The following is a 115343-nucleotide window of genomic DNA, read 5'->3' on the forward strand; positions in this document are numbered from 1 at the left end:
CCTGGAAATTTCCGGGCTTGGCGAGGGCGAGCGTCACAAGCGTGCTCGCGAAGCCCTGTGCCAGGTAGGCCTTGCGGGGCACGAACACAGTTACCCGCACCAGCTTTCTGGCGGCATGCAGCAACGTGTCGGGCTGGCCCGGGCATTGGCCAACGACCCGACCATCCTGCTGATGGATGAAGCCTTCTCCGCGCTCGACCCGCTGATCCGCCATGAGATGCAGGGTGAGTTGATCCGCCTGCAGGCAGAGCAGAAGCGCACGATCATCTTCATTTCCCATGACATCGAGGAAGCGATCCGCATCGGCCATCGCATTGCGATCATGGAAGGAGGCCGGGTGGTGCAGATCGGTACCCCCCAGGAACTCATCAACCAACCCGCAAACGACTATGTGCGCACCTTCTTCAAGGGCTTCGACAGCTCGCGGGTGCTCAAGGCAGGCGACGTCGCCCGGCTCGACCCGGCAACCACCTGCCGCGCCAATGGCAGTGCGCATACATTTGCGGCAGGTGTCGACTTTGGTTACCTGCTCGGCGATCAAGGGCAACTGCTGGGTGTAGTCGATGCCAACGCTTACAGCACAAGCGATGCCAGACGCCTGCGCGACCACGAGCAGACGCCTGTCTACCTCGACACCCCTCTGCACGATGTACTCGATATCGCCGCCAGCCTGCCCTACCCCGTTCCGGTGCTCGATCAGCACGGCGCGCTCAAAGGCACGCTTTCTAAAAGCCAACTGCTGCAGACCTTGAGCCGTAATTGATCCACAGCGGCCCAGCAAGATAAACAACCAAAGCCTGACCACAGGCTCCCGTGGCAACGATTCACGAGGTGCGTAGCGATGTCCGAGTTCAGTTTTCTCGACCCCTTCCAGTCGGTCGCCATTCCCCTTGGGGACTGGGTGACCAGCACGCTCAATTTCCTGGTGCATAACTTCCGCGATGTGTTCCGCGCCATTCGCTGGCCGATCGACCAGGTGTTGAACGGTATCGAATTCTGCTTGCAGAGTATTCCGCCCAGCATTGGCATCTTGCTGTCCTCGCTGCTGGGCTGGCAGCTGGCAGGCAGGCGCATGGCGCTGTTGTGCTTCATCACGCTGACGCTGCTGGGGCTGATCGGCGTCTGGTCCGAATCCATGACCACCCTGGCGCTGGTGCTGACTTCGGTGTTCTTCTGCGCGGTCATCGGCATTCCGCTTGGCATCCTGTGTGCGCGCAGCCATCGCCTGGAGCATGTGGTGCGGCCCGTGCTGGATGCCATGCAGACGCTTCCCGCGTTCGTGTACCTGGTGCCCGTGGTCATGCTGTTCGGCATCGGCAACGTGCCTGGGGTCTTGGTCACCATCGTGTTCGCCCTGCCTCCGCTGGTGCGGCTGACCAACCTCGGTATCCGCCAGGTGCCGGAAGACAAGATCGAAGCAGCCCGCGCCTTCGGCTGCACGCCCTGGCAGATGCTGACCCGCGTACAACTCCCGCTGGCCACCCCGACCATCATGGCCGGGCTCAACCAGACGCTGATGCTGTCACTTTCGATGGTGGTGATCGCCTCGATGATTTCGGTCGGCGGCCTGGGGCAGATGGTGCTGCGGGGGATCGGCCGGCTGGACATGGGGCTTGCCACGGTTGGCGGCGTCGGCCTGGTATTGCTGGCCATCTTCCTTGACCGCCTGACCCAGGCCATGGGCGCGCGCACGGCGGCCGACCCCAGCTTGCGCTGGTATCAGACAGGGCCGGTCGGCCTGATCACTCGCCTGTGTGGCGCAGCCAGGCCCGTCGGGTCACGTCAGTCGGTCTGACAGACTCTGCACTGCACGCCTGCATCCCAAACAATGAATCACAACAAGGTAAGCGACCATGTCTGAATGCAAACTCCTGCGCGCCCTCCTGCAAGGCGTGAGTGTCGTGTCACTGTCCCTGGCGGCCCTGTGCGCCACCGCGTCATCGGACAAACCCGGAGACGGCGTGAAGGTCACGCCAATCTTTCCCTCCATTGCCGAAGAGCGCTTTCGCGGCGAGGTTGCCATGGCGGGCCTGAAAGAGCTGGGTTACCAGGTCCAGGAGCCCAAGGAAACCGAATACGGCGTGATGATGGTGGCCCTGGCCAATGGTGATGCCGACTTCACCGTGCACTTGTGGGACAAACTGCACGCCAAGTTCTACCAGCAGGCAGGGGGCGACGACGCGATGGTCAAGACGGGCGAAATCATGCCTGGGGTACTGCAGGGCTACCTGATCGACAAGAAAACCGCCGAAGCCTACAACATCAAATACATCACCGACCTGAAAAAGCCGGAGCTGGCCAAGCTGTTCGACACCGACGGCGACGGCAAGGCGGACCTTACCGGCTGCAACCCTGGCTGGGGCTGCGAGCTGATCATCGACCATCAGATCAAGGCCTATGGCCTGGACAAGACCGTGCATGTGAACCAGGGCTCCTACTTCGCCCTGATGGCGGACACCATCGCACGCTACAAGGAAGGCAAACCGATCCTCTACTTCACCTGGGTACCACAGTGGATCGCGACCGTGCTGGTCGAAGACAAGGATGTGGTCTGGCTCGAAGTGCCCAAGACCGATCTGCCCGACGGCAACAACGACGTCGACACCACTTACAAGGGCAAGAACCTGGGCTTTGCGGTAGATAAGGTCGAGGCCGTGCTCAACAAGGATTTCGCCAACAAGAACCCTGCCGCGTTGAAATTCCTCTCGATGATGCAGATCAGCACGGCAGATGAGAGCGCGCAGAACCTGAAGATGCAGCAAGGCGAGAAGAAGCCGGCCGATATTCACCGTCATGCGCAGCAATGGGTGGCTGCCCACCGCACGCAATTCGATGCTTGGCTACAGTCTGCCCGCGCGGCAGCCATTCAGGCGAAAAACTGATGTCTTCGCCCTTCTCCATCAGCGCCGATGCGCGCCGCATCGATCCCGCCGCGCGCCGCGCTGCGGCGCTCAAGGCAGATGGCTCGATTGACCACAATGACCGCAGCGAAATCGGCCCGACGGCGCTGGCGTTTGCCGAGTGGGCTCAGCTCGGGTTGCAGCCTCCTCACTTGCCGACCATGAGGGCATACCGCTTGCAGCGCCTTCAGGCGCAACTGGTGGCGCGTGACCTGGCTGGGATATTGCTGTTCGACCCACTGAACATCCGTTATGCCACCGACACCACCAACATGCAGCTGTGGACCACCCACAACCCGGCACGTGCCTGTTTTGTCGCTGCCAGCGGCCATGTGGTGCTGTGGGACTTCCATGGCTGCGACCACCTCAGCGCGCACCTGCCACTGATCAGCGAGCTGCGCAGCGGCGCCTCGTTCTTCTATTTCGAAACCGGGGATCGCACCGACGAACATGCACGCCGATTCGCAGCACAAGTGGACGATCTGCTGCGCACTCACGCCGGCAGCAACCGGCGGCTTGCAGTGGACCGTATCGAACTGGCAGGCGTGCGCGCACTGGACGCATTGGGCGTGGAGTTGTCCAGCGGCCAGGAAGTGACCGAACTCGCCCGGGTGATCAAGGGGCCCGATGAGATCAAGGCCATGCGCTGCGCCGTGGCATCTTGCGAAGCAGCGGTGGCCGAGATGCACAGCACCCTGCGTGCGGGTTTGACCGAAAACGACGTCTGGTCAGCCCTGCATGCGGGCAATATCCGCCGCGGTGGAGAGTGGATCGAAACCCGCATCCTCAGCTCCGGCCCTCGCACCAACCCGTGGTTCCAGGAGTCCGGGCCGCGCGTGCTGAGCGATGGCGACCTGTTGTCTTTCGACACGGACCTGATCGGCGTCTACGGCATCTGTGTAGACATGTCGCGCAGCTGGATCTGCGGCGGCCTGGAGCCGACGGCCGAGCAGAAGCGCCTGTATCGCATCGCTCACGCGCACATCTCGCATAACATCGCGTTGGTCAAACCCGGCGTGCGCTTCACTGACCTGACGGCCAATGCGCACCGGTTGCCAGAGGCATGCCGTGCGCAGCGCTATGGCGTGATGTTCCATGGCGTCGGCCTTTGCGACGAGTACCCCTGCATACGCTACCCGGAAGATCTGCAGTCGTATGGCTACGAAGGCGTGCTTCAGCCCGGCATGGCGCTGTGTGTCGAGGCCTACGTCGGCGAAGTGGGTGGGCGCGATGGCATCAAGCTTGAAAACCAGTTGCTGGTGACAGAAACCGGTTACGAGTTATTGACCCACTACCCGTTCGACGAAGGTTTCTTGCGTGATTAAGCGAAGTTGCTACACACGCGGCGCTTATGGATAACGATGCGTTATCCATAAGCGCCCGGAAAAGTTGCTGGACCTCATCGGCCCCGGATAATAAATTCATTCCATACTTCCCGGCACCGATCGTTCGTAACATTCATAACTTACACGCGCCTGGCGAATAACTTTCGCGAGCAGCCCAGCCTATGCGGTCATGCCAGATGAACAGCCCATCAACAAGTTTTAGTGAAACTTTTGCAGGTCGCAACCTGCAATATACGTCGTCGCAAGAAGTGAACATGCAGCCCTCGATCGTCGGCTTTCTGCTGCTGGAAAACTTTTCGCTTCCTTGTTTTACCCAGGCACTGGATGTGCTGGTTACCGCCAATGTCATCCGGCCCGGCTCGGTGCGCGTGCACACGTTCGGCCAGCAGCACGCAGACGTGATGAGCGACCTGGGTATCCCGGTCAGGGCAGACACCCCGTTGACCGATGTTCGCCTGGCCGACCTCGACCTGATGATTGTCTGCGGCGGCCTGCGCACCCCCAGGGATGTACCAGGATGGCTCAGCGGCCTGCTGCAGCAGCTCGAGCGCCTGCCAATGGCGTTGGGAGGCTTGTGGAACGGCGCCTGGTACCTCGGCAAGGCCGGATTGCTGGACGGCTACCGTTGCGCCATCCATCCGGAGCAGCGCACTGCCCTGTCCGAGCGCTCGCCCCATGCGAACGTGACCCTGGAGGCCCTGGTGGTCGATCGCAACCGCATGACGGCGGCGACACCGGTGGGCGCCTTCCAGATGATGATCAAATGGCTGGAAAAATGCGCCGGTGGCGTGCTCGCCGATGCCGTGCTGGACCTGCTGGATCACGACCAGGCCCGCTTGCGTCGGGCGGGCAGCATGCGCACCCGAACATTGACCGGGCCGCTTCGCGAGCTGATTACGCTGATGGAGTGCAACCTCGAGGAGCCCCTCGATCTGGCGCAACTTTCACGCTGCGTCGGCCTTTCACAGCGGCAGATGCAGCGGTTATTCCGGGATCAACTTTCCACCACACCACAAAAGTACTACATGGAACTGAGAATTACCGAGGCACGCCGCCTCATTCAAAACTCCAGTTCCTCGGTCGTCAATGCAGCGCTTGCGTGCGGGTTCATTTCGCCCAGCCACTTCAGCCGCTGCTACAGCAAACTGTTCGGCTATCCACCCTCTAAAGAACTGCGCTACGAACGTTAACCACCGACCCTCGACGATCAGCTTGGCACTGGCGCGTTAATACGCTGCTGTCACTCACCTTGTTGTTACCGCGAGAAACAGGATTGAAGTAATGACAAAAATAACATCCTTGCCTGCTGACGATACTACGTGCGGCTGGTATCACCTGAGTAAAGGGCGACACGTCAAACCCGCTCATCGAGGGCACAGCCAAGCCCGGTGGGTCATCGTGGGCGCCGGGTTTACCGGTTTGGCAACCGCCCGCCAACTGGCGGCGCACTTCCCCGACCAGGAGATTGTGCTCATCGAAGCCCAGGAAGTCGGCTTCGGCACGTCCGGGCGCAACGCCGGCTTCGCCATCGACCTGCCCCACGACATTGGCGCCGAGGACTACATCGGCGACATCGCCATCGCCAGGACCACCCTGCAACTCAACCTCAGTGGCCAGGCTTACCTCAAGGCACTGGTGGAACGCTTCGATATCGATTGCCAGATGAAACACTGCGGCAAGTACCAGGCAGCGGTCGAAGGCCGTGGCATCGCCGTGCTCGACGCCTATCGGCGCGGCCTCGACAAGCTGGGGCAGCCTTATCAGATGATCGAGGCCGACGCGCTGCCGGAACACATCGGCACCCGCTTCTACCGCAAGGCGCTATTCACCCCGGGCACCTCGCTGATCCAGCCATCCGCCCTGGTCAAAGGCCTGGCGGATACGCTCCCGGCCAACGTGATGCTCTACGAAAACACACCAATCACCGACATCGAGTATGCGCACAAGACTGTCCTCAAGCATGCGCACGGGTCCATCACGGCCGACAAGCTGATCCTGACCAACAACGCGTTCGGCATGAGTTTCGGCTTTCTCAAAGGGCGCATGCTGCCGGTTTTCACCTACGCAAGCCTCACGCGGCCAATGACCGAAGAGGAACAGGCGCGCCTCGGCGGCAGGCCCTACTGGGGGTTGATTCCTGCAGACCCCTTCGGCACCACCGTAAGGCGCACCCCGGACAACCGCCTGCTGATCCGCAACAGTTTCAGTTTCAACGCAGATGGCCGGAGCAACCCGAAATACCTGCAACGGTTCGTCAATCGTCACAGGACGTCGTTCGAACGCCGGTTTCCCATGCTCCCAGGCGTGCCTTTCGAATACACCTGGGGTGGCGCGTTGGCGCTTTCGCGCAACCATGAAGGCTATTTCGGCGAGCTACGCCCCAACGTCTACGGCGCCCTGGGTTGCAATGGGCTTGGCGTCACCCGCGGCACCGCGACCGGAAAGCTGATGGCCGACTGGCTGGCCGGCGAACGCTCGGCGCTCACTGATTTCGTGCTCGGTTCCGCCGGCCCCTGCGCCAACCCACCCGCAGCACTGGTGTCGCTGGGGGTCAACCTGAACTTGAAATGGGGACAGTACAGGGCCGGCCAGGAAAGCTGACCGCTCCCGTCGTCCACCTGGGAATCCAACAACAACAAAACCGCCATCGCTCACTGAGTTTTGAGGAGGCCTCGACCGCAAGGCGGCAACGCCCTGTGGATTCGCTCTGCCCAAACCCCAAAAGCAATAACAGGTACAAGAATGACAAGCCCGCCTATTTCAGTTGAAGATGTTCCGCTCAATCCGTTCCACAAGCTGCTCACCTTGCGATCGGGGGGCGGCTCCTTCGTGGATGGCTACGTCCTGAGCATTATCGGGGTAGCCCTTGCACACATTTCCTCAAGCTTGGCATTGACCAGCTTCTGGCAAGGCTTGATTGCCGCTTCGGCGCTGATCGGTATCTTTTTCGGCGGCTTCCTCGGTGGCTGGCTGACTGACCGCCTCGGGCGCAAAAGGCTCTTTTTCGTCGGCCCGATCCTGTTCGTGGTCGCATCCGTGGCCCAGTACTGGGCCGACACGGCGTTGGCCATCTTCCTGCTGCGGCTGATCATCGGCATCGCTGTGGGCATCGAGTATCCGGTTGCCACCTCGCTGCTGGTCGAGTTCATGCCCAGAAAGTACCGTGGCCCCCGCCTGGCGATGCTGACCATCCTCTGGTTTGCCGGCGCCGCCTGCGCCTACATGGTGGGCGAAGTGATCTTGCGGCTCGGCGGCGATGAGGCATGGCGATGGGTGCTGGCCAGCTCGGCGATCATCGGCCTTGGCCTGTTGCTGGTGCGCCTGGGGACGCCGGAATCACCCCGCTGGCTATTGAGCAAAGGGCGCAGCGCAGAGGCCGAGACCATCATCAAGCAGGTCTATGGCGATGATTTTTCGCTCACGAACCTGCCTGAGCAGGACACGCGATACAAGATCACGATCTGGAACCTGCTGTACGCAGGCTACGGTGCCAGGATGCTGTTCGTCGTGGTGTTCTGGACCTGCTGCATCATTCCGCTTTTCGCCGTCTACGCCTTCGCGCCGAAGGTGCTGGGCGCGATGAACATCAGCGGCGACAGCGCCTCTGTCGGCTCCGTGTTGATCACCCTGTTCTTTGTGGTTGGCTGCATCGTGGCCACCCGGATCATCAACCGTGTGGGCCGTCGAAGCATGTTGCTGTACAGCTTCCTCTTCTCTGGCCTCGCCCTGCTGTGCCTGGGCGCTTTCCACGCCAGTGCCGGCATCTGGATCCTGCTGTTCTTTGCCGTCTATGCGCTGTTCATTGGCGGCGCACAGGTCCTCACCCTGGTGTATCCCAACGAACTGTTCCCGACGGAGATTCGCGCGTTCGCGGTCGGCGTCGGCACCTCGTTTTCGCGTATCGGTGCGGCAATCGGTACCTACCTCGTGCCCATTTCACTCGACGTGCTGGGCATCGCGCAAACCATGTACGTGGCCGCTGCCATCACCTTGGTAGGGCTGCTGCTGTCCTGGATGCTGGCCCCCGAAACCCGTTCGCTCAACCTGCAGCAGGCCGCGTCCCTGGGTTGATCAAGACATGCAGCGCTGGCCCGTTCAGCGCTGCCAGACAGTGAAGCAACTGGAGCGATATCAATGAAGTTCGAAGGCATCTACACCCCGGCAATCACCCCGCTGAAGGCGGACGGCTCAATCGACAAGGCGGCCTTTGCCGAAGTGCTCGAATACCTGGTCGATTCGAAAATCCACGGCGTGATCATCGGTGGTTCCACCGGCGAGTACTACGCGCACACCCCCCAGGAGCGCATAGAGCTGGCCGCTCAGGCCAAGGACGTGCTCAACGGCCGCCTGCCGCTGATCGTCGGCACCGGAGGCATCCGCACCGAGGATGCCGTGGCCTTCGCCAAGCACGCCAAGGAAATCAAGGCCGACGCGCTGCTGGTGGGTACCCCGCCGTACGCCCTGCCGACCCAGCAGGAGATCGCCCTGCACGTGAAGGCTATCGACGCGGCCGCAGGCCTGCCGATCATGCTCTACAACTACCCGGGCCGCATGAGCGTGAGCATGGGCGAGCCATTTTTCGATGCCGTGGCCGATGTGAAAAACATCGTTGCCATCAAGGAAAGCTCCGGCGACATGGCCCAGCTGCACCGCCTGGCCGTGCAGCGCCCGAACATCCAGCTTTCCTGCGGCTGGGATGACCAGGCCCTGGAGTTCTTTGCCTGGGGCGCCAGGAGCTGGGTATGCGCCGGCTCCAACTTCATCCCGCGCGAGCACGTGGCCCTCTACGAGGCTTGCGTGATCGAGAAGGACTTCGACAAGGGCCGTCGCATCATGGCCGCCATGATGCCGCTGATGGACTTCCTCGAAGGCGGCAAGTTCGTCCAGTCGATCAAAAATGGCGTGGCCCTCAACGGCCTGAGTACCGGCGGCGTGCGCAAACCGCTGTACGACCTGGACGCTGCCGAGAAACAGGCGCTGGAGCGCGTGGTCAGCGAACTCAAACGCACCATCGCCCAGATCACCGGAGGTGCATGAACATGGCCCAATTGCTGAGCAAGGAACAATACACAGCCATCGCCGCCGACCTGCAACTGCGCACCCAGGCGTTCATCGACGGTGAATTCCGCGATGCCCTCTCGGGCAATACCTTCGTCACCACCAACCCGGCCACCGGCAAGCACCTGGCCGATGTCGCCGCCTGCGACGCGCAGGACGTTGACGTCGCCGTGGCTGCCGCCAAGCGCGTGTTCGAGGCAGGTACCTGGTCGAAGCTGCAGCCGGCCGAGCGCAAGCACATCCTGCTCACGTTCGCCCAGTTGCTGGAAGACAACGCCCACGAGCTGGCGGTGCTGGAAAGCCTGGACAGCGGCAAGCCGGTCAGCGAGTGCCAAAACGTCGATGTGCCGGAAACCATCCACACCCTGCGCTGGCACGCCGAGCTGATCGACAAGATCTACGACAACACGGCGCCTACCGGCAACGCGGCCGTGACGCTGGTGGTGCGCGAAGCCATTGGCGTGGTCGGCCTGGTGCTGCCGTGGAACTTCCCGCTGCTGATGCTGGCCTGGAAGATCGCCCCGTCGCTGGCCGCCGGTTGCTCGATCGTGGTCAAGCCGGCCAAGGAAACCACCCTCAGCGCCTTGCGCGTGGCCGAACTGGCCCATCAAGCGGGCGTGCCGGCAGGCGTGTTCAACCTGGTGCCCGGCGGGGGCCGTGAAGTGGGCGAAGCCATCGGCCGCCACATGGACATACCGATGGTCAGCTTCACCGGCTCCACCGACACCGGCCGCCTGTTCCTGAAGTACGCCGCCGAGTCCAACCTCAAGCGCATCGTCCTGGAGCTGGGCGGCAAGAACCCGGCCGTGGTCATGAACGACTGTGAAGACCTGGACGAGGTGGCGCAGTTCGTCACCGCCGGTGCGTTCTGGAACATGGGCGAAAACTGCTCGGCGTCCTCCCGCCTGATCGTGCACAAGGACGTCAAGGACGAGTTGCTGACGCTGATCGGCAAGCACCTCGCAGACTGGAAGCTGGGCGACCCACTGGACCCGGAAAACCGCCTGGGTGCGATGGTCAGCAAGGCGCACTTCGAGAAGGTCACGTCTTACCTGGAATACGCCGCGCAGCAGAAGCTCTGCGTCGTGCAGGGTGGCGAAACCGAGCAAGGCGTGTTCGTGCAGCCGACCATCGTCGATGGCGTGGCCCGCGACAGCAAGCTGTTCGTCGAGGAGATCTTCGGGCCCGTGCTGAGCGTGACGTCGTTCGAGACGATCGACCAGGCGATCGAGCTGGCCAACGATACAATCTATGGCCTGGCAGCGTCGGCCTACACCGGCAGCCTGCGCCATGCTCTGCGCCTGTCGCGAGAAATCCGTGCCGGTGTGGTGACGGTCAACTGCTTCGGCGAAGGCGATGCTTCGACGCCATTCGGTGGCTACAAGGAATCCGGCTTCGGCGGGCGCGACAAGTCGATCTGGGCCCATGACCAGTACACGGAGCTCAAGACCATCTGGATCAATGCGTCATGATCTGATTGCCCCTCCAGCCACCGCCCCACGCAGGCGGTGGTTTTTCTTTTCATGCCAAGCGCCTGAACCACCGGTCGTCACAAATGCAGCAACAGGCGGAATGATCTAACCTTCAGGCGAATTGGAGGCTTTGTGGTGAGGCCAATGGCCCAGTCGCCGGCTATCCGGCTCCCACAAGTTCCAAGGGCAGTAAAATTCCTGTGGGAGCCGGCTTGCCGGCGATAGGGGCCAGTGCAGTTACCGGATCATCCCCGGCATATTCGCCCCCCTGCCTGGAGGATAAAGCATGCCACCTGATCCTGCGCAAAAAAGCCAGCGCGGCAAGGAAACCCGCCTGTTCCTGTTCCTTGTCGCCTGCCTCTTCCCCTTGCTGTCGGTAATCATCGTCGGCGGCTACGGGTTCATCATCTGGTTTTCGCAACTGCTCCTGGGCCCGCCCGGGCCACCTAACTGATGGCCATGCCCATGGATGAGCCCCTGCATATCGCCAGCCTGCTGGTGCATGCCCGCCCCGAGCTGTTCGCGGCGGTAAAAGCCAACCTGCGCCTGTTGCCAGGCCTGGAACTGCACCAGGAAAGCCCCCTCGGCAAACTGGTGGTGGTGCTCGAAGCCGTGCACGAAAGCCAGATTCTCACCTGCATCGAACAGATCAGCAGCATGCCCGGCGTCCTCAATGCCGCGCTGGTCTACCACGAACTCCTCGACCCCGCAGGAGACCTCGAATGAGCATGACTCGTCGGGAATTCGCCAAACTGCATGCCGCCGCCATAGCCGCCACCGCGGCCGGCCTGCCGATCTTCAGCAGCGCCAGCAACCTGGTGACCGAAGCCGACATGGTCACCCTGGACTGGAACAAGGCGCCCTGCCGCTTCTGCGGCACTGGGTGCAGCGTCATGGTCGCGACCCGCGACAATCGCGTGGTCGCCACCCACGGCGACATCAAGGCCGAGGTCAACCGGGGCCTGAACTGCGTCAAAGGCTACTTCCTGTCGAAAATCATGTACGGCGTCGACCGCCTGACCCAGCCGCTGCTGCGCATGAAGAACGGGCAATACGACAAGCAGGGCGAGTTCCAGGCCATCAGCTGGGACCAGGCCTTCGACATCATGGCGCAGAAGTACAAGGAGGCCATGAAAAACAAGGGCCCCGAGTCCATCGGCATGTTCGGATCGGGGCAATGGACGGTGTGGGAAGGCTACGCCGCCAACAAGCTGATGAAGGGCGGCTTTCGCAGCAACAACATCGACCCCAATGCCCGCCACTGCATGGCCTCGGCGGTGATGGGCTTCATGCGCACGTTCGGCGCGGATGAGCCGATGGGTTGCTATGACGACATCGAAGCCACCGACGCCTTCGTGCTCTGGGGCTCGAACATGGCCGAAATGCATCCGATCCTCTGGACCCGCGTCACCGACCGGCGCCTGAGCCAGCCGCACGTCAAGGTGGCGGTGCTGTCCACCTTCGAACACCGCAGCTTCGAACTGGCCGACATTCCCATGGTGTTCAAGCCGCAGACCGACCTGCTCATCCTCAACTACATCGCCAACCACATCATCGAAAGCGGTGCGGTCAACCAGGCCTTCATCAGCAAGCACACCCGCTTCGCCCAGGGCGCCGATGACATCGGCTACGGGCTGCGCCCCGACAACCCGCTGGAAACCCGCGCCAAGAATGCCGACAAGGCCAACACCTGGAGCGATATCTCGTTCGATCAGTTCGCGGCGTTCGTCAAACCCTACACCCTGGAGCGTGCCGCGAAGGAAAGCGGAGTACCCGCCGAACGGCTCAAGGCGCTGGCCGAGCTGTATGCCGACCCCAAGCGCAAGGTCGTGTCGTTCTGGACCATGGGTTTCAACCAGCACACCCGGGGCGTGTGGGCCAACAACCTGATCTACAACATCCACCTGCTGACCGGCAAGATCAGCGAACCGGGCAACAGCCCCTTCTCGCTGACCGGGCAACCCTCGGCCTGCGGCACCGCCCGCGAGGTGGGAACCTTCTCGCACCGCCTGCCTGCCGACCTGGTCGTGACCAACCCCAAGCACCGGGCCACTGCCGAGCAGATCTGGAAGCTGCCAGCCGGCACGATCCAGGAAAAAGTCGGTTTCCACGCCGTGCAGCAGAGCCGCATGCTCAAGGACGGAGTGCTCAACGTCTACTGGACCCAGGCCAGCAACAACATGCACGCCGGCCCCAACATCATGCAGGAGGTGCTGCCCGGTTGGCGCAAGCCCGAGAACTTCGTGATCGTTTCCGATGTGTACCCTACGGTTTCCGCCCAGGCGGCCGACCTGATCCTGCCCAGCGCCATGTGGGTGGAGAAGGAAGGCGCCTACGGCAATGCCGAGCGCCGCACCCAGTTCTGGCATCAACTGGTGACTGCGCCCGGGGAGGCGAAATCGGATTTGTGGCAGTTGCTGGAGTTCTCCAAGCGCTTCACCACCGACGAAGTGTGGCCGCCCGAGCTTTTGGCCAAGGCGCCTGAATACAAGGGCAAGACGCTCTACGAGGTGCTGTTCAGAAACGGCCAGGTCGACCAGTTCCCCGCCGAGCAGATGGAAGCGGGCTACAAGAATGATGAAGCCCAGGCCTTCGGCTACTACGTGCAGAAAGGCCTGTTCGAGGAGTACGCCCGCTTTGGCCGCGGCCACGGCCATGACCTCGCCGATTTCGACCTCTACCACCGCGAACGCGGCTTGCGCTGGCCCGTGGTCGAAGGCAAGGAAACCCGCTGGCGTTACCGCGAAGGGCTTGACCCCTATGTCGAGAAAGGCACTGACGTGCAGTTTTATGGCTACCCCGACAAGAAGGCGATCATCTTCGCCCTGCCCTATGAACCGCCTGCCGAAGCACCGGATGCCGACTACCCGTTCTGGCTGAGCACCGGCCGGGTGCTGGAGCACTGGCACACCGGCAGCATGACCCAGCGCGTCGAAGAGCTGTACAAGGCCGTGCCCGATGCCCTGGTGTACATGCACCCCGAGGATGCCAAGGCGCTGCAGGCGCGGCGTGGCAGTGAAGTGAAGCTGGTCAGCCGGCGCGGCGAGATCCGTGCGCGCATCGAAACCCGTGGCCGCAACAAGCCACCACGCGGCTTGGTGTTCGTGCCGTTCTTCGATGCCAATAAGCTGATCAACAAAGTCACCCTCGATGCCACCGACCCGATCTCCAAGCAGACCGACTACAAGAAATGCGCAATCCGCATCGAGTTGATCAGCCTGGCCTGAGGAGGCCCGCCATGCCTTTTCGAATGCTGCCCCTGTTGTTACTGGCCACCCTTGGCCTGGCGCTGGCCGCCGAGGTCGACTACCCCCTGGATGCCCCAGGCCCCGACGGACGCCGGCCGGGCGGCACCCTGACCCAGAGCATGCCGGCGCCCCCCATTGCCAATGACGACAACCGTGACCTCAAGCGTGAGCGCAACTACCCCGACCAGCCACCGACCATCCCCCACGCCATTCGCGGTTATCAGATCGACATCAATGGCAACAAGTGCCTGAGTTGTCACAGCCGGGCCAACAGCGCGAAGAGCCAGGCGACGGCGATCAGTATCACCCACTACATGGACCGCGACGGCCAGGCCCTGGCCGCGGTGTCGCCACGGCGCTACTTCTGCAACCAGTGCCATGTGGTGCAAAAGGATGTACAGCCGCTGGTGGGCAATGGTTTCGAGACCATCGACCAGCTGTTGCAAGACGACGCCAACGCCGCGCAGAAACCCTGAGGAGGCGCCATGAAAGCACTGCTTGCCTTGCTCAAGGACTACTGGGGCATCCTGCGACGCCCCAGTGTGTACTACAGCCTGGGCTTTCTGACCCTTGGCGGGTTCATTGCCGGGATCATTTTCTGGGGTGGCTTCAACACGGCTCTGGAACTGACCAACACCGAAAAGTTCTGCACCTCGTGCCACGAGATGCGTGACAACGTGTTCGTCGAGCTGCAGGACACCATCCACTACACCAACCGCTCCGGTGTGCGCGCCAGTTGCCCCGACTGCCATGTGCCCCATGAATGGACGCACAAGATCGCGCGCAAGATGCAGGCTTCCAAGGAGGTCTGGGGCAAGCTCTTCGGCACGATCGATACCCGTGAAAAATTCCTCGATCACCGCCGCGAGCTGGCCGAACACGAATGGGCCCGGCTCAAGGCCAACGACTCGCGCGAGTGCCGCAACTGCCATAACTTCCAGTTCATGGACTTCACCCGCCAGAGCAAACGCGCTGCGGCCATGCATTCCACTTCGCTGGCCAGTGGCGAGGCTACGTGCATCGATTGCCACAAGGGTATCGCGCACAAGCTGCCGGACATGACTGGGGTGAAGGGGTGGTAACTTCTTTCAAGTTCGGATATGCGTGGTTACATCAGCACTATCGCGTGAGCTTTTGGCTTTTGGCTTTTGGCTTTTGGCTTTTGGCTTTTGGCTTTTGGCTTTTAAAACGAGTGAATATCCATTTGCCAAGGTGGCGCACAATCACCCTTCCGCCCTTACGGCGGCTTACTTTTTGTCTTGGCAAAAAGTAAGCAAAAACCGCCCGCTCCCATCATCCGGCCCCTACGCTTCGCTTCGGGGTCCCCTCTCTCCGGTCATGCTCCCGGGAGTACGCGCTGCAGGCCCCATCCATGGGGCCTCAGCGCTCGACGGGCATCCATGCCCGTCGCCTCCCTCCGCATGACCTCCGTTCGGCCTCCTGAAGTCGCAATCTGCTGCGTCTGGACTACCGCGCATCAAGAGCAAAAGCAGAAGCAAGAGCAGAAGTAGAGCGACGGACAAAGGGTTGGGCTCGCTTCAGATACTTCAAATCATTTCGAATGGCTCAGTTCCGCTTTACCGCTTTTAGCCCTGGCTTTTGCTTTTGCTTTTAGCGCGCGATACCCCAGGCGCCGCAGATTGCGACTTCAGGAGGCCGAGTGGAGGTGACTGGAGGGGGCCGGTGCGCAGCACCCTTCGGCGTCAGCCGAAGCGCGAGATGTAGACTTGCGTAGCAAGTCGTAGGCCGCGGAGCCCCCGGAAGGCACCGGAGCGAGGGGACCCCGGAGCGTAGCGCAGGGGCCGTATGATGGGAGCCATGTACGGGTCACCCTCATGGGTTACAGAAAAGTACACTCACATAGGTAACACCTTGAGTGTCACATAGCCGTCGATAGCATCTCGCTCATCGATACGACCGAGGATGATTGGACCGAAAATGACATCCCACGCCCCATCGCCGATCAGCTCCAGCCCAATGAGCTGATGCTTGAGCACATAGCCAACATAAATCCTCAAACCCCGCCGATTCAAGATGCCACAGCTGTCCGCTGGGTAGCATTCAATGTGACTTGGATAGGCCATTTCAGGCAATTTTTCAGGATACGGGCGCGGTGAGGGCATATAGCAGGATGCAGGCGTTTTCTGTTTCAGCGCTTCGTGCAAACGCTCGTGATTGTAATGCTGCACGAATCGATCAAAGTGCTGCTGTTGAGCTTCCCATGCTACCGCTGGTGGCGCTGGAAGAGTGCTCTTAAGAGTTCGATGCATACGTTCATGCCGACCATTTTGCTCAGGCCTGCCGGGTGCGATTCGTTCAGGAATGATGCCTAGGCGCAGCCACCAGATAGATAACTGGGAAAGGCCTGCACGCCCTTTGCTGGCAAACGGTACGCCATTGTCGGTTCGAATACGCTCGGGTAAGCCATTTTCACGGAACACCTTGGTAAATACCGCCTGAGTTTCCTGAAAGTTGGTGTTGGGCATGCTGTGGCACGCGAGCAAGAAGCGGCTGGCGTGGTCCATGATCGTCAGCGGATAGCACCACACTCCAGCACCCGTCAGATATTGCCCCTTGTAGTCGGCGCTAAAGAGCTGGTTGGGCGTCTCTGCTTTCTCAAGGGGCTTGGGGTAAACCGCCACTCGCTGACGCAGGCGGCGCGGCTTTACGAGTTCTGCTTGCTTCAGGACGTTGTAGATCGTCGTCTTCGACGGGGGCACCTGATCTGGAAATCGTACCTGTAAAGCAGCCTGGATTTTCTTGGGCCCAGGTTCTGTCTCACCCCGGCCACGCAGCTCAATGATTGCCTCACGGACGGTATGAGGGATGCCGCCGTCTTGAGTCAATCGGCGACGGCTGTGCTCCTCCAGCCCTGCCGGGCCTTCCTTTTCATACCGCTCGATCCACTTGTAGCCGGTCTTCCGGCTTATTTCATAAGCCTGGCACAGGGCGCTGAAGCTGGGCGGCCCCTTGAGATAGTCAGCGATGAAAAGCAATTTCAGGTCCATAGGTGTTAGCTCTCGCCAAGGCATGGTCAGATCCTCGAAAACCGACCTTGCCAGTTAAAAACTGTCACCTATGTGAGTGAACTGATTTGTAACCCATGTGGGTGAGTCATACCGCCAGCCCTTTTTGGTTACTTTTTGGGGCGTTTGCCAAAAAGTGACCCGCCGTAAGGGCGGAAAGGTGAATGAGCGTCTCCTTGGCAAATGGATATGCCCGAGTGCATCAAGACCACCGCATGAGCTTTAACCTTTCGCCGTTTCGGGGCTTTCGGGGGCTGTGGCTTTCAGATCAGGTGAATATCCAATCGCCGCAGCAGCGCTGATTCACCTTTCCGCCCTTACGGCGGGTGGCCCTGTCCCGTGACAACGGACGCCGTAAGGGCGGAAAGGTGAGTATGGCTCGCTGTTGATTTCGGATATACACGCGTACGTCAGAACCATCACGTGAGCTTTTGGCTTTTAGCTTTAGGCTTAGAAATCGCCAATTCAAACACTCAGTCCTGCTATAAACATTTGAGCAAACACTGCTAACGATACTGAGGCCCGAATAATGATTACCACCGCCATGCAGATCCGTATCGTCGAATTCGCCGAAACCCGCCTGGCAGCACTCGAACATCAGGGCGCACCCGGCCTGCTCGGCGAAAGCGTCGAGCGCTTTCGTCAATGGCGCATGCAAAGTGGCCAGTCGCCTGTGGCCAGCAGCCGCACGTTCGGCATTCCTTACGGCAACCCCGATACCACGCCCAGCGAGGATTTTCGCTTCGCCATTTGCGGCGAGCTAGATGAAGCGCTGCGGCCCAATGCTTTCGGCGTACAGGAAAAGACCATCCCGGCTGGGCGGTGTGCAGTGGTTCGCCATGTGGGCTCGCCTGACTACATCGGCGAATCCATCTACCCGCTCTACCGTGACTGGCTGCCTTCGAGCGGCGAGGAGCTACGCGACCATCCTCTGTTCTTCCATTACCTGAGCGTGCATCCCGAAACGCCGCTGGATCAGTGGCAGACGGATATCTACGTTCCGCTCAAAGCCGCCGCAACCACCCGATAAACTGGGCAAACAACTCCGATTGCGAGTTGATCTCCAGCTTCAGGTACAGGTTCTTGCGGTGCATGCGCACCGTCTCCGGTGAAATCCCCAGCTCATGGGCTGTGGATTTCACTGAGTGGCCCTGCAGCACCATCTGCGCCACTTCCCGTTCGCGCTGGGTCAGCACATCGCAACCGAAGCTGTCGAACGCCGCCTGTACACTGCCCTTGCCGTCCGGTGCCTGCGTCAACCCATGCTGGGCGAAGCGCGTCAGCAGCTCGCGCACCATCGGCTCCACCGCCTGCAGCAGATGCAGTTGCTCCACACCCAGCCGCGCGCCGCTGCAACCCTGGAACAGGCTCACCGAGATTTTGCTGTCGTTGCCCAGGTCGACGATGAAATAGCTGTCCTCGCTGCACCCGGTACCCAGGTAATAGGCCTTGTAGTAGTCGCTGTCGAAGAAGTTGTCGGGGGCGATGTCTTCCAGGTGGTAGAAGCCCTGGGCGAGGCCCTTCTCCACTGCCAGGCAGAACGGATCGAGCAGGTAGCCGGCGGCGAAATAACGCTCCAGCACCGCCTCGTGGTAGCGGTCCGGTATGCCCTGCTGGTAAAGCAGCTGCGGCGGCTGGCCCTTGCGTTCGAGGCTGATCAGCATCGACTCGGCGCCCACCAGCTGGCTGATCGCCGCCGCCAGCCAGGCCAGCGCGTCCGGGCCCTCGCTGTGGGCGAAGGCCTGTTGAAGGGCGCTGTGCCATTGCTGCAGGGCATGAAACGGCAGGCTTATTGTGGTGTTTTCATGTGCTCGGCTCATGCCCCGCAGTCTACCGGCCGGGGCATGCGCGCGCACCTTTGCGTGCAGGTGAGTCATTGGCCGTGGTACAGGCCCTGCTCGGTCAGCTCACGCGCGGCATCGAGGATGCAGCTGCGCAGGGTGTCGACGATCTGGTCCACCTGGGCATGGGTGATGATCAGCGGCGGCGACATCACGTTCAGGTGCATGATCGGGCGCACCAGCAAGCCCTTGGCCTGGGCGCGCACGTGGATGCGTTCGCCAATGTTCACCGCGTCGGGGAACAGGGCCTTGGTCTGCTTGTCGGCCACGAACTCGACGCAGGCCATCAGCTTCATGCAGCGCACCTCGCCTACCAGCGGCAGGCCCGCAAGCGTCTGCAGGCGCTGTTCCAGATAGCTGCCGACGTCGTTCACATGGGCCAGCAAGTTTTCCCGTTCGATGATCTCGATGTTCTTCAGCGCCGCCACGCAGCACACTGGGTGGCCGCTGTAGGTGAAACCGTGAGTGAAGCAGCGGCCCTTGCCCGGTTCGGCGATCACTTTCCAGATGCGGTCCGAGAAGATGCACGCTCCCAGCGGCAGGTAGGCCGAGGTCAGGCCCTTGGCGGTGGTGATGATGTCCGGAGTGACGCCGAACAGCGCCTCGGAGGCGAAGAAGGTGCCCAGCCGGCCGAACGAGGTCACCACCTCATCGGCGACGAACAGGATGTCGTAGGTCTGGCACACCTGCCACATACGCTGGAAGTAGCCCTTGGGCGGGATGATCACGCCACCCGAACCCATGATCGGCTCAGCGAAGAAGGCAGCGACGTTGTCTGCGCCCAGGGAGAGGATCTTGTCTTCGAACTCGGCCACCAGAAAGTCGAGGAATTCGGCCTCGTCCATGTCATCCCCGGCCCGGTAGAAGTTGGGATTGGATACGTGGTGGATCAGGTCGTGGGCGTAGTCGAACTCCGGTACCCGGTCGGCCGCCTTGTTGCCGATCGACATGGTCAGGCAGGTGGAACCATGGTAGGCGTTGTAGCGGGCGATCACGTGTTTCTTGTGCGGTTTGCCGCGGCAGTTCTGGTAGTACTGGATCAACCGGTAGGCGGTATCCACGGCGGTGGAGCCGCCGGTGGTGAGAAACACATGATCGAGGTCACCCGGCGCCAGGCTTGCGAGTTTTTCGCAGAGCTCGATGGCTTTCGGGTTGGCCATGTCGGAGAACGGGTTGGAATAGGCCAGCTGGCGAACCTGGTCGGCGATGGCCAGGGCCATTTCCTCGCGGCCCAGGCCGATGTTGGTGCACCACATCCCGCCAACGGCATCGAGGAAGCGGTTGCCTTCGGTGTCGTAGATGTAGGCGCCTTCGCCAGCTTCGATGTTCAGTGCGCCCTGCTCGGCGTGCTCGTCGAACACATGGTAGCCGTGCATGTAGTGGGCCTTGTCGGCCTCGACCAGCAGGTCGTTGCGTGGGGCGGCGGCCAGCTTGCGATTCGGGGTAGCCATAAGCTTTTCCTTGTCGGATCGGTACGGTGAAAGGTGTCAGATGCCGGTCTTGACCGTGCTCCAGACCCGGGTAATGGCGCGCATGGCCTGCGGGTCCTGGGATTTCTGGGTGAACAGCCGCTCACGGGTGTGGTCGTCGGGGTAGATCGCCGGGTCGTTGCGGATGTCGGCCTGCACCAGCGGCGTAGCGGCGGCGTTGCTGTTGGCGTAGTGGATGTAGTTGGTCACCTCGGCCATGGTTCGGGGCTGCAGCAGGTACTCGATGAAGCGGTGGGCGTTGGCCACGTGGGGTGCGTCGTTGGGCAGGTAGAGGCTGTCGAACCAGATCAGCGAGCCTTCCTTGGGAATGAAGAACGCCAGGTTGATGTCCTTCTTCGCTTCCACGGCGCGGGCTTGGGCGGTGGCGTAGTCACCGGACCAGGTCAGGGCCATGCACACGTCACCGTTGGGCAGGCTGGTGAGGTAGTTCACCGAGTCGAATTTCTTGATGTACGGGCGCACGCCCATGAGCACGTCCTGGGCGGCCTTGAGGTCGGCCGGTTTGGCGCTTTGCGGGTCCTTGCCGAGGTACTTGAGCGCCAGCGGGATCACTTCGCTGGGTGCGTCCATGATGGTCACGCCGCAGTCGGCGAAGCGCGAAACGATCTTGGGGTCGAACAGCATGGCCAGAGAGCCGATGGGCGCATCGGGCATGCGCTGCCTGATCTTGTCGACGTTGTAGGTGATACCCGAGCTGCCCCAGGTGTAGGGCGCCGAGTACACCATGCCGGGGTCGAAGGCCTGCATGTGCTGCACCACCTGCGGGTCGAGGTTGGCCCAGCTGGGCAGCTTGGACTTGTCCAGCGGCTGGAACACCTTGGCCTTGATCAGTGGCGGCACCAGGGAAGCATTGAGCATCACCAGGTCGTAGCCGGAGCGGCCGGTGAGGAGTTTGGTCTGGACCGTTTCGTAGCCGTCGAAGGTGTCATATATCACCTTGATGCCGGTTTGCTTTTCAAAATCGGCGAGGGTGTTTTCGCCGATGTAGTCGGTCCAGTTGTACAACCTGAGCGTGTTGCTGGTATCTGCCTCCCCGGCCAGGGCAGCCGTGGCGGTGCAGCACATCAACAGACTGGAAATCACCTTCAATGCCTTGCGCATAGCAACTCCATCGTGTGATCAGGATCGGCTCGGGCGAGCTGATGGAGCCACTATCCGGGGGAATCTGCTACGGGGCCATAACCCGAATGGGTGGGGTCAGTCAGCAACCGCCCTCCAGCTCTTCTCGCACCCTGTCGAAGAAGGTCGTCAGGATGCGCCGCGAGCTCTGCGCGCGCAGGCACACCAAGGTCTCGGTAAAACGGTGCCGGCTGTCGTCGATCGGCAGGCCGCGCAGACGTGAGTCCGAGCCCAGTTCGGCCGCCGACACCACGCCCACTCCCATGCCGATCGCCACGGCTTCGCGCGCGGCTTCACGCCCCTCGACCTCGATGGCCTTGCGGATGCGCAACCCAGCCGCTGCCATTTCCTCTTCCAGGGAAAGTCGCGTCACCGACCCCTGCTCGCGCAACACCAGCGGTTCATTGGCCAGGTCGGCGAGGCAGACCGATTCCCTTTGTGCCCAAGGGTGGTCATGGGCGACGAAAGCCAGCATCGGGTCGCTTCGAAGCGGCAGGGTCATCAAGCGCTCGTCTTCGATGCTGCGCCCCAGCAGCGCGATGTCCGTCTGGTAGCCGAACAAGCGCTCCAGCACTTCATCGGTATTGCCAGTCTCGATCTTCACGTCGACCCCAGGGTAGCGGGCGCAGAATCGAGCGACGTAGGGCAGCACATGCACCGGCGCGTCCACCGCCAGGTTCAGCGTCCCGGTGGACAGTGTGCGGTAGTCCATCAGCATGTCGTGAGCATCGGCACTGATATCGAACAGGCGCTGGGTCATGCCGAACAACCGCTCACCCACCTCGGTGAGCCGCACCTGGCGCTTCTCGCGCAGAAACAGCATGACCCCGTAGTAATCCTCGAGTTTGCGCACCTGATCGGACACTGCCGGTTGAGAAAGGCAGAGCTGCTGCGCCGCGCGGGTAAAGCCTCCATTCAGGGCCACGGCATGGAAAGCCTTGAGTTGTGTGTGTGAGATCGCCATCGTGCCGCCTCCATAGGAATGGCCTATGCATGCATACGTTAAATCGATTTTATTTATGGACATTGCACTGCAAGGATGTTTTTCGCAAGGCGCCACGCCTGGATTGCGCCCTTTCTGGAGACACTCGATGCGACCTTTCTGGCTCGAACAAGCCCTGAAGAACCAGCCCGACGAACCCTGCCCGCCCCTTGGGCAGAACATCAATGCCGATGTCTGCATCGTCGGCGGCGGCTATACCGGCCTGTGGACCGCCATCATGCTCAAGGAGCAGAACCCCGACCTCGATGTGGTCATCGTCGAAGCCGACATCTGCGGCGCGGGAGCAAGCGGGCGCAACGGCGGGTGTGCGCTGTCCTGGTCCGCGAAGTTCTTTACCCTGGAGCGCCTGTTCGGGCTCGAAGAGGCCGTGCGCCTGGTCAAGGCGTCGGAACACAGCATCTACGCCATCGGCGCCTTCTGCAAAAAGTACGGCGTGGATGCCGATTACCGTCTCGACGGCACGCTGTACACCTCCACCAGCCAGGCCCAAGTCGGCTCCACCGACGCGGTGGTCGCCGCGCTGGAGCGCCATGGCATAAACACCTTCTCCAAGCGCGCACTCGCCGATGTGCAACGCATGTCCGGCTCTGCCCAGCACCTTGAAGGCTGGTATTCACCCGCCGCAGCCAGCGTACAGCCGGCCAAGCTGGTGCGTGGCATGCGGCGGGTTGCGCTGGGGCTGGGGGTACGTATCCATGAAGGGTCACCCATGGTCGGCCTGGACCAAGGGCAGCCGGCATCGGTCATCACCCCCCATGGCAAAGTGACCTGCGGGAAAGTGGTGTTGGCGATAAATGCCTGGATGGCGCGGGCATTTCCGCAATTCTCGCGTTCGGTGGCCATTGTCTCGAGCGACATGATCATCACCGAACCTCGGCCGGACCTGCTGGAGCGCATAGGCCTGACCAGCGGCGTGACCGTGCTCGACTCGCGCATTTTCGTGCACTACTACCACAACACCCCCGACGGGCGAATCATGCTCGGCAAAGGGGGCAATACCTTTGCGTTCGGCGGGCGCATCCTGCCGGTGTTCGACCAGCCCTCGCCGTATGCGGGCTTGTTGCGCGATTCGCTGGAAAAGTTCTTCCCCGCCTTTGCCGGCGTCGATATCGCCGCAACCTGGAATGGCCCTTCGGATCGTTCGGTCACCGGCCTGCCCTTCTTCGGCCGCATGGGCGCCAACCGCAATATCTTCTATGGCTTCGGATACTCAGGCAGTGGCGTGGGGCCCTGTCACATGGGCGGCCAGATCCTGTCGTCGCTGGTGCTGGGGCTGGATAACCCCTGGACGCGCTCGCCGTTGCTCGATGGCCCTCTCGGGCATTTCCCGCCCGAACCCTTCCGCTATCTGGGTTCATTGATGGTGCGCAACGCCATTCGCCGCAAGGAGCGCGCCGAGGACCACAACCGACGCCCGCGCCGGCTGGACGTCCACCTGGCCAAGTTCGCCGCCGCAGCCGGCAAGGCGGACAAGTCATGAGTGATCATCACTCATAAGCTCAGGTTATTTGTGAAATGTGATAAATCGATTTTCTTTATTTTTTCGCCAATGTTTTGATCACGCCATGCATCACTCCTTACAAAAACAACACTGCCGGAGAAGATCATGACCAAAGCCGAGTTTCCCGTTTCCCAAGCGCTGGCAACCCCCGCACTGGGCGAACCCTACCTGCTGACCCCTGGGCCGCTGACCACGTCCAGGGCCACCAAGGAAGCCATGCTCCGCGACTGGGGCTCATGGGACAAAGCGTTCAACCAGGTGACTGCGCAAGTGCGCAACAGCCTGCTGGCCATGGCGGGTGTCACCGATGACAGCTTCGCCTGCGTACCGCTGCAAGGCAGTGGCAGCTACTCGGTAGAAGCAGCGCTGGCCACCGCCATCCCCCGTGACGGCAAGGCGCTGGTGCTGATGAACGGGGCTTACGGTCAACGCGCCACCAAGACCCTGGAATACCTCGGCCGCGCGTTCATCACCCTGGACAAAGGCGACTACCTGCCGCCGCAACCCGACGAAGTGGATGCCCTGCTCAAGGCCAACCCCGACGTCACCAACGTGTTTCTGGTTCACTGCGAAACCAGCTCGGGCATCCTCAACCCGCTGCGGGAAATCGCCGACGTGGTCAAAGCCCATGGCAAGAGCCTGATCATCGATGCGATGAGCTCCTTCGGCGCGGTACCGCTGACCGTTCAGGACATTCCGTTCGACGTAGTGGTGTCTTCCGCCAACAAATGCATCGAGGGCATTCCGGGGTTCGGCTTCGTCATCATTCGACGCAGTGTTCTGGAGGCCGCCAAAGGCCGCGCCAACTCCCTGAGCCTCGACCTGTATGAACAATGGGTCTACATGGAGAAGACCGGCCAGTGGCGGTTCACACCTCCGACCCACAGCGTGGTGGCCTTCCACAAGGCGCTGGAGCAGCATGACGCCGAAGGTGGCGTGCATGGGCGGCTGGCGCGTTATACCCGCAACCGCGACGTGCTGGTGGCCGGCATGCGCGAGCTGGGCTTCAAGACACTGCTCGAAGACCGCTGGCTGTCGCCGATCATCACCACGTTCTTCAGCCCTGAACATCCGAACTTCGAGTTCAAGCGTTTCTACGATGAACTGAAGTCGCGCAACTTCATCATCTACCCCGGCAAACTGACCGTCGCTGAAAGTTTCCGCATCGGCTGCATCGGCCAAATCGACGAATACGTCGTCCACCAGTTGCTGCGCGCCATCGCCGACAGCCTGGTGGCGATGAATGTCGACATGCAGCACGCCACTGCCTGATCACACCGTTCAAAGGCCCTTGTCGAATCGAGCTGGGGGGCGAGTGGATCGCCCCCTTGGGCAAGGGCCTTTTTTCAACCATGGAGCCGCTGACGGGTGCCAGCCACGCGTCAGCGACCGCACCTCTTGAAAATTGGTCTGTTGCCCACGTGCGGGCAGCAGCTGGCGGGGTGCGCATGGATGCATTGTTCAGTCTCGAAAACAACAACAAAACCAATGACTTTGCGCTGTCTGGCACCCACTACGGGATCAGAACACCATGAACAATAATGCAAGTCCTCTCGCAACTGGCTGGAAATCGCTGCAACGTTGGCGCGTGCAGGTTTTTCTCATTACCTGGGTGGCCTACGCCGCCTTCTACTTCACTCGCAAGGCGTTTTCCGTCGCTAAACTAGGCATTGGCGAAGACCCGGATTTCGTACTTGAAAAGGCCATGATGGCCAACCTTGATGCCCTGTACCTGACGGCCTACGCCGTGGGCCAGTTTCTCTGGGGCAACTTCTCCGACCGCTTCGGCCCCAGGGTCGTGGTATTAAGCGGGCTGGTCATCTCTGCGGTAGCAGCCGTGCTCATGGGCACCTACGCCACCCTGCCGATCTTCGCCTCCTGCATGCTGATCCAGGGCCTTGCCCAGTCCACGGGCTGGTCGGGGCTGTGCAAGAACGTGGGCAGTTTCTTCAGCACCAGTGAACGTGGCCGGGTACTGGGCTACTGGAGCACTTCCTACGCGTTCGGCGGGCTGGTGGCGACACCGTTCGCGGGGTGGTGGGCGTACGACGCCTACCACGATTGGCGCATCGCGTTCTTCAGCAGCGCCGCCGTCGTGCTGGTGGTCGCCGTCCTGTTCTTCCTCCTGCAGCGCAACCGCCCGGAAGACGTGGGGCTGCCCCCCGTCGAGATCGAGCTTGAACCCGTCAGCAAGGCAGCGGTGCCGCGCGAAAGCATGTGGGCCGGCCTGCGCACGGTGATGAAGAACCGCACCGTGCTGTTCCTGGGCCTTGCCTACTTCATGCTCAAGCCCGCCCGCTACGCCATCCTGCTGTGGGGGCCGGTGATCATCTATGAGCGGATGCCAGAGATTGGCAAGGTGGCGTCGGCCATCGTACCGACCTCGTTCGAACTGGCCGGGTTGGTCGGGCCCATTCTCATCGGCATTGCCTCGGACAAGTACTTCGGCGCCCGTCGCATTCCCGCCTGCGTCCTCAGCCTGGTGGTGCTGACGGTCTGCCTGGCCCTGTTCGTGCCGGCCATGCAGAGCGGCAGCCTGTATGTAGTGGTGGGCCTGCTGTTCATGATGGGCCTGACGCTGTATGGGCCAGATTCGATGATCAGCGGTTCGGCAGCCATCGACTTCGGCAGCAAGGACGGCGCAGCGTCCGCCGCCGGCTTCGTCAACGGCTGTGGTTCGGTGGGTGCGGTGCTCGGCGGCCTGCTACCGGGCTATTTCGACACCATCACGGTATTCGTTGTGTTCACGGGGGCCGCACTGCTGGCCGCCTCAATGCTGATCCCGTTCTGGAACAGCCGCCCCAAGACGGTGGAAAACACCGAAGTGGCTTCGACGCCACTGCAGCCTGCCGCGCTCGGCACCAATTCCTGACATCGACCTGTCCTTGAAACACTCACTGGAGCAACGTCCATGAATTATGAAACGCCATCAAAACTGCAAGCCGTCGTCCTCGACTGGGCCGGCACCGTCGTCGATTTCGGCTCTTTCGCGCCGACGCAGATTTTTGTCGAAGCCTTCGCCGAGTTCGGCGTCAAGGTTTCGCTGGAGGAAGCCCGTGGCCCGATGGGCATGGGCAAGTGGGACCACATCCGCACCCTTTGCGACATTCCTGAAATTGCCGAACGCTATCACAAGGTATTTGGCCGCACGCCTACCGATGATGATGTGACGGCGCTGTACAACCGCTTCATGCCCTTGCAGATCGAAAAGATCGCCGTCCATTCCGCGCTGATACCGGGCGCACTGGAAACCATCGCCGACGTGCGCCGCAGGGGCATGAAGGTCGGTTCCTGCTCCGGCTACCCGAAAGTGGTGATGGACAAGGTGGTGGAGCTCGCCAAACAGAACGGCTACGTCGCCGACCATGTAGTGGCTACGGACGAGACGCCCAATGGGCGCCCCTGGCCTTCGCAGGCACTGGCCAACGTCATCGCCCTGGGCATCGATGATGTCGCGGCCTGCGTGAAGGTGGACGACACCTGGCCAGGCATCCTCGAAGGCCGCAAGGCGGGCATGTGGACGGTTGCCCTGACCTGTTCGGGCAACGCGTTGGGGCTGCCTTATCAGCTCTACAAGGCACTGCCATCGGACAAGCTGGCCGAAGAGCGTGCGCGCATCGTCAAGATGTTCGAGCCGTCTCGCCCGCACTACCTGATCGACACCATCGTCGACCTGCCGGCGGTGATCGAGGACATCAACCAGCGCCTGGCTCGCGGAGAAACGCCGCAAGCTTGCTGACTGCCCCTGGGCGGGGCCCGCTGGCCCTGCCCTTGCCAAAATGACCACAAGGAAAATCATCATGCGTTATGCACATCCCGGCACGGAAGGCGCCAAGGTCAACTTCAAGAGCCGCTACGGCAACTACATCGGTGGAGAGTTCGTAGCTCCGGTCAAGGGGCAGTACTTCGAAAACACCTCCCCGGTGAATGGCAAACTGATCGCAGAATTCCCCCGCTCCACTGCCGAAGACATCGACAAGGCCCTCGACGCCGCCCACGCCGCCGCCGACGCCTGGGGCCGCACGTCCGTCCAGGACCGCTCCAACGTGCTGCTGAAGATCGCCGACCGCATCGAGCAGAACCTCGAGGTCCTGGCCATCACCGAAACCTGGGACAACGGCAAGCCAATCCGCGAAACCCTCAACGCCGACATCCCGCTGGCCGTCGACCACTTCCGCTACTTCGCCGGCTGCATCCGCGCCCAGGAAGGCGGCGCCGCCGAGATCAACGAAAACACCGTGGCCTACCACATCCATGAGCCGCTGGGCGTGGTCGGGCAAATCATCCCGTGGAACTTCCCGATCCTGATGGCCGCCTGGAAGCTCGCCCCGGCCCTGGCCGCGGGCAACTGCGTGGTGCTCAAGCCAGCCGAGCAGACCCCGCTGGGCATCACCGTGCTGGTCGAGCTGATCGGCGACCTGCTGCCGCCGGGCGTGCTCAACGTGGTACAAGGCTATGGCCGCGAAGCGGGCGAAGCCCTGGCCACCAGCAAGCGCATCGCCAAGATCGCCTTCACCGGCTCCACCCCGGTGGGCTCGCACATCATGAAGTGCGCCGCCGAGAACATCATCCCGTCCACCGTCGAGCTGGGCGGCAAGTCGCCGAACGTGTACTTCGAAGACATCATGCAGGCCGAGCCGAGCTTCATCGACAAGGCCGCCGAAGGCATGGTGCTGGCGTTCTTCAACCAGGGCGAAGTGTGCACCTGCCCGTCGCGTGCCCTGGTGCAGGAGTCGATCTACCCGCAGTTCATGGAAGTGGTGATGAAGAAGGTGCTGCAGATCAAGCGCGGCGACCCGCTGGACACTGACACCATGGTCGGCGCCCAGGCCTCGCAGCAGCAATTCGAGAAGATCCTGTCGTACCTGCAGATCGCCCAGGAAGAAGGCGCCGAGCTGCTGACCGGCGGCAAGGTCGAGAAGCTGGAAGGCTCGCTGGCCACCGGTTACTACATTCAGCCGACCCTGCTCAAAGGCAACAACAGAATGCGCGTGTTCCAGGAAGAAATCTTCGGCCCGGTGGTCAGCGTCACCACCTTCAAGGACGAAGCCGAAGCCCTGGCGATCGCCAACGACACCGAGTTCGGCCTCGGCGCCGGTGTGTGGACCCGCGACATCAACCGCGCCTACCGCATGGGCCGCGGCATCAAGGCTGGCCGCGTGTGGACCAACTGCTACCACCTGTACCCGGCGCATGCCGCGTTCGGTGGCTACAAGAAGTCCGGCGTCGGCCGTGAAACCCACAAGATGATGCTCGACCACTACCAGCAGACCAAGAACCTGCTGGTGAGCTACGACATCAATCCGCTGGGCTTCTTCTAAACCGGGCCGGCCTGGGGCTGCCTTGCAGCCCATCGCCGGCAAGCCGGCGCCTGCAGGGAACAGGTGGGGGTCGGCACTTTCTCAATCGGCGGAACCTTCAATGAAAATCCGTTACAAGGTAAGCCTTGTGGCTGCCTGTGTGCTGTGCGTTACAACCAGCCTGTTGACCCTGACCCAAGTCAGCCAGGTGCGTACCCTGCTGCGCGACCAGGTACAGGCGAGCATCTTCGAGACCAGCAATGCCGTGGCGCGCCAGATCGAGAACTGGCTGAATGGCAAGCTGCACCTGATGGACCTGGCTGCCCAGGCGATCGATAGCCAGTACAGCCCGCAAACCACCCAGCGCATCTTCGACGCGCCCTTGCTTAAGGACGAGTTCAAGCTGGTGTTCGGCGCCCTCCAAGCGGATGGCAAACCCATCAAGAACAGCGCACCGTGGAACCCGAAAACTGACTATGACGGCCGAACCCGCCCTTGGTATGCAACCGGCAAGGCCGCAGGCCAGGCAGTTCTGACCGAGCCCTACAAGGACTCCACCAGCGGCGAGATCCTGATTTCGGCGGTCGCCCAAATCAGCGATGCAGGCCGCCCGCTGGGCGTGTTCGGCGGTGACATCCGCCTGACCACGGTGGCCGAGGCCATCAATACCCTGGACTTCGGCGGCGCCGGTTATGCGTTCCTGCTGAACAGCAACGGTGCCATCATTTCCCACCCGAACGCCGAGCTCAACGGCAAGCCCTACAGCGAACTGTTCGGCGGCAGCACCCCACCCCTCGACGGCCAGCTCCAGGACATCACTCGCAACGGCAAGCCCCTGCTGGTGTCGTTCATCCCGCTCACGGGCCTCAAGGGCTTGGACTGGTACATCGGCGTGGTGCTGGAGCAGGACATCGTCATGGCCGCCGCCCATACCCTGACCTGGCGAGCGGTCATCGGCACCGCCCTGGGCGTGTTGCTGAGCCTGCTGGTGCTGGGCCTGATGGTCCGCCGCCTGCTCTGGCCGATGGACCGCCTCAAGCAGTCGCTTGAAGACATCAACCGCGGCGAAGGCGACCTGACCCGCCAGCTGCAGGTGTCGGGCAACGACGAAGTGGCCCTGGTTTCCCGGGAGTTCAACCACCTGCTGGCCAACCTCAAGACGCTCATCAGCGATGTAAAAGGCCGCTCGCAACAGGTACGCGAAAGCACCACCGCGACCTCCAGCGCAGCCGACCAAGCCGCCGGCCGGGTGCAGCTGCAATTGCAGGAACTCGACCAGCTGGCCACAGCCATGGCCGAGATGGCCGCGACTGCCGAAGACGTGGCGCGCAACGCCCAGGCGGCGGCCGAGGCAGCGCTGGTGGCCACCGAGCAGACCACTGGCGGGGTCGCGCTGGTGTCTCGCTCCACCGGGGCGATCAAGCGCCTGGCCAACGAAATGAACGACACCGGCCAGGCCATCAACGAGCTGTCCGCCCTCAGCCAGCGCATCGAATCGATCGTGGCGGTGATCACCAGTATTGCCGACCAGACCAACCTGCTCGCACTCAACGCCGCCATCGAGGCGGCCCGTGCCGGCGAGTCGGGCCGCGGCTTCGCGGTGGTAGCCGATGAGGTGCGCTCGCTGGCCTCGCGCACGCAGCAGTCCACCCAGGAAATCCGCGAAATGATCGAGCAGTTGCAAAGCGGCGTGAAGCACGCCCAGGGGCGCATGCAGCAAAGCCGTGAAACCGCCAGCAGGACCGCCGAGGACGCCGTTGCCGCCAATCAGACCCTCGACCGTATCCGCGAGGCGATCCAGCGCATCAACGACATGAACCTGCAGATTGCCGCCGCCGCTGAACAGCAGAGCGTCACCAGCGAAGAAATCAACCGCAACACCACCACGATCCGCGACATCAGCCTGGCGGTTTCCGGCAGTGCGGACAAACAGGTCGCGCAGTGCTCAGTGATGGTCGAACACGTCGGCCAGCAGGATCGACTGCTCAGCCGTTTCAAGATCTGAGGCGCACTCCGTGACAGCACAAAACAACAACTCTTGCACCGAGGTAACACAGATGAGTGCGGCTCCACTGTATCCCGTTCGTCCCGAGGTTGCGGCCACTACCCTGACCGACGAGGCCACCTACAAGGCCATGTACCAGCAATCGGTGATCAACCCGGACGGCTTCTGGCGCGAGCAGGCCCAGCGCCTCGACTGGATCAAGCCATTCACCAAGGTCAAGCAGACCTCGTTCGACGACCACCATGTCGACATCAAGTGGTTCGCCGACGGCACCCTGAACGTGTCCTCCAACTGCCTGGACCGCCACCTCGAAACCCGCGGCGACCAGCTGGCCATCATCTGGGAAGGCGACGACCCTTGCGAACACCGCAACATCACCTACCGCGAACTGCACGAGCAGGTCTGCAAGTTCGCCAACGCCCTGCGCGGCCAGGATGTGCACCGCGGTGACGTCGTCACCATCTACATGCCGATGATCCCCGAAGCCGTGGTGGCCATGCTGGCCTGCGCCCGCATCGGCGCGATCCACTCCGTGGTGTTCGGTGGCTTCTCGCCGGAAGCCCTGGCCGGGCGGATCATCGACTGCAAGTCGAAAGTCGTCATCACCGCCGACGAAGGCGTGCGCGGTGGCCGTCGTACCCCGCTCAAGGCCAACGTCGACCTGGCGCTGACCAACCCTGAAACCAGCAGCGTGCAGAAGATCATCGTGTGCAAGCGCACCGGTGGCGACATCGCCTGGCACCAGCACCGTGACATCTGGTACGAAGACCTGATGAAAGTTGCCTCCAGCCACTGCGCGCCGAAAGAGATGGGCGCCGAGGAAGCGCTGTTCATCCTGTATACCTCCGGCTCCACCGGCAAGCCCAAGGGCGTGCTGCACACCACCGGCGGCTACCTGGTGTACGCCGCGCTCACCCACGAGCGCGTGTTCGACTACCGCCCGGGCGAAGTCTACTGGTGCACCGCCGACGTCGGCTGGGTCACCGGCCACAGCTACATCGTCTACGGCCCGCTGGCCAACGGCGCGACCACCCTGCTGTTCGAAGGCGTACCGAACTACCCGGACATCACCCGTGTGTCGAAGATCGTCGACAAGCACAAGGTCAACATCCTCTACACCGCCCCCACCGCCATCCGCGCGATGATGGCCGAGGGCGAGGCCGCCGTGGCCGGGGCCGACGGCTCCAGCCTGCGCCTGCTGGGCTCGGTGGGCGAGCCGATCAACCCCGAAGCCTGGAACTGGTACTACAAGACCGTGGGCAAGGAACGCTGCCCGATCGTCGACACCTGGTGGCAGACCGAGACCGGTGGCGTGCTGATCAGCCCGCTGCCGGGCGCCACGGCGCTCAAGCCAGGCTCGGCGACCCGCCCGTTCTTCGGCGTGGTGCCGGCGCTGGTGGACAACCTGGGCAACCTGATCGAGGGCGCCGCCGAAGGCAACCTGGTGATCCTCGATTCGTGGCCAGGCCAGTCGCGTTCGCTGTACGGCGACCATGACCGCTTCGTCGACACCTACTTCAAGACCTTCCGTGGCATGTACTTCACCGGCGACGGCGCACGCCGCGACGAGGATGGCTACTACTGGATCACCGGCCGTGTGGACGATGTGCTGAACGTGTCCGGGCACCGCATGGGTACCGCCGAGATCGAAAGCGCCATGGTCGCCCACAGCAAGGTGGCCGAGGCCGCAGTGGTGGGCGTGCCGCACGACATCAAGGGGCAAGGCATCTACGTGTACGTCACCCTCAATGCCGGCGAGGAGCCGAGCGAGCAGCTGCGCCTGGAGCTGAAGAACTGGGTGCGCAAGGAGATCGGGCCGATCGCGTCGCCGGATGTGATCCAGTGGGCGCCGGGGCTGCCGAAAACGCGCTCGGGCAAGATCATGCGGCGGATCCTGCGCAAGATTGCCACGGGTGAATACGATGCGCTGGGGGATATCTCGACCCTGGCCGACCCGGGTGTGGTGCAGCACCTGATCGATACCCATAAGGCGATGAGCCTGGCGACTGCTTGATGGTGCGGGGGCCGCTTTGCGGCCCCATCGCCGGCAAGCCCTCTCCCACACTGCGCGATCCCTGTGGGAGCTGGCTTGCCAGCCATGGGGCCCACCCCCTATTCAGCGGCGTGATCAACGCGGCAACGGATACAACGCCTCATCGAACTGCTCCAGCCGCGGAAAGCTCATCGGCAGATCATCCGACAACTGCTCCAGCCGCTGCTGATAGCTGCGCAGAAATTCCTTGCGCGCCTCGTCATTGATATACGGCACATGCCACGCCACGAACGGCTCCAGTACCTCGAACCCGACATACGCCAAAGTCCCACGCAGAATCGGCCGCAGCATGTCCTCCAGCGGCCCATGGATCGCCCCTTCGCCAAACATGTGCTCACGCCCACCAAGGGTCACGGTCACCAGCGCACGCTTGCCGGCCAGCCCGCCCTGGTCGTAGAAGCGCTTGCCGCCATAGCACACGCCCGACACCAGCACCCGGTCGATCCAGCCCTTGAGCATCGCCGGCGCCGAGAACCAGAAGATCGGGAAGTTCAGCACCAGCAGGTCGGCCCACAACAGCTTGTCCAGTTCCTGCTTGATATCTGGCGCGATGGACCCGCTCTTCACCCCCAGCCGCTGTTCCAGCGCGTACACCAGGTAGTCCGGGTTCTCCCGGTGGCTGAAGTCATCGGCACTGGCCACCGGGTTCCAGCCCATGGCGTACAGGTCGCTGACCTGCACCTCATGGCCCTGGGCACGGAAGGTTTCCGCCGCCTGGTCACGTAGCGCGGCAGTGAAGGATTGGGGCTCGGGGTGGGCGTGAACGATCAGGACTTTCATGGGCAATCCTCAAACAGTTGCCAAAGGGGAAGTAGGGTTGCGGGCCGCCAGCAGACGGTCGAGCCAGTCTGGGTCCATTTCCGGCTCGCAGGAGAACAGCAACCCGGTGTAGTCACGGAACGGCGGCCGGAAAATCGCTTCGCGGCTGCCGTGGTCGACCACTCGCCCGCGCTGCATAACCAGCACCTCGTCGGCAATGGCGCGCACCGTGGCCACATCATGGGTGATGAACAAGTAGGCCACGTTCAGCTCGCGCTGGATGCGGTCGAGCAGTTTCAGCACGCCTTCGGCCACCAGCTGGTCGAGCGCCGAGGTCACTTCGTCGCAGATGATCAGTTGCGGCTCGGCGGCCAGCGCGCGGGCAATACAGATGCGCTGCTTCTGCCCACCGGACAGCTCGCGCGGCAGGCGGTCCATGTACTTGGCCGGCTCCAGGTCGATCATCCGCAGCAACTCGGCGACCCGCTCGCGCAGCGCCTTGCCCTTGAGGCCCAGGTAGAAGCTCAAGGGCCGGCCAATGATGTCGACGATGCGCTGGCGGGGGTTGAGCGCCGTGTCGGGGATCTGGTAGATCATCTGGATGCGCCGCAGTTGTTCCTTGCTGCGCTGGCGATAGTCCGCCGGCAGCGGCTCGCCGTCATACAGCACTTGGCCAGAGCTGGGCTGCAGCAGGCCGCTGATCAAGCGTGCCGTGGTGCTCTTGCCGCTGCCCGACTCGCCGATCACCGCCAGGGTCTGGCCGCGATACAGCTTCAGCGAAACGTCGTGCAGCACAGGCTGGTGGCCATAGCTGGCATTGGCATTGCGCACTTCGAGCAAGGGTTGTTCATGGCCAGGGCAGGCCTTGGGCGAGGTATGGAAATTGCGCACCGCCCACAGCGACTGGGTGTAGGCCTGCTGCGGCGCGCTGAGCATGGTGCGTGTCTGCGCCTCCTCCACCAGGCTGCCGTGGCGCAGCACCATGATGCGGTCGGCCATCTGCGCCACCACCGCCAGGTCATGGCTGATGTAGAGTGCGGCGCTGCCGAAGGTCTTCACTGCATCGCGGATCGCCGCGAGCACTTCGATCTGGGTGGTGACGTCCAGCGCCGTGGTCGGTTCGTCGAAGATGATCAGGTCGGGGTGGCAGGCCATCGCCATCGCCGTCATCACCCGCTGCAACTGGCCGCCGGACAACTGGTGCGGGTAGCGCTGGCCGATGTGCTCGGGGTCTGGCAGGCGCAGGATGCGGTACAGCTCCACGGCCTCGGCTTGGGCCTTGGCGCGGTCGATGCCGCCGTTGATCACTGCCGTTTCCACGTGCTGGTCGATCAGCCGGTGGGCCGGGTTGAACGAGGCTGCGGCGCTCTGCGCGACATAGGCAATGCGCAGGCCGCGCAGCTTGCGCAGGGTTTGGGCGCTGGCTTCAAGCAGCTGGATGCCGTCGAAGCACACACTGCCCCCGGTGATCCGGCAACCGTCGCGCACATAACCCATGGACGCCAGACCCAGGGTCGACTTGCCGGCCCCGGACTCACCGATCAGCCCCAGCACTTCGCCGCGCTTGAGCGTAAGGTCAATGCCCTTGATCAGCGGGTGCCAGGCATTCTCGTAGTGGCCTTCGATGCGCAGGCCACGGATTTCCAGCAAGGTATCGTTGCTCATGCTCAGCACTCCTTCAGGCCACTGGACAGGTGCAGCACCCAGTCGACGACGAAGTTCACGCTCACCGTGATCAACGCCACCGCCAGGGCCGGAAGTAGCGGGCTGATGTCACCGAAGGTGATCAGCACCGCGTTGTCGCGCACCATGCTGCCCCAGTCGGCAGTCGGCGGCTGGATGCCCAGGCCGAGGAACGACAAGGCGCTGATGAACAGGAAGACGAAGCAGAAACGTAGGCCAAACTCGGCGATCAGCGGCGCGGCGGCGTTGGGCAGCACTTCGCGGCTGACCAGCCACCACAGCCCTTCGCCACGCAGCCGCGCCGCCTCGACGAAGTCCTGCACCACCACGTTCATCGCCACTGCCCGCGACAGGCGGAACACCCGCGTGGCATCGAGCAGCGCGATCACCAGCACCAGCGAGGTGGCGGTGGTGCCGACCACGCTGAGGATCAGCAAGGCAAAGATCAGTTGCGGAATGGCCATCAGGATATCCACGACCCGCGACAGGCCCTGGTCGATCCAGCCGCCCTTGATCGCCGCCACCAGCCCGCACAAGCCGCCCAGCAGAAACGCCAGGCTGGTGGTCAGGAAGGCGATGCCCAGGGTGTTGCGGGCGCCATACAGCAGGCGGCTGAACATGTCGCGGCCAAGGTTGTCGGTGCCCAGCAGGAACTCCGGGCTCCACGGCGCGAAGCCCTCGCCCACCACCTGGGTTTCGCCGTAGGGCGCCAGCAGCGGTGCAAACAGCGCCACCACGATGTAGGCAACAATCACCAGCAAGCCGAACTTGGCGCTCAAGGGCGCGCGCAGCAGAGGTGTGATCAGCTTCATGGTCTACCCCTTCGGATGCATCAGGCGTGGGTTGCTGGCGATCGACAGCACGTCGGCGCCGGTATTGAGCAGGATGTAGGTGCCGGCAAAGATCAGGCTGCAGGCCTGCACCACCGGGATGTCGCGCTTGGCTACCGAGTCCACCAGCAACTGGCCCAGGCCCGGGTAGACGAACACCACCTCCACCACCACCACGCCCACCACCAGGTACGCAAGGTTCAGCGCCACCACGTTGACGATCGGCGCCAGAGCATTGGGCAAGGCGTGCTTGAAGATGATCCGCGAAGGTGACATGCCCTTGAGCCGGGCCATCTCGATGTAGGGGCTGGCCAGCAGGTTGATCAGCGACGCGCGAGTCATGCGCATCATCTGCGCGATCACCACCAGGCTCAGGGTCGCCACCGGCAGCACCGAGACTTCCAGTACCTCGCCCAGCGACGCATCCGTCGACAGGCTGGAAATGCCCGGCAGCCATTCGAGTTTCACCGCGAAGACCAGGATCAGGACGTAGGCGACGAAGAACTCGGGGAACGACACGGCGCTCAGCGCACCGGTGTTCAGCAGCCGGTCGAACCAGCTGTTGCGGTACAGCGCCGCGAGCATGCCCAGCAGCAGCGCGGTCGGCACCGAAAACAGCGCTGCCAGCAGGGCCAGGCTAAAGGTGTTGCCCAGGCGCGCACCGACCAGTTCGGCGATCGGCCGCTGGTTGGCCAGGGACACGCCCAGGTCGCCGTGCAGCAGGCGCCCCGCCCATTGCACGAAGCGCTGCAGCGCCGGCAGGTCGAGCCCGAGCTGGGCGCGGAACGCCGCCAGGGTTTCTGGGGTGGCCGACTGGCCGAGCATGGCCTGGGCGATGTCACCCGGCAGCATGCCCACGGCCAGGAAGATCACCACCGAGACCGCAAACAGCGACAACAGGCCCAGGGCCAGCCGCTGCACAAGCAGTTTGCCAAGATTGTTCACCGTCACACTCCTCGACTGGATGCAGGGTTCAGGCTTGCCACCAGCGCTCGATCACCCGCAGGCCATCCAGCTCGCCATACGGCGCGGTGAGTGGGCCATGGGCGACGCGGCTGGAACGAGCGGCCACGGAGCTGGCGAACAGCGGCACGATCGCCCCGCCATCGTCGCGGCACAGCGCCTGCATCTCGTTGTACATCTCCCGGCGCAGCGGCTCGTTCATCTCGCCGCGGGCGGCGTTGAGCAGCTGGTTGAAGCGCGGGTTGTCCCAGTGGGTCTCGTTCCACGCCGCGCCCTTGGCGTAGCCGATGCTGAACATGCGGTCGGCGGTGAGGCTGGAGTACCAGAATGAAGTGGTGAAGGGCTGCTTGTTCCAGACATTGGAGAAGAAACCGTCGGCTGGCTCGCGCACCACATCGATGTCGATACCGGCCTGGCGCGCCTGCTCCTTGAACAGCACCGACGCGTCCACTGCGCCGCTGTACGCGGCATCGGAGGCCTGCAGGCGCACCTTGAGGCTATCCATGCCGGCCTGACGCAGGTAGAAGCGCGCCTTTTCCGGGTCGTAGGCGCGTTGTTCCAGGGCTGGGTTGATGAAGCGGTTGGCCGGCTGCAGCGGGTGGTCATTGCCGATCTGGCCGTAGCCGTAGAGCACCGAGGCCAGCAAGGTTTCGCGGTTGATCGCGTGCTTGAGGGCCATGCGCACGTTGTTGTCGCGGAACTGCTGGCTGTCGCAGAGCATCGGGAAGGTGTAGTGCTGGGCGCCTTTGGTTTCCTCGATCACCAGCTTCGGGTTGCGCTTGAGCAGGGCCACGGTCTTGAGGTCGACCTTGTTGATCACATCGACCTTGCCGGTCACCAGGGCGTTGACCCGCGCCGCACCGTCGGCGATGGCGATCAGCTCGGCACTGGCGAAGTGCGCCCTGCCCGGCTTCCAGTAGTCGGGGCTGCGCTCCAGATCCATGCGCACACCCGGTTCGAAATGCTTGATGCGGTAGCCACCGGTGCCGACGCCGGCTTGCCAGTCGGCCAGGCCGTCCTTGGCAGGCATGATCACCAGGTGGTAGTCGGCCACCACGTAGGCGAAGTCGGCGTTGCCCGAGAGCAGCTCGAACACCACGGTGTCCGGAGCGCTGGCGGACACCTTGGCGACATCGCCCAGCACGGTCTTGGCGGCGGAGGTGGATTTCTCGCCCAGGTGGTGCTGGATCGAGGCGACCACGTCGTCGGCGGTGAGGGATTTGCCGTTATGGAAGGTCACGCCCTGGCGCAGGGTGAAGGTCCAGGTTTTCGCGTCCGGGCTCGACGCCCAGCGCTCGGCCAGTTCGGGGATGGCGGTGCCTTCCACGGAAATTTCGGTGAGGGTGTTGTACACCGCCGAGAAACCGATGAAGGTGAAGGTGTCTACCCAGGAGCCCGGGTCCTTGGAGTCGGTGGTACTGCCCCCGGCCAGGCCCAGGCGCAGGGTGCCGCCCGGCTTGGGCGTGGCGTCTTCGGCGTAGCTGTTGAACGGCAGGCCGAGGGAAAACGCCCCGGCGATGGCCGCGGCAGCGGCGCTGTATTTCAGGAAGTCCCGGCGCGGCAGGCCGCCTTCGGGAATGACGAGAGGACTCTTGTTGTTGTTATCGCTCATGGCATTTGCCCCTGTTGAACCGCAAGGAATTGTTGTTCGGTCAAAGCGGATTGCGTAGAAGCTGTTTACAATTTGTAATTGTTACCGTAACAAATACATTAGCGGCACGACAAGCGCTTTTCCAGGGCCCGACGGTGGGCTTTTCAACGGTGTACTATTTGCGTTTTCGCAGGGAGCCTTTACCTCCATGAGCCAATCGACCCGACTCATCACTGCTTCGTACATTCTCTCGTTCGTGGCGGCCAATGCGCCGCAGAAGCTGCGCACCGAGACCATCGCCAAGTGGGTGAAGGTGCACCCTACCCGCGTGCGCGCATTGGTGTCGCAGATGGTCAAGGCCAATATCCTGACCTCGTTCCGCGGCGCCCAGGGCGGCGTGACCTTGGCCCGTGCGCCCAAGGAGATCACCCTGCGCGAGGTGTATGACGCGGTGCAGGAAAGCTCGCTGATCGCCGAGAAGATCGACAATCCGTTTGCCGGGCTTGAAGATCACTGCAAGGTGTACGAGGTGTTCACCCGGTTGTTTGCGATGCTGGAGCAGAATATGCGGCTGGATCTGGGGGCGATTACGGCGGATCAGCTGTTCGTGGCGTTCGACACGCCGCGGGAGCACGTTGAGTCTGCGTGAGTCTGAGCCGGCCTTATCGCCGGCAAGCCGGCTCCCACAGGTACTGCACATGACTCAAGATCTGTACAAATCCCTGTAGGAGCTGGCTTGCCAGCGATGAGGCCAGTGAAGGCAACAGGTGACTCAATGCATCATGCCCAGTCTGTGGTCATGGTTCGATCTCCCTGAAATTTCCGCTGCCTAGGCTGGCCCTATCGCCGGCAAGCCAGCTCCCACATCGATCGCGTGGGCAGTGGAGTTCCCTGTAGGAGCCGGCTTGCCGGCGATAGGGCCAGCCCAGCCAACACATCACTCAAGCCCTAGTGCTTTGAAAATGCCCTGCAATAAAGAGCTTAAAACTGATTTTTTCTCCGCCTTTCCCTGCGCGTCGCCTTCCCCCGAATGCCGCTTTATTCGCAGCACCACCTTCTTACCGCACTCTTATGCCAAAAACGCTAAGCCATCAAGCTCCCCAATCCGCCTGCCCTGCATAAAAATCAAAATCGACAACTGACATTTTTGTCAGTTGTCGGCCTGCCTAGATACGATCAAATTCCTCTCATCATCAACATGGGAGCGGTGGTCATGGCCTATAGCCACGTGGAATTAAACAAATACTTCAACACAGATGAAACCATCACCGCGGATGGCGTAACCGGGCCGTTTGTATCTGCCTCCGCCACCAAGCTCAGTATCAGAGATCCCGTCCAGAGTTTTAAAACGAATGACATCCTCTTGTCGGATATCAAACTGATCGACCAGTTCGAAGAAAAAAAAGCACGCTGGGAGCAGAGCCTTGAAAAGCTGGTCAATGCCGGTGCCACGGTGGCTAATCGTGAGGCGTGGTCGAAGCTGGATGGAATCCTCTTGGCCGAAACTATAACCGGGGACTTCTTTTTTGGACGGGCCAGCTACTATCACCGGTTCAATCCTGAATATTTGTTCAAGGTAGACAAGGTAACCCTTGAGACGTTCAAGCGCGTCAAGCCGATCTACGATACGTTGAACAGATGGCGCGCTGACGAGGACTTTATCCCATTCCGCAACCTCGCCAATGTTTATGTGCTGAAAGACCTCAAAGGCTTGGAAGAAAAGAAAGACGACAACACCGACACTGAAACGACCCCGCCTCAAGAACCCGAGGTCGAGTGGATCCCTTATAAAAAAGTGGTGGCCGAAGAAAAATATGCCAATTGGTTCCGCACATTTATTATTTATGACAGCAACACGGGAACTCTTTTGCCGGGTTCGCCATTGTCGTTCCCTTTGAAAGATCACCGAGCCAAAGATAAATGGCCGACCTTTGTTCGCGAACAACTCATCGCGTCACCGCTTGGCAACTACTTGCGCCTGGGAACAGATAAAAGCGTCGACGGCGAGTTTGGCGCTGAGGACACCCTCACCTTCTGGCAAGCCAATCTTCCGGTTCAGATCCAAATGGACGGCTTTGCCAGTTACTGGTGGAAAAGTGCATTGCACACTGCCTCAGGCCAAGCCAGCAGTGTCAAAGCACTGATAGCGGCACTCGCCCCAGAGGGTGGCACAGGTATTCGTACGATCACCTTCACCTTGCGCGACAAAACCTCTAAGTCGCCGATACAGACCTGGAATCATGACCTTATCTACACGGACGCCAAAGACGATGAACTGTCGCGCATCGATAGCTTGGCGAAGAGTGTGAAGGACCATCTTTCCATCAACTTCCTATTTGCCAAGCCTGTTAAAACCGGTCAACACGTAACGAAAGAGGAAGAAAAAGCAGAGTGGCACCTGCTGTTCACGAACGTTCTCAATCTCGAACTTGATGCCCGACACACCTTGCCCATTGCGGACACCGGAAACGATCTGCTACCCCATATGACCGGTTTTGAACCCGCCGATTTGGGCGCTGGCGAGTGCTTATGGCACAGTCCTTGTTATCTACTGGCTGACCGCGATCTGAAAAAGGACGAGCAGATCCACGTCTGGGCGGTCGACCCAAATGACGGACGGCTATTAAAAACCGTCTCCTTCACCGCCACCGATAAGAATAAAGGCAAAAGCGACTGGCCAAAAGGGCTCATCAATGCAATTCAAGCCAACCAGGCGCTCGTAGAAGATTCTGTTCTTCTGCAAGCCGGGCACCTGACAGCCGAGGCCGAATTCACAGCAGCGGAGCAATCGACCACCTCCGAGTCTTTCAGCGCTTTGGACGAAATGAAAAAAACCGCCGTGGACCGCTTGTGGGCGTTCGACTCCCTTTGCCGTCTGTTTTCGAATGCCCCCTTTGTGGCCAACCAAGTGCGTACAGTAGTGCTTGCGGATACCGATTTAGCAGACGGTGATCGGGTATGCATTCAGGTTCGTCATCGTATCAGCCAGTTTCTGTATGAGAGCCATCTGTTTGTGCCTAGCAAAACTGCAAGTGACGGCAGTTACAGCAAGCAACTTAGCGAGCACCTGAACAAAAACAGCTCAATGCTGCGGGCAGGTGCACTGCAAAAAGACAACATTACAATCGCGCCAGCTGATAATAAAAATGGACTTTGGATACCTCAATCGTCCGACCTGTCCGTTCATATCGAGTTTGTAAATTGGATTAAACATGCGCCCTTTGCCGCCGATCGGGCGCTCAAGGATAAAGAGGTTTTGTGGATTGCGGTCCATGACGATCTAACGGGTGCCCCTCTCCCTGGCTCGCCATTCAAATTCAGCGCCAAAAAGGGCGAGTTGGAAAAGGACAAATGGCCCTCAGCACTGGCCAAACAGCTGGCGGCTTCCCCACTGGCTGAGTATTTGAAGCTGGAAGTTGCCGCTGAAGCTACCGGTACGGAAAAGGCGGCGAACGTGGGTTGGTGGAAGGCAGGGGTTTCGCTTCGCATCTGGATGAGCGAGCCCTTGGAAGTTGAAAAAAATACCACTTCATACTGTTCAGGCCTCAATGCCCTTCACGCGATAACCGACCAGGCAACCGTTTCCATTGAGCTCAGTGACGAACGGAGTGGGCAAAGCTGGCCTATCAGTACCTTCAAATTAAACGTAGACGCTAGTGATAAAGCAAAAAACATGGTGTCTCTGCGCGAGCGGATTGGTGAAGCGCTGATAGGCGCCGACATTCATTGGCTCGCCATCGATCAACCCGATGAAATTGAGACCTCCGACAAATCTCACGAAAACAGCGACAGCCTGAAAACCTGCGTATCCAGCGCGGCGCAAATTGGTTTACACATCCATATCAAAGAACTGAACCGTTCACAATCACCCTTTACACCATTTACACCACCGTTCGAACTGCAGAGAATCTGGTTAGACGGCCACCTGCTCGAAACGCTGGGTGCAGCCTTGAGAACCAAGCAGCCTAAAATTCTCGAGTCCGATACGTTCTCCGACCTGGCAGAAAATAATCCTGCACAACTATTCCATGGTTTTTACCTCGACGTCCGCCAAAAGCAGACCGCCTCAGAGCAAGCACCTGCCCTCCGAGAGATGCTGGAGACTCTAGAAAAAACCCCCTTGCACCGCCTACTGGACAACTCAGTCCCAGACCCTTACCAGCGATCACGCCTTCATCATGAAGTCACCTTTTACAAAAGCTATGTCAGGTTTTTTATAGACTTATTAGAATCGAAAGGAAAACTCGGTGATTTGGCATCAAAAGAGAGCGGCAACTCGACCCTAGTTAAATACCTTGACGAGCATTACACCCATCGCGTCGAAAGAGTACTTGGTCGACACAGCTGGACAACTATCGATTTCCGCAATATGCCGACCCCATTCGCCGCGAAGCCTTTGCACTGCAAACCCTCTGCTTTAGTTATCAAGCTTGAACCCGATTTCACCAATCTCGCCACGCCAGAACCAGAATATAAAGACTTTCTGATCGATCAACTTCGGTCTCTGGGGCTCGACGCCGCACCCTACCATCTCTGCTTTGCTCTCGATCCGCAGGCTATCAAGTCTGGAGTCAAAATCGTCACCTGCCACGGAGAAGGCGACTCGATTCAAGTACAATTCTATACACCCTATCGCCCCAATGAACGTATTACGCGTGCCATTATCTTGGCTGGCTTTACCTCCCCTCATTGTATATGGCAACCGTTTGGCACCTGCACGTCCTACCTACACAACCAATTGATGAGTCGCGCCGAAGACACTTTGTGCCCAGACGAAGGCGGGACCCGTGGCTCCGAGATTTTCGATTCGACCGCACAGCACCTGCGGGGGGTAAATCCAAAAACAGGCCTCTTTAGAGCCAGCTACTCCCTGGGCATATTGAGAAGCCTAAATGGGAAATGTCCTACAATTGACTTGTCGCTTCACTACTCGCCGCTGCGTGCCAATGAAAGTGCGTTGGGTGACGGATGGGCATTCCAATTCTCTTCTTACGACAACTTGCAATATGTCTTGAGCTTGCGCAACGGCATCACGGAACGCATCGAGGAGGAAGACCTCAAGAAGCTAATTAGCGATCCGCCAGGAAAGCTGGAGCGCACGGGCTATACGCTAACAGCAATAGGTACAAGCACATCCTATGAGGTCGAAGAGGAAAAACGCACGTATTACGACCTGACAACACTCACAATCCAGTACATTGACGGCACTGTGGAAACACTGGCTGCCCCCAAGACTCTGACAAACTTGAGAGCAGTCAAACGTACAAAAAAACAAACGTGACAAATGTGAAGCACTCATAAAGGCCATTGACGAAAAGTTAGCTTCCCTTACTGACAAAAGAACCCTGCAATCAGTCTTTGCCTACTTCGTGAGCCCATTCGTGGCCGTCAGAAAAATAACAAACATTTTTGGGGGTGACCCGTGGACTCAAGAAGTCCAACTCACTGAGCAGAACATGCGGAATTATCGCCACGAATTAAAATTCACCATTAAAGAAACTGAACGCGAAGCGTTAATTCTTGTACCTATAAAAACCAGCGCCCAAGGCAATGAGCTGAACCTCGATTGGGAAGGGCGCAATGGCCATGTGCGCCTGAAAACGGTGAAAGACGGAGGAACCACATTACTAAGAGCCGTCCATAATACCTGGCCAGTCCTCAAAGGCCAGTACACCAGTAACTTTACTTTTTGGCCAGATACGCCAGAGGCCTACACCATTACGCTGAATATCGAGAACTGCCTGCTCAGGGAAATGACGCGTCACGACTCAGGCAGCAGGGTGGATCAACGCGTTCAGTTTGGCTATGCACCGACCCTGCTTCATGATCATGTGCTCTGCAGCGTGAGTGAGGAAAATGGTTCTCTGGAAGTCGTTACATACGATCAACATGAGATTGATCGTTACCCGCGCGTTAAACACCATGTGGTGATCCCTGGTAGTCAGCAGCCGACACGCCAGCATACGTGGGGCTGGAGTTTCACCAGGAAAGATTACTCTTTGATCTCATCCAGTCGAGTTGAATACTCCGCGCTTGGCCCCGCCTCTGGCCAAGCACATTTCACGCAATGGAAATGGTTTAAAAACAGTGACAAGGCACACCTGCTCGAGCGCCTGATCGAGGAGGTGCCTGGCGAGCAACGTCGCACCACCGAATTCCGCTACAACAGCGAGGCCACCTCCACCGACTCGGTGCTAGCTCGCCAGCTGCGTGCCCAGCAGATTGAGCAGCGTGTCACCGTCGAAGCTCTCAACACTCCCTCCCCTACCGAGGAGTTGCAATAATGACCAGCACTGCGCAAACCAAGCCCGCTCTCCTCTCTGAGGTCACCACCACCCGCTATCGCCCAGGTGGCCTCGAGCCCATACTCTTCGTCACCGACGATGGCCTGCACACCCGTCTGTGGTATTACCATGATGACGCGCACCAGAAAAAGACCGACGACCACAGCCATCTTGTGCCGGACATTGACACGCTGATCAAAGCCTTGACCCTGGCCGACGGCACCTCGCTAGCCAAAACCGTGAAGCTTTGCTGCAAAGATGTTCCCGCTGCGAGCAAGGGCTTGCTGCCAGTGTGCGCCCAGTATCAATACTTGCTGCTGCCAGACGGCTCCCGCCAATCTCCTGTGCTGACCCTGTTCGGTTATGCCGATGGCAACAAAGATGAAAGTGGCGCCCTCCTCCCAAGTACCATTTTGACCATCGAGGGTCTCGCAGCTTTCGCCGACAGCGACTCGCTAGCCCTCGAGACACAGGTACTTGAGAAAGCAGAAAGCTGCAAAGGCCTGAGCATTACCCTGGTGCAACTGACTCTCAACCACGAGCCCAGTGCAATTAGCAGCAGCAAACGCGTCCTCACCCAGTGGTACAAGGACAACTCCGCCCGACATACCCAAAGCATTACCGAGTTGCTGATCAAAAACGATGCTGATAAATCCACGCGCAAGCTGTTGCGCAAGGCGGCTCTGGGTAGCGATGAAGCCATCGTCGCGCAACAGATCATCTCTACGCGCACCGAGCGTTTGTTACGAGAGTCACAACAAGACGAAAACGGCAAACCTATCACTTTCATCTGCCATGAGTACGACAGCCGTGGCCGGGGCCTCGTCAGCACTACCTATCCTTATGATGAGACGGTCTTCGACAGTGGCGACTTTTCGAAATCTGATTTGAAGGCGATCCATACCCAGACCCTTCAATACTGCGAAACCGGCAATGGCACGTGCTGCACTATTGCAGACAACAACAACAACAACAACAACAACAACAACAACAACAACAACAACAACAACAACCGGCATCAGCGCAATCACTACGACGGCCTTCAACGTCTCGTGCGCCGTGAGTTGCAACACACGCCCGGTAATGACCATTCCCCAGGTAACTATTGCCTGCTGGAGGAAACCTACTGGGACGCCCATGGCCAGGTCGCCAACGTAGTGGAGTACGACTACCTGCCAGGTGGCTTGCGCGTAGACAACCAAAAGCCGTTGCCAGGAAACGACAAAGACTGGTTCTTGGTTGCAAACGGCCAGGACGAGCCAATTATCGACGAACACCAAAACATCTCGGTCACCGGCTACTCAACCCTCCTGCTGCATAGCAAAGGGGCGTTGAGCACCGAACAGCGCACCCAGACCAACTGCCCTGATGGGCGTGTCATCCTCGCCAAGGAACATTGGGCGGGTGTTGCGAAACACAATGCCGTATCGTCTGTCAGGACCACTGAAACCCTCGATTCAAAAGGCCTGCGCGTCGGATTGACGGAGTACATAGCCGACAGCCTCAAACCCGAGCGTAGCTGGAGCCTGGAATGGGATGACCTGCAGCGCCATACCCGACTCACCCGGCCAGACAAGTCGGTGGTGAGCTGGGCCTACAAAGGCCTCAGCGACGTACCGGTGAGTGTAAGTGTGAAGCCCCTAAACGGGAAGGAGATCATCCTCGCCAGCGTCACGCTCGAGGGCGGTGGCAATCAGGGTGATGCCGTGTCCAGCCTACATAGAGGCAAGGGCCAGGGCCTGACCACCAAGCCTTTCGCGGGTGGCTTGATACGCCCTGACGGCAGCAAGGTCTACCACAAAATGGATGCCGACAAGCTGACATGGTACGCCCTTGCGGCTGGCCAGAAGGAAGATGAAGCGCAGGCGCTGGTTTCATTTGAATCAACCCTTCTTACCAAGGCGATCAGCAAGCGCGTCGGACAAGCCGGCAGTGACCCGATGCAGTCGGAGATCGCCAGTGAAATACTGCGCCCACTTCTGTTTGGCCAATGGCACTTCAACCGCAAAGTGCGTGGGCACGAACGACGTGCCTCGGCAACGACCTCTCTACGCGGTAATTTGGTGGGTTCATCGCACAACGGGCTTGCGATGCAAGCGTGGGAAAATGCCCAAGGCTATTGCAGCCGCTTGCGCCGCGGGCCGCTGGAATACCGTTACGACTACACGGCGCTTGGCCAGTGCGCCAGCATCACCGTACAGAACATGCGTAACGGGCACTGCCTGCGAGTGGACTACGAGTACGATGGCTTCGGGCACGAGATTGAACGCAGTTACAGGCTCGATGGCCAGGTAAAAGTTCGTTACCAGCAGAGCTGGTCGTCCTATAACCAACTCTTGAGTAAAGCGCTCTACCGTGATGACTCGGCCGCTGCCAGCCGAACCGAAACCTTCACCTACAACACCAGCGTCACCGGTGAAACCGACCAGTTGCAGAAGTGGACAGTCCAAGCTGACGCCGCAGAAGAGGTCAAAGACAGCAACGGCTTGGCCATTCTCGAGCAAACTTACGAATACGATGTGCTTGGCAACATGACCAAGTGTTCCACCGAATACGGCAATGGCGATTACATCGTGCGCACTTATGCCTACGCCGACTCCGACAACCCGACACGCCGTTCCACCATTACACGTCAATTCACACCCAAAGACGGCACGGCGGCGCCGGCAGAGAGCGTCACGCTGACCTATGACAGCAACGGCAACTTGACGACCAACGAGCAGGAACAGACGCTCGCCTACAGCGAAACCGGAAGGCTACGATCGGTGACCGCAAAAGGTAAGCAACTGCCCTTGACCTACTACGAGTACGACGAATATGACCGCCTGATCGCTCAATGCGACACTGCCAGCAAACAACGCCGTATCCTTGATTATGGTTCGGAAAGCGTGTGCGCCGAAACTTGGCTGGATGAGCGCGGCAAGGTGATCAAACAGCGGGTATTCGATAACGTCGCGGGCCTTGCCGTGGCCGTGGACAATGAGTGGCTTTTCACCCTGACCGACCCCCAGCACGGTGGGGGTGACGAACTCTGGCTTGATGATGATGGCCAATGGCAACGCCAATCGACTGTGTTCACCCCCTGGGGTGAAACGCATCTCGACAGCCTCAAGGATCATAAGGCCGGCATGGCCTATAACGGTCAGCGAGTTGACCCGATCACGGGTGGCTACCATTTGGGTGAGGGTTATCGGCTCTACGACCCAAGCCATAAAGTGTTCTACCAACCTGACGACTGGAGCCCACTGGGGGCTGGTGGGCTGAATGACCGGGCCTACTGCGCAGACGGCGATCCCGTCAACTGGCATGACCCTAGCGGTCACGCCATGATCAGCCGCGAGGCCATGGCCGCCGAGTTCGCCGAATATGACCTGAACCTTGCAAAGCTGCAACCCGAGCCACCCGAGGCCGCAGCCTGGTATGAATGGGCAATACTTATTGGCGTGGTGGCGATCTCCGCAGCGATGATCATCTCGACCGGCGGCGCGGCGGCGCCGTTGCTCGGCGTGGCGCTGCTAGCAGGTGCATCCATGACCGCCGCTGGCATGGTGCTCAGGCAAAGTAATCCAAGACTTTCGCAGATATTGGAGCCAGTCGGACAGCTGACGATGGTGCTAGCCAGCCTACCGGCGCTGGGAGCAAACATGGGCCTGGCGGCCAAAACTGTGTTGTATGGCTCAGGTGTTGCCTTCGCGGCGTTGGAGATAAGCAGAATTGCAGTGATGCGCGACAATCCGCGGCTGGCCCAAAAGTTGGGCTGGGCTGCGTTCGGGGCCGGTCTCGTCGGTGTTTTCGCTGGGAGCATTGCCAAATTGGGCAACATGCTCGCCCATGGCGCTCGACATGGGTTTCACTCCATGCGTGTTTTGCGCAGCGCGATGAAAATTCATGGAGCGTCATCGTTGTTCAGGACTTCGCGCACTCGATATTTGATCAAGAGCGGCAAAACCATGAGTGCTGTTGAAGGGGGTATCAACGTCGATATCGATGGGTTCGATCTGGGCGGTGCGATGAAGAATCAACATGTGATCTCACTGGCTCCAGACGCCATACCAGGTATCGGCGTCTTTGAAGACTTGGCCCATGTAAAAAGCACAATCACAGACAATGCCGACTTGATGCTGCCCTTCATCAAGTCGGAAATGGCAACTATTTCTACGGCACGCAGCAAGGGATTCAAGGCAGCCGCGCTCGAAAAATATGCCGCCGATTTGAAACATGTCGAAAGCGCGCATGCAGAACTCATCACACTTCGAAACGAATCAGCGAACCTAAAAACGAATTTCATTACGCATACGGACAATGAATACCGGTCGTTTCTTTCCGCGTCGAACGAATTTGATGCAATGCTATCCGGCAGCATGACAATAGAGGGCGACAACATTACAACCACCTCCCTCAAACAACTAAATACCGAGACAGTCGACCATTTTGCCGGCCAGATACTTGATTTCACCTACAAGTACGAAGGCGATGCCTTCAGCAAGAAGACAGGCGAACTTATCAACTCCATCATTCAAGCATCCAAAGTTCCGAAAAACAGCGCCGACGCCGTAAAATTCTGGAAAACAGCTGCAGAAAGCCTGGCTACCAAACTAAAAAACCGCGCTTCCGAGCTCAAGTTAAAAGTTGCAGCAGAAAGAATAAGAATCAAGGAAATCGACGCCAAAATTGGCCAAGCGCTTGACAAATATCAGAACAGCACACGTGCGCAATTACAAAAATCCAGAGGCACCTACGCAAAGGAGCTGGATAAATTTACTGCCTCGAACAGATTAACTGGCCTCGTTGCCAAACCCATTCCACATCACATTCGCCCTCACATTAGGGCTAATTTCAACGGGCATGGTTACTTGGCTGACGATGGCACCGTTCACATCGTTCGCTACGTACCTATCAAAGGCCAACCTGGTAAATACAAGGCTGTCAGGACCAGCGCCGAAAAATTCCTGGCGCTGTTAGGCGACAACATGAAACAACGAATGCGCACGAACCCGAAAACGCTGAAGAATCTCACTGACAAATCATGGGAAAGCATTTCAGATACAGAATGGCAAACACTTTCCATGAAGCGCTATGACTGCACCCGGCTGCTCGCATGCGACTTAGGACATACGGTCGAAGGCCGGTCATTCGCACAAGCGTTTGCCAACTTGACAGGCAAACCTGTCAAGGCCTCACTAAACAGGATGTTCATGTCTGTACCTGATAACGCAGCGTTGTTCAAACAGTTCAAGAACTCCGGACAGAAAACGTTCAGCGATTATTTCAAAAATTATTTCAAAAAACCTGAAAACGATTTTTTCATCAGCAAGCAAAAGGGCATGGTCGGTGATCAGCATTATTACGGCTCTGATGTCGGGATTGATTACTTCATGAAGACGTTCATGCCAATATAAGTTGCTAAACAAAGGGGGCGTACGCCCCCTTTTCCTACCCTTGATTTGCACAGTGACTGGAATCCGCAGCTCCGAGAGCTAGAGCTGAATGGCTTTGGTTTCTACGAATTCAGCCAACCCCTCCTCCCCCCACTCCCGGCCATTCCCTGATTGCTTGTACCCGCCAAACGGCGCCTGGTAATTGAACGCCCCACCATTGACGAAGCACTGCCCCGCCCGCAGCTGGCGCCCCAGCTGCAACGCCTTGTCCCGGCTCCCGGCCCACACCGCACTGGACAGCCCGAACGGCGAATCATTGGCGAGCGCAATCCCCTCGGCCTCATCGGCATAAGGAATCAGGCACAGCACGGGCCCGAAGATCTCCTCCTGGGCGATGCGCATGCGGTTGTCGACGTCAGCAAAAATCGTCGGGGGCACATAGAACCCGCGTTCGAACCCCGGCGCCGTCTCCCCGCCGCACAACAGCCGCGCGCCCTCCTCCAGGCCAACGCGAATGTATTCCTGCACCGTACGCCGCTGCCCCGTCGAGCACATCGGCCCGAGGAAGCTGCGCGGGTCTTGCGGGTCACCCATCACCAGACTGCGCGCCTCGTCCACGGCGATTTCCAGCGCCTCGGCATAACGGGATTGGGGCAACAACATGCGCGTCAGCGCCGTGCAGGTCTGCCCGGAGTTGATCATCACATCCTGCACGCCATAACGCACCGCTGCTTCAAGGTCCGCATCGGCCGTGATCAGCAGCGGCGACTTGCCGCCCAGCTCCAGGCACACCCGCTTCACCGAAGGCGCCGCCGCTTGGGAAACCCGAACACCCGCGCCGGTCGAGCCGGTGAACGAAACCATGTCCACCTGCGGATGCCGCGCCAGCGCCTCACCGACTTTCGACCCCGGCCCGCTGACCAGGTTGAACACCCCGGCCGGCAGCCCAATGGCCTCGATCATCTCGGCCAGCAAGAAGGCATGCAACGGAGTTTCCTGGCTCGGCTTGACCACCACCGTGCAACCGGCGGCCAAGGCCGGCGCCAGCTTGCCGATCAGTTGGTGCAGGGGGTAGTTCCACGGGTTGATGAAGGCACACACGCCCACCGCCTCGCGGTACACCCGTGAGTTGCCGACCTCGCGCACTTCGTCCATCAGCCCGGCCAACTCGATGTACTGTTCAAGACCGGCAATCGGCCCGTCGACCTGCACTGACCGGCACCACTGCACCGGCATGCCCAGCTCGGCGGTAATGACGCTGGCCATCTCGTCGGCACGCGCCTTGAGCTGTTCGGCCAGGTCGCGAATGAATCCGGCACGCACGGCGGATGAGGTCCGCGACCAGTCGGTAAATGCCCTGCGCGCCGCATCGACCGCCCGTTCCACATCCGCTTCGTTACCCAGCGGCACCTTGCCGGCCACCGCCTCGCTGGCCGGGTCGATCACCTCGGCCATGCCCTGCCCCGCCGGCTGCTGCCAGCCGCCATCGATGAACAAGCGGCTGTATTCACGCATTGCGCTGCGCCTCCATCAGCTCGCCGGCACACAAGGCGATGCGTCGGCACGCTTCGCGCAGCGGCGCCTCGCCGACCACCAACCCCAGACGAATATGTCCGGCAGCGCTCGGGCCGAAGGCTTCGCCCGCCAGCACCGACACACCATGCTGGTCGAGCAGGCGATTGGAGAAGTCCTGGGCGCTGAGCCCGGTCTCGCGGATATCGACCATCACGAACATCCCGCCATCGGGCTTGAGCGCCCGCACGCCTGGGCAGTCGGCGAGGCTTGCGCACACCAGATCACGGCGCTGGCGGTAGGCGTCACGCATGGCGTCCAGCTCCGGCAACTGCAGCTCCAGCGCCGCCACCGCAGCATCCTGAATGAAATCGGGCGAGCCATAGAGCATGCACAGCGCCAGGTTTTCCAGGTGCCCGGCCAGCGCCGGCGAGCCGACCACCCAGCCGATTCGCCAACCGGTCATGGCATGGGACTTGGACAGGCTGTTCAGGGTTGCCGTGCGCTCGGCCATGCCGGGCAGGCTGCCCGGGCTGATGTGCTCGCCTTCGTACAGCAGCTCGCTGTACACCTCGTCGCTGATCAGCCACAGGTCATGGGCGATGCACAGTTCGGCCAGGGCCTCCCAGGTGCTGCGCGGCAGGCTGGCGCCGGAAGGGTTGTGCGGGCTGTTCAGCGCCAGCGCGCGGGTGCGCGAGGTGATGCGTGCGGCGACATCTTCGGGTTGGACACGGAACCCATGCTCCGAACGCACCGGCACCGGCACCACCTTGGCACCGCAGGCGCCGAACACCGCTTCGTAAGTGACGTACATCGGCTCGGCGACGATCACTTCATCACCCGGCTCCAGTACGCACTGCGCCACGCAGAACAGCGCGCACTGCGCCCCGGCCAGCACCGTCACCTGGTCGGCCGCCACCGCCTGGCCACTGCGCTGCTGGTGGCGGCGGGCAATGGCCTCGCGCAGGCGGCGCTTGCCGCGCACATCGGAATAATGCGTGTGGCCGGCCTGCAGGCTGTCCACTGCCGCCTGGACGATCGGCGCCGGGGTGTCGAAATCCGGGTCGCCGACGGACAGCAGCAGCACGTCGCGGCCCTGCTCCAGCATGGCCAGGGCGCGGTAGTGGATCTCCCAGGCGGCGGCGCCGTCACCGGCGATTCGTTGGGTCAATGAGGAAAAACGCATGGCAATTATCCTGTTGTGCGGGATGGGCTCAGCGCGCGCAGACGTGCTTGAGCTCGATCAGGGTCACGCCGTTGCGGCCGAAGCCGCCGCGCAAGTCCCGTTGCAGTTCGTCGAGGCTCTGCGGCTGGGCCACGGTGCAGCCGAACGCGCGGGCCAGGCCGGCGAAGTCGGGGTTGCGCGGCAGTACGCCGATGGGCTCGATGTCCAGGTTGAGCATGTCGTCGCGGATCTGGCCGAGGGCGTCGTTGTTCCACAGCAGCACCACCAGCGGGCGGTCCAGCTCCTCGACAGCGGTGGCCAGCTCCTGTGCGGTGTAGAGGAAGCCGCCGTCGCCCACCAGCACCAGGCCCGGGCGGTCGGCACTGCCGAACATCCCGCCGATCCCTGCCGGCAGGCCGTAGCCGAGGGTGCCGTAGCCGGTCGGGTGCAACCAGCTGCGCGGCGCCCGGCTGTTGAAGACGTAGTTGCCGGTGTAGGCCAGCTGGGTCATGTCGGTGCTGATAAAGGCGTTGTCCGGCAGCTCCGCCGCGATCCGGTCGAGAATCGACTGGTGGATCGACTGCAAGGGGCCGTGGCTCGCCTTCACGGCACTGCGCAACCGGGCTACCGCCGCACGGGCCTGGGAGCCATCACGCGGCGCATCCGGCAGCTGCTCGAGCAATGCCGCCACGGTCTGCCGGGCATCACCGTGCAGGGCCACTGCGCAAGGGTAGAAGTCGTTGAACTTGCGCGGGTCGATGTCCACCCGCAGCAGCTCGCCGTTCAGGGGCAGGCGCTCGCGCCAGAAGTCGGTGTCGGCCATTTCGGTACCCACCGCCAGCACCACATCGGCCTCGGCGATCAGCTCCCAGCCAGGTTCCACGCACAAGGTAGAGCCCGCGTTAAGGGGCGAGTCCAGCGGCGCCAGGCCCTTGCCGGCGACACTGGTGAAGAACGGCGCAGCCAGGCGCGCGCTCAGTTGCTGCAGCTCGCCAGCGGCCTGCAACGCGCCCCCGCCGGCGATGATCATCGGGCGCTTCGCCGCTGCCAGTTTGGCGGCCGCCTGTTCCAGGCTTTCCAGCGTGGCCGGGCCACGACCGGGGCGGCGCACCACTTCACTGCTCCAGTCCCGCGCCACCGGCGCCGCCAGCACGTCCAGCGGCACCGAAATATGCACCGGGCGCGGGCGCTCGCTGTCGAACACGGCGTAGGCGCGGGCGATCAGCTCGGGCAGGTCTTCGGCCTTCAGGGCCACGGCCGAGAACGCAGTGATCGGCGCGGTCATGGCGCGCTGGTCCTGGGTCTCGTGCAGGCAGCCCCAGCCTTTGCCCAGGCTCGCGGTATGGTTGACGCTGGAGATCACCAGCATCGGGATCGAGTCGGCATAGGCTTGGCCGATGGCGGTGGCGGCATTGGTCACGCCGGGGCCGGTGATGATGAAACACACCCCCGGCTTGCCGCTGACCCGGGCATAACCGTCGGCCATGAAGCCGGCGCCCTGCTCATGGCGTGTCAGGACGTGGCGGATGCCACTGCCGGGCAGGCCGCGATACAGCTCCAGGGTATGTACACCGGGAATACCGAAGACGGTATCGACGCCGTAGTTGGCCAGCAGGCGCACCAGCGCCTGGCCGCCCGTGAGTGTTGGGTTAGTCATGTTCGTGTCCTTGCACCTGGCCTAGACGGATCAAGGCATCGACCGCGGTGGTGCCGTCGGCACCAACCATCAGGGGGTTCACATCCAGCTCCAGCAGCTGGCTGGCGTTCTCGCAGGCGTAGTCGGCCACCGCGCGGATGGCGGCGACCAGCGCGTCCAGGTCCGCTGCCGGCTTGCCGCGAAAACCTTGCAGCAGGGCCGCGCTGCGCAGGCCGAGCACGGCGTTGCGAATGGCGCCGTCGGTGGTCGGCAGCAGCAGGCTTTTGCTGTCCTTGAGCAGCTCGACGAGGATGCCGCCCGCGCCGATCACCAGCGCCAGGCCGAAGTCCTGCTCGCGCTTGATGCCGACGATCAGTTCGGCCAGTGGAGCGCTGGCCATGGGTTCAAGCAGCACCTGGTCGAACGCAACGTCCGGCGCGTAGGCGGCAATGCGTGCGCGCATCTGCCCCAGTGCAGCGCCGAGCGCGGCCTCGTCGCCCAGGTTCAGCGCCACGGCACCAGCCTCGGTCTTGTGCGGCAACTGCGCGCTGACCGCCTTGAGCACCAGCGGGAAGCCGACCTTGCGGGCATCGGCGAGTGCATGCTGCGGGCTGCTCAACACACCCTTCGGAATCGGCAAGCCGAAGCCGCGCAGGGCCTGTTTCGACTCCCACTCGTTGAGCAACTGGCTGTCCCCTGCCAGCGCCTGCGGGCACAACGGCACCAATGCCGACTCACCCAGTGCCAGCAAGGCCTGGCGCATCTGCGCATAGCGGGCCACCCTGCCCCAGGCCGCCAGGCCATCCTCTACCCCTTGCAGCGCCGGGACACCGGCAGCGTGCAAACGCTCGCGGGCACTGGCCGGCAGCAGCTCGGGGAAGGCCGAGGTGACGAAGCCGGTCTTGCCGTGGCGCTTGAGCGCCGCGCAGTACAGTTCCAGCAGCAGGTCGCATTCCTTGCGCTCGCCGGTGAATTCGGCGGGGTAGTCCAGTACCAGCATTGCGGCGTCGGCGTCACAGCGCAGGGCACTGTCGAGCATGCGCTGCTTGGCAGGCCCATCACCCCAGATCGCCGTGGTGAAGTCCAGCGGGTTGACCAGGTTGGCGTAGGCCGGCAGCACCTGGGCCAGTTCCTCGACCTGGGTATCGTCCAGGGCCGGCAGGCGCAGGTGGTTGCTTTCCGAGTAGTCGGCGATCAACCCGGCATCGCCACCGGAGCAGGCCAGCGCGATCAGGCTGTCGCCCTTGGGCAGGTTGCCACAGGCCGCGGCCTTGAGCGTTTCGACGAAGCTCACCGGGCCGCTGACGCGGATCACGCCCAGGCGCTCGAACAGGCTGTCGTACAGGGCATCGGAGCCGGACAGCGAGCTGGTATGGCTCAGTGCAAGCTCGGCACCGATCTGCGAAACACCGGTCTTCAGCGCGATGATCGGGATGCCCTTCTCCAGTGCCTTGTGCGCGGCGCGGGCGAAGCCCGGCACGTTCTTCAGGCCTTCCAGGTGCAGGCCGATGGCCGTGACGCGGGGCTCGTCCAGCAGCACATCCATCAGCTCGGCGATGCCCAGTTGCGCCTGGTTGCCGACCGAGGCCATGTAGGCCACCGGCAGCGAGCGGTCGCTCATCGACAGGTTGTAGGCGAAGTTGCCGCTCTGGGTCAGCACCGCCACGCCCTTTTCCACCGCCTTGCCGCCGTGGGCCACGGGCCACAGGGCGGCGCTGTGCAGGTAGTCGAGCAGGCCATAGCAGTTGGGCCCGAGCAGCGCCATGTCACCGGCGGCGGCGAGCAGTTGCTGCTGCAGGGCCTGGCCCTCGGCGCCACACTCAGCGAAGCCCGAGGCATAGCAGATCGCCCCGCCCGCCCCTTTGGCGGCGAGTTCGGCGACGCAGGTCAGGGTCAGTTCACGGTTGGTGGCGATGAACACCGCGTCCGGCGCGCAGGGCAGCTCGGCCACGCTGCGCACGCAGGGGATGCCGTCGATGCTGTCCTGCTGCGGGTTTACCAGCCACATCTGGCCCGGGTAGCCGCCGTCGGCGCAGCGCTTGAGCGCGCGGGCCATGCTGCGCCCGCCGACGAAAGCCAGGTGCCGGGGAGCCAGCAGGCGTTTGAGGTTGTCACGGATGGTTTGCGACATGGCGATTCTCCGGTCAGCGCAGCAGCGGGCGCAGCAGTTCGCGGGAGATGATGTGCCGCTGGATCTCGGAGGTACCTTCCCAGATCCGCTCGATCCGCGCGTTGCGCCAGATGCGCTCGACCGGGCCTTCGTCCATCAGGCCCATGCCGCCGTAGATCTGCACGGCTTCATCAGCGACCTTGCCGAGCACTTCGCTGGCGAACAGCTTGGCCATGCCGGCCTCGCCGTCGGTCATGCTGCCCTGGTCCATCTTCCAGGCGGTGTGCAGGGTCAGCAGTTCGGCGGCGCGTATCTGCGTGGCCATGTCGGCGAGCTTGAACGACACGCCCTGGTAGGTGCCGATCGGCTGGCCGAACTGCTTGCGGTCGGCTGCCCATTGCAGCGACACGTCGAGCGCGCGCTGGGCCTGGCCGACGCAGTTGGCGGCGACCATCACCCGGCCAGCGGTGAGCCAGGCGTTGGCCACGTCCCAGCCCTTGCCGACTTCACCGAGCACCTTGGCAGCCGGCACCTTGCAGTCATCGAAGAACAGCTCGTAGGTGTGGTAGCCACGGTTGCTCACGCATTTCGGGCCGCGGCGGATGGTCATGCCCGGGGTGCCGCGGTCGACCAGGAAGGCGGTGACGGCGTTGCGCTTCTTGCCGTTGTGCTCGTAGGTGTCGGTGACGGCGAAGACGATGGCGAAATCGGCGTGTCCCGCATGGCTGATGAAGTGCTTGCTGCCGTTGATGACGAAGTCGTCGCCTTCGCGCACGGCGCGGGTCTTGATCGAGTTGGCGTCGGAGCCGGCGCCCGGTTCGGTGAGGGCGAAGCAGTCGGTCTTCTCGCCACGGATGCACGGCAGCAGGTAATCCTCGACTTGCTGGCCGGTGCAGGCCATGAGGATTTTCGAAGGCCGGGCGACGAACACGTGCAGGGCCCAGGTAACTTTCGACAGTTCGCGTTCGATCAGCGCCTGGGACAGGTAGTCGAGGCCACCGCCCCCCACTTCCTCGGGCATGTTGAACGCGTAGAAGCCGGCGGCGATGGCCTTGCCACGGATCTGCGCGGCAAGTTCCGGGGAGACTTCGTCGGCGCGGTCCACGGCCTCTTCATGGGGCAGCAGCTCCTTGGCGACGAAGCTACGTACGGCATCCACCAACATTTCTTGTTCTTGAGTCAGTTGGAAATTCATGGCCTGTTCCTGGGTAACCGGGGAATGAGTGAGTGCTTATTTGCCGCTGAAACGAGGTGCGCGTTTTTCCGTGGCGGCGCGCAGGGCTTCGCTGCCGTCTTCACTGCGCCCGCAGAGCAGGCCGGCGGCGAGTTCTGCCGTCAGCTGTTCGGCCAGCGTGCGCGAGGCGCCGTCTCTGATCAGGCGCTTGGTCTGGGCGTAGGCGAAGGTCGGCCCCTGGGCTAGGCGTGCGGCCAGCTCGGCGGTGGCGGTGGCCAGTTGGTCGTCGGCGACCACTTCACCGACCAGGCCGGCAGCCAGTGCGCGCTCGGCGCCCCAGAGTTCATCGAGGAACAGCAGGCGCTTGGCCTGTTCGCTGCCGATCAGCCTTGGCAGGTGCCAGCTAGCGCCGGCGTCCGGCGAGTAGGCCATGCTGGTGTAGCCGGCCTTGAAGCGCGCCGACTGGGCAGCCAGGCGCAGGTCGCAGCACAGCGACAGGTCCATGCCGGCGCCGACGGCGGTGCCGTTGATGGCGGCGAGGGTGGGCTTGTCCAGGGTGTGCAGGCACTGCATCAGGGCGTGGGCGGTTTCGGTCCAGCCGTAGGTTTCCAGGGCGCCACGGGCTTCGGCCTCGGCCCATTCGGCGAGGTCGGCGCCGGCGCAGAAGCTGCGGCCTGTGCCGGTCAGCACCACCACGCGCACGGCGGGGTCGGTGTTGTAGGCCTCGAGGGTGGCGTGCAGTTGCTTCAGGGTCGGGATGTCCAGCGCGTTGCGCTGATCGGGGCGGTTCAGGGTGATCCAGGCGACGCCGGCTTCGACTTGCGTGAGTAGGGACTGCTGAGCGGTCATGACGGGCCTCGGATTATTGTGATGGGTATTTGAGGTGCGATCCGAGGCTCATGCTAAACGAGTGTTCAGTAAGGAGGCAATTGGGTGCCAGGACGCTGTGTAACAACAGCTAAATTTAGTTATCTGATTGTTTTTAAGGGATTTATTAGCAATTCGAGGGTTGCGTCGGGCAACGCTGTTACAACTTCGCACAACTGCGCAAGCTACAGGTCTCGCAAGCACATCACAGGTTTTGGGTGCCGTGAAGCACCTGTGGGAGCCGGCTTGCCGGCGATGGGGCCAGAACAGGCTCATCACGGTTGCCTGGTCTGGCCCCATCGCCGGCAAGCCGGCTCCCACAGGGAGTGCGTGAGGCTCACGCCACCGGCATATCCGGCTCCAACCCAATTCCCTGCCGCTTGCGCTGCACCAGGAAATACGCCACATAGCACAGCGCAATAAAGCCGAAGCCCCAGTACAGCGAAGGCCGCTGGGTCTCATCCATCGCCAGAAACACGAACAGCGAACTGCACAGGGTGATGCACAGCAGCGGCACCAGCGGGTACAGCGGCGCGCGGTACTTGAGCTCGCTCAACTGCCCGCCATCACGCAGGAACTGCTGACGGAACCGGTACTGCGCCAAGGCAATCACGATCCAGGTCACCGTGCCCGACATCCCGCTCACCGCCATCAGCACCATGAACAAGGTGTCGGCGGCCACGAAGCTGGTCATCAGCGAAATCAACGCAAAACACAGGGTGATGAACAGCGCGCGCAGCGGCACGCCACGGCTGCTCAGCGGCGACAGGCTCCTGGGCGCCATGCCGGTCTTGGACATCGCCCAGAGGATGCGGGTAGAGGCATACAGGCCGGAGTTGCCCACCGACAGGATCGCGGTGAGGATCACGAAGTTCATCAGGTCCGCCGCAAAGGGAATGCCGACCATGTCGAACACCTGCACGAACGGGCTTTCCATCAGCCCGGCCTGCTGCCACGGCACGATCGCCGAAAGCACCACGATGGCCAGCACATAGAAGATCAGCACGCGGAACACCACGTTGCGCACGGCCCGCGGGATGCTCTTCTCCGGCTGGTCGGTCTCGCCCGCTGCCACGCCCATGATCTCGCAGCCCTGGAAGGCATAGACCACGGTCATCATCACGGCGAACACCGCCGACAGGCCATTGGGGAACAGCGAGTCGCCGATCAGGTTGCTCATCATCGGTGCCGGTGCGCCGCTGGTCAGCGGGATCGCGCCGAAGATCACCAGCACGCCGACGATGATGAAGCCGAGAATCGCCGCCACCTTGATCCCGGCGAACCAGTATTCCGCCTCACCGAAGGCCCGGGTGGCCAGCGCGTTGATGCCGAACAGCACCGCGACGAACAGCGCCGACCAGTACCAGATAGGCACGCCGGGGAACCAGCGCTCCATCAGCATGCCGGCAGCGGTGAACTCCAGGCCCACGGTGGTGGCCCAGCTCATCCAGTACACCCAGCCGATCATGAAGCCCGTGGCCGGGCCGATGAATTTCGTCGCATGGGCCTGGAATGAGCCGGACACCGGCATCTGCACCGACAGCTCGCCCAGGCAGACCATCACCAGGTACATCAGGAAACCAGCCACCAAATAGGCCAGGATCGCGCCCACCGGCCCGCCCTGGTTGATGGTCACGCCCGACCCCATGAATAACCCGGTGCCGATCACGCCACCGAGCGAGAGCATGAAGATATGCCGGCTCTTCAATGCCCGTGTGAGGTGGATACCTTCAGCTTTACGGCCTTTCATTATTATTATCTCCAATAAGCGTCGAAGACCGCGTGTGCAGCGGTTGACCCGATTATTGGAAAGCGATGTAAGGCCCGGTTGATCGTAAAGATCAAAGATGTAAAAAGTCGTAAGGTTTTTGTTGCTCAGGCAGCCAGCAGTTCCGCCAGGCTGTGTTCGGCACGCTGCAGGTGCTCGCGCAGCACCTCGGCCATGGCCTGTACACCCGGCTTGTCACGCGCCATGGCGCTTTCCTCCAACTGGCGCAAGACTGTCGCCAAGCCGCACAACCCCATGGAATCACTGCTCCCGGCCAGGCGGTGAGCCAGGTGAGTCACCTCGGTGCAATCTCCCGCCTCCACGGCTTCGAGCAACGGTTGGCGATGTTGTGCCAGGGCGTCACACAGACTGGCCAGTAGGCCCTGCAGCTTCTGCTCGCCCAGCAACGTGCGGTGCGTGGCCAGCAGTTCGTGGTCAAGCCAGGTGGCCGAGGGCGGTTGAAGCGGCTGCCCCTGCCCGGCGAGGGCCCGGCGCAGGTTTGCAAGCTTCAGCGGCTTGCCCAGCACGCCCTGCATGCCAGCGTCCAGGTAAGCACGCACCAGCCCCGGCTGCACGCTGGCGGTCAGCGCCAGGATGCGCGTTTCGCGGTTGGGCGTGTCGCCGCTGCGCACTTGCCGGCACAGCTCCACGCCGCTGATACCCGGCAGATGAACATCCAGCAGAAGCAGGTCGTAACGCTGCTGCGCACACCGCTGCAAGCCCTGCTCGGCATCCTCGGCCAGCCACACCCGGTGCCCGTCACGCTCCAGCAGGCCGCGCACCACTTCACGGTTCAATGCCACGTCTTCCACTACCAGTACGTCCAGAGACGCTGCCCTGCAATCCGCACTCGCCACAGCCTGAGGCGGCAACGCCGTCTCCAGCGCCAGCTCGAACCAGAAGCAACTGCCCTGCCCTTCACGGCTGCGCACGCCAATCTGCCCACCCATCTGCTCCACCAGGTGCTTGCTGATCGCCAGCCCCAGCCCGGTGCCGCCATAGCGCCGCGCAACCGCCTCGCTGGCCTGGACGAAGCGGTCGAAGATCTTCGGCTGCATCGTCTCGCAGATGCCGATGCCATCGTCGGTGACGCTCAGGCGCAGGTGCTGGCGATCCGGCGCCTGCCGCAGCACCTCGACCTCGATCAGTATCTCGCCACCCTCGGTGAACTTGATGGCATTGGCCAGCAGGTTGCTCAGCACCTGGCGCAGGTACTGCTCGGCGCCGTGCTGGTAAACCGCCAGTTGCGGGTCGAGGCGGCAGAGCACCACACTGTCATTGGCCAGTGCGCGGGGTTCGAGCAGGGTCAGCACCTCGTCACAGAGCTGGCGCAGGGAGAAATCCACGGCTTCGGGGTGGCTCTCGCCTTCTTCGAGGCGGGCGAAGTACAGCACTTCGTTGAGAATGCTGAGCAGCCCTTCGCCTGCCTTGTACAAGGCTTCGAGCCTTTTGCGATCGGGCGCCGCGAGCGCCGCGCCACGCAGCAGTTCGGCCATGCCGAGAATACCGTTCAACGGTGTGCGCAGTTCATGGCTCATGGTGGCAAGAAAGCGCGACTTGGCAAGGTTGGCGGCCTCGGCATCGTCCTTGGCCCGCATCAGGCTCGCGGTGCGGCGTTCCACCTGCTTCTGCAGCTCGTCGCGCTTGCCCTGCAAGGCCAGGCGGTCGGTCTCGCGGCGCTCGATATCGCTGAGGATCGCCCGGCGCATGTCGTCCAGCGCCAGCGCCACACTGTCGATCTCGTCCGGGTGCGGCGAGCGGCGCTTGCTCAGGCGCAGCGGCTCGTGCCATTGCCCGGCACCGATACCTCGGGCGAAGTCGGCCATGACCTGCAGGTGGCGGGTGACCAAGCGGTAGAACAGCCCGGACAGCGCCAGGGCCAGGCCGCAGAGGAACACGCTCATCCACAGCAGGCTGGTCAGCCCGGTGGTGAACAGACGCCGGTGCACCGCGCCCAGGTCGATGCTCACTTCCAGCTCGCCAAGGTGGCGCACAGACCCTGAGGGCGGCTGGTAATCCAGCGCAAAACGCTCGACCCGCAGCGGTCCCCTGGGCGCTGCATCGCCCTGCTGCAAGGTGAAGTCTGGGCTGTTCAGGCGCACCAGCGCCACGTCGGAGAAGTCCACCAGCCCGCGCAGTTGTACATTGAGCTGCTCTTGATTCAGATCCCAGAGGCTGCGCTCCAGACTCTCCAGATACCCCGCACGGATCAGCGCCATGCGCCCATCGATCTCGCGCATCTCGCGGCGGTATTCGAAATACAGCTGCACGCTGCTGGCCAACACCGTGAAGCACAGGCTGAACAGCAGGATGAACAGCAACAGCCGTCGCAGCAGGCCACCCGGTTGCAGGCGGGTCATGGCTGGCTGACCATGTCGCGGTAGGTGACCTCGCTTTCATGCAGCCAGCGCTCCAGCTCACCGGCGTCGGTCATCTTCTGCAGTTGCGCGTCGATCTCGCCCATGTGCGTGCTCAGCGGCGAACGGCGCGACACCGCCACCCGCAGGTAGTCGACGCTCAGTGCCGGTGGCAGCGCGACGATGTCGCGGGCGCCGGGCAGGTGCTCGACGAACAGCTGGCCGGTGCGTCGCTCCTGGATCACGAAGTCGATGCGCCCACGTATCAGCTTGCCGAAATTCTGCCCGCTGTCCGACACCCATTCGATGTTCTGGTGCCGGGCCACGAAACGGTCGAACTCGGGGCCGTAGCTTTCGCCGAACAGCAGCCCGCCGCGGTACTGGGCCAGATCTTCGAGCTTCTCGAATTTCAGCGGCCGCTGGCGATTGGCGAACACCGCCACCTCCTCGCGCAATACCGGCACCTGGGAAAAGCGCATGGACTGGGCGCGCTGCTCCGAGGTGTAAGCCAGCACCACATCCACCCGCCCTGCGGCGGCATCGAGCAGGCAACGCTGCCAGTTGCCCAGCACCACCATCTCGACCTGGTAACCCAACCGCCCGAACAGCTCGCGGACCACGGTCGGCGCCAGCCCGCGCGGCTGCTTGCCATCGCTCCAGGACACCGGCGGGTAGACTGGATAATCGCAGTAGCGAATGGTTTCGGCAGCCTGCACCACCGTGCTGGCCAGCAACACCAGCAGGCCGAACAGGTACCGGCTCACGCGGCCACGCTGGCGGTGAACAGGTAGCCGGCACCGTGGATAGTGATGATCAGTTCAGGCTCGGCGGGGTCATCATGCAGCTTGCGCCGCAGGCGACCGACCAGCACATCGATGGAGCGGTCGTTGGGCACCCATTCGCGGTTGCGAATCTGGTCCATCAGCTGGTCGCGGCTCAGGGTATGGCCGCTGTTGCGCAGGAACACGCTGAGCAGCTGGAATTCGCCATGGGTCAGCAGGGTCTCGGCACCCTGCCCGTCGATCAGGCGGCGGCGGTCGCAGTCCAGCGACCAGTCGCCAAACTGCTTGAGGGTCGTGCTGGCCGGCCCGACCGGGCGGGCGCCCTGGGCATGACGCACGCGGCGGATCAGGTTCTTCGCGCGGGACACCAGTTCACGGGGGTTGAGCGGTTTGCTCACGTAGTCGTCGGCGCCGCACTCCAGGCCGAGGATGCGGTCGATCTCGTCGTTGCGCCCGGTGATCAGGATGATCCCCACTTCCGAGCGTACCCGCAGCTCGCGGGTCAGGGTCAGGCCGTCCTTGCCGGGCAGGCGAATGTCCAGCATCACCAGTTCCACCGGCTGCTCGGCCAGCAGCGTTTCGGCCTGCTCCGCAGTCGCGGCGCAGTGGACGACATAGCCTTCCTGGGCCAGGTAGGCCTGGAGCAAGTCACGAATCAGCGGATCGTCGTCGACGATCAGTACGCGAGAGGTCATTGCGTAGGGTCCTGAGTCGCCCGAAGGCGTGTTTCTTATTAGAGTGGGCCAAGACTAGCGACTGCTGAACGGCCGATCAACAGGCCGCAGGGTGGGAGGTGAATCGTTGCCGACCGCCGGCCTGCAGGCCGTCGACCCAAGCCTCGCAGATCTGCACGCCCTGGGCCGGGGTGAAGGTGCCCGGGTTCAACCCCGACTCCAGCCACAGCCCGTCGAGCAATGCGCTGAGGCTGATGGCGGCGAGGTCAGCGTCGAAGTGTTCCCAGCCCTCCTCCTGGGCCAGCTCACTGAGCAAGGTGCGCAATTCGCGCCGGTATTCACCGTAGGAATGATCGTGCACCTGGTTGATCGCCTCGGCGGTCTTCACCGCGCCCCAGAACGCCAGCCAGGCGTCGAGCAATTGCGGGTCGAGCAGCTCGGCGCTGAACGAGCCACGGAAGAACGCCGACAAACGTTCGCGGGCATTGGGCGCAACCTGCGCCATGGCCTCGCGCAGCAGTTGCATTACCCGGCCGGTGACCGCCATATAGGCTTCGGCCACCAGCTCGTCCTTGCCGGAATAGTGGTGGCTGATCAGCCCCACGGACACACCGGCCTCGGCGGAGATCTTGCGAATCGAGGCGCCCTGGAAGCCATGACGCTTCAGGCAGGCCAAGGTGGCCTCGACCAGATTGGCCTTGCGCAGTTCGGGTAGCATGCGGCTGAAGCGGGCTTCCTGGGTCATCGATCGTCCTCGAACGGGGGATAGCACAGTTGAACGACTGTACAGCAAGTCGCGTTAAACGCGATACTCCGGCAGCACCTGCTTCAGCATCCACGACAAGAACAACAGAGGCTCCTGATGACCGACCTGATCCAGCACGAACTCGACGAAGGCCTACTGACCCTGCGCCTGAACCGTCCGGACAAGCTCAATGCCCTGACCAACGCCATGTACACGCGCCTGGCGCAGCTGTTCGAGTCGGCCAACAGCGACCCTGCGGTCGAAGTGATCGTGGTGACCGGCAGCGCCGAGTGCTTCACCGCCGGCAACGACTTGCCCGACTTCCTCGACCAGCCCCCGACCGACCTGCAAAGCCCAGTGTTTCGCATGATGTGGGCGGTGCTGGCCCTGGACAAGCCACTGATCGCCGCCGTTGCCGGGCCGGCGATCGGCATCGGCACCACCCTGCTGCTGCATTGCGACCAGGTGCTGGTGAGCCGCGACGCCAAGTTGCGCACGCCGTTCGTGCCCCTGGGCGTGTGCCCGGAGTTTGGTGCAAGCCTGCTCCTGCCACGGCTGCTAGGGCATGCGCGGGCCGCGCAGTTGTTGCTGTGCAGCCAGTTGATCGATGGTGAAAAGGCGGTGAACTGGGGGTTGGCGACCGAGCTGTTCGACGATGGCGCGCAATGCCAGGCCGCCGCCGTGAAACTGGCGCGACGCCTGCAGCAGCTGCCGGCTGATGCGCTGCGCATCAGCAAGCAGTTGCTCAAGGATGCGCATCGCGAAGCGCTGGCGGCGACGGTGGCCAAGGAAGGGTTGCTGTTCATCGAGCGGTTGAACAGTGATGAGGCCAAGCGCGCGCTGACGGCAATGGCCAAGCGCTAGGGGTTCTGCACCGGGTGCTGCGGCCGGCCTCATCGCCGGCAAGCCGGCTCCCACAGGGGGCGTGCAGCACTCAAGCACTGTAAGGTCTCTGTAGGAGCTGGCTTGCCAGCGATGAGTCCCGACCAGGCGACGACAATATCAGCGCGCTGACATCGCCCGGATCAGCCCAGCCAGTTTCTCCCCGATCATGATGCACACCGCATTCAGATTGAGAGGTTTGCCAACGAGACCGAGGGGCTCGGTGGCAAACCCGCTTTAACGCGAGAACAACCGACAGGGTCATGGTCGCGGCCGTGAACGCCGAATCCGTGCCGCGTTGTTGAACCGTTACAGCTCCTGATAGATGAGGTCTATCACCCCATCCACCCTATCGATTTGACTGCGTCAAATTGCCTCATTAACGTGCCGCCCCTCATCGAAGAGGCCTGGCCCTCTTCCACGGCGCTGCCGTCGTCCTTGCGTTAGAGTTGTCGAAATGTCTGTAAATACCCCCTCCCGCATCACCGAGCTGGCCATCGAGGCCGGCGTCAAGAAAGCTCACCTGCCCACCCGCACCACCTTGATCCTCGGCTTTCTTGCCGGGGCGTTCATTTCGCTCGGCTTTCTCCTGGCGATCCACGTCAGCACCATGATCCCTGCGCAATGGGCCTCGTTCGGTACCCTCTTGGGGGCTGCGGTGTTTCCCATCGGCCTGATCCTGGTAATCCTGGCCGGTGGCGAATTGCTTACCGGCAACATGATGAGCCTGCCCCTGGCAATGTTCGCCGGGCGCATTCGCCTCTGGGCGGTGGTGCGCAACTGGGCCTGGGTGACCCTGGCCAACCTGCTCGGCGCGCTGTTCGTGGCCTACTGCTTCGGCCACCTGCTCGGGCTGACCGAAGGCGCGTACCTGGCCAAGACTCTGGCGGGCGCCACCAGCAAGGTCGACGCCAGCTTCGTGCAGGCGTTCGTATCCGGCATCGGCTGCAACTGGCTGGTGTGCCTGGCAGTTTGGCTGTCCTATGCCAGCCGAGAAATGAGCGGCAAGATCCTCGGCATCTGGTTCCCGATCATGGCCTTCGTCGCCATCGGTTTTCAGCATGTGGTAGCCAACATGTTCTTGATTCCGGCGGCGATCTTTGCCGGGTACCTGAGTGTGTGGCAGCTGCTTGAAAACCTGCTGGCGGTGTTCCTGGGCAATGCCGTGGGTGGGGCAATCTTCGTGGGGCTGGCGTATTACGCCTCGTATGGTGCTTCGGCAGCGGAGCAAAGCGCTGCCCAATAATGGCGCGCCTGAAGGCAGGCGTGACCGAGCACGTTTCTTGACGCGGTGACCGCAGAGACCGCCGCCGCACCCAGCCACTGATCATTCGTCAGAAGCTGCTCTGCACCTTCACCCCCAGCACCCAGGCATCGTCGACCTCGTTGCCCTGCAGCGGTTGGTAGCCGGGGTTGTCGTAGTCCGTCTGCGGGTTGGACGCGTTGACCAGGCGCTGGTTGTCGCGATAGCGCGAGTTGGTGTGGATGCGCGCCACGCCAACGCCGATATCGTCCTGGGGACGGGCGTCGAACAACCCTTTGTAGGTGAGCCCAGCCTGGAGGAAGTGCCCGACCTGGCTGGTTTCCCGGTCCGGCACCGTGACGTTGGCGAACAAAGACAGACCGCGCTGGGGGTCACCGTCGTGGGCCGTCACCTGCTGCTGGGCGACGAGCCAGTAACCGTACTTGCTGTCGCGGGCCAGCTTGAAGGTGGCATCTTCCCAGCCCAGGATTTTCTGCAGGTCCAGCTTGGCGCCCAAGGTGAACTGGCCGCTCCAGCGCGCGGTGTGGTCCTGGTCATAGCCGCCGTGGGCGTTGTAACCCAGCTCGCCGACGTAATCGAGGGTAAGGTCGTAGCCCTTCTGCAGCAGCTCGTTGCGCACGCCGCCCCAGTCTCCGGTCATGCCCGGTGCATCGGGGGCGAACATGCCGGCCGCCTGGGCAGCCTGACTCCCGCCAGGGCCATGGTGGTGAGCGCAATGCCCTTGAGCCAGGCGCAGGGGTGCCCGCCGTGTAAATCAGCGTATTTCATCGTGTATGGCCTCTTGTTGTTATTGTGTTGGGGGCCTCATCGCCGGCAAGCCGGCTCCCACAGGTACCCCACTGAGCTCAAGAACGGTGGCATCCCTGTGGGAGCCGGCTTGCCGGCGATGAGGCCTGTTGCGTCAAAGCAGGTCTTGCAGCTGCGGAACCACCTCGAACAAATCCCCCACCAGCCCGTAGTCAGCCACCTGGAAGATCGGCGCTTCTTCGTTCTTGTTGATCGCGACGATCACCTTGGAGTCCTTCATGCCGGCCAGGTGCTGGATCGCGCCGGAGATACCGACGGCGATGTACAGCTGTGGTGCAACGATCTTGCCGGTCTGGCCGACCTGCATGTCGTTCGGCACGAAGCCTGCGTCGACCGCAGCGCGCGAGGCACCGACGCCGGCGCCGAGCTTGTCGGCCAGGCTGTACAGGTGCTTGAAGTTGTCACCGTTGCCCATGCCACGGCCGCCGGAGACGACGATATTGGCAGTGGTCAGTTCTGGGCGGTCGGACTTGGCCAGCGCTTCGCCGACGAAGGCGGAGATACCGGCGTCGTGCGCGGCAGCAACGGTTTCAACGGCAGCCGAACCACCTTCGGCAGCCACGGCGTCGAAGCCGGTTTTCGTCCTGGCCCGTACCGACCCGGCTGCCGGCAAGCGCGGCATGAGCATCTTCATCGTCGACTGCCACCTGCCGGGTGTGTCCAAGGGGCCGAAGGAGCACACGATGGGCCAGCGCGCCTCGCAAGCGGGCGGGCTCAACTTCGACAACGTCGAGCTGCCCGCCGATGCCCGTGGCCGACACTCGCCGCGCCCTCGAAGAAGCCGCCGAGCTGCAGGCGGCGTGTTTCATCATAGTGGTGGGCGGCCTGCCGGAAGGCTCATGCGACCTTGCCGACGCCCGCGAACAATTCACCGAAGGCATCGGCTGGCTGCTGAAAGACGCCCGCCGCCACGGTGTCGAAGCCGCCGGTTACCAGGGCCCGGTCGAAGTCGAGGTCTTCTCCCGCGACAACTGGTGGCAACGCCCACCGCAAGACGTGCTGCGCACCTGCGCCGAGCGCCTTCAGCAGTGCTGCTGAGCCCGCACCGCTGCCGACAACCCTCTACTGCGCGACCTCGGTGGGCAGCATCTTCAGTGGCTGGCTGTCGTCACGACTGATCGGCGCCGGCTGGTCGACCCGCAAGGCACGCGATACGGCCATGCTGCTCATGGCCTTGCTGGTGCTGCCGATCGGGCTGGCCAGCTACGTCGACTCGATGTGGCTCATGGTCGGCCTGCTGAGCCTCGCGGCAGCCGCGCACCAGGGCTGGTCGGCCAACCTGTTCACCACCGTGGCAGACAACTTTCCACGCGCTCAGGTCGCGTCGGTGATGGGCATTGGCGGTACGGCGGGGTCGGTGGGCGGCATGATCTTTGCGCTGATGGTGGGGCTGGTCCTGGAACACTATAAGATCTGGGGGCAACTGAACCTGGGCTACAACCTGATCTTCATCGCCTATGCCAGCGCTTACGTGGTGGCCTGGGTATCGATGCGCGTGCTGGCCCGACCGCTGGGTTCAGCAGAGCCTGCGCCCGGTCAGGATGCGCTTCACCGCCTGTGATGGTTACCTGTCTGTTCGGGCCCTATCGCCGGCAAGCCGGCTCATACAGGGCCCGAACAGGTCAGTCGGGGGCATTCGTACCATACCGTACCATTCAATACAGTACGGCAATCAGCCAAACAGCCTTGCCAAGTACCCGAGCTTCTTCTTGTACGACCGCCGCGCCTCCAGCGCGTCCTCCATGCTCACCGGCAGGAATCGCGCCTGCTGGTTCGGCTGCATCTGCCCCACCAGGTCCAGGTCGGCACTGATCACCGTGCCGATCATCGCGTAGCCGCCGCCCGACACTGCATCCCGGTGCAGGATGATCGGCTCGAGCCCCGCCGGCACCTGAATCGACCCGATCGGGTAGCAGCTGTCGACGATGTTCGACGGGTCCGACCCCGCCCCGAACGGCTGCTCACGCGGCTGGAAACTCAACGCTCCACCGCCCTTGTAGCGATAACCGATGCGATCCGCCTCGGACCCTACCGTCCAGGCATCGGTGAAGAAGCGTTGCGCAGCGGCGTCGCTCAGGCGGTGGAAGTACAGCCCCGGCACCACTCGCAACACCACCTCCCCACCCAACGCCTGGCGCAGCGCCATCGGCAGGCTGGCCCCGGCGCGGGTCTTGCCGCTGGCCTGGCCGACGGGTAGCACATCCCCCGCCATCAGCTTGCGCCCGTGGAAGCCACCGAGGGCACCCAAGGCATACGTCGATCGGCTACCCAGCACTTCGGGCACCTCGATGCCGCCAGCGACCGCCAGATACGCGCGCGCGCCCGCCGTAGGGAAGCCGAAACGCAGCACCTGCCCGGCCCTGACCGCAAACGCGGTGTACGGGTGCTGCTCACGGCCATCGAGCAGTACCGGCATCTGGGCACCGCACACGGCCACCAGGGCATCGTGCTGGAACTCGAGCTCCGGCCCCACCAGCGCGCATTCGATGCCGGCAGCGCCTGCGGGGTTGCCGACCAGGTGGTTGGCCGCACGCAGGGCGTACTGGTCGAGCGCGCCCGAGGGCGGAATGCCCAGGTGATAGAAGCCTTCGCGGCCCAGGTCCTGCACGGAAGTCGCCAGGCCAGGTTTGAGTACCTTGATCATGCCAGCGCCTCCTGCAGCGATTTGGGATAGCCGACCGGGTCGGCGAGAAAGGCATCCAGGGAGAACTCCACCGGGCGAATACGCAGGTCGAAGCGCCCGTCCTCAACATCTGCCACGGCCTGGTCGTAGGTGCGCCGGTCGATAGGCTTGAACTGCACGATGTCGCCCGGGCGGAAGAACACCATGTGCTCCTTCAGGTAGGCCAGGCTCTGCTGCGGGTCGTAGATCGGCGCCGGGGTCACACCGAACATCTGGTAGCCACCCGCACCACGCACCGAGTAGATACAGCCGAAACAGCCGCCATGGCCCAGGGTGAGCTTGGGTGTGTCGGTACGCGGACGCAGGTATTTGGGTACCTGCAACTGGCGCTCGCGCTCGACCATCTGGAACATGAACGGCAGGCCGGCAACGAAACCGACCATCGACACGAACCACGGCGCCCCGCTGTGGGCGGCGATGAACGCGTCGACATGGGCCAGGCCGTTGATCCGTGCTGCGTATTCCAGGTCGGTGCTCTGCGGGTCCTGGTGGCGGTCACGAAAACGCATCAGCGTTTCATGGGTCCAGGGGTCGTTGTACAGCACTGGAATCTCGATGATCCGCGTGCTCAACGAGCGCTCCGCCACCGCCTCGGCCTCAGCGCCGCGCACGGCTTCGAGCAAGGTTTCGGGGGCGATCAGGTCGGGGTCGAAGCGGATCTGGAACGAGGCGTTGGCCAGGCACACATCGAGCACGCCCTCCAGCGCCAGGCGCTCGACCGCGCGAGTGACCGCCAGCCCTTTGAAGAAGGCCTCGAGCGACATGCTCTCGCTGACCTCGGCGAACAGGTGCTCGTCGGCACCAAAGCTGTAGCGGATCGGGTGGGTGGCAAGCGGCTCGGCCATGTCTGCTCCTTTTCTTGGAATCTTTATCGGTAAGGCAGGCAAAAACAATGCAGTGCGGCGGGTATCCGTCAACGCGGTGTGCGCACCTCGATACCGGCGTTGTTCAGTGCTGCACGCGTAGCCTCCACCAGGCCCAGGGCGCCCGGCGTGTCGCTGTGCAGGCAGATGGAGTCGAATTCGATCGCCAGGTCCTGGCCTTCGACGGTGCGCACAACACCTTCCTGACAGGCGCGCAGCACACGCTCGGCGACCCGTTGCGGTTCATAGCCGCGCACGTTACGGGTGAACACGATGGAGCCACTCAGGTCGTACTCGCGGTCGGCATAGAACTCGCGCACCACCGGCTGGCCAAGTGCCTGGGCAATGCGGCAGATCACCGAGCCCGGCATGCAGTACAACAGCAGCTCTGGCTCGATCACCTGCAGGTTTTCCACCAGCAGCCGCGCCGCCTCTTCATCACGGGCCAGGTGCATGTACAGCGCGCCGTGCGGCTTGATGTGCTGCAGGCGGATGCCCTGGGCACGGGCGATTTCCCGCAGTGCCCCAAGCTGGTAGAGCATGTCGTCGACCAGCTCCTGGGCCGGCGCGCTGATGTGCCGGCGGCCAAAGCCGACCAGGTCACGGAACCCCGGATGCGCCCCCACCGCCACGCCCAACGCCTTGGCGCGTTCTACCGTGCGGCGCATGGTGCCGGGGTCGCCGGCATGGAAGCCGGTGGCGATGTTGGCCGAGCTGATGAACGCCATCAGTTCGTTGTCGACGCCATCACCGATGCTCCACGGGCCGAAACCTTCACCCATGTCCGAATTGAAATCTACCGCCTGCATGCTTGTTCTCCTGGCGCTTGTGACTGCATGCAGGCCACGTTAGATTCTCCACCGCCCCCTTGGGAAGATCTATAAACAGATAGGGTGTCTTCGGAAAAACAGATACCCAGGAGCCGTCTTCGTGTCACTGACCCTGCGCCAGGTTCGCTACTTCGTCGCCACCGCCGAGATAGGCCAGATCTCCCAGGCGGCGATCCACCTGAACATCTCCCAGTCAGCGGTGACCACCGCGATCAAGGAGCTGGAGGCGATGCTGGGCGTGCTGCTGTTCCAGCGCTCGCCCCAGGACATGAACCTGACCGACGCCGGCCGGCACTTTCTCAACCGCGCCTACGTGATTCTGCGCAGCGTCGACGACGCGCTGAACAGCCCCCTGCCGGATGTGCGCGCCAGCGGCCTGCTGCGCCTGGCGGCCAGCTACACGGTGATCGGCTACTTCCTGCCGCACCATTTGCAGCGCCTGGAGCACTGGCACCCGGATGTGACGCTGCAGGTGCACGAACAGGAGCGCAGCACCATCGAGCAAGGCCTGCTGGAGGGCCGCTTCGACATGGCCGTGGTGCTCACCGCCAACCTCACGCACCCCGACATCGTCTCGGAAACCCTGTTCAACTCCGAACGCCGCCTGTGGCTGCCGAGCCATCACCCACTGTGCGAGCGCTCGGCCGTGAGCCTCGCCGACGTTGCCCGTGAGCCCTTCATCCTGCTTACCGTGGACGAAGCCGAACAAAGCGCCATGCGCTACTGGGAACAGGCCGGCCAGCGGCCCAGCGTGCGCGTGCGGACCAGTTCGGTGGAGGCGGTGCGCAGCATGGTCGCCAACGGCAGCGGCGTGGCGATCCTCTCGGACCTGGTGCACCGGCCCTGGTCGCTGGAGGGCAAGCGCATCGAAACCGTGACCATCAGCGACCCGGTGACGCCGATGAGCGTGGGCTTGGCCTGGCACCGTGAGCGGGCCTTCAGCCCGGCGATGCAGGCGCTGCGCAATTACTTCCATGATGCATTCCTGGCGCCGCAACAGCTTTCTGCGCGGCGCTGAGCCCGTGACCCGTAGCAGCCGAGCCTTTAGACTTGGTGCTTTTTCACTCAAGAGAGCCCACCATGCGCATCACCAGCCCCTCAGCCGCGACCGCCTGCGGCCTGGCGGCGATCCTGTTGTGGAGCACGGCCAGCGGCCTGATCCGCAGTGTCAGCGAGCACTTCGGCCCGATTGGCGGCGCCGCGCTGATCTACACCCTCGGCGCCGTCCTGCTGGTGATGCTGCTTGGCCGCCCTCGCCTGCGCCATGCATCGCCCTTCTACCTGATCAGCGGGTCGGCGCTGTTCGTTGCCTACGAGATCTGCCTGTGCCTGGCCCTGGGTTACGCCGTGAGCCGCACTCAGGCTATCCAACTGGTGGTGGTCAATTATCTATGGCCGAGCCTGACGGTATTGCTGGCGATCTTCATGAACCGCCAACCGGCGCGCTGGCTGATCGTGCCCGGCACCGCCATCGCCCTGCTGGGCATCCTCTGGGTGGTGAGTACCGAGGGGCTGTCCCTGGACAGCATCGCCAGCAACATTGCTTCCAATCCGCTGAGCTACAGCCTGGCGGCCGCCTGCGCGATCACCTTTGCCTTGTACTGCAACGTGACCCGGCGCTATGCCAATGGGCAAAGCCATGTGGTGCTGTTCTTTGTACTGACGGCTGGGGTGCTGTGGGTGAAGTACCTGTTCAGCAGCGAGGCGTTGCCGGCTTTTTCGCTGGCGCACAGCTTGGAGTTGCTCGCCGCGGCGGTGGGCATGGCGGGCGGTTATGCGCTTTGGAACATTGGCATTCTGCGTGGGAACCTGACGTTGCTGGCCACCGCGTCGTATGCGGCGCCGGTGCTGTCATCGGCGTTTGCTGCGGCTTGGCTTGGGGCGCAGCTGGGGTTGCAGTTCTGGCAGGGGGCGGTGCTGGTGACGGCGGGGTCGTTGCTGTGTTGGCAGGCTACGCGGGGGTGAAGGCTTGCCACGACGTCTTTGGTGTTCATGAAATCGAGCGCCGCCCGCGCGGCGCATCGCGGATGAATCCGCTCCTACATTTGTTGCAACGTGCCATTGTCTGTAAGGCCATAGTTGTCCGCTTTTGGCGCCCGCCGAAAAATCGCGCTGGCCTGTAGGAGCGGATTCATCCGCGATGCGCCGCGCGGGCGGCGCTCGGTCTCGTGAACGACACAAACCACCCTACCCCAACCGAACATTCCGCCCCCCACACCGTCATAACTTGAGCACATGCCGACCCGCAGCGAGGACGCGAAATGACCCAGCCCGATCCGTCATACGTCAAATGGCTCGAAGACCGCTCCATGCTCAAGGCCTCGCAAGCGCGGGCCCGCCTGTACTCCGGCCAGTCGCGCCTGTGGCTCAACCCCTACGCCGAAGCCCAACCACGCCGCGCCACGGAAATCGCCTCGGTGTGGCTCACCGTCTATCCCGACGCGATCATCGCGCCCGAAGGCGACTCGGTGCTTGCCGCGCTGGGCCACGAAACCCTGTGGAAGCGCCTGTCGGACATGGGCGTGCAAGGCATTCACACCGGCCCCATCAAACAATCCGGCGGTGTGCGTGGGCGTGACTTCACCCCAAGCATCGACGGCAACTTCGACCGCATCAGCTTCGACATCGACCCGCTCTACGGCACCGAGCAGGAGCTGGTGCAGATGAGCCGCATGGCCGCCGCACACAATGCCGTGACCATCGACGACCTGATCCCCTCGCACACCGGCAAGGGCGCGGACTTCCGCCTGGCCGAACTGGGCCACGATGCCTTCCCCGGGCTCTACCACATGGTCGAGATTCGCGAGGAGGACTGGCCCTTGCTGCCGGAGGTGCCCGCCGGGCGCGATGCGGTCAATCTGCTGCCGGCCCAGTGCGACGAGCTCAAGGCGCGCCATTACATCGTCGGGCAGTTGCAACGGGTGATCTTCTTCGAGCCGGGGGTCAAGGAGACCGACTGGAGCGTCACCGCGCCGATCACCGGAGTCGACGGCAAGACCCGGCGTTGGGTGTACCTGCACTACTTCAAGGAAGGCCAGCCCTCGCTGAACTGGCTCGACCCCAGCTTCGCTGCCCAGCAGATGATCATCGGCGATGCCTTGCACGCACTGGACTGCCTGGGTGCACGCGGACTGCGCCTGGATGCCAACGGTTTTCTCGGCGTGGAAACACGCGCCAGCGGCACCGCCTGGTCGGAAAGCCACCCACTGTCGATCGTCGGCAATCAGCTGATCGGCGGCATGATCCGCAAGGCCGGTGGCTTCAGCTTTCAGGAGCTGAACCTGACCCTGGACGACATCGCGCAGATGTCCAAGGGTGGCGCCGACCTCTCCTACGACTTCATCACCCGCCCGGCCTACCAGCATGCGCTGTTGACCGGCGACACTGAATTCCTGCGCCTGATGCTCAAGGAGATGCAGGCCTTCGGCATCGACCCGGCGTCGTTGATCCACGCCCTGCAGAACCACGACGAACTGACCGTGGAGCTGGTGCACTTCTGGACCCTGCATGCCCACGACATGTACCTGTACAAGGGCCAGACCCTGCCCGGCAGCATCCTGCGCGAGCACATTCGCGAAGAAATCTACGAACGCCTGTCCGGCGAGCATGCGCCGTACAACCTGCGCTTTGTCACCAATGGCATTTCCTGCACCACCGCCAGCCTCATCACCGCGGCGCTGGGCATCCGCGACCTTGAGCACATCGGCCCGGCCGAGATCGAACAGGTGCAGAAGGTGCACCTGCTGCTGGTGATGTACAACGCCATGCAGCCTGGCGTGGTGGCCCTGTCGGGCTGGGACCTGGTGGGTGCCTTGCCGCTGCCGGCCGAGTTGGTGGCCGAGCGCATGCTCGATGGCGATACCCGCTGGATCCACCGCGGCGGCTACGACCTGGCGGGGCTCGCGCCACAGGCCGAGGCGTCGGTGCGCGGCATGCCGCGCGCGCGCTCGCTGTATGGCAGCCTCGATAGCCAACTGGAAAACCCCGACTCCTTCGCCAGCAAGGTGAAAAAGCTGCTCGCGGTGCGCCAGGCATATGGGATTGCCACCAGCCGCCAGGTGCTGGTGCCCGAAGTCAGCAGCCCGGGGTTGCTGGTGATGGTGCATGAGCTGCCGGCCGGGCGCGGGATACAGATCAGTGCGCTGAACTTCGGCCAGGCGGTGATCGCCGAAGAACTGCTGTTGACCGGATTTACGCCGGGAACGGTGGTGGACATGATCAACGAGACGGTCGAGGGGGACCTGACCGAGGATGGGCGATTGATGATCAACCTGGACCCGTTCGAGGCCTTGTGCCTGAGGATCGTCAACAGCAGTGGGCATGTTTGAACCTGCACCGGCCCTGTCGCCGGCAAGCCGGCTCCCACAGGCAACCCACCACTCCAAGGACGCAGGGGCCTCTGTGGGAGCCGGCTTGCCGGCGATAGGGCCCGGCCGGGCGACTTGCATTTAGCGCCCCAGGGGCATAGCTTTCCCGGCATTCCTTTTCGTGCCCAGGAGCAACCCATGTACACCGGCATCGTCCAGGCCGTGCGCCCTCTTCTCGCTGTAACCACCCACCCGGGCCACAACGAGTTCACCGTCGACCTCACCCCCGAACTGCTCGACGAGCTGAAGATCGGCGCCAGCGTCAGCGTCGAAGGCACCTGCCTGTCGGTCACCGAAATCGACGGCACCCAGGTGAAGTTCGACGCCATGACCGCCACCCTGGAACGCACCAACCTGCGCTTCTTCAAGGCCGGCCAGGGGGTGAACATCGAGCGTTCAGCGAAGATGAACGCCGAAGTCGGCGGCCACCTGATGGCCGGCCACATCGCCACCACCGCCGAGATCGTCGAGCTGTCGATCAAGGACACCGGCGCCTTCATCACCTTCCGCATGCCGCAGGAATGGGCCAAGTACGTGTTCCCGCGAGGCTTCCTCGGGGTCAATGGCTGCAGCCTGACCGTCGCCGATGTCGACGACACGCTGGTGACCATCAACCTGATCCCAGAAACCCTGCGCCAGACCACCTTCGCCCATTACCAGGCAGGCGAGCTGATCAACATCGAAGTGGACCACCAGACCATGGTGCTGGTCGATGTGGTGGAGCGCACCCTGAAGAACACCCTGACCCGCGAGAAGCTGCTGTCCTGACGGGCCTCATCGCCGGCAAGCCAGCACCCACCTTGTCAGCAGCGCTGCAAACACTTGTGGGAGCCGGCTTGCCGGCGATAGGGCCAGAGCAGGCACCTCAAACGCTGCGGGTAATCCCGCCATCGACACGAATGTTCTGCCCGGTGATGTACGCCCCACCCTCGCTCGCCAGGAAGGCAACCGTCGCAGCAATCTCCTCGGCAGTACCGTAGCGCTTGAGCGGCACACTCTCGCGACGGGCGTCAGTGGCCGGCAGGCTGTCGATCCACCCTGGCAGCACGTTGTTGATGCGAATATTGTCGGCGGCATAGGTGTCGGCGAAGATCTTGCTGAACGACGCCAGCCCGGCGCGGAACACCGCCGAAGTGGGGAACATGTCGCTCGGCTCGAAGGCCCAGGCGGTGGAGATATTGATCACCACCCCACCCTGCTGGCGTTGCATGATCGGCGTGACCAGGCGGGTCGGGCGGATGACGTTGAGCAGGTAGGTTTCCATGCCCAGGTGCCAGTCTTCGTCACTGATCTCCAGGATCGGTGCGCGGGGCCCATGGCCGGCGCTGTTGACCAGCACGTCGACGCGGCCCCATTGAGCGACCACCGCGTCGACCAGGCGCTGGATGTCGTCGTTGCAGCGGTTGCTGCCGGTGACACCGATGCCGCCCAGCTCTCGGGCCAGTGCCTCGCCCTTGCCGGACGACGACAAGATACCGACCTTGAAGCCGTCCGCCGCCAGGCGCCGGGCGGCTGCCGCGCCCATACCGCTGCCACCGGCGATCACGATTGCCACTTTTTCAACTGCCATGGGGCCCCCTTGTCGAGCTCGTCTGCATGAATGATGGGTTCAGACTAGCAGCCGCCTTGCGCAGGCAGAGAGCCAGGCAAACTTCAATCAGTCGATAGAAAATCTACTGCCTGAGTTGCCTGCTCCAGCAACCAGCCGCGAACGGTTGCCAGCGCCGGTGGCTGATGGGCGTTGCGTGGCCAGACCAGGTAAAACGCCTGGTCCAAACGCAATTCGTGGTCGAACGCCAAGGCCAGGCGCCCGGCGGCCAGGTCGCTCTGCACGAAGTAGTAGCTGGCCAGCGCCAGCCCCTGCCCGGCGATCGCCGCATCGATGGCCAGTGCCGTCTGGTTGAAGCGTACGTTCCTCGCCACCGCCTGCAACGGCTGCTGAAACACCTCGCCGATGAAATCGGGCCAGAAGTTGTGCGCGTCATGCAGCAAGGTGTAGCGCTGCAGCTGCGCAAGTTCCGCCGGTGCGCCTTGAGCCTGCAGCAGGGTCGGGCTGCCCACGGCGACGATGCGCTGGGGCAGGAACAGTTCGGTGTGCAGCGCCGGGCCGAACGGCGGCCGGCCGTAACGCACGGCAAGGTCCACGCCTTCGGGGCGAAACTGCGAAAGACGGTCGGTGGCCAGCACCTGCAGGTCGATGCCCTGGTGCTGCCGGGTGAAGGATGACAGCCGCGGAATCAGCCACTTGGCGGCGAAGGTTGGGGTCACGCTGACGGTGAGCTGCGCGCCGTCAGGCCGCAGGGCCTGAGTGGCGCTGGCGATCAGGGCGAAGGCGCTGCGGATGTCGCTGCTGTAGCGCTGCCCGGCGCCCGTCAGGCCCAGCCCCCTGGGCAGGCGGTCGAACAGCTTGAGCCCAAGGTTCGCCTCCAGCCCGCGAATCTGCTGCGCCACCGCCGCCTGGGTCACGCCCAGTTCGTCGGCAGCCAGGCGGAAATTCAGATGCCGCGCCACCACCTCGAATACCCGCAGGGCATTGAGGGGTGGCAGCGCCGAGAAGCCATCGGCCATGAAGTTTATCTACTGAGTGGAAACGCCCTCACCTTACTCGATTCGCGGGTGCTGCTGCACCAGTAGCTTGCGCTTGGCCTCGAGTTCGGCGATCTGCTCGTCGATGTCCTCGATTTTCTGCTCGATGGTGTCGTGGTGTTCCTGCAACAGTTCGCGGGCCTCTTCGATGTCCGATGCCGCGGGTGCGGCGCCGCGCAGGGGCTTGTTGGCGGTTTCCTTCATGGTCAGGCCAGTGACCAGGCCGATGGCGGCGATCACCATCAGGTAATAGGCCGGCATGTACAGGTCGCCGGTGCTTTCCACCAGCCAGGCGGCCAGGGTCGGGGTGAGGCCGGCGATCAGCACCGAGATGTTGAAGGCGCTGGCCAACGCGCTGTAGCGGATGTGGGTGGGGAACATCGCCGGCAGGGTCGAGGCCATGACGCCGATGAAGAAATTCAGTAGCACAGCGATGATCAGCAGGCCGGCGAAGATCACCCCGAGCACACCGCTGTTGATCAGCCAGAAGGCCGGGATGGCCAGGGCGAACAGGCCGACGCTACCGACGATGATGAACGGCCGGCGGCCCCACTTGTCACTCAACAGGCCGATCATCGGCTGCACGAACAGCATGCCGACCATGATCGCGATGATGATCAGCACGCCGTGGTCTTCGCTGTAGTGCAGGTTGTGCGACAGGTAGCTGGGCATGTAGGTGAGCAGCATGTAGTAGGTGACGTTGGTGGCGATCACCACGCCGACGCAGGTCACCAAGCTGCGCCAGTGCTGGGTGGCGACTTCCTTGAACGACACTTTGGGCCCCGATGCCAGCCCCTCGCGGTCGCCTTGCTCCAGTTTGTCGACGTGCTGCTGGAAGGCCGGGGTTTCCTCGAGGGCATGGCGCAGGTAAAGGCCGATGATGCCCAGCGGCAAGGCCAGGAAGAACGGCAGGCGCCAGCCCCATTCGAGGAATTTCTCCTCGCCCAGCACGGTGGAAATCAGCACCACCACCCCGGCCCCGAGCACGAAGCCGGCAATCGAGCCGAAGTCCAGCCAACTGCCGAGAAAGCCACGCTTGCGGTCGGGTGCGTACTCGGCGACGAAGATCGAGGCGCCGGTGTACTCCCCGCCCACCGAAAAGCCCTGGGCCATTTTCGCCAGCAACAGCAAGATCGGCGCCCAGATGCCAATGGTGGCGTAGGACGGTATCAACCCGATGGCGAAGGTACTGAGCGACATGATCACGATGGTCGCGGCAAGGATCTTCTGCCGGCCGAAGCGATCGCCCAGGGCACCGAAGAACAACCCGCCCAGTGGGCGGATCAGGAACGGCACCGAGAAGGTGGCCAAGGCGGCGATCATCTGCACGCTGGGGTCGGCGTTGGGGAAGAACACCTTGCCCAAGGCATAGGCGACAAAGCCATAGACGCCGAAGTCGAACCATTCCATGGCGTTGCCCAGCGCCGCAGCGGTGATCGCCTTGCGCATCTTGGCATCGTCAACGATGGTGATGTCTTTCAAGCCGATCGGCTTGACGGTTTTCTTGCGTGATTTCATCCCAGTGTCCCTGTGGCTGAGCCTCTCTGGCATCAGAACCGCAGGGACACTAAATAATTCCACGCTCAGCGATTTCTCGCCGTCTGGGTCAGATGCCCTCGCGCGCCAGGTCCATGGCGAAGTAGGTCAGGATCAGGTCGGCACCGGCACGCTTGATCGCGCCCAGGCTCTCGCGCACCACACGGCCTTCGTCGATGGCACCGGCCAGGCCGCCGAACTTGATCATCGCGTACTCGCCGCTCACCTGGTACGCCGCCAGCGGCAGGCGCGAGGCGGCGCGGATATCGGCGATCACGTCAAGGTAGGCGCCGGCCGGCTTGACCATCAGCACATCGGCCCCTTCCTGCTCGTCGAGCAGCGACTCGCGCACGGCTTCGCGGCGGTTCATCGGGTTCATCTGGTAGGCCTTGCGGTCGCCCTTGAGCGTGGTGCCGCCGGCTTCACGGAACGGGCCGTAGAGCGACGAGGCGAACTTGGTGGAATAGGCCATGATCGCGGTGTCGTGGAAGCCTGCGGCATCCAGCGCGCCACGGATAGCTTGGACCTGGCCGTCCATCGCCGCCGACGGTGCGATGAAGTCGGCACCGGCAGCCGCAGCGACCACGGCCTGCTTACCAAGGTTGGCCAGGGTCGCGTCGTTGTCCACGCCGTGGTCGTGCAGCACGCCGCAGTGGCCGTGGCTGGTGTATTCGCAGAAGCAGGTGTCGGACATCACCACCATTTCCGGCACGGTGTCCTTGCAGATGCGCGCCATGCGTGCGACCAGGCCGTTTTCGTTCCAGGTGTCGCTGCCGGTGGCATCGAGGTTGTGGGAGACGCCAAAGGTCATCACCGACTTGATGCCAGCGCGGGCGTAGCGCTCGATTTCCTGGGCGAGCATTTTCTCGGGGATGCGGTTGACCCCCGGCATGCTGGTGATCGGCACGAAGTCATCGATGCCTTCCTCGACGAAGATCGGCAGGATCAGGTCTTCGAGGCGGAATTCCGTCTCCTGGAAAAGGGTGCGCAGCGATTCGTTCTGGCGCAGGCGGCGGGGGCGGACGGACGGGAAACGGTTGGACATGACAGCTCCAGGGAATATGGACGGCGTACACCATATGCCTGTTGGGCGCCAGTGAAAAGGGCGGATAAGGAGATTATGCATTGCGCCGGATGCAGTAGCCGTTTTTTGCATGAGATGAACTGGGGTCATCACGACACTGCATGCGCTTCATCCCGGAGTACCTGCGCATCTTCACCGGCCAGGAGCCGGCGCCCCATGAGCTGGCGCGCCTCTACCAGCGCAACGACTTCACGCCGCCCGCGGCCTAGTCAGCCTTCGGTGGGCTGCAGCGGCGTGGGCAGGATTTTCTGGTAGAAAGCCAGGTCCAGCCAGCGGCCGAACTTGTACGCCGCTTCGCGGATGACCCCTGCCGACTCGAAGCCCAGGCTTTCATGCAAGGCGATGGAAGCTTGGTTGGCCAGGTCGATGCCGCCGACCATGATATGCACCTCCCGTTGGCTCGCCAGCGCGATCAGGTCGCCGAGCAGGCGCTTGCCCAGCCCCATGCCGCGGCAGTCGTGGTGGACGTAAACAGAGTGCTCGACGCTGTACTTGTTGGCCGGGCGATCGCGGAACGGACCATAGCTGGCGAAGCCCAGCAGCTTGCCCTGCTCGTCCTCGTAGCCGATCACCGGCAAGTTGCCACGGCGCTTGCCGGCGAACCATTCGACCATGGATGCGGGTTCGCGTGGCTTGTAGTCGTACAAGGCGGTCGAGTTGAGGATGGCGTGGTTGAAGATGGCGAGAATGGCCTCGGCGTGGCGTTCTTCGCTGCAGTGGATGAGGCGCATGGCTGACTACCCGAATAGAACACAATAAGATACGATTTGTATCAAATAGTGGACGACCTGAGAAGGGCCTTGTGATGACACTTGACCAGACGATTGCTCAGCGCCTTGCCAGCCTGCGTGGCCAGCAGCGCCTCAGTCTGGCACAACTGGCGGAACGCTCCGGAGTGAGCAAGGCGATGATTTCCAAGATCGAGCGCCTGGACAGCAGCCCCACGGCAGCGGTGCTGGGGCGGCTGGCGTCGGGGTTGGGGGTGTCCTTGAGCCAGTTGCTGGCAGAGGACAAGGCAGCGGACAGTTCGGCCTTGCGCCTGCGGGAGGCCCAGGAAACCTGGCGCGACCCGGCCAGCGGCTATGTGCGCAGGCAGGTCGCGGAGCTGGATCAGGCAAGTGGCAGCGAACTGGTGGAGATCGAATTGCCACCGGGGCAGCGGATCGACTACCCATGCTGGCACTCGCAGCCGTATCGGCAACGGCTGTGGGTAGTGGATGGCGCGTTGGAGGTGACCTATGGCGAAGAGCGCTACCTGATGGAAAGCGGTGACCAGCTGGACTTTGCCGTGGACAAGCCGGTGAGTTACCTGGCGCCGGGGGCCGGCACTTGCCGTTACTTGCTCAACATACTGCACCGGCCGCTTAACCGGTAAATCGGATCATCGCGCTGCCCCTGTGGGAGCCGGCTTGCCGGCGATAAGGCCCAGACAGACTGTGCAGCTTCGCCTGCACTGGCTTCATCGCCGGCAAGCCGGCTCCCACAAGGGAGGGGATGGCGCGAGCTTGGAGATTACTGCAACCAGGGCGGCGGTGGTTCCTCAGCTTTGACCGGGCCCTGCTCGGCCTCCGCCAACGCCGCACGGCGGCGGGCCTCCTCGCGCTGCGCCGCCTCGATCTCGCGCATCACGCCGACTACGTCCGCGGCATGTTCATCGTCCGCGAACGCCCCGGTCAACGGGCTGTCCGGGCGCAGCTCGCCGGCTTCGTACAGCGCCCACATCTCCTGGGCATAGCGGGTGCCCTTGAGCTCCGGGGCAAAGCGCCCGAAATAGTGGGCCATGTTCGCCACGTCGCGCTGCAGCATGCTGAACGCATGGTTGTTGCCCGCCGCATCCACTGCCTGCGGCAAGTCGATGATCACCGGGCCTTCAGGGCCGAGCAGCACGTTGAATTCCGACAGGTCGCCATGCACCAGCCCGGTGCACAGCATCAGCACGATCTGGCGAATGACGAAGGCATGGTGCTCGCGCGCCTCCTCTGCCTCCAGGTGCACATCGTTAAGGCGCGGTGCGGCATCGCCGTCGGCGTCGGTCACCAGCTCCATCAACAGCACGCCATCCTGGAAATCGAACGGCTTGGGCACGCGCACGCCGGCATTGGCCAGGCGGAACAGCGCCGCCACTTCGGCGTTCTGCCAGGCATCCTCGGCTTCCTTGCGCCCGTACTTGCTGCCCTTGGCCATGGCCCGGGCCTGGCGGCTGTTACGCACCTTGCGGCCTTCCTGGTACTCGGCGGCCTGGCGGAAGCTGCGCTTGTTGGCTTCCTTGTAGACCTTGGCGCAACGTACCTGGGTACCACAGCGCACTACATAGACGGCGGCTTCCTTACCGCTCATCAGGGGTCGCAGTACTTCGTCGACCAGGCCGTCTTCAATCAGTGGTTCGATTCGTTTTGGCGTCTTCATCAGGCTAGGTTTCGGGGTCCTGTCTGGCCACTTGGCTGGAAAGCGGCCATCCTCTCACAGGCTGATCCGTCTTGCTCGTTTGTCTGCGCCCACGGCCCGCTATCAGACCACCGGATGCCTGGCCGCCCGGCCTTCGAGCAGCGCCGCCAGTTCCGCGGCCGCGGTACGCGCCATCAAGCCACGCGCCTCGACCGTGGCCGAACCGATGTGTGGCAAGGCCACCACCTGGGGCATCGCCAACAAGGGGGAATCGGCCGGCAATGGTTCGCGCTCGAATACGTCAAGCCCGGCCGCGCGCAGCCGTCCCTCGGCCAGCGCCTCTAGCAGCGCCGGCTCGTCGACCACTGCGCCACGGGCGATATTGACGAAGATCGCCCCTGGGCGCATGGCTGCGAATTGCTCGCGGCCGAACAAGTGGTAGGTCGCCGTGCTCAGGGGCACGCAAACGCAGATGAAGTCGGCCTCGGCCAGCAGCTCGGGCAACGGCAGGCGGCGCGCGCCGAACGCCGCCTCATACTCAGGTTTGGCGCTGTTGCCGCTGTACACCACCGGCATGCCAAAGCCGAAATGCCCGCGCCGGGCCACGGCCGCGCCGATGCGTCCAAGCCCGACGATTCCCAGGGTCTTGCCGTGCACGTCCAGGCCGAAGCGAGACGCATCGATACTGCGCGTCCAGCCGCCGTCACGCACCAGCTGCGCCAGCTCGCAGGCGCGCCGAGCGGCCATCATCAACAGCATGAAGCCGGTATCGGCGGTGGTCTCGGTGACGGCATCCGGGGTGTTGCTCAGGCGTATACCGCGCTGGTGCAGGTAGCCCAGGTCATAGTTGTCATAGCCCGCCGAGACACTGGCGATCACCTTGAGCGCAGGCGCCTGATCAAGCAGTTCGGCGCCCAGCGGCAAGCTGCTGCCGATCAGCCCGTCCGCCGTGGCCAGGGCCGCGAGGAAACGCTCACGGTCGGCCAGCGGCTCGTCGAAACGCTGGAAGTGGTAGCGCTGGCCGAGCTCGGCCAGCACCTGGGCACTGGCAATGGGGCCGAAGGAAACGACATGCTGCATGGAACCTCCTCAGTCAATGGGGGATACGGTTGGGGCCGCATACAGGCGGCGGGGGACACCCCAGAGGATCAACACGATCGCCAGCAGGCTGACTGCCGTCAGCAGCCACAGCGCCGGTGTCGGCGAGCCGCTGGCATCGCGCACCTTGCCCACCAGGAAGGGGCCGACGATGCCGCCGAGCTGGCCGATGGAGTTGATCAGCGCGATGCCGGCTGCCGCCGCCAGGCCCGTCAGGTATTTCGGTGGCAGGGTCCAGAAGATCGGCATCCAGGCGATGATCCCGGTCATGATCAGGCTCATGCCCAGTATCAGCAGCGGCAGCTGGCCGCTGAACGCCGCGCACAGGGCATAGCCGACGGTGGTCATCGTCGCGCAACTCGCCATGTGCCAACGCCGCTCGCCACGCAGGTCGGAACTGCGGCCGACCAGCAGGTTGCCGACCACCGCCACCAGGTACGGGATCATCGTCAGCCAGCCGATGTCCATCGCATCGGCCACCCCAGCATTGCGAATCAGCTGCGGCATCCAGAACAGCAGGCCTGTCAGGGCCATGACCAGGCACAGGTAGATCGCCGACAACGCCAACGAGGCCGGCTCGCGCAGGATCGCGCGGATCGAGCTGCCACCGCTGGGTTGCGGATCGGCATCCAGGCGTTCACGCAAGTAGCGTTTTTCCTCGGCATCGAGCCAGCGCGCCGCCTCGATGCGATCGCTGACCAGCCACAGCACCAAAAGGCCGAGCAGCACCGACGGCAACCCTTCGAGCAGGAACAGCCACTGCCACCCGGCCAGGCCGTTGACCCCATCGAAGTGGCTGAGGATGAACCCCGCCAAGGGGCCGCCGACGATGCCGCACAGGCAGATCGAACTCTTGAAATAGGCATTGATACGTGCCCGACGGTCGCTGGGGTACCACTGGGTGAAGAAGTACAGCACGCCCGGCACGAAACCGGCTTCCATCACCCCGATCAGAAAGCGCAGCAGGTAGAACCAGGTTTCGCTGGTGACGAACATCATCGCCGCCGAAGTCAGCCCCCAGCTGATCATGATGCGGGCGATCCAGATGCGCGCGCCGATACGGTGAAGCAGCACGTTGCTGGGGACTTCGAAAAGGAAATAGCCGACGAAGAACAGGCTCGCGCCCAGGCCATACACCGCGTCGCTGAAGCCTAGCGCGCTCTGCATCTGCAACTTGGCGAAACTGATGTTGACGCGGTCCAGGTAGGCGAACAGGAAACACACGATGAACAACGGCACGATGCGCCAGTTGATCTTGCGAAACAGGCGGTTATCCAGGGACTCCCGCGCGACCAGGTCGGCGGGCACGGAGCGACTGAGCATGGCTGCAACCTCTTGTTGTTGTTCTAAGGTCTTGGGTAAAGCCCGCCAGGCCAGGCCTGGCGGGGCTGGGCGGCAGCGTCAGCTCAGCGCCTGGCGGCTGTGCGCGCCATCAACCAGGCGCAGCAAGCCCAAGGGGTTGGCGTCTTTGAGTGCATCCGGCAACAAGGCATCCGGGTAGTTCTGGTAGCACACCGGCCGCAGGAAGCGGTCGATGGCCAGGGTGCCTACCGACGTGCCCCGAGCATCGGAGGTGGCCGGGTACGGCCCGCCATGCACCATTGCATCGCTGACCTCGACCCCGGTCGGGTAACCGTTGACCAACAGCCGCCCGGCCTTGCGCTCCAGCAACGGCACCAACGCGGCAAACTGCTCAAGGTCGGCAGGTTCGGCGATCAGGGTGGTGGTCAGCTGGCCATGCAAGCCTTCCACGGCACGGCGCAGCTGGGCCTCATCCGCCACTTCCACGATGACCGTGGTCGGACCGAACACTTCCTCTTGGAGCAACTCGTCGCCCTCGACCAACAGGCTGGCGTCTGCTTCGAACAGCTGCGCATAGGCCTGGTCCCCGTCCAGCTCGGCCCCGGCCAGGTGACGCACCTTCGGATGGCGCTGCAAGCGTTGCACACCGCTGATGTAACTGCGCAAGGTGCCGGCATTGAGCATCGTCTGCCCCGGCTGATCGTCCATGCGCGCGGTCAATGCGCCCTTGAAGGCCGTGAACGCCGGGCTGGCGATACCGATGACCAGACCGGGGTTGGTGCAGAACTGGCCGCAGCCAAGGACCACGGACGCCGCCAGCTCGCTGGAAACCTGTTCTCCACGGGCCTGCAACGCAGCTGGCAACACCAGTACCGGGTTGATGCTGCTCATTTCGGCGAACACCGGAATCGGCTGCGGGCGCGCCGCAGCCAGGTCGCACAGGGCCCGGCCGCCCTTGAGCGAGCCTGTGAAGCCGACCGCCTGGATCGCCGGGTGCTTGACCAGCGGCTCACCGACACCGGCGCCGTAGATCATGTTGAATACCCCGTCCGGCATACCGGTGGCCGTGGCCGCCCGCTGGATCGCCTCGCCGACGTACTCGGCGGTTGCCATGTGGCCGCTGTGCGCCTTGACCACGACCGGGCAACCAGCGGCCAGGGCAGCCGCTGTATCGCCACCGGCCGTGGAGAACGCCAGGGGGAAGTTGCTGGCACCGAACACCGCAACCGGGCCGACGCCGGTACGGTACTGGCGCAGGTCAGGGCGTGGCAGCGGCAGGCGCTCGGGCAACGCGCGGTCGATGCGCGCTCCCAGGTAGTCGCCCCGGCGCAGCACCTGGGCGAACAGCCGCAGCTGATTGCTGGTGCGGCTGCGCTCGCCCTGGATCCGCGCGGCAGGCAGTGCAGTTTCACGGCAGACCGTGGCGATGAACGTTTCGTCGAGGGCATCCAGCTGCTCGGCGATGGCGTCCAGGAACTGCGCCCTACGCTCCGGGGCCAGGCGGTTATAGCAGGCGAACGCCTCTTCAGCGGCGCGTGCAGCAGCATCCACCTCTTGCGCGGTGGCCTGGCTGAACACAACCGGCAAGGCCTCGCCGGTGCGTGCATCGAAACTCTGCAGGCGCACGTTGCCGGCGGCGCTGCGGGCACCGCCAATGAAGTTGCTTCCAGACATGCTTGACTCCTTCAATTGCGTTTAGAGGCTCTTGACCATGCCAGGGCGGACGTCCCGCGGGGCGGCGGCGATGCCGTTGCGCAGCGGCTGGCCAAAAGCTTCCAGGCTGACCTCGAACGTGTCGCCCGGCTGAGCCTGGACGCCATCGGCGAACGACAGGGTGGCGGTGCCGAAGTAGTGCACATGGACATCGCCCGGGCGCAGGAACTGGGTGTACTTGAAATGGTGGAACTCAAGGTTCTCGAAGCTGTGGCACATGTTCTGCTCACCGGATAGGAACGGCTTGCTCCATAGCGTCTGGCCATCGCGCAGGATGCGGCTGCTACCTTCCAGGTGCGACGGCAACGCGCCCAGGCGCAACTCGGGGCCGAAACTGCAGGCGCGCAGCTTGGAATGCGCCAGGTACAGGTAGTTGCGCCGCTCCATCACATGGTCGGAAAACTCGTTGCCCAGGGCATAGCCCAGGCGGAACGGGGTACCGTCGTCACCGATCAAGTACAGCCCGACCAGCTCCGGCTCCTCACCGGCATCCTCGGCAAAGGCCGGCAGCGGCAGGTCGGCGCCGGGGCGCACGACGATGCTGCCATCGCCCTTGTAGAACCACTCCGGTTGCGCGCCCTCCTCGCCCGCCGGCGGGCGGCCGCCCTCCAGGCCCCACTGGAACATGCGCAGGCTGTCGGTGACCGCGCCCTCGGCCTGCTGCTGGTGCATCTTGTCGCGGGTGGCGGCGCTGCCCAGGTGGGTCAGGCCGGTGCCGGTGACCAGGCAATGGGCCGAATCTTCATGGTCCAGCGGCGCCAATACCCGGCCTTCGGCCAGCAGCGCCAGGTAGTCGTGGCTCTCGCCAAGGCCAGCCTGTTGCACTTCGCAGGCCAGGTCACGCCGGCCCGCGATGGCCCGCAGGGCCAGTTCGCGGGTGCTGGTGACGCCAAGGATTTCCAGGGCGCGGTCGCCCTCCACCACGCCGACCCGGCGCTGGCCGGCGGCGGTTTCGAATTGGATCAGTCGCATGCTTGTGCTCGCTTGTCGGTTGCGGATTTCAGCGGGAGGCATCGGCCACCTGCTCGGATGCCTGGCGCTGGCGGCGCTCCAGGCGGTTGTAGACGACACCGGTGAGCAGCAGCCCGAACAGCATCACCAGCGCCAGGAAGTACAGGCCTGACGAGAGCTGGCCGGTGTGCTCCTTGAGCGCACCGATGCCGAACGGGCCCAGGTAGCCACCGAGGTTACCGATCGAGTTGATCAGGGCGATACCGGCCGCCGCGCTGGCGCCAGAGAAGAAGCGCCCAGGCAAGGTCCAGAAGATCGCCGTGCAGGAAAACAGCGCAAAGGCCACCAGGCACAAGGCGCCAAGCTGCAGCACCGGCAGGCTCAGCCAGGCGCTGAGGAACAGGCCCAGTGCCCCCAGGGCGTACAGCAAGGCCAGGTGGCCATAGCGATCGTTGAGGCGGTCGGAGCTGCGCGGGATGAGCAGCAGGCCGATGATGCCGAACAGGTAGGGCACCGCCGAGACGAAGCCGGTCACCAGGTCGCTGCCGCCGAACTGGTGGATCAGGGTCGGCAACCAAAGGCCCAGGCCATAGATGCTCAAGGTGACCGGCAGGTAGAACAGCGCCAGCAGCAGTACGCGGCTGTCTTTCAAGGCATGCAATGGGTTGCCGTGACGGGTCTGGCCGAATTCGCGCAGGTCGTTGGCCAATTGCTCCTGCAGCCAGCTGCGCTGCGCTTCGCTGAGCCAGTGCACCTGGTCTGGGCCATCGGGCAGCAGGCGCAGGGTCGGCCAGGCCAGCAGCACCGCCGGGGTGCCGATGCAAATGAACAGCCACTGCCAGCCATGCAGCCCGAAGTTGCCATCGAGCCCCAGCAGCGCGCCGGACAGCGGGCCGGTGACCAGCATCGCCAGAGGCTGGGAAAGGATGAAGAAGCCGAGGATCTTGCCGCGATGGCGTACCGGGTACCACTGGGTGATGTAGTACAGCACGCCAGGGAAGAACCCGGCTTCCGCCGCCCCCAGCAGAAAGCGCATCACATAGAAACCATTGGGCCCGGTGATGAATGCCATGCCGATGGTGATTGCGCCCCAGGTCAACAGGATGCGGGCGAACCAGCGCCGTGCGCCGAAGCGGTCGAGCATCAGGTTGCTGGGCACTTCGCAGAAGAAATAACCGATGAAGAACAGCCCGGCACCCAGGCCGTAGGCGGCATCGCCGAGGCCGATGTCGGCGCCCATGTGCAGCTTGGCAAAGCCCACCGCCGAGCGGTCGACGTAGGCCACCAGGTACAGCAGGACCAGAAAGGGGATGAGTTTCAGCGTGATCAGGCGGACGAGCCGCTGCTCCTGGATCATGGCGAGGTCTCCAATTGTTTTTGTAATGGGGACAGCACACGGCCGGGGTTTTGCGGGCAGACCTCCGGCGAGTTGAGCGATCATATAGTATTACTATTTAAAACAACAACCCTTCACACGCTGCGATTTTGCCGGTAAAGTCACCTCCATAACGATAAATAGTATTACTAATTAGGTGACTGCAATGTCTGATAGCAAACGCCCCCTGCGCTCGGCCCAATGGTTCGGCAGCGCCGACAAGAACGGCTTCATGTACAGGAGCTGGATGAAGAACCAGGGCATCCCAGACCATGAATTCCAGGGCAAGCCGATCATCGGCATCTGCAACACCTGGTCGGAACTGACCCCGTGCAATGCGCACTTTCGCAAGATCGCCGAGCATGTGAAGAAGGGTGTGCTGGAGGCCGGCGGCTTCCCGGTGGAGTTCCCGGTGTTCTCCAACGGCGAATCCAACCTGCGCCCGACCGCTATGCTCACCCGCAACCTGGCGAGCATGGATGTGGAAGAAGCGATCCGCGGCAACCCGGTGGATGCCGTTGTACTGCTCACCGGCTGCGACAAGACCACCCCGGCCCTGCTGATGGGCGCCGCCAGCTGTGACGTGCCGGCCATCGTGGTCACCGGTGGGCCGATGCTCAATGGCAAGCACAAAGGCCGCGACATCGGCGCCGGGACCATCGTCTGGCAGATGCACGAGGCCTACAAGGCCGGGCAGATCGACCTCAACGAATTCCTCTCCGCCGAGGCCGGCATGTCGCGCTCGGCGGGCACCTGCAACACCATGGGCACGGCTTCGACCATGGCCTGCATGGCCGAAGCCCTGGGCACCTCGCTGCCGCACAATGCCGCGATCCCGGCGGTGGACTCGCGCCGCTATGTGCTCGCCCACCTGTCGGGCATGCGCATCGTCGAGATGGTGCAGGAAGACCTGCGCCTGTCGAAGATCCTGACCCGCGAAGCGTTCGAGAATGCCATCCGGGTCAATGCCGCCATTGGCGGTTCGACCAACGCGGTGATCCACCTCAAGGCCATCGCCGGGCGCATCGGCGTAGACCTGCAGCTCGAAGACTGGACCCGCATCGGCCGCGGCACGCCGACCCTGGTCGACCTGCAGCCGTCCGGGCGCTTCCTGATGGAGGAGTTCTACTACGCGGGCGGCCTGCCTGCGGTGATCCGCCGCCTGGGCGAGCATGCCCTGCTGCCCAACCCCGATGCACTGACCGCCAACGGCAAGAGCCTGTGGGACAACTGCCAGGCCGCCCCCCTGTATGACGAAGAGGTCATCCGCCCGATCGACCGGCCACTGGTCGCCGATGGCGGCATCTGCATCCTGCGCGGCAACCTGGCCCCCAAGGGCGCGGTACTCAAGCCGTCGGCCGCCACCCCAGGGCTGATGCGCCACCGCGGACGTGCCGTGGTGTTCGAGAACTTCGAGGATTACAAGGCACGCATCAACGACCCAGCGCTGGAGGTGGACGCCAGTTCGATCCTGGTGATGAAGCACTGCGGGCCTAAGGGTTACCCAGGCATGGCCGAGGTCGGCAACATGGGCCTGCCGGCCAAGCTGCTGGCCCAGGGCGTGACCGACATGGTGCGTATTTCCGACGCCCGCATGAGCGGCACCGCGTATGGCACCGTGGTTCTGCACGTGGCCCCGGAAGCTGCGGCCGGTGGCCCCCTGGCGGCAGTGCGCGAAGGTGACTGGATCGAGCTGGACTGCCACGCAGGCCGCCTGCACCTGGATATCTCCGACGACGAGCTGGCGGGGCGGCTGGCAGACCTACAGGCGCCACAACAGTTGATCAGCGGGGGGTATGCGCGGTTGTACATCGACCATGTGATGCAGGCCGACGAAGGCTGCGATTTCGACTTCCTGGTCGGCTGCCGAGGCGCGGCGGTGCCCAAGCATTCGCATTGAGCCTGCACTGGCCCTATCGCCGGCAAGCCGGCTCCCACAGGGATTGCACACACGATTGCCTCTGTTGGAGCCAGCTTGCCGGCGATAGGGCCGGTACTGCCTCGGGGGTGCTATCATCCCTGCCCGTCCCGATGGATCGCCCCCGCCCCAGATGAACTACCGCCAGCCCACCTCGCGCAAAAGCATGCATGCCACCCTGGTCCAGGACCTGGGCCTGCAGATCGTTTCCGGCCAGCTCGCGCCTGGGCAGAAGCTGCCTGCCGAAGCCAGCCTGTGCGAGGCCTACGCGATCAGCCGGCCGGTGTTCCGTGAAGCCATGCGCGCGCTCACCGCCAAGGGCCTGGTCGAAGCCCGCCCGCGCGTCGGCACCCTGGTGCGCCCGCGGCACGATTGGCACATGCTCGACCCCGACGTGCTGCACTGGCTGATGCAGGCCACGCCACAGCAGGAATTCTTCAACACCCTGTCCAGCGTGCGCTGGGTCATCGAACCCGCGGCCGCCGCGCTGGCCGCCACCAACGCCACCGCCGCCGACGTCGCCTCGATCAGCGAGGCATACCAACGCATGGAGGCTGCACGCAACCACGAAGAGCGCCTGCAACCCGACCTCGACTTCCATTCGCGCATCGCGGACGCCACCCACAATGACCTGTTGGCGTACCTGTGCAACATGCTCTCGCTGGCCCTGCGCGAATCGGTGCGCTACTCCAACCAGCGGGCCAACTTCGACGAGCTGGCCCTGCCGCGACACAAAGCAATCCTCACCGCCATCCAGAACGGCGATGCCCTAGGCGCACGGCATGCGTCACTGGTGCAGCTTGAAGATGCGCGGATGGCCTTGAGCAAGGTGCTGGGGCAAGACCCGATCGGCTGAGCCTGCCTCACGCCGCCAGCCGGCGCTGCACCAGGCAATAGCGCACGCGGTCGAATGCCCAGTTGTACAGCACGGTGTACGGCAGGATGACCACGAAGAAGCCCAGCTCGACCAAAAACGCCTGCCACAGCGAGATCTCCAGCATCCACGCCGCCACCGGCAGGCACCACACCACCAGCCCGGCCTCGAAACCCAGGCCATGGACGAACCGCGTGGTGGCCTTCCAGTGGATGCGTTCGGTCTTCACCACGCGGTCCACCAGCGCGTTGTACAGCATGTTCCAGAGCATCGCGATCACCGACAAGGTGACCGCCAGCGCGCCGGCGGTGGCCAGCGACTTGCCCATGATCCACGACAACAGCGGCGCGCAGAGCAGCACGGCAAACACTTCATAGCCAACGGCATGCACCAGCCGCTCGGTGAAAGAGGTCTTTTTCATTGCAGATTCCATCATTTGATTACGTCGTGCTGCCTATTGTCTTTGATGGAACAGATACGTTCGATATAGCTGCTATCGGTTTTATCTATAGTCTCGCGCCATCAGATGAACGACGCATGTGCGCCATGGCAACAGCGCGTGCGCGCAAACGCAACAACGGGTACACCCAACGACAAGCCAGCCTTCTGCTTCCCCCGTAGCCTGTCACCACAGGTCGCCAGCCGCGGCCTCACCCAAAACACAAGAACAACGTCGGTGACCCATGAACTCAGTTGACCCGATTACCCTGGCGGTCGTGCGGGGTGCGCTGGAGACGGCGCAGCGCGAGATGACCCTGACCCTCGAAAAGACTGGCCGCTCCAGCGTGTTCAACCTGGCGCACGATTACTCCAACTCGCTGTTCGACCACCTGCCGGAAATGATCCTGCAAGGCCAGGACATTCCGATCCACCTGGGCTCGCTGATTCCGGCGATGAAGTGCGTGGCCGAGTGCTTCGGCGACGACATCGCCGAAGGTGATGTCATCTACCACAACGACCCGGCCTACAAAGGCAGCCACATCCTCGACTGCTGCATGTACAAGCCGGTGTTCTACCAGGGCGAGCTGGTGTTCTGGACCGTGTGCAAGGGCCACCTGACCGATATCGGCGGCCCGGTGCCGGCCGGCTACAACCCCGATGCCAAGGAGATCTATGCCGAGGGCCTGCGCATTCCGCCGGTCAAGCTGTGGGAGCGGGGCAAGCGGCGGGAAGACGTGATCAACTTCATGCTCACCAACATGCGCGCCCGCCCCTACCAGGAAGGTGACCTCAACGCCCAGTACGGCGCCTGCAAGGTCGGCGAGCGCCACTTGCTGGAGCTGCTGGACAAATACGGAGTGGCGCAGGTGCGCGCGTGCATCGCCGAGTTGAAGAACATGGCCGACCGGCACATGCGCGCCCTGCTGCGTGACGTGCCCGATGGCCACTACAGCGGCACTGCGGTACTCGAAGACTCCGGCCATGGGCTGGGCGAACTGGCGATCACAGCACACGTGGAAATCCGCGGCGAAACGGCGCACGTACGCATCGAAAGCCCGCCCCAGGTGCCCTACTTCATCAACTCCTACGAAGGCAATTCGGTCTCGGGCGTGTACCTGGGCCTGATGATGTTCGCCCAGGTCGCGCCGCCCTACAACGAAGGCCTGTACCGCTGCGTGAGCGTGGATGTCGGCGCCAAGGGCACCTTGTGCAACGCAGCCGAGCCCGCGCCCCACGTCAACTGCACCACGACCCCGATGGAAACCCTGGCCGATGCTGTACGCACCGCGCTGGAACAGGCGTCGCCGCAACGGGTCACCGCCTCCTGGGGGCACACCAGCGGCATCAACATCGCCGGCCACGACCCCCGCAATGGCAACAGCGAATACGTGACCATGGTGCTGGCCTCGATCATCTCCGGTGCCGGCGCCAACCAGGTGATGGATGGCTGGCATGCCTGCGGGCCACTGTGCTGCTTCGGCGCCCTGATGAGCGGCGATATCGAGCTGCTCGAACATGCCTACCCGATCCTCATCCACCGCTACAGCCTGATGGCCGACAGCGGTGGCGCCGGCGAATACCGCGGCGGCTCCGGCACCCGGCTGGAGATCGAACCCCTGGACCACGCCATGACCGTGGTCGGCTTCGGTGAAGGCCGCCAACTGCCCACGGCAGGTGCCGCAGGTGCACGCAATGGCCTGCTGCAACCCAAGCTCGGCCGACTGATCCATCGCCATGCCAACGGCCATGAAGATCATTACCTGCAGAACCCGATGCTGACCCTGCAACCGGGCGAGCGAATCATCAACATCAACCCGGGCGGCGGCGGTTACGGCGACCCGCTGCGCCGGCCGGTGCAATCGGTACTCGAAGACCTGCGCAATGGCCTGGTTTCCCCCGAGGGCGCGGCCCTGGACTACCGCGTGATCGTCGACACCGACGGCCACCTCGACGAAACCGCCACCCACGCTGCCCGCGGCCAGCTCTGACCGGAGATCCAACATGCGCAACCAATATCGCCTGGGCATCGACGCCGGCGGCACCTTCACCGACTTCATCCTGGCCGACCGTGACGGCGGCGTACAATTGTTCAAGGCGCCGTCCACCCCGCACGATGGCACCCTGGCAATCCGCGCCGGGCTGGCGCAGATCGCCGACGCCACCGGGCTCAGCCCGGCCGAGGTGATCGCCCGCTGCGACCTGTGCATCAACGGCACCACCGTGGCGCTCAACGCGTTGATCGAACGCACCGGCGTCAAGGTGGGCCTACTGTGCACCGAAGGCCACGAGGACAGCCTGGAAATCCGCCTGGGCCACAAGGAAGAGGGCCATCGCTACGACGCCCATTACCCACCGGCGTTCATGCTCGCGCCGCGGCACCTGCGCCGGCCCATCGGTGGGCGGATCCTGGGCGATGGCCGCGAGTACAGCCCGCTGGACGAACAGGCCGTGCACCAGGCCATCGAATATTTCCGCGCCGAGGGCGTCGAAGCGGTGGCCATTTCGTTCCTGTGGTCCGTGCGTAACCCCAGCCACGAGCAACGCGCCGCCGAGCTGGTACGCGCCGCACTGCCGGGCGTGTTCGTCTGCACCGGTGTCGAAGTGTTCCCGCAGATTCGCGAATACACCCGCACCTCCACCACCGTGGTCAACGCGTACCTGAGCCCAGTGATGGACCGCTACGTGGCGCGCATCGATGCGCTGTTCGAGGCGCTCGGTGCGCACCAGCCCGTGCGCTACTTCCAATCCAACGGCGGGCTGGCCCCCGGCCACCTGATGCGCGAACGGGCGGTCAACGCGATCAACTCAGGCCCGGCCTCGGCACCCCAGGCCGGCCTGTCGGTGGCTAAGCCGTTCGGCATCGACAATGTCATTACCGTGGACATGGGCGGCACCTCGTTCGACATCACCCTGACCAACGCCGGGCGTACCAACTTCAGCAAGGACGTGGATTTCCTGCGCCAACGGATCGGCGTACCGATGATCCAGGTCGAAACCCTCGGCGCCGGCGGCGGCTCCATTGCCTCGCTCGACACCTTGGGCATGCTCCAGGTCGGCCCGCGCAGCGCCGGCGCCACGCCCGGCCCGGTGTGCTACGGCAAAGGCGGCACGGAGCCTACCGTGACCGATGCCAACCTGGTACTGGGCTACCTGCCGGACGGCGCGCTTCTGGGTGGCAGCATCCGTCTGAACCGCCAGGCCGCGCTGGAGGCCATTCGCAGCAAGATCGCCGAGCCGCTGGGCATCAGCGTGGAGCGCGCCGCCTTCGGCATTACCACCTTGGTCAACCTGAACATGGTCAATGGCATACGCCGCGTCTCCATCGAGCGTGGCCACGACCCGCGTGACTTCGCCCTGATCGGTGCCGGTGGCGCGGCGGGCATGCACGTTGTGCGGCTGGCCGAGGAAATCGGCATGCGCACCGTGCTGATCCCTAAGGTCGCATCGGGCCTGTGCGCCTTTGGCCAGATACTCTCCGATGTGCGCTACGACCAGCTCACCAGCCTGTCGATGCGCCTGGACGCGGCGCACGCCGACCTGGCGCTGCTCAACCGCACACTGGCCGAACTGCGCCAGCAGGGCATGGCGAACCTGCGCGAAGACGGTTTCGGCGATCAGGCCAGCAGTTGCCACTACACCCTGGAGATGCGCTACGCGGGGCAGATCCACGAATGCAGCGTGGAGCTCGAGCGCGACGCACTGGACAGCACCGGCCTCGGCGCCCTGATCGAGGCGTTTCACCAACGCCACCAGACCCTGTACTCCTACAGTGAGCCGGGTAGCCCGGTAGAACTGGTGAACCTGGAATGCTCGGTGATCGGCCACCTGCCACGCCCGCCCCAGCCGCTGCTGCAAGGCCCGGCCCAGGTGCCTGCGGCAGTGCCGAACTGCCAGCGCCCGATGCGTTTCAGCGCCGACGGCGAGTGGCAAGCCACGCCGGTGTTCAATGGCAATCGCCTGCTACCGAAGCAAACACTGCACGGCCCTTGCGTGATCGAGGAGGACACCACCAACATCGTCGTACCGCCGGGCTGGCAGGCCTGCCTGGAACCATCGGCGACCTACCGGCTGACACCCGTCGCCTGATACAGTGGTCGGCGCACACAGCCGCCCGCCAGCCACGCGCTGCCGGGCGGCTTGCACAATAACAAGAGCTGCTTGAGTAGCTTGCCTGCAGTTCCTTTTTTCAATGCTGCCCTCTTTGAAAAAGGACCGATGATGCCGACAGAAATCTCGACCCACGGCTGGGCCCCTCCCGAGCGCCAGGCGCGCTGGGCCGAAGCCGTCAGTGACACCTACTTCCCCTTGAGCCTGGCGTTCGCCGCCGAGCAACCCTTCGATGGCCACTTGCAGCGCTGGAGCACGCCCAGCACACCGTGCAGCCTGTCGCGCCTGCGCTCGAGCCAGCTCGGCTATTCGCGCAGCAAGGCGCAGATCGGCCAGGACCGCGAGGCGTTCTACCTGGTTACAGTGCCCAGCCGCAGCGAGGTGCACTTCGAACAGGACGGCCACCAGCACAGCTGCCGCCCAGGCGGCTTCATCGTCGAACGCGGCGATGCACCCTACCGCTTCCATTACAGGACCGAAAACGACCTGTGGGTGCTCAAGCTTCCCGAGAGCGCCCTCAAGGGCCACCTGCGCGGGCACCGCCGCTACACCCGCCATTGCTTCGATGCCAGCCAAGGGCTGGGGCTTGTCTTCGTCGAGCAGCTAGACCTGTGTGCCCGGCACTTCGACGCCAACCCGCAGGCTGCCCGCCACCTTTTGCTGGAGCAGGCCATGGCCACCTTGCTGCTGGCGCTACAGCAAGACGAACGCGTACTCGGCAGCGAAGGGTCGAACCTCAGCACCCTGCATCTGACCCGTGTGGAAAACTACGTGCTGCAGAACCTCGCCAACCCCGAGCTGACACCCCAGGCCATCGCCAGCGCCTGCGGGCTCTCGCTGCGCTACCTGCACAAGCTGTTTGCCAGCACCGCCTATACCCTAGGCGAATGGGTGCGCCAGCAGCGCCTGGAGGCGGTGCACAGACAGTTGCGCGACCCGCAATGCCGCCTGCCGATCGGCGAGCTGGCATTTCGGTGCGGTTTTGCCGACCAGGCGCAGTTCACACGGGCGTTTCGCCAGTACTTCGGCTGTACCGCCAGCGAGGTTCGCGCAGCCTGCAGGCACTGAACCCAAGGTGAAAGTTCGGCAATCATCACGCAAGCATTTACAGACGTGCTCAGCTGGCCAGGTGATACTCATTGCGGTGTTGCTTGGCTTCATACATCGCCGCATCAGCCGCCTTGATCAATTCGGCGGGATCCGTTGAGTGATAAGGTGAACGAGCAATTCCAATGCTAGGTGTCACGTAGTCGATGGTCACGTCCCCCATCTGGACGGGTTCACTGAACACACCGAGCAGCCGCTTCGCCAGCCGTTCGGCATCCTCGACGTTGTCCCCCAGCACGAGCAATGTGAACTCGTCCCCCCCCAGGCGAAAGGCACGATCCGGCTTTCGTACGGCGTTCTCCAAACGTCGTGCCAGACACACCAGCAACGCGTCACCCGCTTCATGGCCGAAGGTATCGTTGACCTGCTTGAAACGGTCCAGGTCGATGAAAAAGAGCGTCAGCGGCTGAGGTTGCTGGCCAAGAAGCTCTTTCAGATAGTGGTGGAACGCTTTGCGGTTGCCCAGCCCTGTCAAGGCATCACTGTGCGCCATGGCGTACAGCTGATCCTGATATTCCACATGCGCGCTGACGTCATGCAGAATGCCGCGGTATCCGCAGCACTTGTTTTGACCATCAACGATAGGGGTGATACGGGCCTGGTAATGTCCGACGCTGCCGTCAGCGCGCCGCAGGCGAGCCGAGAGTGCCGGGCTCTCGTGCCCATGCAAGGGATGCAGAATCCTGTGCAGCTCCTGATCATTTTCCATCAGGTTGGCGAACGCCATCCCGGACAAGCTTTCGGCTGAATACCCGACCTGGGAACAAAAAGCAGGATTGATCGACTGCAAGCGGCCAGCTTCATCGAGCTCGAAGTAGCCTTCCTGAATCTCTGCAAGGATCGCGGCATCGCGTGCTTCACTTTGTTCCAGGCGGTCCAAGGTCCGATTAGCCTCATGCCCCAGATCACCCAGCTCGTCTTGTCCACGGTCGCGCAATCGAGCGTTGGGATTGCCCGGCCCGATGGATGCCAATTCGGTGTGCATGCTTCGAATACGGCGCAGCAGAAACCATTCCAGGCCCAGATGAATTGTCACCCAGGCCAAGATCAGACTGGCAACCAATAGCGCCATGAACAGATTCAACTGACGAAGGCCCTCCTGGTAAAGGTGGCGATCGCGAACCAGCTGTAGGCTGAGTTGCGCTTTTCCCAGGCTGTCGTGAAAAACCAGGTCCACACTCTGGCGACTAGCGTCGAGCAATTGCCGTTTGGAAAGACTCATCTGGCTAATGTCGGTGTTGATTGATGATCCAGGAGCAGCGTCATCAGGTGGCGCCCAAACAAGCGCGCCGCCTAGTTGTCGTTGCAATTGACTCACGCGTTCGGCATCAAGGATTGTTCCACCCATTAGATACCCGGAGGGAGTGTCTACACTGGCGAGGATCATCGGAACATCCAGCACAGTGATCAGTTCGGCATGCGAAGCCGGATCAGCAGCCGAATGAAGTAATTTCAGGCGTTCAATGATCCCGGCTTGCAACCTGTCGAGGGTCACGGCATGAAATGCCGACACCGCAGCGTCGCTACGATTGAGCAAGGGTTGCACAACCGTGAATGTGTCTGAACGGGATCGAACCAGAAAATCAAAACCGGTTGTCTCGAAATGGAGCGGTAAACCTGGACGTTGTAGCAACGCACTGAGATTGCTCAGCCGGTCGACATCGCGTTCGAACAAGATGTCCATCATCACCCGCAACCGATCAGCTTCGACCAGGAGCAACTGCTCGTCCTCTTGATCTAGCCGTGCGAGCAACACGCCATGCCCCCACCCTCCCATCAAGATCAGCACCAAAAACACCGGCGGCGCAAGCAGACATAGAAGTTTCTTGCGCAGGCTCATGGCCGGCTCACAAGGGCTGAAAGCATCTTGACTCCCCTAGATCAACATTTGGCAGCGCTCGCCTGCGCTACGTCATTCTGAAGGCACGTCTACCCAATGAAGCACATCGGCCGATAAGCGCGCATGCACATTTCATGACTGCCCATTATCGTTTGTGAGTATTTTCGAGAAGCAAGGTTAGTCCAAACGGAATGAAGTCACGAGAAAACGCCCGTGGTGGCGTTCACTGCCTGTTACACAACTCCCGTATATCGCTAGCCTGTTGGCAGGGCCCTGGAAATCTCACGCGAATGCTATTAAAGCGCCACGCCCTACGTTTCAGCTAAAAGCTCAATCCAATTTTAGAGCTAATACTTGAACGGTCGAGAATGTCGCCTAATGTATAAAGTCTGTCGGGTAGAGTCACGTCTCGTTCGTAATTGAGGCCTGTCGTGAAAAGAGCGGTGAACACCGACTTGGTCTTTGAGACGTGACGACTCGCTATTGCAGTACGAAATCGTTCGCTGGCAGTTGCCCATCGGTACAGCGCATCCGTTCAAAGGGAGCTTGTTATGCTGAATGCGAAACCGAGCACATTCGAAAGAACGCCTGTCAGTCCTTCCGGACTCTGGAAATTAAGCGCTTCATTCCTTTTAGCCAGTGCCCTCTCTATCACCACGCAAGCTTGGGCGGCGGAATCCCCCTAACCGGCAACAGATGCCACCAAGGCCGCCAACGATGCCTTGTTGAAAGAGCTGCCTTTCAACGACAAGACCTCTTTCGAGCTGGCGCACAAAGGCTTCATCGCGCCCCTGCCCTCCGAGCCGATCAAAGGCCCAAACGGCAACATGATCTGGGATCCGAACAAGTACGGATTCATCAAGGAAGGTGAAGCCGCCCCTGCTTCCACCAACCCCAGCCTGTGGCGCCAATCGCAGCTGATCAACATTTCCGGGCTGTTCGAGGTCACCGACGGCATCTACCAGGTGCGTAACTACGACCTGTCCAACATGACGATTGTCGAGGGCAAGGAAGGTATCACGATCTTCGACCCGCTGATCTCCAGCGAAACTGCCAAAGCCGCGCTTGACCTGTACTACAAGCACCGGCCGAAAAAGCCCGTTGTAGCCGTGATCTACACGCACAGCCACGTGGACCACTACGGCGGCGTTCGCGGCGTGATCAACGAAGAGGACGTCAAGTCTGGCAAGGTCAAGGTATATGCACCCAAAGGCTTCCTGGAGCATGCCGTGGCCGAGAACGTGATGGCCGGTACCGCGATGAGCCGCCGTGCCAGCTACATGTACGGCAACTTGCTGCCACCGAATGAAACCGGCCAGCTGGGCGCCGGCCTGGGGACCACCACTTCCGCTGGTACCGTAACCCTCATCCCACCGACCGACATCATCGAGAAGACCGGCGAGAAGCGCACCATCGACGGTCTTACCTATGAGTTCCTGTACGCGCCAGGCAGTGAGGCGCCGGCCGAGATGCTGTACTACATCCACGAGAAGAAAGCGCTCAACACTGCCGAAGACTCGACCCATACCCTGCACAACACCTATTCGCTGCGTGGCGCCAAGATTCGCGAACCGCTGCCGTGGTCCAAATACCTCAACGAAGCCTTGAAAATGTGGGGTGATGACGTGCAGGTGATGTACGCCATGCACCACTGGCCGGTCTGGGGCAACAAAGAGGTCAAGGAGCAGCTTTCGTCGCAGCGTGACATGTACCGTTACATCAACGACGAAACCCTGCGCTTGGCGAACAAAGGCTACACGATGACCGAGATCGCCGAGCAGGTGAAACTGCCCAAGGGTATCGCTCAGCGCTTCTCCAACCGTGGCTACTATGGCTCGCTCAACCACAACGTGAAGGCCACCTACGTGCTGTACCTGGGCTGGTTCATCGGCAACCCGGCTACCTTGTGGGAGCTGCCGCCGCAAGAGCAATCCAAGCGTTACGTGGACATGATGGGTGGCGCAGATGCCGTGCTCAAGAAGGCCAAGGAATACTACGACAAGGGTGATTTCCGCTGGGTAGCCGAGGTGGTCAACAAAGTGGTCTTTGCCGACCCGAACAACCAGGCGGCGAAGAACTTGCAAGCCGACGCGCTGGAGCAACTGGGCTACCAGGCCGAAAGCGGCCCTTGGCGCAACTTCTACCTGACCGGAGCCAAGGAACTGCGTGAGGGGGTCGAGCAGTTGCCGACGCCAGACACCGCCAGCCCCGATACCGTCAAGGCCATGGACCTTGACCTGTTCTTCGACTATCTGGCCATGCGCCTGAAAGGGCCTGAGGTCGAGGATAAGCACATCACCTTGAACTTCGATTTCACCGACCTGAAACAGCAGTACGCACTGGAGATGGTCAACGGCGTGCTCAACCATACCGAAGGCCTGCAGGCGAAGGACGCCGATGCCAAGATAACGTTGACTCGCGACACCTTGAACAAGCTGATGCTCAAGGAAACCACCCTCAAGGATGCGATTTCTTCAGGTGCAGTGAAGGTGGATGGTGCCGAAGCCAAACTCGAAGAGCTGATGAGCTACATGGACAACTTCGACTTCTGGTTCCCAATCGTCACGCCTTGATGGCGCTCTGGCGTTAACGGACGGTGGCCGGCCTTCTGATCTTCAAGGAGGCCTTGCCACGTTCAAGGGGCGAAGGCTACGGGGTCTACGGCTCAGGTCAAGATCAACTCATCATGCCCTGTACATCATAAAGCCCGGACAACAGAATGCCTTTCTGCACGGCGTGTTCTCAGGTGGCGTTACGCATTGCCTTGCGAACTTCCCCCGGCGACCGACCGGTCCATTTGCGAAACGCTTTGCGGAAATTGGCCGCCTCGGAAAAACCAACCTGGGCAGCCAAGTCATCCATGGGCATATCGCTTTGCTGCAAGAACTCGATCGCCAAGGCGCAGCGAACTTCATCCAGCACACTCTGGTAGGTGCGCTGGTACTCTGCCAACCGCCGGTGCAAGGTACGCGTCGACATACCCAAACTGCGCGCAACCACTTCTACCCCCGGAAAACGTCCGTTGCGACTTAGGCAGGCCATGCGCACCGATTCGATCAAATCGGACTCGTCCGGCAGGTTGGCCACCAGTTGCTGACAAAATCCCATGCTCATCGCCGATGTGATCGGGTTGGCGTTCGGGCAAGGAAGCTGCAGCACACTCGCGTCGAAACGCCACTCCATGACCGGGCTGTCGAATTCCACTGGGCAATTGAAGAACGCTTCATAAGATTGCCAATGATCAGGCGCCGGGTAAGGCAGTAGCAACCGCCGAGATGGAAAGGGCTTTTCCAGCACGCACTGAACCAGAGAATGGATCGAGGCGAACCAGAATTCGGTCGCCAGTGGCATCAACTCGCCCAAGGCAAAGAAGCCTTGACCAATGAATACGCCCTCGTCTCCTTCCAGTCGGAACGACTTCTGGAAGATCGGCCCTAGCAAGCGGATGTGCCTGATGCCGAACTCGACGGCCTGGCCGAAGTTCTCGCTGCTGACCAGGGCGTAGCCGAATATTCCGAAGTCGCTCAGGCGCTGCCTGGCACCCGCCCTCAGACCACTGTCGCAGTGGCGCATCAAGCGCTGCATGTTGGCAAACACCACCAGCTTCTGCCGATGAGAAATCCGAGTAGCCGGATCGATCATCTGTTCCGGCGATAACTCGGTACCCTCCAACAATCCCTGGGCATCGATGCCCTGAGCCTGCAGTTCGGCTACCAGGGCCGGAAGCCCAAGCATGTTGTGTTGCGCAACATCCATGGCAGTGCCATAGCTCCCAACGATCAACTGGGTCATCCAAAGACCTCCATTCCCGCATTGGCAGAAATTAACCCCCTCACTGGCACTTTACAACCTCCCGCCGTTCAACCCTGCGTTGCATCTTTAGCCTCGTTGATTCACCCAAGAAAAATAATAAGACACGAGGTTGTCATGAGAAGACTGTTCGCCCCTGCCCTCGCCATGTTCCTACCGCTGACGCCGCTGCCGGTCTTGGCCGGCGACGCCCCCTTGAACATCGTGCGTATTGGCTATGCCGACATTCAGTTCAACACAGACTCGGGCGATATGACCGGCATGCCTGGCACGACCCCTGAACATGTTCAGGCCACTGTGCGTGACACCGGCACCTTGGCACTGATCTACGAACGAAGACTGGGTGGCCCCTGGTCTCTGGTGCTGCAGACCGGTGCACCGCCTGTCATCGACTTCGATGGTGCTGGAACCGCCCAGCCGCTGGGTAAGGTGGGCAGCGCTCGCGCTTGGTTCCCTGCCGTGCTGATCGCCTACAACTTCGAACTGTTTGGCGTGCAGCCCTATGTCGCGCTGGGGGTCAACTACACCTGGTTCAGCGAAGAGAAGATGACCGCTGCCTACAACACAGCGTTCGGCGGGACCTCCAGTACCTCCAGGCTGGACGACTCATTCGGCGCCGTGGCCAAGGTCGGCGTAGAGATTCCGCTGGCCGACAACTGGAGCGCCGGATTTTCCTATTCGCGCTACTGGATCGATACCACTGCCACCATCAAGACCCAGACCCCTGGCTTGGGCGAGGTCAAGCGCAAGATCGATGTTGAAGCAGACCCTGACGTCTACTCGTTCACCGTTGGCTACCGCTTCTGAACTTGCCGCAATACCTACGGAGCCCAGACATGAGCACTGAAAAAATGAACGCTACGTTCGACTACATCGTGATTGGCGGTGGTTCGGCTGGTTGTGTGATTGCCAGCCGGTTAAGCGAGGATCCTGCCATCAGCGTCTGCCTGATCGAAGCTGGCGGCAGCGACAAAAGCGTATTGATCCACGCGCCTGTGGGGGTGGTGGCCATGTTGCCGACGCGCATCAACAACTGGGCCTTTCAGACCGAACCACAGCCCGGCCTGAACGGGCGTCGCGGCTATCAGCCGCGAGGCAAGACACTCGGCGGTTCCAGCTCGATCAACGCCATGCTTTACGTGCGCGGGCACCGTCAGGACTACGACCAATGGGCCGCGCTGGGTAACCGGGGTTGGTCGTATGAAGAGGTACTACCGTATTTCATCAAGTCCGAGCAAAACCAACGTTTGGATGATGCCTATCATGGCCAGGACGGCCCGCTCAGCGTGGTTGAGGTGAGTTGCCCGAGCGCCCTGAACGCCGCCTTCATCCAGGCTGCCGAAATCAATGGCATCCCGCGCACGCCGGACTACAACGGCGCCCATCAGGAAGGCGCGTTCATGTATCAGGTCACTCAGCGCAATGGCGAGCGCTGCAGCGCCGCCAAGGCATTCCTCACGCCCAACATGCACCGCCACAACCTCAGGGTACTGACAGGTGCTGTCGTCGAGCGCGTGCTGGTGGAATCTGCACGTGCCACGGGCGTGCAACTGCGCCAAGGCAGCGAACGCATCGTTCTCAAGGCTCGGCACGAAGTGGTCCTGAGCGCAGGCAGTTTCGGTTCGCCGCAATTGCTGATGCTCTCGGGTATCGGCCCGCGCGAAGAACTGCACAAGCATGGCATCGCCGTCATCCATGAACTGCCGGGGGTAGGCGAAAACCTTCAGGACCATATCGACTATGTGTTCACTTACCGCAGCCCCGATAAAACCAACACCTTTGGCTGCTCACCCACTTTCAGCCTGAAAATGCTCAACGCCATGATCCAGTGGAAGCGCGAGCGCAAGGGCCTGGTGACCTCGCCATTCGCCGAATCGGGGGCATTCTTCAAGAGCCAACCGGCTTTGGACGCCCCCGACCTGCAGCTGATCTTCGTGCCGGCCATCGTCGATAACCACGCGCGCAATCTACGCCTGGGTCACGGCTTCAGTTGCCACCTGACCCTGCTGCGCCCGAAAAGCCGTGGTACCGTCCGGCTTGCCAGTGCCGACCCGCTGGCGCCACCGCTGATCGACCCGCGCTTCTTCAGCGCGGTACAGGATCTGGAAGTACTTATGCGCGGCGCCGACATACAACGCGCCATCCTCGAAGCCACGCCTCTGGCACCCTATCGTGGAAAGCCTTTGTATCCCCTGCTTCAACACGACCGTAAGGCCGTGGAACAGGACATCCGCAATCGCGCTGACACCCAGTACCACCCGGTAGGTACCTGCAAGATGGGCCACGACCCTCTGGCGGTGGTGGATGACCAACTGCGCGTGCATGGCATCACCGGCCTGCGCGTGGCAGACGCCTCGATCATGCCCACGCTGATCGGCGGCAATACCAATGCACCCAGCATCATGATTGCCGAGAAAGCCGCCGACATGCTGCTGCGCAGCCGCCTGGAGGGGAAATGATGAACGGTATGGCACACACAAGCGACACGGCCGAAATCGAACACATGCAACGGGTGCTGCAGCGCCAGCGGGAGGCGTTCAACGCGCAGCCATATGTACCGTTCAAGGCGCGTGTGCAGCACCTCAAGCGCCTGGTCGGCGCCATCCGGCGTTACCAGCAAGCTATCGTCGCCGCGCTGGATGCCGACTTCGCTGGCCGCGCCGCGTTCGAAACCTTGCAGATCGAAGTGCTCGGGCCGGTATTGCACGCCCGTCATGCGATTGCCCATCTACGGCGGTGGATGAAGCCTCAGCGGCGCAAGACCGAACTGCTGTTCCTGGGCAACCGTGCCTGGGTCGAATACCAGCCCAAAGGCGTGATAGGCATCGTCGGCACCTGGAACTTCCCCCTGTACCTGACCCTGGGGCCGTTGATCACAGCCCTGGCGGCGGGCAACAGAGCGATGATCAAGGTATCGGAGTTCGCACCCCACAGCCGCAAGGTATTGCAGGCCTTGCTCGCCGAAGTGTTCGACGAGGATCATGTAGCGGTATTCGGCGGCGAGTTGGCCTCAGCGCAGGCGTTCACCGGGATGGCGCTGGATCACCTGGTGTTCACCGGTGCGCCGCAAGTCGGCCATCATGTGATGCGCGCCGCCGCCGAACATCTGGTGCCGGTAACCCTTGAACTGGGTGGCAAGTCGCCGGCGCTGCTCGGTGAGGACGCCGATCTTGCGGATGCGGCCTTGCGCATAGCCCATGGCAAAGGTTTCAACGCCGGCCAGGTGTGCGTCGCGCCGGATTACATACTGGTCCCCGAAGGCAAGGCAGCGCTGTTCGCCGAAGCCGTGACGCAAGCGTTCGAACGGCTGTACCCGGACCCAGCCACAAGTGCCGACTACACCAGCATCATCAGCGAGCGCCATGCCCAGCGCTTGCAGGCACTGCTCGCCGATGCCCGGGCCAAGGGCGCGACAGTGCACAGTTGTCGCAGCTCGAGCGACTCACCAAGACGCCTGCCCTTGCAGGTGATCACCGGAGTAAGCGATGAAATGCGGGTGGCCCAGGAAGAACTGTTCGGGCCACTGTTGCCCATCATCGAATACCGTGACCTGGACCAGGCGATCGCCTATATCCAGGCCCGCCCCAGGCCCCTCGCGCTCTACCCTTTCGGGATGGACGCAGGGCAAACCGAGCGCCTGCTCAAGCACACCCACAGTGGCGGCGTGACCCTGGACGACTGGGCCTGGCATGTGTTTCAGCACGACCTGCCGTTTGGTGGCGTGGGCAACTCCGGGATGGGCTCCTACCATGGCGAGGAAGGTTTTCGCGCATTGTCCCATGGCAAGTCGGTGCTCAAGCGCCAGCGCTGGTTCCCGACCCAACTGTTTCATCCGCCCTATGGCCGCTGGCTTCAGCGCCTGGTAGTGCGGTTCTATCTTGGCAAGGGAGAGCAAGACTAGGCTGGCACAGGGCGGGTTGGCGCCTCGGGCGAGGCGCTAACCCGCCCTCAGGTATTGATCAGTAGATCCCCATCATTGCTTCGATGCTGCGCACCATCGATACCAGGCGCGGGCCTATGTCGTTTTCCAGTTGCCCTTCGTTGAGCAGAAACGCCGACACCCCACAGTTGAACACCAGGATCTCGCCATCGGCCATCCGCCGCATCGGTACCGCAACCGCGTGAATTTCTCGCCGCAGGTCACCGTAGGAAACCGAAAAACCACGCGTTTGAACGTCTTGAATGCTTTGTTCGATTCGCCCCTGGAACGCCACCCAGTCCTCTGGCGTTCGAACCTTGATTTCGTTCAGCAAAGCCGTTCGTTCTTCGCGCGAGGCTCCCGCCAGGAATGCCCGACCCATCGCCGTGCGCGCCACCGGGTAGCTCAGGCCGACATCCGGCGGGTGGCTCATGGGGGCCGAGCTACGGCTGCTTTCCAGGTACACCACATTGAGCCTGTCGCGCATGCCCAGCGACACGGAGCCACGAATATGGTCCGCCAGCTCCTTCATGAACGGCCGCGCAATCTGCCGGATGTTGAGGCTCGCCAGCAACGGGTAACCCAGGGACAGCACTGCCGACCCCAACTGGTACTTGTTGTTCAGGCGGTTGATACGCAGATAGCCCAGACGCACCAGCGTGTAGGTGAACCGCGAGATCGTTGCTTTGGGCATGCCGGTACGCGCAGACAGTTCGGCATTGCCCAGCTGAGTATCGCGCGCGCTGAAACAATGCAGCAACTCCAGCCCCCGGGCCAGGGTCGCGGCAAACTGCCGATCATCGGCGAACTCCTCCACCAGATAATGCCTGGCCGGCGAATGCCAGTCTTCCGATCCGCCTTGAGGCGACCTGTCATCCATTGCCATTTTCCACCTCCCAACCAAGAACCAGCGCTAGCGTGACACTGGCGTTCCAATTATTCAAACCATGTTCCGCAGAGCCGAACAGTGCTTGCCCGAAGATCGGATAGACCGCCATATGCTCGTGCATACCTCATAAAAACAAGACAGGAGGCAACCATGATCAGAGATCAGCAGGCACTTGAAGTCTTACTGGCAGGCATCCGCCAGTTCGTGATCGACAAGGCCATACCTCTGGAGTCGCAGGTCGAACAGCACGACGAAATACCGCCGGCGCTCGTCCAGCATATGCGCGACAACGGTTTCTTCGGCTGGAGCATTCCCGAAACATTCGGCGGCGCCGGCCTGACCACCGAGGAGCTGGTGCTGGCTGCTCTCGAGCTATCACAGTGTTCGGTTGCGTTCCGAGCGCGCGTAGGCACCAACACTGGCATCGGTTCGGAAGGCATCGTGGCCGATGGCACCGACGCGCAAAAAAGGCTTTACCTGCCGCGCCTGGCAAGCGGTGAATGGACTGGCTGCCTGGCCGTCACCGAGCCCGAGGCAGGTTCCGAAGCCACCCACGTGCTCACCAGCGCACGTCGAGACGGCGACAGCTACATCCTCAACGGTGAGAAGTGCTACATCACCAACGCACCCCTCGCCGACGTCTTCACCGTTACCGCCCGGACCGAGCCCGGCAGCCAGGGTGCCAACGGTGTTTCGACCTTCATCGTCGAACGGACCACCCCTGGCCTCAGCACTGGCGCACCCTACCGCAAGATGGGCCAGGCAGGTTCGCCGGTCAGCGCGGTCTATTTCGACAACTGCCGGGTCCCGGCGGCAAACCTGCTGGGCGGTGTGGAAGGCAGGGGCTTCAAGACCGTGATGAAGACCCTCAACAAGCAACGTATCCACCTCGCCGCGCTGTCGACCGGCCCGGCCATGCGCATGCTGCACATGGCCATCGAGCACACCAGCAGGCGTGTGCAATTTGGCCAGCCGGTGGCAAACATGCAGCTGGTCCAGGCCATGATCGCGGACTGCCAGACCGAGATCTTTGCGGCGCGCGCGATGATCCTCGAAACCGCGCGCAAGCGTGACCGCGGCGAGGACGTGGTGCTCGAAGCGTCCATGTGCAAGTACTACGCCACGGAAATGTGCGGGCGGGTTGCCGACCGCTGCGTACAGATGTTCGGCGGCGCCGGATACATCGCCGACCACGCCGCGATCGAACGCTGGTACCGGGATGTCAGGCTGTTCCGCCTCTATGAAGGCACCAGCCAGATCCACCAGCTGAACATTGCCAGGCAGGTACTGGCTGCCCACCGCTGAGTCGGGTACGCACCTACTTCTCTTTGACACAGGAACGCCCCATGTCCCGTTTCGAGCACTTCTTCAACCCGCGTACTCTTGCCGTGATTGGCGCCTCCCAAGACCTGGCTTCGATCAGCGGGCAACCCATCGCCCACCTGCTGGCAAAAGGCTTTGCCGGGCAGATTCTGCCGGTCAACCCCCGCTACACCGAAGTGGCAGGCATTGTCTGCTACCCGGATGTCGCAGCCCTGCCCGAGACGCCCGATGTCGCAGTGATCGCCGTCGGCGCCCAGCGGGTCGCCGGTGTACTCGACGAGTTGGGAAAAAAAGGCTGTCGCCATGCCGTGATTCTCTCCTCCGGCTTTGCCGAAGCGGGTGAAGACGGTGCCCGGGCCCAGCGAGAAATCACGGCCATTGCCCACCGCTTCGGCATGCAAGTGACTGGCCCTAACTGCCAGGGCTACATGAACGTCAGCGACGGCATCCATGTCGGCTTTGGTGCCCCGTATGGCCTCACCTACCCCAAGGGCCACCTGAGCCTCACGTCCCAGAGCGGTGCTTTCGGCAATTCCATCATGATGCTGGCAAGCCAGGAAGGCATCGGCTTTCGTCACTACGTGTCCACCGGCAACGAGTCGGTCACGACTTCTCTGGACTTCATGGACGCGATGATCGACGACCCTGACACCCACGTCATCGCAGGTTACGTCGAAGGGTTTCAGGATGCGCAGCGCCTGCTGCCGATAGCCCGTCGGGCACTGATGGCCGGCAAACCCCTGCTGATATGGAAGGTCGGCACTTCCGAAGCGGGCGCCAAGGCTGCAGCCTCCCACACCGCCAACCTGGGGGGAGCGATGGCATTGTACCGAGCCGCTTTCCGCCAGAGCGGCATCATCGAAGTCAAGGATGTCGGCGACCTGGCCGATTGCGGCAAGGCCTTGCTATCCAGACGCCTGCCCAAAGGCAACCGCCTGGCCATCGTCACCATTTCCGGTGGTGCCGGTATCGCCATGGCCGATAGTGCTGCCGAAGGCAACCTGGCCATGCCAGAGCTGTCAGCGCATACGGTGGCTGCCCTGCAGACGGTGCTGCCCTCCTTTGCCGCCGTAGCCAATCCACTCGATGTCACGGCCAGCCTGCTCAACGATGCCAATCTGCTGCGGGTCACCCTGGAAGCCTTGGCTGACGATCCGCATGTCGACATGATCGGCCTCGCCTTGGCCGCCGCCAGTGGCAAGCTGGCGACTGAGCTGGCCGAGGAGATCGTGCGCATTTCCAGAACCCGCGCCATTCCCATCCTGGTTGCCTGGAACGCCGACCCTGCCATGGTCAAAGAGGCGTACAACATTCTCGACACGGCCGGCATCCCGCGCTATCAGTCGCCGGTTCGCTGCGCGCGCGGTGCCAGCGCGCTCTGGGCATTCACCCAGGCCCGCAAGCAGATCGCCGACGAACTGAAGGAGCCTGCGCTGGTGCTCCACAAGGCCGAAGCACGGGCTGCGCTACAGGGGCGCCATGCCGACTTGACCGAGTTCGAGGCCAAGAAACTCCTGGCCGCTTACGGCATCGGCGTTACCCGCGAAGGCCTTGCAACCAATCCTGCCGAGGCGGTACGTATTGCCTGGGCAATACACGGCCCCGTGGCGCTTAAAGTTCAATCGTCCGACATCCCGCACAAGACGGAAGCAGGTGGAGTGCTGATCGGGGTTCAGGGTGATGCTGAAGTCGCAGCGTCCTACCAGCAGATCATCGCCAATGCCGCTGCCCACAATGCCAAGGCAGGCGTGGACGGCGTGCTGGTCCAGGAAATGGTGAGCGACGGTATCGAGATGATACTGGGCATCAATAATGATCCACTGTTCGGCCCAGCGGTCATGGTCGGATTCGGCGGCATCTTCGCCGAAGTGTGGAAGGACGTAAGCTTCCGCCTTGCGCCGATTACCCGCTCGCAAGCGCATTCGATGGTCCGCGAGTTGCGCGCCTTTGCCATCCTTGATGGCGCACGCGGCCGCCCCAAGGCTGACCTGGAAGCATTGGTCGATACCTTGATGCGCCTCTCGGCACTGGCCATCGACCTGAAGGATTCGGTTCAGGAGCTGGATATCAACCCGCTGTTCGTGATGAGCGCTGGGAAGGGTGTGAAAGCCGGTGATGCGCTGATCAAGCCGCGACCGTCTGCACATCAGCCTTCTGCGGCAGCGGAGCAGGCATTCGTCGGCTGATGAAAGCGACCGCCCTTTGCCCCGTAGGCCGCGTGTGGCGGCCGTCATTTGTCATGACTTTTAGTGCAGTCAACGAGGGTCCCATGAATATTCTTCACCAGACCGACACGCTCTCATCTACGTTCGATACCCAGGAAGTCGAACGCACCTACCGCAAGATTGCCCTTCGCCTGATGCCGTTCCTGATCATCTGCTACATCGTTTCGTACCTGGACCGCGCCAACATCAGTTACGCCAAGCTCCAGTTCATGAGCGACCTGGGTTTTTCCGAAGCGGCCTACGGGCTGGGCGCCGGGTTGTTCTTTCTCGGCTACGTGCTGTTCGAAGTGCCCAGCAACCTGTGGATGCAACGCATCGGTGCACGTCGCACGCTGCTGCGCATCATGATCCTCTGGGGCCTGATCTCCAGCGCCATGATGTTCGTCAACACGCCCATGCAGTTCTACGTGATGCGCTTTCTTCTCGGTGCCGCCGAAGCAGGCTTCTTCCCCGGCGTCATCCTCTACCTTACGTATTGGTTCCCCGCCGCACGCCGCGGGCGTGTCACCGGCTACTTCATGATGGGCGCAGCCACGGCGGGCATCATTGGTGGCCCGGTCTCCACGTGGATCATGGTGCACATGGCCGGGCTGCATGGCATGCATGGCTGGCAGTGGTTGTTCCTGCTCGAAGGCTTGCCAGCCGTTGCGCTGGGTGTGATCGCGTTCTACTACCTGTGCGACCGGCCCGAAGAGGCCCGCTGGCTCAGCAACCGGGAAAAATCGATCCTGCTGAGCGACCTGGCGGCCGAACAGAACGGCCAGCGCTCTGGCTCGCATCATGGCCTGCACGAAGCACTGTCGAACCCCAAGCTCTATGTCGGGGTGCTGGGCTACTTCTGCGTGCTGGTTTCCTTCAACGCCATCGGTTTCTGGGCACCGACCATCATTCGCGACATCGGTGTAAGCGACTTGTTGCAGGTAGGGCTGTTGTCCAGCGCCGTGTTCCTCGCAGGTGCGGTCGGCACCTATGTCGTCGGCTACAGCTCGGACCTGCGGATGGAACGGCGTTGGCACTTGGCAGGCTGTAGCCTGATCATCGCCGTCTGTTTTGCCCTTCTACCCCTGGCGGCCCACGACATGATCGCGGCAGTAGCTCTGCTCTCGCTGGCGGCAGCGGCGTCCTACGGCTGCTTCGTCGTGTTCTGGACCATTCCGCAGACATTCCTGAGTCCCACCAGCAAGGCCAGTGGTATTGCCCTGATTACCAGCCTGGGCGGTATCGGCGCCTTCGTCAGCCCGACCCTCGTTGGCTGGATGAAGGCCAGCTCCGGCAGCATCTACCCCGGTTTGACCATCCTGGGTCTGATCACCCTGCTGGGTGCGCTGCTGATCCTGGTCGCGCTGCCCGCACGCAACTGACCCCCACCAACCCGCCGTGACCTCAGGTCACGGCCAACGAAACAGGAGCATGCCATGCGCGAACCGCAATGGCGGCGCGAAGGTGAAGAACCGGATTACCGTTTTTCGCTCGCCAACGAACGCACTTTCCTGGCCTGGATTCGTACTGCGCTTGGCCTGCTCG

87 protein-coding genes and 5 pseudogenes (2 of these 92 cut by a window edge) are annotated in these 115343 nt (G+C 62.5%); 51 read left to right on the plus strand and 41 right to left on the minus strand.

Translation table 11 applies throughout. The annotated features are described in order from the left end of the window. The 14 genes and pseudogenes from KU43P_RS14850 to KU43P_RS14915 all read left to right on the plus strand — a co-directional run. Positions 1 to 763 carry the 3' portion of a glycine betaine/L-proline ABC transporter ATP-binding protein gene (locus KU43P_RS14850; RefSeq protein ID WP_317658123.1) on the plus strand. Its footprint begins 398 nt before the window's first position, so the window shows 763 of its 1161 coding nt (coding positions 399-1161); its start codon lies off the left edge, out of view; the stop codon is at positions 761 to 763. 54 nt (positions 764 to 817) lie between these two features. Beyond that, positions 818 to 1795: pseudogene (gene proW / locus KU43P_RS14855) on the plus strand (glycine betaine/L-proline ABC transporter permease ProW); the annotation flags it as partial. A 58-nt stretch (positions 1796 to 1853) separates the two neighbouring features. Further along, the gene (gene proX / locus KU43P_RS14860) at positions 1854 to 2882 is read left to right on the plus strand and encodes a glycine betaine/L-proline ABC transporter substrate-binding protein ProX (protein ID WP_317658124.1); all 1029 of its coding nucleotides are present in this window, start codon (positions 1854 to 1856) and stop codon (positions 2880 to 2882) included. Beyond that, a complete protein-coding gene (dddP, locus tag KU43P_RS14865; protein WP_317658125.1) occupies positions 2882 to 4225 on the plus strand; it encodes a dimethylsulfonioproprionate lyase DddP in 1344 nt (447 codons plus the stop codon). Before proX ends, dddP begins: the two co-directional genes overlap by 1 nt. Positions 4226 to 4422: 197 nt before the next feature. Then, positions 4423 to 5436 carry a GlxA family transcriptional regulator gene (locus KU43P_RS14870; RefSeq protein ID WP_317658126.1) on the plus strand — a complete coding sequence of 338 codons (1014 nt, stop codon included), beginning with the start codon at positions 4423 to 4425 and terminating at the stop codon, positions 5434 to 5436. A gap of 91 nt (positions 5437 to 5527) precedes the next feature. Further along, positions 5528 to 6847: an FAD-binding oxidoreductase gene (locus KU43P_RS14875; RefSeq protein WP_317658127.1), complete on the plus strand. Its 1320-nt coding sequence runs from the start codon at positions 5528 to 5530 to the stop codon at positions 6845 to 6847. A 141-nt stretch (positions 6848 to 6988) separates the two neighbouring features. Continuing rightward, positions 6989 to 8317, plus strand: a complete 1329-nt coding sequence (locus tag KU43P_RS14880) for an MFS transporter (protein WP_317658128.1) — start codon at positions 6989 to 6991, stop codon at positions 8315 to 8317. Positions 8318 to 8380: 63 nt separating this feature from the next. Then, entirely contained in the window at positions 8381 to 9283 is a 903-nt protein-coding gene (locus KU43P_RS14885; protein ID WP_317658129.1) for a dihydrodipicolinate synthase family protein, read from the plus strand. 2 nt (positions 9284 to 9285) lie between these two features. Further along, positions 9286 to 10776: an aldehyde dehydrogenase gene (locus tag KU43P_RS14890; RefSeq protein ID WP_317658130.1), complete on the plus strand. Its 1491-nt coding sequence runs from the start codon at positions 9286 to 9288 to the stop codon at positions 10774 to 10776. 286 nt (positions 10777 to 11062) lie between these two features. Further along, positions 11063 to 11230 (plus strand): periplasmic nitrate reductase, NapE protein, encoded by a 168-nt coding sequence (gene napE / locus KU43P_RS14895; RefSeq protein ID WP_317658131.1) that lies wholly within the window; start codon positions 11063 to 11065, stop codon positions 11228 to 11230. Positions 11231 to 11241: 11 nt separating this feature from the next. Further along, positions 11242 to 11502: a chaperone NapD gene (locus KU43P_RS14900; RefSeq protein WP_317658132.1), complete on the plus strand. Its 261-nt coding sequence runs from the start codon at positions 11242 to 11244 to the stop codon at positions 11500 to 11502. Further along, positions 11499 to 14003, plus strand: coding sequence for a nitrate reductase catalytic subunit NapA (napA, locus tag KU43P_RS14905; protein WP_317658133.1), 2505 nt, complete (start codon positions 11499 to 11501; stop codon positions 14001 to 14003). Before KU43P_RS14900 ends, napA begins: the two co-directional genes overlap by 4 nt. A gap of 11 nt (positions 14004 to 14014) precedes the next feature. Continuing rightward, on the plus strand, positions 14015 to 14500 hold the full coding sequence (locus tag KU43P_RS14910) for a nitrate reductase cytochrome c-type subunit (RefSeq protein WP_317658134.1): 486 nt from the start codon (positions 14015 to 14017) through the stop codon (positions 14498 to 14500). Positions 14501 to 14509: 9 nt separating this feature from the next. Then, complete coding sequence (locus tag KU43P_RS14915) at positions 14510 to 15106, plus strand: cytochrome c3 family protein (protein ID WP_317658135.1); 597 nt, start codon at positions 14510 to 14512, stop codon at positions 15104 to 15106. Positions 15107 to 15880: 774 nt separating this feature from the next. Here KU43P_RS14915 and KU43P_RS14920 read toward each other — a convergent pair. Beyond that, entirely contained in the window at positions 15881 to 17056 is a 1176-nt protein-coding gene (locus tag KU43P_RS14920) for an IS481 family transposase (protein WP_317658136.1), read from the minus strand. A gap of 538 nt (positions 17057 to 17594) precedes the next feature. Between KU43P_RS14920 and KU43P_RS14925 the strand changes: the two are divergent. Further along, positions 17595 to 18080: pseudogene (locus KU43P_RS14925) on the plus strand (GyrI-like domain-containing protein); the annotation flags it as partial. Here the strand turns inward: KU43P_RS14925 and KU43P_RS14930 are convergent. The 4 genes from KU43P_RS14930 to KU43P_RS14945 form a co-directional block, all read right to left on the minus strand. Next, a complete protein-coding gene (locus tag KU43P_RS14930; protein WP_317658137.1) occupies positions 18055 to 18870 on the minus strand; it encodes a helix-turn-helix transcriptional regulator in 816 nt (271 codons plus the stop codon). The pseudogene KU43P_RS14925 and the gene KU43P_RS14930 sit on opposite strands and share 26 nt — an antisense overlap. Positions 18871 to 18923: 53 nt before the next feature. After that, on the minus strand, positions 18924 to 20342 hold the full coding sequence (locus KU43P_RS14935) for an aminotransferase (protein ID WP_317658138.1): 1419 nt from the start codon (positions 20340 to 20342) through the stop codon (positions 18924 to 18926). A gap of 36 nt (positions 20343 to 20378) precedes the next feature. Further along, entirely contained in the window at positions 20379 to 21482 is a 1104-nt protein-coding gene (locus KU43P_RS14940) for a polyamine ABC transporter substrate-binding protein (RefSeq protein ID WP_317658139.1), read from the minus strand. A gap of 100 nt (positions 21483 to 21582) precedes the next feature. Further along, positions 21583 to 22464 (minus strand): LysR substrate-binding domain-containing protein, encoded by an 882-nt coding sequence (locus KU43P_RS14945; RefSeq protein WP_317658140.1) that lies wholly within the window; start codon positions 22462 to 22464, stop codon positions 21583 to 21585. Between the two features lie 127 nt (positions 22465 to 22591). On the opposite strand from KU43P_RS14945, the gene KU43P_RS14950 reads away from it, so the two are divergent. The 9 genes and pseudogenes from KU43P_RS14950 (at position 22592) to acs (ending at position 33323) form a co-directional block, all read left to right on the plus strand. Continuing rightward, a complete protein-coding gene (locus tag KU43P_RS14950; RefSeq protein WP_317658141.1) occupies positions 22592 to 23983 on the plus strand; it encodes an FAD-dependent oxidoreductase in 1392 nt (463 codons plus the stop codon). 126 nt (positions 23984 to 24109) lie between these two features. Continuing rightward, on the plus strand, positions 24110 to 25276 hold the full coding sequence (locus tag KU43P_RS14955) for a 2-aminoethylphosphonate--pyruvate transaminase (protein ID WP_317658142.1): 1167 nt from the start codon (positions 24110 to 24112) through the stop codon (positions 25274 to 25276). Positions 25277 to 25332: 56 nt separating this feature from the next. Further along, entirely contained in the window at positions 25333 to 25539 is a 207-nt protein-coding gene (locus tag KU43P_RS14960; RefSeq protein WP_317658143.1) for a hypothetical protein, read from the plus strand. After that, on the plus strand, positions 25536 to 26876 hold the full coding sequence (locus KU43P_RS14965) for an MFS transporter (protein ID WP_317658144.1): 1341 nt from the start codon (positions 25536 to 25538) through the stop codon (positions 26874 to 26876). The genes KU43P_RS14960 and KU43P_RS14965 overlap by 4 nt, the downstream gene beginning before the upstream one ends. Positions 26877 to 26915: 39 nt before the next feature. Next, positions 26916 to 27743 (plus strand): phosphonoacetaldehyde hydrolase, encoded by an 828-nt coding sequence (gene phnX / locus KU43P_RS14970; RefSeq protein ID WP_317658145.1) that lies wholly within the window; start codon positions 26916 to 26918, stop codon positions 27741 to 27743. A 61-nt stretch (positions 27744 to 27804) separates the two neighbouring features. Beyond that, on the plus strand, positions 27805 to 29325 hold the full coding sequence (locus KU43P_RS14975) for an aldehyde dehydrogenase family protein (protein WP_317658146.1): 1521 nt from the start codon (positions 27805 to 27807) through the stop codon (positions 29323 to 29325). A gap of 100 nt (positions 29326 to 29425) precedes the next feature. Further along, positions 29426 to 30451, plus strand: a pseudogene (locus KU43P_RS27070) (cache domain-containing protein); the annotation flags it as partial. A 102-nt stretch (positions 30452 to 30553) separates the two neighbouring features. Next, complete coding sequence (locus tag KU43P_RS27075) at positions 30554 to 31309, plus strand: methyl-accepting chemotaxis protein (RefSeq protein ID WP_411567257.1); 756 nt, start codon at positions 30554 to 30556, stop codon at positions 31307 to 31309. Between the two features lie 52 nt (positions 31310 to 31361). Further along, a complete protein-coding gene (acs, locus tag KU43P_RS14985) occupies positions 31362 to 33323 on the plus strand; it encodes an acetate--CoA ligase (RefSeq protein WP_317658148.1) in 1962 nt (653 codons plus the stop codon). A 114-nt stretch (positions 33324 to 33437) separates the two neighbouring features. Here the strand turns inward: acs and KU43P_RS14990 are convergent, their stop codons facing one another. The 5 genes from KU43P_RS14990 to KU43P_RS15010 are packed head-to-tail and all read right to left on the minus strand — an operon-like array spanning position 33438 to position 39209. Next, positions 33438 to 34142, minus strand: a complete 705-nt coding sequence (locus KU43P_RS14990) for an NAD(P)H-dependent oxidoreductase (RefSeq protein WP_317658149.1) — start codon at positions 34140 to 34142, stop codon at positions 33438 to 33440. Positions 34143 to 34151: 9 nt separating this feature from the next. Then, positions 34152 to 35786 (minus strand): ABC transporter ATP-binding protein, encoded by a 1635-nt coding sequence (locus KU43P_RS14995; protein WP_317658150.1) that lies wholly within the window; start codon positions 35784 to 35786, stop codon positions 34152 to 34154. A 2-nt stretch (positions 35787 to 35788) separates the two neighbouring features. Continuing rightward, the gene (locus KU43P_RS15000) at positions 35789 to 36616 is read right to left on the minus strand and encodes an ABC transporter permease (protein WP_317658151.1); all 828 of its coding nucleotides are present in this window, start codon (positions 36614 to 36616) and stop codon (positions 35789 to 35791) included. 3 nt (positions 36617 to 36619) lie between these two features. Continuing rightward, on the minus strand, positions 36620 to 37579 hold the full coding sequence (locus KU43P_RS15005; protein ID WP_317658152.1) for an ABC transporter permease: 960 nt from the start codon (positions 37577 to 37579) through the stop codon (positions 36620 to 36622). A gap of 28 nt (positions 37580 to 37607) precedes the next feature. Beyond that, the gene (locus KU43P_RS15010; protein ID WP_317658153.1) at positions 37608 to 39209 is read right to left on the minus strand and encodes an ABC transporter substrate-binding protein; all 1602 of its coding nucleotides are present in this window, start codon (positions 39207 to 39209) and stop codon (positions 37608 to 37610) included. A gap of 187 nt (positions 39210 to 39396) precedes the next feature. On the opposite strand from KU43P_RS15010, the gene KU43P_RS15015 reads away from it, so the two are divergent. From KU43P_RS15015 to KU43P_RS15030, 4 genes are all read left to right on the plus strand, one after another. Beyond that, a complete protein-coding gene (locus KU43P_RS15015; RefSeq protein WP_317658154.1) occupies positions 39397 to 39837 on the plus strand; it encodes an RrF2 family transcriptional regulator in 441 nt (146 codons plus the stop codon). A gap of 564 nt (positions 39838 to 40401) precedes the next feature. Beyond that, positions 40402 to 44469, plus strand: coding sequence for a hypothetical protein (locus KU43P_RS15020; protein ID WP_317658155.1), 4068 nt, complete (start codon positions 40402 to 40404; stop codon positions 44467 to 44469). A gap of 100 nt (positions 44470 to 44569) precedes the next feature. After that, on the plus strand, positions 44570 to 45472 hold the full coding sequence (locus KU43P_RS15025; RefSeq protein WP_317658156.1) for a hypothetical protein: 903 nt from the start codon (positions 44570 to 44572) through the stop codon (positions 45470 to 45472). Further along, entirely contained in the window at positions 45472 to 50871 is a 5400-nt protein-coding gene (locus KU43P_RS15030; protein ID WP_317658157.1) for an RHS repeat domain-containing protein, read from the plus strand. The genes KU43P_RS15025 and KU43P_RS15030 overlap by 1 nt, the downstream gene beginning before the upstream one ends. Positions 50872 to 50949: 78 nt before the next feature. Here the strand turns inward: KU43P_RS15030 and KU43P_RS15035 are convergent, their stop codons facing one another. From KU43P_RS15035 to KU43P_RS15085, 11 genes are all read right to left on the minus strand, one after another. After that, positions 50950 to 52365, minus strand: coding sequence for an aldehyde dehydrogenase family protein (locus KU43P_RS15035; RefSeq protein ID WP_317658158.1), 1416 nt, complete (start codon positions 52363 to 52365; stop codon positions 50950 to 50952). Continuing rightward, on the minus strand, positions 52358 to 53548 hold the full coding sequence (locus KU43P_RS15040) for a pyridoxal phosphate-dependent aminotransferase (RefSeq protein WP_317658159.1): 1191 nt from the start codon (positions 53546 to 53548) through the stop codon (positions 52358 to 52360). The genes KU43P_RS15035 and KU43P_RS15040 overlap by 8 nt, the downstream gene beginning before the upstream one ends. Before the next feature lie 28 nt (positions 53549 to 53576). Then, the gene (locus tag KU43P_RS15045) at positions 53577 to 55184 is read right to left on the minus strand and encodes a 5-guanidino-2-oxopentanoate decarboxylase (protein WP_317658160.1); all 1608 of its coding nucleotides are present in this window, start codon (positions 55182 to 55184) and stop codon (positions 53577 to 53579) included. Then, positions 55177 to 57294 carry an acetate--CoA ligase family protein gene (locus KU43P_RS15050; protein ID WP_317658161.1) on the minus strand — a complete coding sequence of 706 codons (2118 nt, stop codon included), beginning with the start codon at positions 57292 to 57294 and terminating at the stop codon, positions 55177 to 55179. Before KU43P_RS15050 ends, KU43P_RS15045 begins: the two co-directional genes overlap by 8 nt. Before the next feature lie 13 nt (positions 57295 to 57307). After that, positions 57308 to 58468 (minus strand): acyl-CoA dehydrogenase family protein, encoded by a 1161-nt coding sequence (locus tag KU43P_RS15055; protein WP_317658162.1) that lies wholly within the window; start codon positions 58466 to 58468, stop codon positions 57308 to 57310. 36 nt (positions 58469 to 58504) lie between these two features. After that, positions 58505 to 59296 (minus strand): enoyl-CoA hydratase/isomerase family protein, encoded by a 792-nt coding sequence (locus KU43P_RS15060; protein ID WP_317658163.1) that lies wholly within the window; start codon positions 59294 to 59296, stop codon positions 58505 to 58507. Positions 59297 to 59651: 355 nt separating this feature from the next. Then, the gene (locus KU43P_RS15065; protein WP_317658164.1) at positions 59652 to 61064 is read right to left on the minus strand and encodes an amino acid permease; all 1413 of its coding nucleotides are present in this window, start codon (positions 61062 to 61064) and stop codon (positions 59652 to 59654) included. 125 nt (positions 61065 to 61189) lie between these two features. Continuing rightward, positions 61190 to 63442, minus strand: a complete 2253-nt coding sequence (locus tag KU43P_RS15070) for an ATP-binding protein (RefSeq protein WP_317658165.1) — start codon at positions 63440 to 63442, stop codon at positions 61190 to 61192. Continuing rightward, positions 63439 to 64203 carry a substrate-binding periplasmic protein gene (locus KU43P_RS15075; RefSeq protein ID WP_317658166.1) on the minus strand — a complete coding sequence of 255 codons (765 nt, stop codon included), beginning with the start codon at positions 64201 to 64203 and terminating at the stop codon, positions 63439 to 63441. Before KU43P_RS15075 ends, KU43P_RS15070 begins: the two co-directional genes overlap by 4 nt. Then, a complete protein-coding gene (locus KU43P_RS15080; protein WP_317658167.1) occupies positions 64200 to 64916 on the minus strand; it encodes a response regulator in 717 nt (238 codons plus the stop codon). Before KU43P_RS15080 ends, KU43P_RS15075 begins: the two co-directional genes overlap by 4 nt. A 76-nt stretch (positions 64917 to 64992) precedes the next feature. Beyond that, positions 64993 to 65640 carry a TetR family transcriptional regulator C-terminal domain-containing protein gene (locus KU43P_RS15085; RefSeq protein WP_317658168.1) on the minus strand — a complete coding sequence of 216 codons (648 nt, stop codon included), beginning with the start codon at positions 65638 to 65640 and terminating at the stop codon, positions 64993 to 64995. Positions 65641 to 65757: 117 nt separating this feature from the next. Here KU43P_RS15085 and KU43P_RS15090 point away from each other — a divergent pair, with 117 nt between their 5' ends. Together KU43P_RS15090 and KU43P_RS15095 are read left to right on the plus strand one after the other, a co-directional pair. Next, positions 65758 to 66504, plus strand: a complete 747-nt coding sequence (locus tag KU43P_RS15090) for an enoyl-CoA hydratase-related protein (protein WP_317658169.1) — start codon at positions 65758 to 65760, stop codon at positions 66502 to 66504. A gap of 475 nt (positions 66505 to 66979) precedes the next feature. Continuing rightward, positions 66980 to 67768, plus strand: coding sequence for a formate/nitrite transporter family protein (locus KU43P_RS15095; RefSeq protein WP_317658170.1), 789 nt, complete (start codon positions 66980 to 66982; stop codon positions 67766 to 67768). An 88-nt stretch (positions 67769 to 67856) separates the two neighbouring features. Here KU43P_RS15095 and KU43P_RS15100 read toward each other — a convergent pair whose 3' ends face one another. Next, on the minus strand, positions 67857 to 68516 hold the full coding sequence (locus tag KU43P_RS15100) for a carbohydrate porin (protein ID WP_411567258.1): 660 nt from the start codon (positions 68514 to 68516) through the stop codon (positions 67857 to 67859). 171 nt (positions 68517 to 68687) lie between these two features. Beyond that, positions 68688 to 69173: pseudogene (locus tag KU43P_RS15105) on the minus strand (electron transfer flavoprotein subunit alpha/FixB family protein); the annotation flags it as partial. Positions 69174 to 69337: 164 nt separating this feature from the next. Between KU43P_RS15105 and KU43P_RS15110 the strand changes: the two are divergent. Next, entirely contained in the window at positions 69338 to 69631 is a 294-nt protein-coding gene (locus KU43P_RS15110) for a hypothetical protein (RefSeq protein WP_317658171.1), read from the plus strand. A 121-nt stretch (positions 69632 to 69752) separates the two neighbouring features. Continuing rightward, entirely contained in the window at positions 69753 to 70154 is a 402-nt protein-coding gene (locus tag KU43P_RS15115) for a hypothetical protein (protein ID WP_317658172.1), read from the plus strand. A gap of 111 nt (positions 70155 to 70265) precedes the next feature. On the opposite strand, the gene KU43P_RS15120 is transcribed toward KU43P_RS15115, so the two are convergent. The 3 genes from KU43P_RS15120 to KU43P_RS15130 all read right to left on the minus strand — a co-directional run bounded on the left by KU43P_RS15120 (position 70266) and on the right by KU43P_RS15130 (position 72948). Further along, entirely contained in the window at positions 70266 to 71237 is a 972-nt protein-coding gene (locus KU43P_RS15120; protein WP_317658173.1) for a biotin-dependent carboxyltransferase family protein, read from the minus strand. Next, positions 71234 to 72121: a 5-oxoprolinase subunit B family protein gene (locus KU43P_RS15125; protein ID WP_317658174.1), complete on the minus strand. Its 888-nt coding sequence runs from the start codon at positions 72119 to 72121 to the stop codon at positions 71234 to 71236. Before KU43P_RS15125 ends, KU43P_RS15120 begins: the two co-directional genes overlap by 4 nt. A gap of 68 nt (positions 72122 to 72189) precedes the next feature. Continuing rightward, positions 72190 to 72948: a 5-oxoprolinase subunit PxpA gene (locus KU43P_RS15130; RefSeq protein WP_317658175.1), complete on the minus strand. Its 759-nt coding sequence runs from the start codon at positions 72946 to 72948 to the stop codon at positions 72190 to 72192. A 121-nt stretch (positions 72949 to 73069) separates the two neighbouring features. On the opposite strand from KU43P_RS15130, the gene KU43P_RS15135 reads away from it, so the two are divergent. From KU43P_RS15135 to KU43P_RS15150, 4 genes are all read left to right on the plus strand, one after another. Then, complete coding sequence (locus tag KU43P_RS15135) at positions 73070 to 73987, plus strand: LysR family transcriptional regulator (protein ID WP_317658176.1); 918 nt, start codon at positions 73070 to 73072, stop codon at positions 73985 to 73987. 62 nt (positions 73988 to 74049) lie between these two features. Next, on the plus strand, positions 74050 to 74934 hold the full coding sequence (gene yddG / locus KU43P_RS15140) for an aromatic amino acid DMT transporter YddG (protein ID WP_317658177.1): 885 nt from the start codon (positions 74050 to 74052) through the stop codon (positions 74932 to 74934). Between the two features lie 296 nt (positions 74935 to 75230). Continuing rightward, the gene (gene treS / locus KU43P_RS15145; protein ID WP_317658178.1) at positions 75231 to 77297 is read left to right on the plus strand and encodes a maltose alpha-D-glucosyltransferase; all 2067 of its coding nucleotides are present in this window, start codon (positions 75231 to 75233) and stop codon (positions 77295 to 77297) included. A 177-nt stretch (positions 77298 to 77474) separates the two neighbouring features. Further along, a complete protein-coding gene (locus tag KU43P_RS15150) occupies positions 77475 to 78104 on the plus strand; it encodes a riboflavin synthase subunit alpha (protein ID WP_317658179.1) in 630 nt (209 codons plus the stop codon). A gap of 97 nt (positions 78105 to 78201) precedes the next feature. Here KU43P_RS15150 and KU43P_RS15155 read toward each other — a convergent pair whose 3' ends face one another. The 4 genes from KU43P_RS15155 to hemB all read right to left on the minus strand — a co-directional run bounded on the left by KU43P_RS15155 (position 78202) and on the right by hemB (position 82503). After that, positions 78202 to 78906, minus strand: a complete 705-nt coding sequence (locus tag KU43P_RS15155; protein ID WP_317658180.1) for an SDR family oxidoreductase — start codon at positions 78904 to 78906, stop codon at positions 78202 to 78204. Positions 78907 to 78989: 83 nt separating this feature from the next. Beyond that, positions 78990 to 79904: a LysR substrate-binding domain-containing protein gene (locus tag KU43P_RS15160; RefSeq protein WP_317658181.1), complete on the minus strand. Its 915-nt coding sequence runs from the start codon at positions 79902 to 79904 to the stop codon at positions 78990 to 78992. Positions 79905 to 79937: 33 nt separating this feature from the next. Continuing rightward, a complete protein-coding gene (gene proP, locus KU43P_RS15165) occupies positions 79938 to 81440 on the minus strand; it encodes a glycine betaine/L-proline transporter ProP (protein ID WP_317658182.1) in 1503 nt (500 codons plus the stop codon). Positions 81441 to 81528: 88 nt separating this feature from the next. After that, positions 81529 to 82503 carry a porphobilinogen synthase gene (gene hemB, locus KU43P_RS15170; RefSeq protein WP_317658183.1) on the minus strand — a complete coding sequence of 325 codons (975 nt, stop codon included), beginning with the start codon at positions 82501 to 82503 and terminating at the stop codon, positions 81529 to 81531. A gap of 140 nt (positions 82504 to 82643) precedes the next feature. Here hemB and KU43P_RS15175 point away from each other — a divergent pair. Beyond that, positions 82644 to 82751 (plus strand): annotated as a pseudogene (locus tag KU43P_RS15175) (TetR/AcrR family transcriptional regulator); the annotation flags it as partial. Here the strand turns inward: KU43P_RS15175 and KU43P_RS15180 are convergent. After that, positions 82752 to 83273: a GNAT family N-acetyltransferase gene (locus KU43P_RS15180; protein WP_317658184.1), complete on the minus strand. Its 522-nt coding sequence runs from the start codon at positions 83271 to 83273 to the stop codon at positions 82752 to 82754. Positions 83274 to 83347: 74 nt separating this feature from the next. Between KU43P_RS15180 and KU43P_RS15185 the strand changes: the two genes are divergently transcribed. Further along, entirely contained in the window at positions 83348 to 83917 is a 570-nt protein-coding gene (locus KU43P_RS15185) for a helix-turn-helix domain-containing protein (protein ID WP_317658185.1), read from the plus strand. A 137-nt stretch (positions 83918 to 84054) separates the two neighbouring features. Here the strand turns inward: KU43P_RS15185 and KU43P_RS15190 are convergent, their stop codons facing one another. The 6 genes from KU43P_RS15190 to KU43P_RS15215 all read right to left on the minus strand — a co-directional run bounded on the left by KU43P_RS15190 (position 84055) and on the right by KU43P_RS15215 (position 91348). Next, positions 84055 to 84948, minus strand: a complete 894-nt coding sequence (locus KU43P_RS15190) for a PA4780 family RIO1-like protein kinase (protein ID WP_317658186.1) — start codon at positions 84946 to 84948, stop codon at positions 84055 to 84057. Between the two features lie 102 nt (positions 84949 to 85050). Next, positions 85051 to 86007 carry a 2-hydroxyacid dehydrogenase gene (locus tag KU43P_RS15195; RefSeq protein WP_317658187.1) on the minus strand — a complete coding sequence of 319 codons (957 nt, stop codon included), beginning with the start codon at positions 86005 to 86007 and terminating at the stop codon, positions 85051 to 85053. 9 nt (positions 86008 to 86016) lie between these two features. Next, entirely contained in the window at positions 86017 to 87348 is a 1332-nt protein-coding gene (locus KU43P_RS15200) for an MFS transporter (RefSeq protein WP_317658189.1), read from the minus strand. Positions 87349 to 87426: 78 nt separating this feature from the next. Then, positions 87427 to 89001, minus strand: a complete 1575-nt coding sequence (locus KU43P_RS15205) for an aldehyde dehydrogenase (NADP(+)) (protein WP_317658190.1) — start codon at positions 88999 to 89001, stop codon at positions 87427 to 87429. 21 nt (positions 89002 to 89022) lie between these two features. Further along, positions 89023 to 90012 carry an AraD1 family protein gene (araD1, locus tag KU43P_RS15210; protein WP_317658191.1) on the minus strand — a complete coding sequence of 330 codons (990 nt, stop codon included), beginning with the start codon at positions 90010 to 90012 and terminating at the stop codon, positions 89023 to 89025. Positions 90013 to 90040: 28 nt separating this feature from the next. After that, entirely contained in the window at positions 90041 to 91348 is a 1308-nt protein-coding gene (locus KU43P_RS15215) for an MFS transporter (protein WP_317658192.1), read from the minus strand. Positions 91349 to 91532: 184 nt separating this feature from the next. Between KU43P_RS15215 and KU43P_RS15220 the strand changes: the two genes are divergently transcribed. Both KU43P_RS15220 and KU43P_RS15225 read left to right on the plus strand, forming a co-directional pair. Then, the gene (locus KU43P_RS15220) at positions 91533 to 93266 is read left to right on the plus strand and encodes an IlvD/Edd family dehydratase (RefSeq protein ID WP_317658193.1); all 1734 of its coding nucleotides are present in this window, start codon (positions 91533 to 91535) and stop codon (positions 93264 to 93266) included. A 151-nt stretch (positions 93267 to 93417) separates the two neighbouring features. After that, positions 93418 to 94140 carry a FadR/GntR family transcriptional regulator gene (locus KU43P_RS15225; protein ID WP_317658194.1) on the plus strand — a complete coding sequence of 241 codons (723 nt, stop codon included), beginning with the start codon at positions 93418 to 93420 and terminating at the stop codon, positions 94138 to 94140. A 7-nt stretch (positions 94141 to 94147) separates the two neighbouring features. Here KU43P_RS15225 and KU43P_RS15230 read toward each other — a convergent pair whose 3' ends face one another. Next, a complete protein-coding gene (locus tag KU43P_RS15230; protein ID WP_317658195.1) occupies positions 94148 to 94579 on the minus strand; it encodes a multidrug/biocide efflux PACE transporter in 432 nt (143 codons plus the stop codon). A gap of 262 nt (positions 94580 to 94841) precedes the next feature. Between KU43P_RS15230 and KU43P_RS15235 the strand changes: the two genes are divergently transcribed. The 3 genes from KU43P_RS15235 to KU43P_RS15245 all read left to right on the plus strand — a co-directional run bounded on the left by KU43P_RS15235 (position 94842) and on the right by KU43P_RS15245 (position 99774). Continuing rightward, positions 94842 to 96587 carry a hydantoinase B/oxoprolinase family protein gene (locus tag KU43P_RS15235; protein WP_317658196.1) on the plus strand — a complete coding sequence of 582 codons (1746 nt, stop codon included), beginning with the start codon at positions 94842 to 94844 and terminating at the stop codon, positions 96585 to 96587. 13 nt (positions 96588 to 96600) lie between these two features. Continuing rightward, positions 96601 to 98685 (plus strand): hydantoinase/oxoprolinase family protein, encoded by a 2085-nt coding sequence (locus tag KU43P_RS15240; RefSeq protein ID WP_317658197.1) that lies wholly within the window; start codon positions 96601 to 96603, stop codon positions 98683 to 98685. A gap of 132 nt (positions 98686 to 98817) precedes the next feature. Next, on the plus strand, positions 98818 to 99774 hold the full coding sequence (locus KU43P_RS15245) for an AraC family transcriptional regulator (protein WP_317658198.1): 957 nt from the start codon (positions 98818 to 98820) through the stop codon (positions 99772 to 99774). Between the two features lie 49 nt (positions 99775 to 99823). Here KU43P_RS15245 and KU43P_RS15250 read toward each other — a convergent pair whose 3' ends face one another. Further along, entirely contained in the window at positions 99824 to 101653 is a 1830-nt protein-coding gene (locus KU43P_RS15250) for a diguanylate cyclase domain-containing protein (protein WP_317658199.1), read from the minus strand. A 725-nt stretch (positions 101654 to 102378) separates the two neighbouring features. Between KU43P_RS15250 and KU43P_RS15255 the strand changes: the two genes are divergently transcribed. After that, entirely contained in the window at positions 102379 to 104226 is a 1848-nt protein-coding gene (locus KU43P_RS15255; protein WP_317658200.1) for an alkyl/aryl-sulfatase, read from the plus strand. A 169-nt stretch (positions 104227 to 104395) separates the two neighbouring features. On the opposite strand, the gene KU43P_RS15260 is transcribed toward KU43P_RS15255, so the two are convergent. Beyond that, positions 104396 to 105445, minus strand: coding sequence for an AraC family transcriptional regulator (locus KU43P_RS15260; protein WP_317658201.1), 1050 nt, complete (start codon positions 105443 to 105445; stop codon positions 104396 to 104398). A 135-nt stretch (positions 105446 to 105580) separates the two neighbouring features. Between KU43P_RS15260 and KU43P_RS15265 the strand changes: the two genes are divergently transcribed. The 3 genes from KU43P_RS15265 to KU43P_RS15275 are packed head-to-tail and all read left to right on the plus strand — an operon-like array spanning position 105581 to position 109364. Continuing rightward, positions 105581 to 106270: an OmpW/AlkL family protein gene (locus KU43P_RS15265; RefSeq protein ID WP_317658202.1), complete on the plus strand. Its 690-nt coding sequence runs from the start codon at positions 105581 to 105583 to the stop codon at positions 106268 to 106270. A 29-nt stretch (positions 106271 to 106299) separates the two neighbouring features. Then, positions 106300 to 107922, plus strand: coding sequence for a GMC family oxidoreductase (locus KU43P_RS15270; RefSeq protein WP_317658203.1), 1623 nt, complete (start codon positions 106300 to 106302; stop codon positions 107920 to 107922). After that, positions 107919 to 109364, plus strand: a complete 1446-nt coding sequence (locus KU43P_RS15275; protein ID WP_411567217.1) for a coniferyl aldehyde dehydrogenase — start codon at positions 107919 to 107921, stop codon at positions 109362 to 109364. Before KU43P_RS15270 ends, KU43P_RS15275 begins: the two co-directional genes overlap by 4 nt. Before the next feature lie 58 nt (positions 109365 to 109422). On the opposite strand, the gene KU43P_RS15280 is transcribed toward KU43P_RS15275, so the two are convergent. Then, a complete protein-coding gene (locus KU43P_RS15280) occupies positions 109423 to 110262 on the minus strand; it encodes an IclR family transcriptional regulator (RefSeq protein WP_317658205.1) in 840 nt (279 codons plus the stop codon). Positions 110263 to 110421: 159 nt separating this feature from the next. Here KU43P_RS15280 and KU43P_RS15285 point away from each other — a divergent pair, with 159 nt between their 5' ends. The 4 genes from KU43P_RS15285 to KU43P_RS15300 all read left to right on the plus strand — a co-directional run. Continuing rightward, positions 110422 to 111576, plus strand: a complete 1155-nt coding sequence (locus tag KU43P_RS15285) for an acyl-CoA dehydrogenase family protein (protein WP_317658206.1) — start codon at positions 110422 to 110424, stop codon at positions 111574 to 111576. A gap of 41 nt (positions 111577 to 111617) precedes the next feature. After that, on the plus strand, positions 111618 to 113780 hold the full coding sequence (locus tag KU43P_RS15290) for an acetate--CoA ligase family protein (RefSeq protein ID WP_317658207.1): 2163 nt from the start codon (positions 111618 to 111620) through the stop codon (positions 113778 to 113780). An 83-nt stretch (positions 113781 to 113863) separates the two neighbouring features. After that, positions 113864 to 115180 (plus strand): MFS transporter, encoded by a 1317-nt coding sequence (locus tag KU43P_RS15295; protein ID WP_317658208.1) that lies wholly within the window; start codon positions 113864 to 113866, stop codon positions 115178 to 115180. A gap of 54 nt (positions 115181 to 115234) precedes the next feature. Continuing rightward, positions 115235 to 115343 carry the beginning of a YidH family protein gene (locus tag KU43P_RS15300; RefSeq protein WP_317658209.1) on the plus strand. It continues 248 nt past the right edge of the window, so the window shows 109 of its 357 coding nt (coding positions 1-109); its start codon is at positions 115235 to 115237; its stop codon lies beyond the right edge, outside the window.

It is taken from the genome of Pseudomonas sp. KU43P, from assembly GCF_033095865.1.
GTDB lineage: Bacteria > Pseudomonadota > Gammaproteobacteria > Pseudomonadales > Pseudomonadaceae > Aquipseudomonas.

Excerpts from the sequence above, each read along its gene's own strand:
- KU43P_RS15150 (WP_317658179.1), top strand. The coding sequence starts at position 77,475 with ATGTACACCGGCATCGTCCAGGCCGTGCGCCCTCTTCTCGCTGTAACC.
- KU43P_RS14910 (WP_317658134.1), top strand. The coding sequence starts at position 14,015 with ATGCCTTTTCGAATGCTGCCCCTGTTGTTACTGGCCACCCTTGGCCTG.
- KU43P_RS14915 (WP_317658135.1), top strand. The coding sequence starts at position 14,510 with ATGAAAGCACTGCTTGCCTTGCTCAAGGACTACTGGGGCATCCTGCGA.
- KU43P_RS14975 (WP_317658146.1), top strand. The coding sequence starts at position 27,805 with ATGCGTTATGCACATCCCGGCACGGAAGGCGCCAAGGTCAACTTCAAG.
- napA (WP_317658133.1), top strand. The coding sequence starts at position 11,499 with ATGAGCATGACTCGTCGGGAATTCGCCAAACTGCATGCCGCCGCCATA.
- KU43P_RS15215 (WP_317658192.1), bottom strand. The coding sequence starts at position 91,348 with ATGATCCAGGAGCAGCGGCTCGTCCGCCTGATCACGCTGAAACTCATC.
- KU43P_RS14955 (WP_317658142.1), top strand. The coding sequence starts at position 24,110 with ATGACCAAAGCCGAGTTTCCCGTTTCCCAAGCGCTGGCAACCCCCGCA.
- acs (WP_317658148.1), top strand. The coding sequence starts at position 31,362 with ATGAGTGCGGCTCCACTGTATCCCGTTCGTCCCGAGGTTGCGGCCACT.
- KU43P_RS15065 (WP_317658164.1), bottom strand. The coding sequence starts at position 61,064 with ATGAAAGGCCGTAAAGCTGAAGGTATCCACCTCACACGGGCATTGAAG.
- KU43P_RS14890 (WP_317658130.1), top strand. The coding sequence starts at position 9,286 with ATGGCCCAATTGCTGAGCAAGGAACAATACACAGCCATCGCCGCCGAC.
- proP (WP_317658182.1), bottom strand. The coding sequence starts at position 81,440 with ATGAAATCACGCAAGAAAACCGTCAAGCCGATCGGCTTGAAAGACATC.
- yddG (WP_317658177.1), top strand. The coding sequence starts at position 74,050 with ATGCGCATCACCAGCCCCTCAGCCGCGACCGCCTGCGGCCTGGCGGCG.
- KU43P_RS15200 (WP_317658189.1), bottom strand. The coding sequence starts at position 87,348 with ATGCTCAGTCGCTCCGTGCCCGCCGACCTGGTCGCGCGGGAGTCCCTG.
- KU43P_RS14920 (WP_317658136.1), bottom strand. The coding sequence starts at position 17,056 with ATGCCTTGGCGAGAGCTAACACCTATGGACCTGAAATTGCTTTTCATC.
- KU43P_RS15235 (WP_317658196.1), top strand. The coding sequence starts at position 94,842 with ATGAACTCAGTTGACCCGATTACCCTGGCGGTCGTGCGGGGTGCGCTG.
- KU43P_RS15035 (WP_317658158.1), bottom strand. The coding sequence starts at position 52,365 with ATGCGTGAATACAGCCGCTTGTTCATCGATGGCGGCTGGCAGCAGCCG.
- KU43P_RS15015 (WP_317658154.1), top strand. The coding sequence starts at position 39,397 with ATGAGCCAATCGACCCGACTCATCACTGCTTCGTACATTCTCTCGTTC.
- KU43P_RS14995 (WP_317658150.1), bottom strand. The coding sequence starts at position 35,786 with ATGAGCAACGATACCTTGCTGGAAATCCGTGGCCTGCGCATCGAAGGC.
- KU43P_RS15120 (WP_317658173.1), bottom strand. The coding sequence starts at position 71,237 with ATGATCAAGGTACTCAAACCTGGCCTGGCGACTTCCGTGCAGGACCTG.
- KU43P_RS14880 (WP_317658128.1), top strand. The coding sequence starts at position 6,989 with ATGACAAGCCCGCCTATTTCAGTTGAAGATGTTCCGCTCAATCCGTTC.
- KU43P_RS15220 (WP_317658193.1), top strand. The coding sequence starts at position 91,533 with ATGTCTGATAGCAAACGCCCCCTGCGCTCGGCCCAATGGTTCGGCAGC.
- KU43P_RS15000 (WP_317658151.1), bottom strand. The coding sequence starts at position 36,616 with ATGAAGCTGATCACACCTCTGCTGCGCGCGCCCTTGAGCGCCAAGTTC.
- KU43P_RS14870 (WP_317658126.1), top strand. The coding sequence starts at position 4,423 with ATGAACAGCCCATCAACAAGTTTTAGTGAAACTTTTGCAGGTCGCAAC.
- KU43P_RS15125 (WP_317658174.1), bottom strand. The coding sequence starts at position 72,121 with ATGGCCGAGCCGCTTGCCACCCACCCGATCCGCTACAGCTTTGGTGCC.
- KU43P_RS15240 (WP_317658197.1), top strand. The coding sequence starts at position 96,601 with ATGCGCAACCAATATCGCCTGGGCATCGACGCCGGCGGCACCTTCACC.
- KU43P_RS15010 (WP_317658153.1), bottom strand. The coding sequence starts at position 39,209 with ATGAGCGATAACAACAACAAGAGTCCTCTCGTCATTCCCGAAGGCGGC.
- KU43P_RS15230 (WP_317658195.1), bottom strand. The coding sequence starts at position 94,579 with ATGAAAAAGACCTCTTTCACCGAGCGGCTGGTGCATGCCGTTGGCTAT.
- KU43P_RS15275 (WP_411567217.1), top strand. The coding sequence starts at position 107,919 with ATGATGAACGGTATGGCACACACAAGCGACACGGCCGAAATCGAACAC.
- KU43P_RS15195 (WP_317658187.1), bottom strand. The coding sequence starts at position 86,007 with ATGCAGCATGTCGTTTCCTTCGGCCCCATTGCCAGTGCCCAGGTGCTG.
- KU43P_RS15285 (WP_317658206.1), top strand. The coding sequence starts at position 110,422 with ATGATCAGAGATCAGCAGGCACTTGAAGTCTTACTGGCAGGCATCCGC.
- phnX (WP_317658145.1), top strand. The coding sequence starts at position 26,916 with ATGAATTATGAAACGCCATCAAAACTGCAAGCCGTCGTCCTCGACTGG.
- KU43P_RS15245 (WP_317658198.1), top strand. The coding sequence starts at position 98,818 with ATGCCGACAGAAATCTCGACCCACGGCTGGGCCCCTCCCGAGCGCCAG.
- KU43P_RS15290 (WP_317658207.1), top strand. The coding sequence starts at position 111,618 with ATGTCCCGTTTCGAGCACTTCTTCAACCCGCGTACTCTTGCCGTGATT.
- araD1 (WP_317658191.1), bottom strand. The coding sequence starts at position 90,012 with ATGCGACTGATCCAATTCGAAACCGCCGCCGGCCAGCGCCGGGTCGGC.
- KU43P_RS14935 (WP_317658138.1), bottom strand. The coding sequence starts at position 20,342 with ATGGCTACCCCGAATCGCAAGCTGGCCGCCGCCCCACGCAACGACCTG.
- KU43P_RS15055 (WP_317658162.1), bottom strand. The coding sequence starts at position 58,468 with ATGAATTTCCAACTGACTCAAGAACAAGAAATGTTGGTGGATGCCGTA.
- KU43P_RS14875 (WP_317658127.1), top strand. The coding sequence starts at position 5,528 with ATGACAAAAATAACATCCTTGCCTGCTGACGATACTACGTGCGGCTGG.
- dddP (WP_317658125.1), top strand. The coding sequence starts at position 2,882 with ATGTCTTCGCCCTTCTCCATCAGCGCCGATGCGCGCCGCATCGATCCC.
- KU43P_RS15280 (WP_317658205.1), bottom strand. The coding sequence starts at position 110,262 with ATGGATGACAGGTCGCCTCAAGGCGGATCGGAAGACTGGCATTCGCCG.
- KU43P_RS15085 (WP_317658168.1), bottom strand. The coding sequence starts at position 65,640 with ATGACCCAGGAAGCCCGCTTCAGCCGCATGCTACCCGAACTGCGCAAG.
- KU43P_RS15130 (WP_317658175.1), bottom strand. The coding sequence starts at position 72,948 with ATGCAGGCGGTAGATTTCAATTCGGACATGGGTGAAGGTTTCGGCCCG.
- KU43P_RS15205 (WP_317658190.1), bottom strand. The coding sequence starts at position 89,001 with ATGTCTGGAAGCAACTTCATTGGCGGTGCCCGCAGCGCCGCCGGCAAC.
- KU43P_RS15260 (WP_317658201.1), bottom strand. The coding sequence starts at position 105,445 with ATGACCCAGTTGATCGTTGGGAGCTATGGCACTGCCATGGATGTTGCG.
- hemB (WP_317658183.1), bottom strand. The coding sequence starts at position 82,503 with ATGTCCAACCGTTTCCCGTCCGTCCGCCCCCGCCGCCTGCGCCAGAAC.
- KU43P_RS15040 (WP_317658159.1), bottom strand. The coding sequence starts at position 53,548 with ATGCGTTTTTCCTCATTGACCCAACGAATCGCCGGTGACGGCGCCGCC.
- KU43P_RS15250 (WP_317658199.1), bottom strand. The coding sequence starts at position 101,653 with ATGAGCCTGCGCAAGAAACTTCTATGTCTGCTTGCGCCGCCGGTGTTT.
- KU43P_RS15080 (WP_317658167.1), bottom strand. The coding sequence starts at position 64,916 with ATGACCTCTCGCGTACTGATCGTCGACGACGATCCGCTGATTCGTGAC.
- KU43P_RS14885 (WP_317658129.1), top strand. The coding sequence starts at position 8,381 with ATGAAGTTCGAAGGCATCTACACCCCGGCAATCACCCCGCTGAAGGCG.
- KU43P_RS14990 (WP_317658149.1), bottom strand. The coding sequence starts at position 34,142 with ATGAAAGTCCTGATCGTTCACGCCCACCCCGAGCCCCAATCCTTCACT.
- KU43P_RS15050 (WP_317658161.1), bottom strand. The coding sequence starts at position 57,294 with ATGTCGCAAACCATCCGTGACAACCTCAAACGCCTGCTGGCTCCCCGG.
- KU43P_RS14965 (WP_317658144.1), top strand. The coding sequence starts at position 25,536 with ATGAACAATAATGCAAGTCCTCTCGCAACTGGCTGGAAATCGCTGCAA.
- KU43P_RS15160 (WP_317658181.1), bottom strand. The coding sequence starts at position 79,904 with ATGGCCGATGGCTTCTCGGCGCTGCCACCCCTCAATGCCCTGCGGGTA.
- KU43P_RS15030 (WP_317658157.1), top strand. The coding sequence starts at position 45,472 with ATGACCAGCACTGCGCAAACCAAGCCCGCTCTCCTCTCTGAGGTCACC.
- KU43P_RS15045 (WP_317658160.1), bottom strand. The coding sequence starts at position 55,184 with ATGACTAACCCAACACTCACGGGCGGCCAGGCGCTGGTGCGCCTGCTG.
- KU43P_RS15095 (WP_317658170.1), top strand. The coding sequence starts at position 66,980 with ATGTCTGTAAATACCCCCTCCCGCATCACCGAGCTGGCCATCGAGGCC.
- KU43P_RS14930 (WP_317658137.1), bottom strand. The coding sequence starts at position 18,870 with ATGAGCCGAGCACATGAAAACACCACAATAAGCCTGCCGTTTCATGCC.
- KU43P_RS14900 (WP_317658132.1), top strand. The coding sequence starts at position 11,242 with ATGGATGAGCCCCTGCATATCGCCAGCCTGCTGGTGCATGCCCGCCCC.
- treS (WP_317658178.1), top strand. The coding sequence starts at position 75,231 with ATGACCCAGCCCGATCCGTCATACGTCAAATGGCTCGAAGACCGCTCC.
- KU43P_RS15060 (WP_317658163.1), bottom strand. The coding sequence starts at position 59,296 with ATGACCGCTCAGCAGTCCCTACTCACGCAAGTCGAAGCCGGCGTCGCC.
- proX (WP_317658124.1), top strand. The coding sequence starts at position 1,854 with ATGTCTGAATGCAAACTCCTGCGCGCCCTCCTGCAAGGCGTGAGTGTC.
- KU43P_RS15090 (WP_317658169.1), top strand. The coding sequence starts at position 65,758 with ATGACCGACCTGATCCAGCACGAACTCGACGAAGGCCTACTGACCCTG.
- KU43P_RS14950 (WP_317658141.1), top strand. The coding sequence starts at position 22,592 with ATGCGACCTTTCTGGCTCGAACAAGCCCTGAAGAACCAGCCCGACGAA.
- KU43P_RS15225 (WP_317658194.1), top strand. The coding sequence starts at position 93,418 with ATGAACTACCGCCAGCCCACCTCGCGCAAAAGCATGCATGCCACCCTG.
- napE (WP_317658131.1), top strand. The coding sequence starts at position 11,063 with ATGCCACCTGATCCTGCGCAAAAAAGCCAGCGCGGCAAGGAAACCCGC.
- KU43P_RS14940 (WP_317658139.1), bottom strand. The coding sequence starts at position 21,482 with ATGCGCAAGGCATTGAAGGTGATTTCCAGTCTGTTGATGTGCTGCACC.
- KU43P_RS15270 (WP_317658203.1), top strand. The coding sequence starts at position 106,300 with ATGAGCACTGAAAAAATGAACGCTACGTTCGACTACATCGTGATTGGC.
- KU43P_RS15070 (WP_317658165.1), bottom strand. The coding sequence starts at position 63,442 with ATGACCCGCCTGCAACCGGGTGGCCTGCTGCGACGGCTGTTGCTGTTC.
- KU43P_RS15185 (WP_317658185.1), top strand. The coding sequence starts at position 83,348 with ATGACACTTGACCAGACGATTGCTCAGCGCCTTGCCAGCCTGCGTGGC.
- KU43P_RS15295 (WP_317658208.1), top strand. The coding sequence starts at position 113,864 with ATGAATATTCTTCACCAGACCGACACGCTCTCATCTACGTTCGATACC.
- KU43P_RS15190 (WP_317658186.1), bottom strand. The coding sequence starts at position 84,948 with ATGAAGACGCCAAAACGAATCGAACCACTGATTGAAGACGGCCTGGTC.
- KU43P_RS15180 (WP_317658184.1), bottom strand. The coding sequence starts at position 83,273 with ATGCGCCTCATCCACTGCAGCGAAGAACGCCACGCCGAGGCCATTCTC.
- KU43P_RS15155 (WP_317658180.1), bottom strand. The coding sequence starts at position 78,906 with ATGGCAGTTGAAAAAGTGGCAATCGTGATCGCCGGTGGCAGCGGTATG.
- KU43P_RS15110 (WP_317658171.1), top strand. The coding sequence starts at position 69,338 with ATGCCCGTGGCCGACACTCGCCGCGCCCTCGAAGAAGCCGCCGAGCTG.
- KU43P_RS15020 (WP_317658155.1), top strand. The coding sequence starts at position 40,402 with ATGGCCTATAGCCACGTGGAATTAAACAAATACTTCAACACAGATGAA.
- KU43P_RS14945 (WP_317658140.1), bottom strand. The coding sequence starts at position 22,464 with ATGGCGATCTCACACACACAACTCAAGGCTTTCCATGCCGTGGCCCTG.
- KU43P_RS15115 (WP_317658172.1), top strand. The coding sequence starts at position 69,753 with ATGCTGCTCATGGCCTTGCTGGTGCTGCCGATCGGGCTGGCCAGCTAC.
- KU43P_RS15265 (WP_317658202.1), top strand. The coding sequence starts at position 105,581 with ATGAGAAGACTGTTCGCCCCTGCCCTCGCCATGTTCCTACCGCTGACG.